Here is a 115,343-nt window from a genome sequence, read left to right on the forward strand (position 1 = left end):
TAGTATTCACGGCTTTCCTTTCTGTCGGGGAGCAGTGAATCGGTTTGATTGTCTATGGCATAGCTTTCGTATTGTGTTCTAACTAATACTGCTTTTTGCGCCAATAACATATTTTGACCCCAAAGGAGGACTAATAATAAAGGGAGTAGTCTTTTCATTTTATTTGCTAATTTTCCATTACATTGGTAACTTGCTGCAATTTTTATAGAACAAAGGTGCTTCTATACCTTTTTTCTTACCTTCTTCATACACGCACTTGCATATATATAATAAGTCGGGGAGATTGTTGTGGAGGGTCATTATTTTTTTGGTGAGGATATTGTTGGCAAACATTCTTTTCATCAAAGGTGCTGAAAGAAAAGTAGGCAATTTATAAGGTAGTAACTCGTTGTTGTAATGTTTTAGCACCACCCCTCGTGAGGCTACTATCTTCACTGTTTCACGTACCGATTTTACAGCTTGCTTCAGTAATTTGGCAGACTGCATTAGCTTCTCGGCTGCCTCAGTAGTTTGTGCATTATTGCTATAATTTTCCATTGTAGTACTTGCTACCGAAATAACTCCCGCATTAATAGCCAGATGTAACCATATCCATTCGAGCATATCGTAAGGGTGTTCTAAGTCTATGTGGCAATCGCTAAATAGCTTTACTAAATCATCATAATTATCGATAGTAGTTTTTGCTTTGCTCTCCAGCATAAAATGGTCAAACAGACAAGCATTAAGGGTCTCACCTTCTAAGTTGCCTCCTGCTACGGGATAACCCAATACATAAGGACGATTGCCTAAGAGTTTTTCCAGATAATTCTTATCTTCCCAAATACCACAAGCAATGAGCAGTGTTCCTGTAATATGCTCTCTATTGAGTTCTTCTATCACACTTGCTAATTTTCCAGAAGGTACCGCAATGAAGATAAAATCATACTCCTTTTCCGTGGCGTGCTCAATAGAATAGCTATCGGTATACGAAAGTCCTTTCTTGTGTCCACGTCCGTCCAAGATATGAACGTTTAAAGTGTGTATGTTATTCTTTTTACTGTCTTTTCTAAGATAATGTGTTACTGTGTGTCCTGCTTTAGAAAACACATAGCCGTAAATAGAACCTATAACGCCTATGCCTATTACTAAGATTTTCATAGTGTCTTTTTTATCTAAGGACAAAGGTATAAAATTATTATCATCCCCTTCAATTTCCTCAAAATACCTATCTAAATGGCATCCTATTTCCATATCTTCATCGGAAGTATTTCGTAATACCATAAAGTGACAATTTTTCTCGGCATTAACGAATACAAAATTGTGTTCGCCGAAGTACACTTGGTATCCCTCATCTACTAACGACCAAACTTCACCCGCTTTAAAGCTGAAAATATCATTTTTTATGCGATAGCTTTTCCCTACTTGCAATTCCATACTATGTGATTTTTAAGCCACAAAGATAATAATAATTTAGTCAATTTTCTAATTTTCTAATTAGAAAATTATTTACTACTTTTGCCAAGTAAATTGTCAGCAAAAAAGAAAAGGATATGAACGATTTTAAACTAACACTTTTGAGAAAATGGGAATTTGACAATGAATTCTCATTTGTTTATGCTTCAACTTTACTACCCAATGGCACTGCCGTAATCCTAACTTCCGATTATACCGATTGGCATAAATATTACGTCCTTGTTCTTTCAACCGAAGGCGTCAAAAAGATTCCTATTGAATATACCCCAACATCCAACAGAGATTATCCTGTGCTTTTCAGATATAAAGAAGGGTTTGGCATCATCATCTCGGCAAAAGAAGTGCAATATTACTCAGATATGCATTCGTCGCCAACACTCATTCCAATAAAAAATAAATCATTGCTCAGGTATAACATTGTACCAGAGAAAGCTGAACAGCGGTATTTTCAAAATATATCCGATAGCCAAATAATTCCCGTTTGCTTTGAAAATGAAGTTTATTACGGCAATGCAAGATGTTTTGCCCTTTTAGAATTTGATGATACAGCCAAAACTGCCAAATGGAAATCCTTTTCTTACATAGATAAAAAAGCATTTACACATCGTGACAACAGAACCACCGACACCCCAAAAATAGACAGTCTTAAAATATCGGATAAAAAAATCTACGCCTTCATTCCGGGTGAAAGCGCTTCATCGGTTAATAAATGGGGAATGGATTATTATGCGCTCGCACAAATCTCTGCCGAAGGGAAGGTCATCGAGAAAATTATTGAATCGGACAATTTGCATACCGATCATAAAAAACGCGGTGTTAATGGCTGTTTCACGGACTCAGAATATGTGATACTAACACCTGTTTTTAAAACCGATGAATGGAAGGGCAATCAAAAAATCTTTTCGCTCACCACACGCGAATATGGCAATGTTTTCTTACCTAAAGGAATGACAAAACACAAACTCCAAAATATCACAGGCAACCTTTGCTTGACCTCTCTTTTCGACAGAGGTTTAAAAGAAATATCTTTGTGCAATTACAATAACTTATAAAATTAGACATTAGTTTTTATGTCTCAAAAAATCAAAGTTTTTAATAAATTATTAGCCCATTACGGCAAGCAACATTGGTGGAATGCCCCCAATCGCATTACCGACTGGATTTCGATGATTCTCATTCAGCAAACCACCCAACAGAATACCGAAAAAGCCCTTGCAAACTTAGAGGGCAACCTATCGGTAGAGGCTTTACACACTATGGAATTGAACACTTTACAGGAATATATACGTCCGGCAGGCTTCTACAAGCAAAAAAGCACTTACATCAAAGCCCTGATGGAATGGTATGTATCGCACGGAGCTTCCTTACAAAAGTTTGAGGCTATCCCTACTGAGGAGCTTCGCAAGGAACTGCTCTCTATCAAAGGTGTGGGCGAGGAAACTGCCGATGCAATGTTGTTGTACATTTTTGAGCGAAAGGTGTTCATAGCCGACCAGTACGCTATACGACTTTTGAACCGCCTGAATCTCTCTTCTGCCCAAACCTATAAAGCCCTACGTGAAGAATGTATGCCCTTAGTGACTGAAATTCCCTTAGAAACCTGCCAAGAATGGCACGCTGTGATTGATGTACACGGCAAGGCTTACCGCAAAGGTTTTACCGATGAACAATGGTTATTAGAATAATAAATAAAAAAATTATGAGCAAAATATGGAAAAATATCATTGCCCAAACACAAGAAGAGGTAAAGGCAACTTTTCAAGAATTATACGCTTCTGTGGATTTCGGAGCTTATATAGCCCCGCAAGATTACTTTGTGTCTTACATCTTTAAAACAGAAGAGGAACTGAGCAAAGCAAAGGAAACTGGCTTACTGCAAAAGATAAACGACTATCACCAAAAACTATTGCGTGATCAACAATACCCTGAGGAAGGTATAAAAGATTGTACTTTTGCCTCTCAGGAAGATTGCGACAAGGAGTGGAACGGAAATTGGTATTATTATTACAAGTAAACAAACAACATCACAGCGAACTATCAAAAGAAGATTTCATCTTTGTAGGCTATTGCGAAGCCCTCGAAACTCATTTAATGACGGTTTTTGTGAGTTGGGCAGGCGATAAACAAATCTAACAGTATTACCAAACAATTGTAAGTATGATAAAATCAGTTTTAATAGTAGGACTTGGGAGCTTTATGGGCGGAGTTTTTCGTTATGTGCTTTCAGTAGGATTGAGCAGATGGGGTAAAATATTGTCCTTCCCCATAAGTATTTTTATGGTAAATATATTGGGGTGTTTCTTGATAGGAATACTCTACGGTTATTTCAAGAATAAAGAAGTAGATAGCTATTTAGTTTTATTACTAATGACAGGCGTTTTGGGAGGCTTCACCACGTTTTCTACTTTTTCATTGGAAGTACTGCAATTATTTCAGCAAAATGAACTACTAAAAGCTACTTTTTATGTAGTAGGAAGTGTAGGATTAGGAATTTTGGCGTGCTTTTTGGGATACATTATAGGCAACAGGTAAAAGGTAATAGATTAAGCTAGCAATAGCTGTTTTTTTATAGTCAAACAAAAATAGATTGCAACTCAATAGGCTTGTTCTTAGAGGGCGATTTGCAAGTCGCCCCTACAATATACTGAAAAAGAGACTGATTATCAGTGTATCAACTTTGCCAAAGGTGCGAGCCGCACAAGCAAAACTTTGGCAAAGTGTAGCGACGCAAAATTTGCAAACCAATTCTGATAGACTGTAAATTAAAAATTTTTACATTAAAAAATATATACAACAATGAAGAAATTTTTGTTAGGAGTAGCTGTGGCTGTAGTAGCCTTGCTATTAATAAAGTATTTTACTGATAAGAAAGAAGACAAAGAGAGATTGGAGGCTGATACGGCTCTGATACAAACGCAAATAGCCAACGTAAGCAAGTTGGTTGTTACTGAAGGACATTTTGCAGAAGTACTCTCGTATACCGATACTCAAAAGTACTTTATGGATTTGCTTTCGTTTGATAAGAAAATCCTCACAGTAGTAAATGCTGATGTAACGGTAGCTTACGACCTGCACAAAATCAGCTATGAGGTAAACGAAGAGCAAAAGAAAGTCATCATTAAATCACTGCCAGAGGCAGAGGTAAAGATATACCCAACGATGAAATATTACGACGTGAGCCAGAGTCAGGTGAACCCTTTTACTCCTACCGATGTAGAGAAGATACAAAAGAAGGTAAAAGCCGAGTTGGAACGCAAAGTGAATGCTTCAACCCTAAGGAGCAATGCCGAAAATCGATTGCTTACCGAACTTTCTAATCTTATTTTTGCTACCCGAGCTGTGGGCTGGACGTTAGAGTACCAAAATACGCCTATTGAGAGTAGAGAAGATTTTAAAATGCTGAAACCATAACAAAAGTGTATTAGTTTTGATTATTTTCTGTATATTTGCCCCATAAATCAAATATTGAATATTCACTTATGAAAACGGAAAAACAATTAAATATTAAATATAGCGTTTTTGAGGGGGTTACTGACCTGCCAAAAAAAGCACAAGAACTAATGCAACAAGCGATTATGGCTAGAGAAAATGCTTATGCTCCTTACTCCAAATTTAAGGTAGGAGCGGCGGTTCGTCTTAAAAACGGACAAATTTTCATAGGTTCTAATCAAGAGAATGCTGCTTATCCGTCGGGGTTGTGTGCTGAAAGAGTGGCTATTTATCAGGCTTCTACCCAATGTCCTGATGAAGAAATAGAGATGATTGCTATTTCGGGCACTGCCGAAGACCCTACTTGTTACCCTGTTTCTCCGTGTGGAGCGTGTAGGCAATCACTTTCAGAATACGAGACTAAGCAGAAAAAGCTAATACCTGTTTATTTTATGGGAGCAGAAGGGAATATCATCAGAACAGCTTCTATCAAAGATTTACTACCTTTCCTTTTTGACGGTAGTTTAATGTAAAAGTGCGAGCCACAAGAGCAGATGAGAGTTAATAGATAAACGCGAAAAAGAGATATAAAGAGTAACTGCTATAAGGCAATGGTATGAAAAACCATTGCCTTATTTTTTGCAAAAGAGAGGGATTTACAAAAGTGCATTATCGGAGTATTTCGGATATACACGGAAGATATCGAAGATAGGGTTATGGTATAGTTAGCTTATAGAAAGCTTATAGGAAGCTTATACGAATCTTGGACGATTGGTATAGAAAGGGTATATAAGTAGTTAATAATGAGAGGGTAAGAGCAGATATTAAAAAGTTAAAAAAATGTTAATTAAACGAAGAGTAAAGAGGGGAAAAACGAAAGTGAAGAGCGAGTTAGGAGGAGGAAGGTGATTTCAACTGGGGTGGTTATCCGTTTAAAAGGCGAAGGTAGGATAATGATAAGATAGGGTGAAGGTGAAGTATATTTAAAAAAATAATTTACACATTTGGTGTAGAAAAAAAGTGATATCCTTTGCTAATTATACTTTATTTTATATTTTTGCACCAAAATTACATTATCTCATAATGTACCTATCTGCCAAAAAAGAGGTTATAACGTTATAGCAATAATTTGGTTTATAGGTGTTTAATTATTTCTTATAAGATGTCAGTAAAGCAACGTTTAACCTTATTTCTACTACTTTTAGCAGGATTCAGTGTTCAAGCACAAGTAACCCCTACGACCCAAACCGCTACGAGTACTCAAACTGAGACGACTGTGCGGAATGGCATTGGGCGTATAGGGTTAGAGCAACCTAAAAGCATTGTGCATCAGTATACCTATAACCCGACGCTCGACCGCTATGTATACACTGAGAAATTAGGAAATTACGACCTTTCTACCCCTATGTTTCTCACGGTACAACAATATGAAAACTTGGTGTTGCGTGAGCGTATGAAGGAATACTACCGAACTAAATTGGACGCCATAGGCGATACCCAAAGCAATACTGCCGATAAGAAAAAAACGCAACGCGACCTCTTGCCCGAATTATACGTAAATTCTGACTTTTTTGAAAGCGTGTTCGGGGGGCGCAATATAGAACTGATTCCGCAGGGAAGTGTAGGGGTAGATTTAGGCGTACGCTATACGCGCAACGACAACCCCGTAGTGAGTCCGCGTTACCGCAGTTCGTGGGGCTTAGATTTTGAACAGCGCATCAGCTTAGGGCTTACCGGTAAGATAGGTACACGCCTAACACTTAACGCTCAATACGACACACAAGCCTCCTTTGATTTCCAAAATGTATTTAAATTAGAATATACCCCTGATGAAGACGATATCGTACAAAAAATAGAATTGGGTAATATCTCAATGCCGATGTCTAACTCACTCATCACAGGTTCGCAGAGCCTTTTCGGGGTGAAGACAGAACTTAAATTTGGGCGTACTACTATCACGGGTGTTTTCTCTGAACAGAAATCGGAGCGAAAGACCGTAAGTGCCCAAGGCAGTGGCACTATTACAGAGTTTGAATTTTCGGCTCTTGACTACGACGAAAACCGCAACTACTTCCTCGCACAGTTCTTCCGTGATAACTACGACCGCGCTTTAGAAAACTACCCATTTATCAATAGTAAAGTGCAAATTACCCGTTTGGAGGTGTGGGTAACCAACCGCAATAGCCGTATGGGGAATATCCGCAATATCTTGGCTGTACAAGACTTAGGTGAACCCAAAATGGAGAATACACGTTTGGGAAATAAAGCAGGAGCCAGCTTCTTTAATGCTACCACCAATAATATGCCTGCCAATGGGGCTAACAAATACGACCCTACACGTTTGGGCACACCAAATTCGGTACTTACCAGCGCTATTCGCGATGTGGCTACGGTACAACAAGGTTTTGGCACGAACAGCTCCTACGTAAGTCAGGGTTACGACTACGCCGTTATAGAGAACGCTCGTAAACTTGAAGAGGGAGTGGACTATAAAGTAGATACCAAACTCGGTTATATATCGCTGAACACAGCCCTTAGTAGCGATGAGGTATTGGCGGTAGCTTATCAATATACCTACGGTAGCCAAGTGTATCAAGTGGGTGAGTTTGCCAACGACGGTATCTCGGCAACTACCAATCAGTTTTACGGAGGTGGTAACAATGCGATTACCAACAACCTTTTGGTGTTGAAGATGCTTAAAAGTAACCGCCTGAATGTGAAAGACCCTATTTGGGATTTGATGATGAAGAACGTGTATTCAGTAGGTTCAGCACAGCTTTCACCAGAAGATTTCCGTATGAATATCTTCTACTCCAACCCCTCCCCTATTAACTATATCGAAAAAGTAAACAATAACGGTTGGCCTACAGGATTGGAAGACCGCATTTTGTTAAATCTCTTCAACTTCGACCGCCTCAACAAATACAACGACCCTCAGCCAGGTGGTGACGGGTTCTTTGATTTTGTTCCGGGCATTACCGTAGACGAACAATACGGAAAAATATTCTTTACCAAAGTAGAGCCTTTTGGTGAATACCTCTACAACACCTTAGGTGGTGGTGCAAATTACGACGACCCTGCAACTTATAATGACAACCAACGAAAATACGTTTATACTTCACTATACAAAAATACGAAAACCCAAGCCCAGATGGACGGTGATAAGAATAAGTTCCAAATGAAAGGACGCTATAAGTCATCGGGTAGAAGAGGTATATCCTTAGGAGCCTTCAACATACCTCGTGGTTCAGTAACGGTAACAGCCGGTGGGCGTATACTGGTTGAAGGATTAGACTATTTAGTAGACTATCAATCAGGAATTGTGGAGATTATCAATCCGAGTCTTGAAGCGAGCAACTTGCCTATACAGGTTTCAGTAGAGAACAATCTGATTTTTGGAGGGCAAACCACCCGCTTTATGGGCGTGAATGTAGAACACAAATTCAACGATAAGTTTATCATTGGAGGTTCTATCGTAAACCTACGCGAACGACCTTATACCCAAAAGACCAGCTACGGGCAAGAAGCCGTAAACAATACTATCTTCGGTTTTGGAGGAACTTACTCTACTGAGCTACCTTTCCTAACTCGCTGGGTAAACCGTATTCCTACGATTAAGAGCGATGCGCCGTCGAATCTATCTATACGAGGTGAATTTGCTTACCTAAGAGCCGGTACCCCTAAGGCAGATGATTTTGACGGAGAAACTACCGTGTACTTAGACGACTTTGAGGCAGCGCAAGCCACTATTGATATGCGTTCGCCCCTTGCGTGGAAATTGGCAAGCACGCCTTTAGAATTTGGACAAGGCAGTGGTACAGCTTCGCGCACTTTATACGGTAATGGGCCTGATGACCCCAATAACTTACGCAATGGTTATGGGCGTGCTAAACTGTCGTGGTATACCATAGACCCTGTGTTCTATTCAAACCAAAAGCCTTCGGAGATAAGCAGTAGCGAAATCTCTAAGAATAGTACACGCCGTATTTTTATAGAAGAAATCTTCCCACAACAGCAATTAGCCCAAGGACAATCGTTAGTACAAACTACCTTAGACTTAGCTTATTACCCTAATGTAAAAGGGCCTTATAACAACGACCCAAGTTTTGCTTCTCGTACTAAAAACGACAAATGGGCAGGAATTATGCGCGGTATGAGCTATTCGGATTTTCAAGAAAGTAACATAGAGTTCTTGCAGTTCTGGGTGATGGATCCTTATTATTCAGGTGAATACAGTGGTGATGGAGAATTGGTTTTCAACTTAGGAAATATATCAGAAGACGTGCTTAAAGACGGTAGAAAACAATACGAAAACGGCTTACCAGGACTTTCTTCTACTTCAAGTATTAATACCTCGTCTTGGGGTAAAGTACCTGCGGCACAATCGCTGATATATGCTTTTGATGACAACTCATCTAACCGTGCCTTGCAAGATATAGGATTAGATGGACTCAACGACGCCGAAGAATCGAGAATATACAACAATAACGTAGCTACCTCACCTAACGACCCTGCGATGGATAACTACGAATACTTTTTGGCGCGTAGTGGTGGTATCTTAAACCGTTATTACAACTACAATGGTACGCAAGGTAACTCGCCTGTGGCAGTAACTAATACGAACAGAGGTTCGACCACAATTCCTGATTATGAAGATATCAACGGTGATTATACGATGAACACCGCCAACAACTACCTTGAATACAGAGTGCGTATTAAACCTAATATCACCACTGCTGACCCTTATGTGAATGATATTCGTGTGGTATCGGTAGAAGCACCTAACGGGCAACAAGTAAGTGCCCGCTGGATACAGTTTAAAATACCGATTGCCAGCGGTGAGATGTGGCGAGAAGGGTTCCAATATCCATTGAACAACAACGACAAGATGGATATCATCAACTCGATGACCCATATGCGTATGTACCTTACAGGCTTCCCTCAAGAAATGCTATTACGCTTTGGTACACTTGACCTTATTCGCGGTGATTGGCGTTATTACAACTATACCCTCAGCACTGATAAGGACGACCCAAGTGATGACGGCACCAAAGTAGAAATCAATTCAGTAAATTTAATTGAGAACGAAACCCGTCAGCCTATTCCTTACCGTATGCCACCAGGGGTACGCCGTGAGCGTATTAATACCAACAACACCTTGGTAGAACAAAACGAGCAGGCTTTATCTTACATAGTGGATAACCTTGAAAACAACGATAGTAGGGCGGTATACAAGGCAATGCGCTTTGACCTTCGACAATACAAGTATATCAAGATGTTTGTACACGCTGAAGCCTATAAGAACAAACCGCTGAGCGATAATCAGGCAGTGGCTTTCTTGCGGGTAGGTACTGACTTTAACGACAACTATTACCAAGTGGAAGTACCCTTACAGGTAACGCCTGCGGGTGCTTCGACAGAGCAACTGATATGGCCACAAAACAACCAATTGGTTATCCCAATGGACGTGCTCACCAAGTTAAAAGCTATAAGCATACGCAACCAAACAATGAGTGATGCGGTATACTACGATGCAAACTTCAATGTAGTACCTGAGAGTGCGCCACACGTAGCGGGACAAAACCGTTATGTAATCAAAGGGAATCCGTCGCTCGGTAGTGTAAGAGCCGTAATGATAGGGGTGAAAAACGTATCGGGCAGTAATGGACTGAGTGGGGAATATTGGTTCAACGAATTGCGTGTAGCCGAATTGGAAAACCACGGCGGTTGGGCAGCCGTAGGCTCTCTTGATGCGAATGCCTCTGAACTAATGAACATCTCGGCTACAGGACGTATGCATACCGTAGGTTTTGGAGCGGTAGACCAAGCTCCTAATCAGCGCGCCTTAGAAAGTACCCGCGAATACGATGTAATGATGAACATCAATGCGGGGAAACTGCTCCCTCCTAAGTGGAATATGCAAATACCGGTAGGCTTGAATCACTCGCAGAAACTCTCGACCCCAGAGTACGACCCCGTATATCAAGACATCAAATTAGAAGACCGATTGGACGTAGCACAAAACGCACGCGAGCGAGAAATTATTAAAGAACAAGCAGAAGATTATACACTAAGACGCGGTATTAACCTCATCGGGGTGAAGAAAAACTTAGGCGAAGGACAGAAAAACCGTATTTACAACATAGAGAACTTTACTTTTAACTATGCTTACAACGAGAAGAACCACCGCGATTACGAGTTGCGTTACGAAGATGAACAACAAGTGCGCGCAGGCTTTATGTACAACTATACTTTCAAACCTACTGCCGTAGAGCCTTTCAAGAAAAGTAGTAAGTTTGCTAATAAGCGCTATTGGCAATGGTTAGCAGATGTAAACTTGAACATTCTGCCTACCAGCATTATGTTCACTACTGATATCAATCGTTCTTTTACTAAGCAATTGTTCCGCGATGTACATTTTGATGGTGTGAATGCAAATCAGCAAAAAGCACTCCCTGAGCTACAACAGCGCAATTACCAGATGAATCACCAATACGCTATCAACTACAATTTGACTAAATCATTGCGATTGAACTTCAATGCTACTAATAACAGTATCATTCGCAACTACTATGTGTACGATGGCAATGGGGATATATCAGGCATTAATAAAGAAGTATCACTTTGGTCAGATTTCTGGGATTTAGGAACTCCAGACCACTTCTTCTCGAAGTTCCAAGTGAACTACGATTTGCCTTTTAGTAAGTTTCCTTTCTTTGAATTTATGAAAGCTAACTATACTTATTCTGGTGATTTCGACTATCAGCGCGGTTCACAAACTCTCTTACAGTTGGCACGCCAAGAAGTAAACACCTTGCAAAACGGCAATACGCATAACTTTACAGCAAACCTTACTTTCGACCAGCTGTATCGTTACTTAGGCGTAAAAGCTACTCCAAGAGGAGAAAAAGCCAGTGTAGCTAAAACTTTCTTGACAATGCTCAAAACAGTAGGAGTGAACTACTCAGTTACCAATGCTCGCACCATACCAGGATATACGCAACAAGTAGGCTTCTTAGGCACCTTTAAACCATCGGCAGGCTTTATGTTTGGTGACCAAACTGACTTACGTTATGAGATGGCAAAACGCGGTTACCTTACTGAATTCCCTGATTTCAACGACCAATACATCAAATCACAAGAGAAACAGCTGTTGCTTACGGCTAACTTGCAACCTATCCCTGATTTGCAAATCAATTTAAAAGCTAATCGTCAGTATACCGAGAACTATACTGAAACCTTTGAAGTGCGCAACTTTGTTTATAATCCATTAGTAGGCAACCAAGTGGGTAGATTTAATATTTCTACCAACTTGATAGCTACTACCTTTAATAAGATTGATGAATACAAGTCGGAAGCCTTTGAACGTTTCAAAGAAAACCGACTTACCGTAGCACGTCGTTTGGCTGAGGCGCGCGGTTTGAATCCAGCCAGCGTAGATGCAGAAGGTTACCCTATAGGTTATAGCAAAAAGAGCCAAGCAGTGATGATACCTGCTTTCTTTGCAGCCTATTCAGGAAGTAGTGCCAGTGGCGTATCGCTTGATGCTTTCAAGAATATTCCTATCCCTGAGTGGAATATACGCTATACCGGACTAATGCGCGTAGAGTTTATCAAGAATACTTTCCGTCGTTTCTCATTGGCACACGGTTATCGTGCCAGTTACTCGCTTAGTGAGTTCCGAACTAACTTAGAATATGAACCGGCTAACCCTAATAAAACGAACGTAGCAGGCGATTTTCTCAATGAGAAACTCTATTCTACTGTTACGCTCGCTGAGCAGTTCAATCCGCTTATTAGGGCAGATATGGAATTCAAAAACTCTATGAGCTTCTTGGCAGAATTCAACCGAGACCGCACTATTTCTATCAGTTTAGATAATGATTACCTAACTGAGATTCTCAAACGCGAATACAAATTCGGGGTAGGATACCGATTTAAAGATTTGCGTTTCGTTACCCGAGTAAATGGTAATCTCACTACCTTGAAGAGCGATTTAGTACTGAAAGGCACTCTTTCCTACCTCAATGAGTTTACGGTAATACGCAATATGGAAATATTCAACAACCAAGTAACAGCAGGACAAACCTCGTGGTTGGGTAACCTCACTGCCGAATATGCTCTTACTCGTAACCTTTTGGCATCGTATTATTTCCAATACAATTTCTCTAAATCGGCTATTTCAACTGCTTTCCCAATGACGACTATTCGCACAGGACTTTCAGTGAAATATACCTTTCAATAATTAGCTGATTTGGATACCTACAAAACCATAGCAACCTCGGTAGAAGAGGTGATTTTTAAGGAAAAGAGCAGTAAGTTTTTAGGCTATGCTTTCCCGATTACTTCTGAAGAGGAGATAAAGGTGCATCTCGAAGCTGTGAAAAAAGCACATTTCTCGGCACGGCATTGGTGTTATGCGTGGCAATTGGGTTATGGCACTACGCAGCGTTATCGCACTAACGACGACGGTGAACCTAACAATACAGCAGGGATTCCTATTTATGGGCAAATACAGTCGTTTGAACTTACTAATGTACTGGTGGTAGTAGTGCGTTATTTTGGAGGGATTAAATTAGGGGTAGGCGGATTGGTGCAGGCTTACAAAACTACTGCCCAACTCACCTTGCAAGAAGTAGAAATTGTAGAAAAGCTCATTACCGAAGAACTTATCATCAGTTTTGAATATCCACTGATGAACAAAGTAATGCGGGTAGTAAAAGAGCAGAACCTCACCATCACTCATCAACTGCTCACTGAAAACTGTGTGCTACATTTAGCCGTACGACAAAGTGATTTTATAAAAGTAAAAGAGATTTTTAGTAATCTCTTTGGGGTACATATAATAGAAGAAGATTAGGGCGTTTCTTTTCTTGAGTGCTTACTTTCATTGATTGTCTATTTGTATCTATTTTTTAAAATGCAACCGAAAGCTGTTCACTACTGCCTTTTGCTGTTGGTATTCCAAAGGTACAAAAGGAAATTTACGCTCATTATCTCCTTCCTTTTCTTTAGAAAAAGCATAAAATGGCACATCATTTAGCACGGTCATATCTACTGTTTTACAAGCGATAAGTAAGAAGCATAAAATAAAGGGTAAGAGGAGTTTCATTGTTAAGAGCTAAAATTAAAAACTTTGCCAAAGTTTTCCTGTCTGCACGGCTCGCTCCCTTGGCAAAGTTGAATATTATAGAGAGCTACACTTTCTTCACTATAAAGTAGTTTTTCTTTCCACGTTGTAATAAGATAAATTTCCCATCTACAAGGTCTTTTTCCCCTATCTGGTAGTCTTCACCTACTTTCTCTTTATTTACGGAGATAGAGTTCTCTTTCAAGGCACGACGTGCTTCGGAATTAGAACTGATAAAACCTGTTTTTGCTGAAAGAATCGCAATCATATCAAGTCCACCAGTAATATCGGTGGCACTTACTTCGGCTTGAGGTACGCCATCAAACACTTCTAAGAAAGTTTTCTCGTCTAAAGTGCGCAAATCGGCAGAAGTAGAGTTACCAAAGAGGATTTGTGATGCTTTTTTGGCTTTCTCAAGCTCTTCGCGTCCGTGTACTAATAGGGTGAGTTCTTCTGCCAATTTGTTTTGCAATATGCGCAAGTGAGGCGCCTCGGTGTGCTGAGCGATGAGACTGTTGATTTCCTCTTTACTGAGCATTGTAAAGATTTTTATATAACGTTCTGCATCAGCATCGGAAGTATTAATCCAATATTGGAAGAACTTGTAAGGCGAAGTTTTCTCAGGGTCGAGCCATACGTTACCACCTTCACTCTTACCGAATTTAGTACCATCGGCTTTAGTAATCAGCGGACAAGTAAGGGCATACGCCTTCCCTCCTGCTATACGGCGAATGAGCTCAGTACCAGTGGTAATGTTTCCCCATTGGTCAGACCCTCCCATTTGCAAAGTGAGGTTTTTCTCACGGTAGAGATGCAAAAAGTCATAACCTTGCAAGAGTTGATATGAGAACTCAGTAAACGACATTCCATCGGTATTTTCATTAGGGTCGAAGCGTTTCTTTACCGAATCCTTAGCCATCATATAGTTTACGGTAATGTGCTTACCAATATCGCGAATGAATGAAAGGAATGAGAACTCTTTCATCCAATTATAGTTATTCACGAGTTCAGCACGATTAGGTGCAGTGCTTTCAAAATCAAGAAATTTTGCCAATTGTTTTTTGATACCCGCTATATTGTGTGCTAATACTTCTTCAGTGAGCAAATTGCGTTCTACCGATTTACCTGAAGGGTCGCCTATCATACCTGTTGCACCTCCTACAAGTGCATAGGGTTTATGACCGCAATTTTGGAAATGGCGCAACATCATCACGCCCACCAAGTGACCAATATGCAGTGAGTCAGCAGTAGGGTCTATTCCCACATAAGCAGCGCGTAAGCCTTCCATAAGGTGTTGTTCCGTTTCAGGCATTATATCCTGAATCATACCGCGCCAACGCAATTCTTCTATAAAATTCTTCATTAGTTTTTGTTCGTTTATAATCTATTTGGGTGCAAAGGTACGAAAAAAGTAAAAACACTCTTTTCTTCTTGCTAAAGTTCTAAATAAGTAAGTATAAATATCTGTCTATAGTTGATTTATTATTCGCTTTTTCTTCGGTTTAGATTCGTCATTTGTTCGCCTTTCCTTCGTTCTTTGTTCGTCTTTTGTTTATCTGCCCGTGCGGCTCGCATCTGCCCGTGCGACTCGCATCTATACCCTAAACTTATTGCTCAAACGATTGCATTTCCACTAATTTTTTATACATACCGTTCTTTTGTATCAGTTCAGTATGGGTACCCTGCTCTACTATTTGTCCTTTTTGCATTACTACTATTTGGTCAGCATTTTGGATTGTTGAAAGCCGGTGCGCAATCACTACCGAAGTGCGGTTCTTCATCATATTTTCTAAGGCATTCTGTACCAAACGCTCGCTTTCTGTATCAAGTGCCGAAGTTGCCTCATCGAGTACCATTATAGGTGGGTTTTTCAGTACTGCACGAGCAATACTAAGGCGTTGTTTTTGTCCGCCACTCAGTTTACTACCTGCATCGCCTATGTTGGTATCGAAACCCTTGGGAAGGTCTTTTATAAATTCATAAGCATTAGCTATCTTAGCTGCTGTCACTAGTTCTTCATCAGTAGCATCGGGCTTTCCTATCAGCAGATTGTTCTTTACCGTATCATTAAAAAGAATAGAATCCTGCGATACCACCCCTATGAGCTTTCGCAAGGAGGCAGTTTGCATATCTTTTACGTTCACCCCATCGATAAGTACCTCTCCCTGATTTACATCGTAAAAACGAGTAATAAGGTTCGCAATAGTGCTCTTGCCACTCCCCGATTGTCCTACTAAGGCAATTGTCTTCCCTTTAGGTATTTCCAAAGAAAAATGAGTGAGTACGGGCAGTTCAGCATACGCAAAAGTAATATCTTTCAGAGCTACAGCAGTAGTAAAATCAGAAATTACAACAGGATTTTCACACTCTTTAATAGGATTCTCGTAATCAAGAATTTCCAAAATACGTTCGGCTGCTGCATTCCCTTTTCGCATATCGTATGATGCCTTACTGATAGCCTTAGCGGGGGTGAGAATATTGTACGCCAATCCCATAAAGGCAATGAATTGAGTGCCCTCTAATGTTTTATCTACCAACACTAACGAGCCTCCAAACCACAGCAAAATAGCAATCATTAGAATACCGAGAAACTCACTCATTGGCGACCCTAAGTTCTGACGGTTCATTACCTTATTGCTCAATCGGTTAAAAGTATTGCTAGATTCCTTAAATTTCTTAGAGAAAATACCCTCAGCATTAAATGCCTTTATAATGCGCAATCCGCCTATAGTCTCTTCTATGAGCGAAAGAAATCGCCCTTGTTCTTGTTGTAAAGCTATTGAATTCTTTTTTAGTGATTTACCTATCCTCGAAATTACTGCCGCTGCAATAGGAATAAATACAAAGGTAAATACTGTGAGTTTCACGCTAATACCTAGCATCACCAAAATAGAAAAGAGAATAGTAAGAGGTTCTCTCACAAAAGCCTCCAATCCCGAGAGCAATGAGTATTGTACTTCGTTTACATCACCTACCATACGCGACATAATATCGCCTTTGCGCTGTTCTGAGAAAAATGCTATCGGTTGGCTTACAACTTTTTTGTAAAGTGCATCACGCAAATCGCGTAATACACCATTGCGAAGGTAAGTAATGAAAAAAGAAGCTAAATAGCTAAACATATTCTTCAGCAAGAAGAGTGAAATTACCAAAGCAATCACTATTCCAAGAGCCCAAATAGTATTTTCTCCCGCAAGAATTCCTACTTTGTAGTTTAAGTAGGCTTTACCATAACTCCCTAAATCCAACAAATTACCCGAATATACAGGAGCTTCAGCTACTGTTTGCGCTTTGCCAAAAAGTACATCAAGCATCGGGATAAGTGCCACAAACGAAAGTGCACTAAAGAGTGAATAAAGAATATTGAAAAATATGTTCAGTATTGCCTGTTTCTTATAAGGCAATATATAAGGGATAAATCTCTTGAGTTTCATCTTATTTCTTGTATTTCTTAACCGTTTCGTCCCTTCTTAGCTTTTGATTATCGGTATACACAAACTTAGGAACGAAATAGATTTGGCGAGGCACTTCGTATTTCAGTATATCTTTATCCATATAAATATCGTGTGCCAAAGTAGGGTAATCCTTCTCCTCACCCTGTACGTAAAGCACTGCTCGTTGTCCTAATTCATCATCAGGTTCTTTAGTAATAAAGTAATCACCTTTGATGTACTTCTTAATCTTGTGCTCTACACTTTCTGGAAAGACTTTAAAGCCTCCCGAATTGATAATATTGTCAAAACGCCCTAACCACTCAAATTCGCTATGCGATATGAGATTTACAATATCATTAGTAATCACAGGGTGGTCGGCAATCAAAGGTGCATTTATTACCAAACAATTGCGGTCGTCTTGGGTAAACGTAACATTAGGCATTGCCTTATAGGTAGTTTCGTGCTCCATCGTGTGATTTACCCTGCGCATCGCAATATGCGAAATGGTTTCAGTCATTCCATAAGATGAATACACTTCTGTGGGAATATTCTGTAATTTAGCTTCTAATTCTCCATCAATAGAAGCTCCTCCTAATATTACCTTCTTCACACGAGGCAAATCAGTAAGAGATTTCGCCGCTTGCAAAGGTATCATTGCACAAAAATCATAATCCTTGCTGGTAAGCGATAAAGGCATAGACGAAGGGCGAATAATATCAAGGTGTAAACCTAAAATAATGGCGCGAATAAGCATCATCTTACCTGCAATAAAGTCAGCTGGCAAACACAACAAAGCACGATTCTTAGGTGAAAGATTAAGGTATTCACCCGTAGCCAAAGCCGAATTAACCATACCTTGTTTCTTAAGGTGAATTTGTTTAGGAATGCCAGTAGAACCTGAGGTCGTCGCTTCTATATAATCCCTGTCGTCAAGCCAATCCAGAAGAAACCTCCCCACCGATTTGCGGTAAGGCAAACCATCTTTCACGTAGGCTACCGCCAAGATAATAAGTCGTTCTCTATCTATAGGAAATCCATTGATTCTAAAATCTTTATGTACAAATTTGTAGTCTATTTCGTTCATCTTAAATGTAATATTGTTTTAATAGCAGTGGCAAAGCTACAATAATTAAACGAAATGAGCAAAATTAAATGTAAAATCTTATATTTTCATCGTTACAATTCGTCCTCATTGGGGTTGTCGGCAATTACTCAACCATCGCTCTATTCTCATTTTATCTTTCTATTACTTTCGCCTCGAAACCTCGTTTTTATCACTTTTAACCTTGCTGTATTATATTATGAATCAACTTTTTACACACCCTTTCTATACCAATCGTCCAAGATTCGTATAAGCTTCCTATAAGCTCTCTATAAGCTAACCCCACCCTTCTCTCAGCCTTTTTTCATCAAAAACCCCTCTAATCATCTTTTGATATTCTTCGTTTCCCTTCGATGATTCTGTGTCTTTCCAAAAACTCTAATGTGTTCTTTTTGCGACACACACTTTGGCAAAGCTGATTCAATTGATAATCAATTTAAAGACAATACAAACTATTATTGAAAATAACCTATTCTGTAAAACATACTTTACTCAGAAAATATTTCTATGGTTTTAGCCTTTTACAACCTAATTATTCATCTAAAAATAATAATGATTATGAGCCTTTTATAAAACAACAGAAAAAATATTTTGTCTTTTTCCCTGCTATATCAAAAATATTTTCTAATTTTACCCCCAATAAATTTATAAAAGTATGTATGCATTAGACCGTATTGATTTAGCACTTTTAGATGAGTTACAACAAGATAGCAAACAATCTATTAAAAAATTATCCGAGAAAGTAAGCCTGTCAATCACTCCAGTTCACGAACGTATCAAACGATTAGAATCACTAGGGATAATTCAAAGATATGTAGCGGTAGCCAATCCTAAAGCTCTCGGAAAAAAATTGGTAGCTTATTGTCAAGTAAAACTTCTTAAGCATAGTGCCGAATTATTTAATGAGTTCGAAAAATATATAAGCACTTTAGATGAAGTGTTAGAAGCCTCGTATATGGCAGGAGGCTACGACTTCCTGCTAAAAGTTATGCTCAACGATATGGAAGATTATCAGAGATTTGTAGTACACAAAATATCTAAATTAGAAATTATCTCTAACATTCAAAGTTCTTTCGTAATACAAGAAATCAAGAACACCTCTATGATTAAATGTCTACGTGAGGAAGCTGAAAAAACTAATTAAAAATGCACATAGCAATTGCAGGAAATATAGGAGCTGGAAAAACTACCCTTACCTCCCTATTAGCCAAACACTACCAATGGGAAGCCCATTTCGAAGATGTGGTAGATAACCCTTATTTAGATGATTTTTATCACCAAATGGAGCGCTGGAGTTTTAATTTACAAATATACTTTCTAAACAGTCGCTTCCGACAGATTTTGGATTTTAGAGAGAAAGGAAATAACATCATTCAAGACCGCACTATTTACGAAGATGCTCACATCTTTGCCCCTAACTTACACGAAATGGGACTGATGAGCTCTCGTGATTTCGATAATTACAAATCACTATTCGCTCTGATGGAGCGCCTTGTTCTCCCACCAGACCTACTGATTTACCTCAGAAGCTCAGTACCCAACTTAGTAAACCAAATACAAAAGCGCGGTCGAGATTACGAAAATACAATCTCGATAGACTATCTCAACCGCCTCAACCAGCGATACGAACAGTGGATAAAAAGTTACGACAAGGGGAAACTACTCATTATAGAAGTAGACAACATTGATTTCGTAAACAACCCTGAAGATTTAGGTGAAATCATCAATAAAATAGACGGACTCCTATACGGATTGTTCTAAAATAAAAAAGACACCCACAATAGTGAGTGTCTTTTTTATTTTATCTTTTATTCGTTATTAAAAGAATTTGTTTACGTGGAAAGCAACCAAACCATCGATTGGTTTTCTTAGCACTGTACCCAATTTAAGGTTGTTTTCCGTCAATACTTCTTCCAAAATATCTTGGAGGAAGAAAGCAATACTACCTACAAAGTTGATAGGCACTTCGTAACGGTCTTCATACTGAGAAATCCAGTGGTCTACAAATAGTTGCATACCTTTTCTCACCATCTCACGGCAATATTCATGATTCTTATTTTCTACTACGAATTTCGCAAAAGTAGCCAAGTAACTGTTAGGATTTGGCATCTTGTACAAATGATTTTTAATCACATCTGAGCCCAATTCATATTGGTTTTCAAATTTTTGTACAAGGTCTGATGGCATTTTCTTGAAGTAATAGTCGATAATCAATCGTTTACCATAAAAGTTCCCACTCGATTCGTCCATCAAAATATAGCCTAATGAATCTACTGCTTGGTATAATTCTTTACCATTCCAATAAGAGCAGTTAGCACCTGTACCTAAGATACATACAATAGCTTTATCGGTGGGAGCTGTAGTGGCAAACACAGCTGCATAAGTATCTTCTTTCACATCTATTTTAGCGTTTTTGAAGATAGTTGCCAAACTGCGTTCTACAAAGTAACGAATGCGTTCAGTACCACAACCAGCACCATAGAAATAAATTTCTGATACTGAATTTCTGTTCTCAAACAATTGATAATTGGTGGTAATACGCTCTACGAGAATTTCTTCTGTAAGAACTTCAGGGTTTAATCCTAAAGTTTGAGTAAAAAATATTTTTTCACCTTTGCTATTCAAGGCTGTCCAATCGGCCTTAGTAGCTCCACTGTCTACAATTAAAATCATATCGTTTCGGTTTTATTAAGTTGTTTACTATTAAAAAAGGTGAGTATGCCTCCATAGGCAACTCACCTTTTTTCTTTATGAATTACAATTTAGCAATGTGCTGTGCTAAATCTACCAATTTGTTTGAATAACCAGTCTCGTTATCGTACCAAGAAACTACTTTGAAGAAGTTAGCACTCAAACCGATACCAGCTTTTGTATCGAAAATAGAAGTGTTTTTGCAACCTACGAAGTCTTGAGAAACTACAAGGTCTTCAGTGTATCCAAGTATACCTTTCAATTCACCTTCTGATGCTTTTTTCATAGCAGCATTGATTTCCTCTAAAGTAGTTGATTTTTTAGTGCGGAAAGTCAAATCTACTACTGAAACATCGGCAGTAGGTACGCGGAATGCCATACCAGTAAGTTTACCGTTGAGTTCAGGGATTACTTTACCTACAGCCTTAGCAGCACCGGTAGTAGAAGGAATGGTGTTGCAAAGTGCTGAACGTCCACCTCTCCAATCCTTTTTAGAAGGACCATCTACTGTTAATTGTGTAGCGGTTGTAGCGTGAACTGTAGTCATCAAAGCCTCTTCGATACCGAAGTTATCATTCAATACTTTAGCGATAGGCGCCAAGCAGTTAGTTGTACAAGAAGCGTTAGACACGATAGTATCAGTAGGTTTTACTGATTTGTGGTTCACACCCATTACAAACATAGGAGCATCAGCTGATGGAGCAGAAATAACTACTTTTTTAGCTCCTGCATTAATATGAGCTTGTGCTTTTTCTAAGGTAGTGAAGATACCAGTACATTCAGCAACTACATCGGCGTGTACTTCGTTCCATTTAAGGTTGTTAGGATCTTTTTCAGCAGTGATACGCACTTTTTTGCCATCTACTACTAAGTGACCATTTTCTACTTTCACATCACCTTTAAAGGTTCCGTGAACTGAATCGTATTTCAAAAGATAAGCGATGTAATCTACATCCAAAAGGTCGTTAATACCAACGATTTCTACGTCGGCTCTTTCATAAGCAGCACGGAATACGAGACGTCCAATACGTCCGAAACCGTTAATTCCAATTTTTACTGACATAATTCTCTTTTAATTTAATTTATTCGTTATTTAATTTTAAGTTTGTTACGTTACTAAGTTGCCATTATTTCGGCTACACGGAGGAGTTCTGTATCTATTTTAGAACTGCCTTTGATAGCTTTTTCAAGCGGAGTGAGTTCCATTTTGTTGTTACGGATTCCTACCATATAGTTAGATTTTCCTTCAAGGAGTGATTCTACTGCTTTTACCCCCATACGGCTTGCCAATACGCGGTCGAAGCAAGAAGGAGCACCTCCACGTTGCATATGCCCTAATACTGATACACGCACATCGTAATCGGGGTGGTGTTGCTCTACATATTCTTTAAGTTCGAATACGTTTTTACCTATTTTATCGCCTTCAGCAACCACTACCAAGCTAGAAGTTTTACCAGTCCTACGACTTTTTTCCAAAGATTCAAGTAGCTTTTTAAGTCCTATATTCTCTTCTGGAATCAAGATTTCTTCAGCACCTGCCCCTACCCCAGAGTTCAAGGCGATGTGTCCTGCGTCACGCCCCATTACTTCTATGAAAAACAAGCGGTTGTGAGAGCTTGCAGTATCTCTAATCTTGTCGATAGCCTCAATTACAGTGTTGAGAGCGGTATCATATCCCAAAGTAAAATCAGTACCATAGATATCGTTATCGATAGTACCAGGGATTCCCATTACGGGGAAACCAAATTCTTTGTTGAACAAGAGTGCCCCAGTGAAAGAGCCATCACCTCCTATTACTACCAAAGAATCTACCCCTGCAGCTTTTAATTTTTCATAAGCTACCTTGCGCCCTTCAGGAGTTTTAAAATCTTTAGAGCGGGCTGATTTCAAGATAGTACCTCCTCTATTGATAATATCTCGAACGCTACGTGCGTTCATTTCTTCAAAATCGCCTTCTATCATTCCCTGATAGCCACGATATACACCTACCACTTCGATGTTGTGATATGCACAAGTACGTACCACTGAACGAATGGCGGCGTTCATACCAGGAGCGTCTCCTCCTGATGTTAATACTGCTATTTTTTTTACTGACATTGTCTGTTTTTAATTTTCCGCCTCAAAAGTACAAAATATTTTTGATATAGCAATAATTTTATGTGTTTTTTTTAACACTAAAAAATATAACTATTTAGTTTATTAGGAATTAGAAAATAGGTGTTAAAAGTTAGTTTTATAAAAATCTTAATGTTTGTTGTATTCCTTTAAAGCTTCACCTAATATGTGAATGGCTTTTACTATCTTCTCCTTCTCGAGCACATAAGCTATACGCACTTGGTTGCACCCTAAACCTTTGGTAGCATAAAAACCTTCGGCAGGAGCCAACATTACCGTTTCGTTATTTACTGAAAAATGGCCTAAAAGCCATATACAGAAGTCTTCTGCATTTTCTACAGGCAATTCGGCTATACAATAGAAAGCTCCCTTAGGCATCGATACACGCACACCTTCTACTTTTCGAAGTTCTTCAATGAGCACGTTCCTACGCTGAGTATATTCTTTTAGTACCTCTTCAAAATAAGTTTCGGGTACATCAAAAGCGCGTTCGGCTCCTATTTGTGAATAAGTAGGGGGAGACAAGCGTGCTTGAGCGAACTTCAAAACAGACATCATCACATCCTTATTCTTAGAAACTACCCACCCGATGCGCGCTCCACACATACTGAAACGTTTAGATACCGAATCTATCATTATAGCATTTTGTTCAATACCTTCTACTTGCATAATGGAATAATGGGTAGCATCATCATATACGAACTCTCGGTATACCTCATCGAAAATGAGGAAAATATCGTGTTTTTTAGCTATTGCTGCCAATTGCAAAATTTCTTCTTTAGAATACAAATAGCCTGTAGGATTTCCGGGGTTACAAATGAGAAAAGCTTTGGTTTTAGGAGTTATCTTTTTCTCAAACTCTTCTATAGGAGGTAAGGCAAAGTTATCATCAAAAGAAGACGTAATAGGCACACACACTGCATCAAAGGCTTCTGAGAAGCTAATATAGTTCGCATAGTAAGGTTCTGGAATGATAATTTCATCATCGGCATTGGCAACAGTAGCAATTACATAGGTAAGAGCTTCAGAACCTCCACAAGTGATGATAATATCACTACTTTCTACCTTAATATCGTGTTTTTTGTAGTATTCCACCACCTTTTCTCTAAGAGAATCGATTCCCTCACTTTTGGTATATTCCAATACCTTAGGAGTAAAATCTTTTACGGCTTGTACGGCTATTTCAGGGGTTTTAATGTCAGGCTGACCGATATTGAGGTGATAAATAGTCTTCCCTTCCTTAGCTACTTTTTCAGCGTAAGGGGTCAGTTTTCTAATGGGTGACTGAGGCAATATTTGTGCTCTATGTGATATTGTAGGCATTTTTTTAATGATTAATGGTTAATTATTAATGGTTAATGAAAAATTAGCAAATTAGCCAATTTGTCAATTAACACATTGGCTAATTGATAAATCGGCTAATTATCTTATTTTTTTGCTACTAATTCAGCAATGCGAATAATCACTTCGGTAGCTTTTTCGAGGTTTTCTACGGGTACAAATTCGTATTTACCGTGGAAATTATGTCCGCCTGCAAAGATATTAGGGCAAGGCAAGCCCATAAAGCTAAGTTGAGAACCATCGGTACCACCGCGGATAGGTTTAGTAATAGGAGTAATACCTAATTCTTTCATCGCGCGTTCGGCTACTTCTACAATATGCATCACAGGTTTGATTTTTTCACCCATATTGTAGTATTGGTCTTTTATTTCGGCTACTGCTACATTAGGGATTTGCTTGTTAAGGTCGTCTACAATTTGCTGTACTACGGCTTTGCGTTTGTTGAAAAGGTCGCGGTCGTGGTCGCGGATGATAAGCTGTACTACCGTATTTTCTACATCTCCAGAAATATCGGTAATGTGGTAGAACCCTTCGCGACCTTCGGTGCGAGCTGGAATCTCATCGGCTGGTAGTGCATTGATAAACTGAGTAGCTACGAGCATTGAGTTTATCATTTTGTTTTTGGCAGTACCAGGATGCACGTTTTTTCCTTTGAAGTAAATTTTAGCTCCTGCTGCATTGAAACTCTCGTATTCAAGTTCGCCTATTTGTCCGCCGTCCATTGTATAAGCCCAGTCGGCAGCGAATTTTTTTACATCGAATTTATGTGCTCCACGTCCTATTTCCTCATCAGGGGTAAAGCCTACGCGTATTTTTCCGTGTTTGATTTCTGGGTGTTGCACAAGGTATTCCATAGCGGTTACAATTTCGGCAATCCCCGCCTTATCGTCAGCTCCTAAGAGGGTCGTACCATCGGTTGTGATAATGGTATTGCCTTTGTAGAGCAACAAATCCTCAAAATAAGAAGGTGATAACACTATATTTTGTTCTTTGTTGAGGACAATATCTCCCCCATCATAATTTTCTATAAACTGTGGATTTACGTTTTCACCAGAGAAGTCAGGTGATGTATCGAAGTGAGAAATAAAACCAATGGTAGGCACTGGGTAATCTACATTCGATGGTAACGTAGCCATCACGTAGGCGTTTTCATCTACAGTTACGTCTTGCAAACCAATGGCTTTCAATTCTTCTACCAATAGGTTTGCCATATTCCATTGTTTTTTGGTGCTAGGAGTTGTTTCGCTCTCAGGGTTGGACTGAGAGTCTATTTTTATATACTTAATAAAACGGTCTACTAAATTTTTCATTATATTATAGTTTTTAGTTATTTCTTTTTATTGTTAATTGGCTAATCTTCTAATATTTTCTTGCGTCTCAATTCAAAGTTTCTTCCAAGGTATACTTTTCTTACCATCTCATCAGCTGCCAATTCTTCAGGCACTCCTGATTTGAGGATTCCTCCCTCGAACATCAAATAAGTGCGGTCGGTAATGGCTAGTGTTTCCTGTACATTGTGGTCGGTGATGAGAATACCTATATTCTTGTCTTTGAGTTGTGCTACAATGCGTTGGATATCTTCCACTGCTATAGGGTCTACCCCTGCAAAAGGCTCGTCGAGCAAGATAAACTTCGGACTGGTAGCCAAAGCACGTGCAATTTCTGTGCGACGACGTTCTCCCCCTGAAAGCAAGTCTCCACGATTTTTACGAATATGTCCTAAGCCAAACTCTTCTATCAGCTCATCGGTTTTGCGTTGTTGTTCTGCCTTAGAGAGTTTGGTGAGTTGTAAGACACTTTTGATGTTGTCCTCAATACTCAGCTTTCTAAATACCGAAGCCTCTTGGGCCAAATACCCAATACCGCTTTGAGCACGTTTGTACATCGGATAACTGGTGATTTCGGTATTATCCAAAAAAATAGTACCACCGTTGGGCTTGATGAGTCCCACTATCATATAAAAGGAAGTCGTTTTTCCTGCTCCGTTAGGTCCCAAGAGTCCTACGATTTCACCTTGGTTTACTTCCAGCGAAACGCCTTTTACTACTTTTCTTCCTTTGTATATTTTGATGATGTTATTTACTACTAATTTCATATAATCTTAAAACGAAAAGCGATAAGGCATTTCGTTGAGTTCTGTTTCTAAATCTACCCAATCGTGTACTTCGGTTACGATACTGTACACCATCTCTTCGGTAAGCACTTTCCCTTCGTAAAGGTCGGTAATGGTTTGTTCGCTCATTACTTCTTGCAAGAAGCCTTCGTCGCCCAAATATTCCACTGCCCATTCTTTGTATTTCATAGGGTCAGTAGAAATATACTCAAACTTATCGATATGTTCTTCCACAGGGAAGTTCTCTACACATTGCCACGTTTCGCCATCTAAAGAGTATATCACGAAAGGAATATCACTTTCTGAAAAGTTTTTACGATAGTACGGCAAGAACACCTTCGGGATACGCTTCTCGAAGTCGTGATTATCGCCTCCTTTGCTATCTTCGGCGCTCGAAGAGGGAACGATTAAGCAGGCTTTATCAATAAAATAAAACGACAGCGACGAACCGTCTTCATCTTCAAAGCCGTGCCCCCATTGGGCTTCATAGCCTTCATATTCTTCTTCATTTACTTTGTAGTAGGTGTGATAAACTTCAAACTCGTGACCACAAATAATCCAATCTAATACGGCTTCGCCTTTGCAAAGCTGTTTCAACGTTTTCACGTTGGGTAGGTGCTGTAAGTAGGTATTACAATCCATTAAAAATATTAAATTACCTTGTTTTGTTCTTTTTTTAAAACGTAAGCTGAAATAAAAATACTTATTTCGTATAAGAGCATTATCGGTATCGACACGATAATTTGGCTTACTACATCAGGAGGGGTTATAATTGCTGCAATGATAAGCACTACAATGACTGCGTGCCGGCGATATTTTCGCATAAAAGCAGGTGTTATCACTCCTAATTTGGTAAGAAAATAAACAACAATAGGTAGCTCAAAAATAATGCCACACGAAATGACTGACGAGCGTACTACCGAAATATAAGAGTTTAAATCTATTTGGTTTCTCACTTCGGGACTTACTGAATAAGACCCTAAGAAATTCACTGATAGTGGAGTAATGAGATAATAGCCAAACAAAACTCCTATAAAAAACAGCAAAGAAGCAATGAGAATAAAGCCACGAGCCAGCTTACGCTCGTTTTCATAAAGTGCTGGACTGATGAATTTCCACACTTCATAAAGTACATAAGGAAATGCGAGAATCACTCCTGCCCAAATAGACGTCCAGATATGAGCTGAAAACTGCCCTGCCATTGTACGGCTTTGAATTGTAAAAGGCAATTGTTCAGCACAAAAAGCACTTTCAAATCCAAAAAGATGACCTATCTTACAGAACATTCTGTAAGTAAAGAAATCACCATTCTTAGGAGCAAAGATGATTTGGAAAATAAAATCCTTACACACAAACGCTACCACACTCACTGCTAAAACAGCTATAATAGCACGTATCAAGTGCCAGCGTAAGGCTTCCAAATGGTCTAAAAAGGACATTTCATCTTGTGATGATTCCATCGTTGCTTTGTTGTTTTTATCTTTTATAACAAATTTGATGGTGCAAAGATAATAAATAATTCATAATTCACAATTAGCAACTAACTTTTTTAACTTACCACCAGTAATACCCAAAATACCAATAATCATCTTTGCCAGAGGTCGTAGCACGATGGGCAAGTGAGTAAAGTAGTTGGACTTTTTAGACTTTTCGGGGAAGTTCGGAAAGACTCAGTGATATCGAAGAAAAACGAAGAATATCAGAAGTGAGAATTCAGTCAAAAGGTAAAAGATGAGAGGTAAATTGGGTATGCTTAGCTTATAGAAAGCTTATAGGAAGCTTGAACGAATCTTGGAAGATAGATATACAAAGGGTATATAAAAAATTGATACTGAATAATTAAGAGTGAAGAAAAAAACGCAGCTTTGAGGGTAATAAAACGAAAGAAAAGAGAAGAAAAATTAGATGTGAGCTACATCAGAAATGTGAGCCACACAATATACTATGCAAAAAAGGCTGTTCAGCGAAATGCTGAACAGCCTTTTTTGAGGTTCTTCTATTTATATAATGCTATTTCTTAATGTATAACCAACCAACTAAAGATTCTTTGTTGTTATTACTATCATAATACTCTATCACGTAGTAATACGTTCCTTGTGGGAGCTTATCGGCTTGTTCGATAGTTACACGTCCGTTAGAGATGCCTCTAAATACGCGGGTAACATTGTCATAACCTTCGGTCTCGAATACTTTCACACCCCAACGGTTATAGATACGTACCACATTGTTAGGGTAACGCTCAATGCCACCGATATGAAAATAATCGTTTTTGCCATCGCCATTTACCGACATACCATTGTACGGCACTATCTTGTTCACTACATCGACAGTAACAGTAGCTGAAGCACAACCATCGGTGTTGCAAAGTTCATACACAAAGGTATCAGTGCCCTCAAAATTAGTATTTGGACGATATTCTATAGAACCATCTACATTCACAACTACTGTACCGTTAGCAGGGGTGGCTACCACATTAGGAGTTGTTGCTCCATTAGGGATATCGTTACCCAATACATTCACCACTACTGGAGTATTGATAGTGGTTGTAGAATGATCATCTACTGCTATTGGCAATACTGGGGTGGTGCTTGTGGTTGTACCACTCACTGTTACCACAATACTTGCGGTGCTACATACCGTAGGACTTGCTACGGCGCATATAGTGTAGCTTATCGTATGGATACCCACAGGGGTGTTTGGTGCTACCGTAATTGTTCCATTAGGGTTCAAGGTGAAGCCCGTAGGAGTTGCTGTATTCCAAGTAAGTGTTACAGAACTGATACTTGGATTTGGTACACCATTGAGTTTATCGTTAGTAAGAACGCTTGGCGTAGTGCCGCCTACAGTGCTTGTAATCGTAGTTACCCCATCGTTCACTGCTTCAATAGTCGTTGGCGTTACTACAGTAGGAACAAACACTTTTACAGTAGCTGTGGCTGTTGCACAGTTATCAGGGTTCAAACGCTCACAGATGCTGTATACTATCTCATAAGTACCCGATTTAGTACCCGAAGGTACCGTAACAGTACCATTGTTGTTGAGCGTAGGCGTTTTAGTCGCTCCTACTACATCGGTGGTGGTAGTTACTACGGTAAGAATCACATCGGTGGTGGTTGGCGTTTTAGTGCCGAGTTTATCGTTATCTAATACCGTACCGGTGGTAGTTGTTGTACTAGTACCATTGGTTATTGTATAAGTATCAGCTTTGGCAACAATTGGCGTACTGCCTACTTTTACAGTAGCTGTGGCTGTTGCACAATTGTTTGGATTCAAACGCTCACAAATGCTGTATACTATATGGTAAGTACCCGATTTAGTGCCCGAAGGTACCGTAACAGTACCATTGTTGTTGAGCGTAGGCGTTTTAGTTGCTCCTACTACATCGGTGGTGGTAGTTACTATGGTAAGAATCACATCGGTGGTGGTTGGAATTTTAGTGCCAAGTTTATCGTTATCTAATACCGTTCCAGTGGTAGTTGTTGTGCTAGTACCATTGGTTATTGTATAAGTATCAGCTTTGGCAACAATTGGCGTACTGCCGACTTTTACAGTAGCTGTGGCTGTGTCGCAAACAGTTATACTATTTTCGGTATGACAGATTTTGTACTGAATAGTATAAGTACCCGATTTAGTGCCTGCAGGGACTGATATTTTACCTGTAGCGGTATTAAGTGCAGGTACATTGGTTCCTCCAGTAGCAGGGGTTACTATCGTAAGCTGTACATTGCTTACAGTAGCTTGTGTACCTCCTACTCTATCATTTTGCAATACATCAATCACATCATTAGCTCCATTGCCTCCATTGATGATACCCGTATGCGTATCGTCTACAGCATCAATTTGCAATACTTTGATAGTGCTTGTTTTGGTAACGGTGTTGCCTAATGGGTCTTTACCTACAAAGGTAATAGTTACTATCGAAGTGTTACACCAATCCGTCGGTTTCACCGCAGTGTAGTTGTGGGTAAGGGTAGCCGTACCACAAGTATCGGTAACTGTAGCTTGGTTGAGCCAATTGCCTACAGTTGTTGCTATGTTAGCATCATCGCAGGCAATGGTTAAAGGTGCTGGTACAGTAAGGCTTAATGTATTGCTATAGACTACATTCACTGCTGCACGGAGACTTTCACAACTGCCATTTCTCTGAGCTACATAGTAAGTACTACCCGCTACCAAAGGTGTTGTATTTGCTAGAGGTGTTGTGCTGGTAGCTGTAACATACCATACTATATTAGCGCCTTGCGGTTGCAAGGAAGCTATGGTGGCATTAGTACAGAAAGATTGGGTAGTTTGGGTAACTGTAGGAGTGGCAGGACGCTGCAAAAGTGTAAAGGTAATAGGAGCCTTTTCACTCACACATTTCCCAATATCGCGAAGGGTGTAGTAATAAGTGGTAGCAGCGTTAAGAGCCGTGGCATTTGCTTCCTCTACATACTTATTTTGAGCATTAAGTGTATAGATTTTCACTTCATTACCCTGTAAGGCTACTTTCAAATCCCTTATAGTAGCATTGCTATTGCACAATGATAAAGAGACTGGCTGTGCTAAAGTTTTACCTCCTAATGATTTTGAAAGGTATATCCTTTCTTTTCTACTTTCACAAGTATCTCCTGTGTTCTTTATAGTATAGAAATATTCCATACCTGCTGCCCAATCTATATTATCATTATCATTAACTTCCATAGATAGAACAGCCTGCTGAGAGTTTGTCTTTAATCTTTTATAGATTTTGATATTATTTCCTGTTAATTTAGCTCTTATAGCCGATACTTTATCTTCTTCACACACACTTATAGCTACCGAAGTAGCTATAGCACGATTAATATCGGCTACAACGATGATTTTCTGTTTAGCTGACTCACATTTCCCTGCTTCTTGCAAGGTATATAGAAAGTTGCTATTATTCAGATATATTTTATCAGTAGGTTTTACTTGAGGAATATAATTAGGTCCAAAACTTTGATACAATTTAACTGTCTTATATGTATACTTCGCTTGAAGGTAATTCATTACCACAGCATAAGTAGTATAATAAGATAGATTTTCCACCTCGTAATCACAAACTGTTACACTCTCTACTGGAGGTATGAGAGTTATAGGAGTGAGGGTAAGATTTATGTTAGCCGAAGGTGTTTCACAAGTGCCCACTTTATACGTATAAGTATACTGAATGCCTGTTTGTAACACATCATCGTTGGAAAGTAGGGTTGTACCCTTATAAACAGCTACTTTATTTACATCGGAAGTAAATGGCTTAGCAATTTCTTTCTTCAAGTCGGTTACGGTAGTTCCTTCACAAAGTGTTATGGTTTTATCACCTTTAGAAGCTGATGAAAGGCGCATAATATTCACTTGTGCAGGTGAAGAAAAACAGAAACTATCGCCTACGTGTTTCCCTTTTATGTAATACTGATTATTCCCTTCGGATAGAGACAGCGATGGAGCGGTAATTCTATTCGTTTCATTAATTGCATCTGCGGAAGTAGGATACCACTGAAACTCAAAGTTATTACCAAATATAGATGTTGTTATACCTGCGTTTGTATTTTTAATAATCGTTTCGAGTTCAGCCAATGTTTTGGTAGCTTCACAAACATTTATACTTGTAGCAGGAATTCCCTTATAAGTTTTTACTTCTAAAGTAGCTTCCGTTTGTGTAATCACAGAGCCACAAGCTGATTTTATGCGGTATATAAAAGTATGTTTCCCTACAAGTGCCGGACTCATTTTAATCATATCTTTTATACCCACATAATCCATTTTGGTAGTAGAAATCAATCCATCCTTATCAATTATATCGTAAGAAACGTCACTTTCAAAAGAAGTAGGAACGTTTTTAAACAGCTTATTTACATCGTAAATGTTATTAACACTATTATTTGTTTCGTCTAAACACTCCACTCTATTAACCGCTATAGGAGCTTTATAAGTTTGGCTATAAGGAGCGTGAGCATTGAAACGAATAGTGTCAAAACCATTGAGATTTCGCTCTATACAGTTTTTTACATTAGGGTCGGTAATTTGAGTAAGTGTTAGCTTCAAGCTAAAAGTATTGTCGAGATCGGCTTGAGTAAGGTTGTTTATAACAAGTTCATTGTTTGTACTCAACACCGTTGCAGGCTGATCGTTGCGATACCACTGATAGCTAACGCCACTTATTTGTGGCACTGATAGTACTCCTTTAGAGCCCACACAATAGTAGTCTTGGTTTTTCTGTACAGCAAGAGGTGCAATTTGTGAAAGAGTCTCTTCATACACTTTCCCTTTGCCACAAGAATCTTTTACCAAAAACTTATAGCGAGCCTGAGGTTTAGAAGCATCTATATTGATAAAGAAATTATTATCGGCATTATTTTGGTACACAGCATTCGTAGTGCTACCATCTATCTCAGCTTCCGATAGTTCAAAAGTATAAGGAGGCACCCCCCCTTGTGGAATAATGGCTATATGATATTTTTGAGTTCCTCCTATTGCCGAGCAATCCATACGTACTCCTTTAGGCTGTTGCATTTCACCTTCGGTAAATTCGTGTTCAGCTACTACACGGGTACATTCTTTAAATCTATTTCTACTATCGGATTGTATAATGCGTAAGACGCGATATTTGCCTTGTTGAGGATTCGGGATATTAAACTCAAATCTATCTCTTCTCGCATCAAGAAAAGTATCTCCTCCATAATAACCATAAGTAACCGATGCCCATCGGTTTTCTTTAGTCTCATAGCGTTCTAAAATATACTGTATTCCCTCTGTAAGCGAATAAGAGGTGTTTCTTTTCACTATCAATTTGGGATTACAACCATCTTGCCATTCAAAGGCAGTGCTCTCAGTACCTCCGGTTTGCACTTTGAGGGTTTCAGTCTTGTTACACGACCCAGACCATCGCACATTGTAAACTCCTGCGGGGAGCTTTATTCTCCACTGTTGTGCTCCCGATCTATAGGCTTCGGTAATATCGATAGGCAATGTAACAGGCATTAAGGCACTATAGTCGGCAAAGCGACTATCTTTTTCATAGGAAATAATTTCGACTTTGGTAATGGTACCATCGGCAATACTTCCCCTTTGGAGTACAACCTCTTTCCAAAGAGAATTATCATCGGGAGTTCCCGAAGGACTACTACAAGTAGCATAGGTTTTAGCCTCTAATGTAAAACGCCCTTGACTAGTAGCGTAACCTGTATAACTGAGGTCTTTAGTAGTATTCGTACATTCGTCTACCACTTTAAATTTGTAATTACTACCTTCTTCTACAAACTTTGCAGGCAATAATGTTTTTTTACCATCAGCACTTTCAAAGAATTTCACCCATTTGTTTTGCAAATGAGGATTAGAAGTCGTTATTTTATAAAAACCCGCTGCCTGATAATCAAATCCAGCAGGAGCATTTTCTAACACTGTATAGAAGTTCTTTAAAGTTTGTACATAATTACTATTAGTAAGAACGAGTTTTTGGTTTCTACAATTAATAGCCAAATCGTCTTGAGCAGTACCTATCCCTACCCCTGTAATAGGCAAAAAGACCTCTTTTTCAGTTTCAGGGATAACATTCTGTTTGCCACAAATAGTATAAGTCCCTTTAAGTTTCCATTTGCCCGCCTCATAAGGAATATTGTTGTTAGAAAGTTTGAGAGGCCTTAGTGCGAAACTATTGCTACTCACATTAAAAGTATCTTCTAACTCTTGCTGGTTATTCACCACAAAAGAGAAGTGATACACCTTATTAGAAGGAGAAGTCATCTCAAAAGTAAAAGCAAGTGGATAAGGAATCAAGTTCTTTTCAACCATTTCTCTTGCATCTTTCACGTAGAGTTCCGAGGTAAACGAAACCATATAAGGACAATCGGCTTTAGGCGAGAAGCCACTGTGATTAGTAACCTTGAAGAACCCTAATCTTTTGGTGACTTTGTAAGTTTGAGTAGAAAAGTTACCACCACTGGTACCACAGGCATCGTACACACGCACTTCATAGGTAGCTCCTTCTTCTACATCTTTAAATATAGGAGAAGTTTGATTTTTTATCTCTACATTATTTTTGAGCAAAGTAAAAAATAGGGGATAACTGTTATCAACTGAACCTCCTGTCTTTCCTTTTTTAGTATCTACATAAATAGCTATTTTGCCAGTACACACATCGACTACACTACTCAATTGAAAATCAACGTGTTTAGTAAGCTTCTCTATTTTTACTTTTTGTGTATAGGTTTTACTATTGTCGTTCTTGTTTACCGCTTTTACTTCGTAGGTACCCGCATCTAAACTAGTATAAGAATGTCCTGCCAATTGCTCAAAATTGCCATTAGGCTTTTTGAAGAAGAAATTGTAATTGGCATTATCATCACCCACCATATTCATATGCACTGCTCCTGAGTGTGCACACCATTCATGTTCGACACTGAGAGAAAGTTTGAGTTGAGTATTGGGGGTAATTACATAATATCGCTTATTAACATCGCGATTGTCCAACGATTGATAAGCACAATCGCCGTTGGTAGCCCTAAATATAAAGCTCTGCTCAGTAGTTACCTTCCCTACTGGAATCTCAATAGTGAGTTCCTCAGGCATACCTGTGTAAAGTTTGCTATAAGCAACACCAGTTGCCTTATCTATAAATGAATAGGTAGTACCTTTCAGAGGGTTTTTAATGAAGAATGAAGCATTACTGTCTTTGGTTACTTCTTTATGGTAATAAATACGGGTTCTTTCCAACCCTTTTAATACGTTTTCATCACACGACTGTGCTTGCCCTTTTACAAATAGAAATAGTAAAATAAATAGCGATAACTTAATAGTTAAATGTTTGTACATTTTGAGTTTTATAATTGTTTCATTAGTGATTTTCGGGGTGCAAAAGTAGGGAAAATTTTTCACATACAAAATATTTTGAGTAATATTTTCTTCTCAACTATTGTTACTTTTTCTACGAAACAGTGCAACAAAAAAGCTCTTACTAAGTCCTAAAAACTTAGTAAGAGCCTATGTTTATACTTTATATAAGTAGCCTATAATTTACTAATATGCAAACAAAGGTCTGTCTTCCATAAACATATTTACTTCTTCTGCTATTTCTTCAAGCACTTCATCATTATCTCGATTAGTAATCGCACGGTCTATAAAGTCGGCAATGCGTTCCATATCAGCTTCTTTCAGTCCACGAGTAGTGATTGCTGATACTCCCACCCTAATACCACTGGTTACAAAAGGCGAGCGAGTATCAAAAGGCACCATATTCTTGTTCACAGTAATATCTGCTTTACCAAGGGCTTCTTCTGCTTCTTTACCACTTACATCTTTATTGCGCAAATCAATAAGCATTAGGTGATTGTCAGTTCCTTTAGAGATGATATCATAGCCTTTTGCTAAAAGTACAGATGCTAATTTACGCGCATTCTTTTGCACTTGTATAGCGTAATAGAGAAAATCATCAGAAAGAGCTTCACCAAAGGCAACCGCTTTTGCTGCGATGATATGTTCCAAAGGACCTCCTTGGTTACCTGGGAATACCGCACTGTCTATAAGTGACGACATCATTCGCACTTCTCCCTTAGGAGTCTTTATACCAAAAGGGTTCTCAAAATCTTTACCCATCAAGATAAGTCCTCCTCGAGGCCCTCGCAGTGTTTTATGAGTAGTAGTAGTTACAATATGACAATACGGGATAGGGTCGTTCAAGAGTCCTTTGGCTATAAGCCCCGCAGGGTGTGCAATATCAGCAAAGAGAATAGCACCTACCTTGTCGGCTATTTCCCTAAAGCATTTAAAATCGATATCACGAGAGTAGGCTGAGGCGCCTGCTACTATCATTTTAGGGCGCTCTCGTTCCGCTATTTCTAATATATTGTTGTAATTGAGTCTTCCTGTTTCCTTTTCTACCCCATAAAATACGGGCTCATACAACCTACCTGAAAAATTCACAGGAGATCCGTGGGTAAGGTGTCCACCGTGTGAGAGGTCGAAACCGAGAATTTTATCACTTGGTTTAAGACAAGTAGCATAAACTGCCGCATTAGCTTGCGAACCACTATGAGGTTGTACATTGGCATATTTAGCACCAAAAAGCGCTTTAGCGCGGTTAATAGCTATTTGCTCTATTTCATCAATTACTTCACAACCGCCGTAGTAACGCTTGCCTGGATAACCTTCAGCATATTTATTAGTCAATACCGAACCTGCTGCTTCCATCACTTGGTCACTCACAAAATTCTCTGAAGCGATGAGCTCAATCCCCAACTCTTGGCGCTCTCTTTCGTCTTCAATTAGTTCAAAAATATCAATGTCTCTTTGCATATTAAAATTATTTAATGTTTAATACTCTTCTCATTGCTTCTATTTCTGGGCAAATATATGCTTTTTTTCAGTATCACACAAACATCTGTAAAGAAATATTTGTTAGCCCAATACCACGTCCATTGCCATCATCACTACAAAACCTATTAAAAAGCCTATGGTAGAAACATCGGTGTTCTCATTTTGCTGGGCTTCAGGTATTACCTCTTCTATGACCACATAAATCATAGCTCCTGCCGCAAAAGCGAGAGCATAAGGGAGTATCGGAGTAAAAAAGAGTACTGCAAAAGCACCCAATACCCCTGCTATGGGCTCTACAATAGCCGAAAGCTGCCCATAAAAAAAACTCTTACATCTACCTACCCCCATACGTCTGAGTGGCATCGCTACGGCTATTCCTTCAGGAAAGTTCTGTAGCCCAATACCGATGGCAAGAGTTACCGCTCCCGCAATAGAGGCTTCGGGAATACCAGCGGCTACTCCTCCAAAGAGTACCCCTACCGCCAATCCTTCGGGAATGTTGTGCAAGGTGATAGCTAAAATAAGCAAAGTAGTTTTTTGCCAATCGGTTTTAATACCTTCTGTTTGTTTGAAGTTGGCGTGAAAGTGCGGTAATAACTTATCTAATACATAAAGAAAAAATGCTCCCATAAATATCCCTACCGTAGCAGGTAGAACCTTTATAAAGCCTTCACCTTCTGTCATATTAATAGAGGGTATTATCAAACTCCACACACTGGCTGCCAGCATCACCCCTCCTGTAAAGCCTAGCATACCATCTAACACGGTCTTGTTTTCTTTCTTAAAAAAGAATACCACTGCAGCCCCCAAAGCTGTTACGCTCCACGTGAAAATGGTAGCGTATAAGGCAGCAAGTATAGGGTTTATGGTCTCTAAATAAGTAATAATATCTTGTATCATTTTATGACTTATCTGAAAATATTTTGGTATAATAACATATCTTTATAAACTCCTTGACTGTAAAGCCAGTCTTTTTGTACACCACTGCAACTAAATCCTACTCCCTCAAAAAGGCGTATACTCACCTCATTATCCGCAGGGATATAAGCAATCAGTTGGTGTAAGTCTAAGTATTGTTGCGTATGAGCTATCAACTGTCGCAAGGCTTCTTTGGCATAACCTTTCCCTCGATAGACGGGCAAAAGAGCTATCCCCACAGCTGCTCTACGGTGCTTCGGACTAAAATCGTATAAATCTACACAGCCCATAGGCGTTCCCTCTTCAAACGCTATAACATAGCGATACTGCTTAGCTTCGTAAATATCCTGTTGGGCATTCCGTATATAATCTTGTAGCAAATGCTTAGCAAAAGGCAATTGGTTGTCACTCACCTCCCACAAGGCTTCTTCGTTTTCTAACTGATACAAGAAATCTATATCCTCAGGTTCTAACGCTCTTAACTTTATCATTCTTTACCTTTTAACTCCTCTATTGTTCCTTCAAACACGAATTGAGCACTACCACTCAAATAGATATTCTCATACCCCTCTCCTACTCTATCGAAAGCCACTTGCAAGTCACCTCCTCGAGTGTGCAGGGTAATCTGTTGTGCATCGGTTTCTCCTATGTGATAAAGAGCAATCGCTACGGCTGTAACCCCTGTACCGCAAGAGTAAGTTTCATCTTCCACTCCACGCTCATAAGTGCGCACTTTAAAGCCTTTCTCTCCTTTGCTCACAAAATTCACGTTACTACCGCCCTGAGTAGCATAAAGTTCTCCATAGCGTATAGTAGCTCCTTCGCTTTTCACGTCTACGGTATCTACCTCTTCCACCCATTGTACGTGGTGAGGCGACCCTGTATTTAAGAATACGTAGCCTTTGTGTTCTTCCACCTTAGTTACATTTTTCATTTGCAAGCACACGTAGCTATCCCCTTCAATCGTAGCACGATGCTCCCCATCTACAGCTATAAATAGTGTTTCGTGTTCTATAATACCCAATTGTTTCGCAAAAGCCACCACACAGCGCCCGCCATTGCCACACATCGTACTTTCACGCCCGTCAGAATTGTAATACACCATACGGAAATCATACTGCGGGTCGTTCTCAAGCAATATTAATCCATCGGCTCCAATGCCAAAACGCCTATGACACAATTGTGCCACAAGCGTTTCGTTATTTTTAGGAAATACCCCTTTGCGATTGTCTATCATCACAAAATCGTTCCCTGTTCCTTGATATTTGTAGAATTTCATCATCAAAAAAGGTCAAAAATTAGTAGCGTTAAGTACGCAAAAGGCGAGGCAAAAATAAGGCTATCCAGGCGGTCGAGTAAACCTCCGTGTCCTGGCAGTATCGTCCCGCTGTCTTTTACTTTAGCAGTTCGTTTAAAGCTAGACTCTACCAGGTCGCCTACCGCACCGGTAACCACCAAAATCACTGCCAACATAAGCCATTGCCATAGTGGTCTGCCACTGTAATACGAAATAGCCGTAGCGATAAGCATCGCCCCTATGAGTCCGCCCACAAAACCCTCAATAGTTTTCTTAGGCGAAATACGCTCAAAGAGCTTGTGTTTGCCAAAGGCTTTGCCAGTAAGGTACGCAAAACTATCACTCGCCCATATAATACACAACAGTCCTATCATCGTAATTTGCGACTCGTTGCTGAATATATTCTGATAAAAATAATTAGGATTCGGATTATTCTCATATTTGTAAATCAGAGGCATAAATATACAACCTCCTCCTATATACAGTAGACTAATAAGCAGTTTAGTATTGTTACTTTGCTTGCGGATAGGCGTTTTTTCATTGAAAAGCATCATCGTGAGGTATATATTGGCAAGCAAAGTAGCCAAAAGCAGCATATAAACCGAGAAAGGATAAGTTTTTAAGTGAATAAACAGCCACCAAACCAACAAGAAAAGCAAAAATATATGCAATTCCTTTAATCTGATAAGCCTTTTAAACTCAAATAAACAAATAATACCAAAGGATAAAAACAAAAAGTCAAAAGCATCAGCATTGAGCATAATTGCCGATAGCAATAGAAAAACATAAATAAAGCCTGTAATGGTTCTTTTGAAGAGTTCGTTCATAAATTATTATTTATCAATAGGTAAATCTTCTAAGAGTATCAAGTACGTCCTCTTAGAACTCGTGCCGTAATGGTTGATACTATTCTTCTCAGGGTCATCGGTGAAACTTTGTAGCGTAATGAGCCCCGTAGGAAATTGTTGCGGATATTTGTTCTTTATACCTCTCATTCCTTCGGGGATATCTCTCACCATCTGACTCGTTTTGGCAAAAACAATAAATATTTCAGGTAATTCATTGATATTCTTATGTCTCAACTGATGCGAAGAGAGCATAATCCCGCCCAAAGTAGTGATAAGATACTCACAATCCGTCAAATACACGTTCGAAGTTTCGATATCAGCAGTAAACAGTGGCGTGTGTTCTTCAAACATCGTTTTAATAGTGTGAGAAGCATTACTACTCATCTTCACATATACGCCCAACTCTTTCAGTATATGCCGAAAAACCTCTTGCACCTGTATTTCGGTAGTGCAATAAATAAACTTTCCGCCATTTTTAGTAAAGTTCATCGCAAATTGCTCATCAGCAGGAAGCTGTTCATTTAACTTGCGTGCTTCATCTTCACTTTTTATATCATTTCTTTTAAATAATCTTCTAAATAAATTCATTGACAATCCGTTTTTTACAATTGGCAATCTAACTAATACTTAATCTTCTTATCCATTGAAAATCAACAAAAGAAGTATTTTATTCCATTCATATCTGCCCAGCAGATAATACAATGAGCCCTATTTTTTTGCAAATATATACAAAATAAATGAATCTATATACTTTTTCTATAAAATTTGTCATTTGCTTTTATTTTCCTACCTTTGTACCCTTACTGAATATATGATATTTATTTTTTTGCGTTTTTTTCGCCAAAAACGCAATTTTAACATTTTTTTCTCAATAAACTAAATACAGCTTTTTTCCGTTTGATATTCAGCTTAATACCCTCTTTCCTTCGTCTTAGCTTCGTCTTAGGTTCGTCTTACCTTCGTCTTAGGTTCGAGTAAAGTAGGGGTAAAGTAAAAGATAAGAACTAAAAATATTCATTAATTATCAACCTTTTGTATTTTTGAGGTGAAAAAACAGAACCTTGTCTTTTTTTGAAGAATATTTGCGAAAAAGCAATTTTTAACATTTTTTTTGCAGTCAATATGGCTATTAATATTAGTATCATAGGAGGAGGCAATGTGGCTTATCACCTCACCAAAGCCCTCTATCAGCTCCCTGAGGTGCACCTTCGGCAGTTGTATAACCGCAGTGAGTTCAGCCCTGAGTTTAACGATTTTCAGGTAGATAAAATTCACAGCCTTACCGACTTGCGCCCCACCGATATATGTATTATAGCCGTGAAAGACGAAGCTATTAGTGAAGTTTCAGCCTTCCTTCCTTTCGAGGGGCAATTGGTAGTGCACACCTCTGGCAATACCCCTATGGAGGCACTCTCACCCAAAAACCGACGTGGCGTGTTTTACCCTTTACAATCCTTTTCAAAAAGCTCTCAGGTCGATTTTTCAAACATTCCTTTTTGTTTAGAGGCTGAACATACTGAGGATATGGAAAGATTTCTATACCCATTAGCTCAAAAGCTTTCCACAAAAGTGTATCCGCTGGGTAGTTACCAACGCAGTATAATGCACCTATCGGCTGTTTTCGTTAATAATTTCACCAATCATTTGGTGGCTATCAGTCAAAGAATATGCGAGGCACACGCCATTCCTTTTGAAATATTAGAACCTTTGCTAAAAAATACTTTCGAAAAACTCCAAACAATGCCCGCCCTCGAAGCACAAACAGGACCTGCACGACGTGGCGATACTCAAACTATTGCTAACCATTTAGCTTTGCTTGCAGGTTATGAACGAGAAATATACAATATAATTACAAAATCAATAATAAACACCTATGGAAAGAAAGAACTATAAAGAACGTTTAAAGAACATCACAACTTTTATTTTTGATGTTGATGGCGTATTTACCAATACTCAAGTGTTTGTAAATAACGACGGCGACCTATTGCGCAGTATGAATATGAAGGACGGATTTGCAGTAAAAACAGCTATTGCCAAAGGGTACACCATATGTATCATTACAGGAGGAGGTAACGTAGGCGTACAAAAACGCTTCGAAAACCTCGGTGTAAAAGATATCTTTATGCTCCGTCACCAAAAGCTCGAAACCTTTTTGAAATACCAAAAGGAAAAACATCTTAAAAGAGAACAAATACTTTATATGGGTGACGATATGCCCGATATCCCCCCAATGAAGCGAGCAGGATTGGCTATTTGCCCCGTAGATGCCGTGCCCGAAGTAAGAGCCGTATCCGATTACATTTCGCATCTTGAAGGCGGACAGGGAGCTGTGCGCGATATTATAGAACAAGTGCTTAAAGTGCGTGGCGATTGGACTTTTGAAGATAAATAATCCCACTTCACTTATTATATAAAGGGCTATCTACCTTGCGGTAGACAGCCCTTATAATTAGATGATAGAATTAATATTTCCCTAATTCTAATTCTTTTTTAGCAATCGGCGAGCAGCTTCTGAGGCTGCTATCAATCCACCTGCCGACATAATAATATCTTTCAATACTAAACGTCCCGCTCCCGATAGATAAGGGAATCCATAAGCAGGCGTAGGCATATCTCCACCTAAGTTAGGCACATACACCTCAGGAGTCGTGATGAGGAAAGAGAGGGTAACTATACTCATACCGAAAGTGAGTAAGCCTCCTATTACCCCTATTTTAGGCGACCAAATACCGAGTAAAGTAAGCAACCCTATCAAACAAATAAAAGCTCCTAAACCATATGAGAACACATAAGTACCGTTCTCTTTATGCCATTCAATATTAGCTTTTACCATCTTCCCTTCAGGATTCTTGTGTAGCTTGTATTGGGATACTTCTTTACCTTTGTTTGCTTCACCTGTCACGCCGTTCTCATCAATGGCTGTTTTGCCTGAATTGTTGTAGAAGAAACTCATAAACGGGCTATTCGTTACAAAGGGAACAATACCATCGGCTTCGTACTGGCACACTTTAAGACCACCAATCCAAGCCATTACAATAAAGATAGCGACCCTGATAAAGTTTACAAAGCAACGTTCGCTATCGGCTAAAAATGATAATAATTTTTGCATAGTGATTTAATATTTAAAATTAACTTTTTATTTGCGGGGGCAAAGATACGGCGTTATTTTGTATCTCGAATGGATAAAAAAGGTTATTTCATAGACTTTTCCGTTTTAGGCTGGGCAACGATAGAAATTCCTACCTTTTTTCGGAAGTGTTTGGGTGAGAGACCTACATTTTTCTTAAAGAACCTACTGAAATAAAACTCATCTTCAAAGTTGAGTTCAAAGGCTACTTCTTTAATAGATTTATAGGTAAGATGAAGCAGTTTTTTAGCTTCGAGCACTACACGTTCTTGTATGAGTTTATTGGGTGTTTTTCCTAAAAGTGTTTTTATTTTCTTGCTAAAACTATCGGGAGTAAGGCATAATGCTGATGCATAAAAGGACACGTTGCGTTCTGTAATAAAATGGTCTTCTAAGAGTTTTTGGAAGTCGTTAGCCAAATGATGTTCAGTTTTAAGAGAGGTATGCTCTAATAATAGGCTTTTTTCTTTACTTGCTAAAGCCAAAATAAGTTGCAAGTATGATTTGAGTACAGATTCTGAATAAAGGGAAGGCGTTTTGCTTTCGTCTTCTATACGTTCAAAAAGAGTTATTATTTCAGCAAAACGTTTATCAGTAACCTTGATATGAGGATGCAAGAAGATAGCGTTAAATAGGAGTCCGTTACAGGCTACTTCTTTCTTATGGTACTCAATACAGTAGAAATCACCGTGGAATTCCAACAGTAGGCTATCATTGGCAGTGCCTTCTACCCATTGAAAATATTGATAAGGTGATAGAAAAAGTAGTGTATTACCTTCATAGGAATAGGGCACCGTATCTACGGCAATAGTTCCTTCTCCTCGAAATATAAATACACAATAATTCTCCACACGTACAGGTGTGGAGAATTGTTGTAATGCGATATGTCTAACAGCTATATTCACTGTTTACTAAAATGCCTTAATACGGTACATCAAACCAATACTTACTCTATTTTTATCTAACATAGGAGAAAGCGGTTGGTGTTCATAATCATATGCTCGCCCTATATAAGCCAAGAAGAAACGCAAATCTTGCTTTTCAAAAGGCAAATATTCAACCCCTGCATAATAGCCATAAGAACGATAGTTGTTATTATAAGCCCCAGAAGGGAGACTACTATTTTTCACATCAGCCATTTCATACATTCCTTGTGCAAAAATATTCAGTTGTGGAATAGGCTGGTATTCGGCTTTTACTACAAAAGAATTATAAGATGTATCTTCTAAATAAGCAGGAACAGCTACGGCTGTTGTGGTATAAACAGAAGCGTATTGCAAACGGTCTAAGTTTTCATAAGCCATCATATAATCGAAGAAGACTTGAAACTTAGGTAAGTTTAGCTTAGTACCCAACATAACCATCGAATTGGCTATATTTTTAGCCTCTTGCTGAATCCCTGCTCCCCAACGTGTTTGCAATTTATTATCAAAGAAACTACCATTCCAGTTAAAAATATAAGTAAGTGGTGATTTGCTTGCTTCAAAGCTACTTCCTGCGTATAGTTTTTCAAAACTATCATTACGCACATCGGTAATTTGGAAATTAAACTCGTGATTTTTATTAGGTGCATAAGTAATCATCGCACCTAACATAAAATTATCCATATGGTCTACAAAATCAGAATATTCATAGATGTTCATTGGGTTTAGGTCAAACTCAAAACCTCCCCACGCTTGGCACATTTTACCTGCAGTAAGTGTCCATTTATCGTCTAAACGGAAACCTGCATAGAGCATATCGGTAGCTTTGGCGAGATTATCCAAAGAGGTTGCTGCATTTGATTTGTTCAAACGATGACGGAAGCGGTAGAAAATACGGTCGGTAATATCACCTCGAACCTCCAATCGCAATTGGCGCGCTTTGAATTGAGCGGTCATATCTTGGTCTTTTACTTTTTCAAGATCAAAGCTCGATTGAAAGTTAAAGTACATATTAAACTTCTTATGAATAGGGTTTTCCTCTTCATCTTGTGGCATAGGTAGAGGCGCAGGAGCAGTAGCTTTTAACTGGTCGATTTCTGCCCTCAATTGGTTGATTTGGTCTTGCAAATCTTGTTGTGCAGTGGCAACACCTCCTACCAGAAGGCTTATTGCCAATAATATTTTTTTCATAGTATAAATTAGTCGTTAATTGTTAGTCTTTAATCGTTAGCTAAGTACTAACGACTAAAGACTAAATCTTAATATTCATTAAAGTATTTTTGGATTTGTTTCCAATCCTTAGTTTTAGTGAGTGCCAACATCAGTAGTACGCGGGCTTTTTGTGGGTTGAGTGCTTGTGCAGCTACAAATTGATATTTAGCATCATCTACTTCGGCATCGAGAGTTGTTGCTCCTGTAGGTACGCGTGAAGAACGCACAAACTGAATGCCTTGCTCTCTAGCTTTTACTGCCAAATCGAAGATAGTGTGATAGAGGTTACCATTACCTACTCCTGCGTGTACAATGCCATCGAATTTAGCGTCCATAAAGGCTTTCATTGGCAATTCGGATACGTTAGAATAACTATATACGATACCTACTTTAGGCAATTGTTTCAAATTATCAACATTAAACACTGATTGATAAGTGTGTTTGTTTTCAGGAGTGCGATTAAAGAATACCTTACCGTTGTGAATATATGCCAATTTGCCATAGTTAGCTCCTTGGAAAGTTTCGACAGCAGTGGTATTGGTTTTAATCACATCTTTGGCATCAAGTACGATGTCATTCATACACACCATTACTCCACGTCCCATAGCATTTTTATCGGCAGCAGTTACTACTGCGTTATAGAGGTTTAGAGGACCATCGGCACTCATACCGGTAGCAGGACGCATTGCTCCTACCATTACCACAGGTTTTTTGCTGTGTATGGTAAGGTTGAGGAAGTAGGCGGTTTCTTCCATTGTATCGGTACCGTGGGTGATTACCACACCATCATATCCTTCTTTATTTAAGAGCTGATTGATGCGTTTGGCAAGGGTGAGCCATACCTCATCGTTCATATCTTGTGAACCGATTTTCACAATCTGTTCACCACTTATATTGGCTATATTCTTCACTTCGGGCACTGCTTCCAAGAGTTGATAAATACCGAGCTCACCAGCTTTATAGTTGGTTTCAGTATTCGATTTACTTACTCCAGCGATAGTACCGCCAGTAGCTAAAATACGAATCTTTGGCTTTTGTTGCGCAAAGACTGCCACAGTCATCATTAAGAGCAATGAGAGGGCAATTTTTTTCATCAATGTCATCATATATAATTTTAGTTATTAGTTTTAAATGGAAAGTTAAGAATTAGAAATTAGATATTTCACATAAATATAATTATTAGGTAACCTACTGCAATGGCTACAATAGTAGCTACAAAACCAGGAATTTGGAACGAGTGGTTCAGCACGTACTTGCCTATGCGAGTGGTGCCTGTTCTATCGAAATTGATAGCAGCTACTACGGTAGGATAATTAGGGATAAAGAAATAGCCATTCACCGCAGGGAACATTGCTATCATTGCCATTGGGTGAATGCCTAAGGCAATCCCTAACGGATAAAGAGTTCGTACCGTAGCGGCTTGACTAAATAAAAGAACAGACATTACAAAAAGGGCTACTGCAAAGAGGAAAGGATATTGAGTAACTATTTGTTCAATGTGCATTTTGAAGAACTCAATATTGCCATTGAAAAAAGTATCTCCCATCCAAGCAATCCCAAAAATAGCTATCACGGCTTGCATACCTGCAATAAATACTGAGCCTTTTACTGCTTTGTTGATGTCTACTCGAGCAAAGATAATCATCAAGCCAGCGATAGACATCATTATAATTTCGATGAGTTGGGTCATTCCCATTTGTACTTTCTCACCTCCTACTTCAAAAGATGGACGCAAGGTATCAATAGAACCAAAAAGTACGATAGAGAGGACTCCTATAAGGAAAATAATCACTGACGTTTTGGCTCTTTGGAGGTCTTTACCGGTCATTTGAGAAGCGGTATGACTTTCTTTTTCTAAAAGACCTTCACGTAAACGGCGTTGGTATTCAGGGTCTTTTTCGAGAGGAACGCCCATAAAACTCACGGCTATAGCGCCTACAATTACCCCTATGAGCGTAGCGGGGATACACACCATCAGGATGTTGCCTAACGTAATACCTTTACTACCTAAGAGCTCAGCTGAAAGTAAAGCGGCTGTAGCTGCCGAAATAGGGCTGGCTGTAATAGCCTGTTGCGAAGCTATTACCGATATAGAAAGGGGACGCTCAGGGCGTACCTTGCTATCGGTAGCAATTTCGGAGATGATAGGCAAAAGCGAATAGGCAATGTGGCCTGTACCTGAAAACAAAGTAAAAAAGTAGCAGACTACAGGCGCCAAGAAGGTAATCATAGCAGGATTTTTACGCAGAATTTTCTCGGCTACCTTCACCAAATAATCTAAACCTCCCGCTGCTTGCAATGTAGCAGCCGCTGTAATAACTGCTACAATGATAAGCATTACATCGATAGGCGGATTACCAGGTTTGAGTCCGAAACAAAAGACCAGAATTCCTAAACCTATCATACCGAAGATACCGAGCCCAATACCTCCTACTCTGGCTCCTAGAAAGATAGCGAGGAGCACGATTAATAATTCTATATATATCATATTCAATGAATAATTGACAATAACAATTAGCAAATACTAATTTTGGGTCAAAGATACGAAAGTTTTTGAAAACAAAAAAGAAAAAAAGAATATTTTTTAAAATAAAAAGAACTTCTAAATTTAGGAGATAACTTATACTTAGCTTATAGGAAGCTTATAGGAAGCTTATACGAATCTTGGACGATTGGTATAGAAAGGGTATATAAACACCTGATATACAATAGTTAAAAATAATATAATTTCTATAATTCAGTTAATTTCCATTTTTTGATTTTTTAAGATTTTTGTATATAACATTAAAAATTCTTTTCAATGTCGAACGGAGATCATTCGCAATTATTTGCTACCTTTGCCCTCAAAAATAACGTTATGGAATTTACCTACACTTTAGCCGATATCGATACTATTGCGAAAAAACTTCTTCCTCACTTACACTGCAAAGTGGTGATTTTTAGAGGAGGAATGGGATTTGGCAAAACAACACTCATCAAAGCCTTGGTGCGTGCCTTAGGTAGTACAGACAATGTGAGCAGTCCTACTTTTAGCCTTGTGAACCCTTATGAAGGTGCTGATAGTCGTATTTACCATTTTGATTTTTACCGTATCAAAAACGAGGAAGAGGCTTTTGATATTGGTTTTGAAGAATACCTCTATTCGGGCGATTGGTGTTTTATTGAATGGGCGGAAAAGGTTGAAAAATACTTGCCTGATACTTATACCACAGTCGAATTGATACAAATAGATAAAAACTATAGAAAATTAGTAATTAGCAATTAGAAAATTAGCAAATTGATAAAATGCTCGTGCGGCTCGCACCAAATTATGATTAAACACATTCTCAATTTTAAACGTCCTTCGGGGACATCAAGAGGGGTTCTTACCTCCAAAGAGACCTTTTTTTTGGTAATAGAACAAGAGGGCAAAAAAGGCATAGGAGAATGCAACCTCTTTCGTGGGCTTAGTGCCGATGACGTACCTGATTATGAGGCTAAATTGCAATGGGTAGAACAACACTTACACTTGGGAGAAAAGGCTTTATTAGAAGAGCTCAAGACTTTTCCGTCTATACAATTTGGGGTGGAACAAGCATTTAGGTCGGTAGCAGCTCCACACTGGTACGAGCTCTTTCCTTCGAACTTTACGAAGGGAAAAGACGCTATACCTATCAATGGACTCATTTGGATGGGCTCTCCCGACTTTATGAAAGCGCAGATAAAAGAGAAACTCGCTCAGGGTTTTCGCTGTATCAAAATGAAGATAGGAGCGATCGACTTTGAAGAAGAATACCGTATTTTGAAAGCCTTGCGCAATGAGTTTTCAGCAAGCGATATAGAAATACGGGTAGATGCTAATGGTGCGTTTCAAGCAAATGAAGCTCTGAGATATTTAGAACGCTTGGCTACTTTGCAATTACACTCTATTGAGCAACCTATACGCGCAGGACAGTGGGAAGCAATGGCTGAACTGTGTGAGCAAACACCTCTGGCCATTGCCCTTGATGAGGAGCTGATAGGGATATTTACAAGGGAAGAAAAACAACGACTTCTGAGAGATATACAACCGCAGTATATCATTTTAAAACCTTCGCTCATAGGAGGCTATCGAGGTTCTGAAGAATGGATAACTCTTGCCGAAACATTGGGTATAGGTTGGTGGGTAACATCGGCTTTGGAGAGCAATATAGGGCTTAATGCCATTGCACAATGGACGTACACACTTCGCAACCCAATGCCCCAAGGCTTAGGCACGGGAACGCTGTATACAAACAATATACCTTTCCCTTTGTATGTGGAAAACGGACATTTAGGCTTTAATCCTTGTGAGCGCGTAACATTTCCCTTTTCATAGGCGGACCAGGCAATCGCTCGACCGTAAAGCCACAAGCTTGCATCGCACGGCGCACACTGCCTTTGGCGGCGTAGGTTACTAAATAGCCTCCAGTTTTGAGAGCGGCGTACATCTGTTGGAAAATAGCTTCTTGCCACAATTCAGGTTGCACTTGCGCCCCAAAAGCATCGAAATAAATAAGGTCGAAAGTATCGGTATCGTTAATAGTTTCAAAACGTTGTAATCGCTTTTTGAAACTAAAAGAGGGTGATAGGGTAATGAGTTTGTTCCAGATACAGCGATGCATTTGTTCAAAGATAGGAGTAAGTGTAACATCGTTCAGCAATTGCGAAAAATTCATCTGTGAGGCTTCGTCCCACGAAAGCGGATAAGCTTCTACTGTTTCATACTGAATGTTGAGTTGCAAGGATTCGTGCTCTTTGTAAGTAGCTAGAGCATTGAGCCCCGTGCCAAATCCTATTTCTAAGATAGAGATACTTTGGTGGTCAAATAGTTGCAGGCCGTTTTTGATAAACACGTGCTGAGTTTCTTGGAGCGCGCCGTGTACTGAGTGATAGGTCTCGTGTAACTGCGGAATATAAAAGCTGGTAGAGCCATCAGAGGTTTTTATAAGTTCGTGAGTCATTATTCAGGTGAAAGATAAAAGATAACAAGTAATCGTTTAATAGTTAGTGTGTTGAAAAATATAGGTAAAGATTTTTGTGTTTTACGCGACAAAGTTAAAAAATATTTCGTACCTTTGACAAAAATTTAGACAAAATCAAAAACTAAAACAATATGAATTTAAAGATTGAAAAAGTAAAAGAAAGTCGTATTAACCAGATAGACTTTTCAAAACTGAGTTTTGGTAAAACTTTTGCTGACCATATGTTTATCTGCGAATACAAAGATGGACAGTGGCAAAACCCAACCATCAAACCTTATGCTCCTATAACCCTTGAGCCTTCGGCAAGCGTATTCCACTACGGACAAGCTGTTTTTGAGGGAATGAAAGCTTATAAGGACGACAACGGACACGTTTTTCTATTTCGTCCGCAAGAAAACTACAAACGTATCAATAAATCCTGCACACGATTAGCAATGCCTGAGTTTCCTGAAGAATGGTTTGACCAAGCTCTCCGTACTCTTGTAGATATTGATAGTGAGTGGATAAAACCTGGATTTGGCAATGCCCTCTATTTGCGCCCATTTATGATTGCTACTACTGCTGGTGTGCAAGCGGCTCCTGCTAAAAACTACCTCTTTATGATTATTACTGCCCCTGTACAAGCTTACTACAAAGGCGATGTAAAAGTAAAAATAGCGGACTATTATAGCCGTGCTGCTAATGGTGGTTTTGGTTTTGCTAAAGCAGCAGGTAACTACGCAGGTCAGTTTTTCCCTACCCAAGAAGCTGCCAATGAAGGTTACCAACAAGTGATGTGGACAGACGATGCTACACACCAATTCTTAGAAGAAGCAGGTACAATGAACCTATGGTTCCGTTTTGGTGACACCCTTGTTACTTGCCCTACTAGTGAACGTATTCTCGATGGGGTAACTCGTAAAAGTATCATTGCAGTAGCCGAAAAATTAGGTATCAAAACCGAAGTACGCCCCGTGAAAGTAACCGAACTTATCGAAGCAGCTGAAAAAGGTGAATTGAAAGAAGCGTTTGGTTGTGGAACAGCAGCTGTGATTAGCCCTATATCTGGATTTGGCTATAAAGGCAAAGATTACAGCGTAAATCGTCCTGCTGAATTATATACCGATAAAATCAAGCAAGCTATACTTAACATTCAGTATAACAAGGCAGAAGACCCCTTCGGCTGGAGAGTGCAAGTAAAGTAAGAAGAAAATAATTTGTGAAAAAGTTGTGAAAAAGTTTGCAGGTTTCAAAAAAGGTCGTACCTTTGCACCCGTAAAACAAGAACAACAATGGCCTCGTGGCGCAACTGAATAGCGCATCTGATTACGGCTCAGAAGGTTACAGGTTTGAATCCTGTCGAGGTCACTAAGAGGTAACGTACTTCCACTCAAAGCGTTACCTTTTATTTTTAGTACGGTAATCCCATTTGTAATTATTCAAAAACGACAAGGTAAACGTCAATCTAAAAATAATTACATTATGGTTACAAAAACAATGGACGGGTGTAGCTACTCCGAACTATGGGTGTCCCCTGCCAACTGGCAAAAAGCTACTAAAAAAGACTTGGATAAAGATTGGTATGTACAATGCGTTTTCTTTGACCCTCGTTTTGAAAAGAAATACCCTAAGGGCTTTCCCTATCGAAAAAAGGCTAACAGACCTAATACGATAGAGGAACGAAAAGCGATGATTTCTTTTCTTCTTAAAAACATTCCCCAGCAACTTGACAATGGTTTTAATCCTATCCTCAAAAAGTACGTGAGCGTTCACAAGGAGGGTCTTTACCCTGAATTGCACTTTATTGAGGCTTTTAGGCGTGCATTGGAAATAAAAGTAGGTACTAAAAAGCACCTATACGAAATACAATGCGCTATCAATAGACTTGAAAAAGCGTGTGAAGCTCTCGATTTGCAAGCCGTTAAAATTAAAGACTTGCGAAGGGTGGACTTAAAGCGAATGCTGGACTGGTTGCGACTATCCGACAAATATTACAATAGGTTTGTGATATACTTCTCCAGCTTATACCGTGAGCTAATAGAGTACGAATGCTGCGAAAGTAACATTACGAGGGATATATACCCTAAAAAGGTGATTAAAGAAGTCCGTACTATACTTACCGCTGATGAACTTACAAAAGTAAAAAACCACGTGCGATTTATTAACCCCGACTTTTATAGGTATATGATGATATTCCTATATTCAGGGGCACGTAATACCGAACTTTTCAGATTACAACGCAAAGATGTAGATTTGGACAGACAAGAGTTCGTCATACTCCTTGAAAAAGGCGGGCAGTACAAACGATGTACAAAGGTGATATTATCCCCTGCATTAGAATTTTGGGAAGAGATATGCAACAAGTGTAAAAGCGATAACGACTACCTTTTTGCACTTGATTTTGTTCCTAATAAGAAAATGGGTCATACCGAGATTGTTACAAGATTTTGGAAGCGACACGTAAAAGATAAATTAGGTATTGAAGCTGATTTTTACGCCCTCAAACACTATATGCTTGATAATTTGGACAGCGATACGGCTATGCTTTTAGCTTCGCACACTAACCAAAACACAACGGCTATATACCAAGTGAACAAGGCTAAAAGGGAGCGGGAACGTTTAAAGAAATTGGAGATACAGATATAGAAAAAATATCTGTTAGTTTGAAAATGAAAAATTATTACTATCTTTGCCTTGAAAATATACAAGTGAGTAATGAAAGACAACGATTTTAAAATAATATTTGATAGCGAAAGGAACGAAGTAGACGTGGAAACACTAATAGGTTGCCTTATGCACACTTCTAACATCATTCAGGAAGTGAATAGAAGTTTACAGACAGAAAAGAAGATTGAGGTAAAAATAAAAGCATTGGAAAAGGGTAGTTTTGAGATACATATTGAGCTTGTAGAAAAACTATTAGAGTCGCTTTTTTCTTCCCAAAATGTTAATTATGCTTCTAATATAATAACTATTACGTGTGGATTGTACGGGTTATCCAAATTCTTAAAAGGAGAAAAACCTCAAAAAACTAATCCACAAGGGGACAGTGTAGAAGTAACCAATGTCAATGGAGATGTTACTGTCATACAAAACAGTGTCTTTAATTTCTTTAATAACAATAAGAGTATAAGGGATAGTATAGCAAAACAATTTTCTGTATTGGAAAAAAGTACTGATGTTTCAGGATTTAGTTTTAATTCCAATAATGCGAATACCTATATATCTCAAAGTGATTTTCCTCTTATTGCTACTAAATTAGACGATTTAGATGGTGTCTCAAAAGAGCCTATAAAAGAAGTGCTTACCGATAAGAAAATATTAATCATTCGCCCAAGTTTTACCAAAGATTTAAAATGGGACTTTGTTTTTCAAAATCAAAAAATATCTGCTAAAATGGAAGATGAAGAAATGATTAAGATTATAGATAATGGTGAGCAATTTTCAAAAGGGGATTGTATGCTTGTTGATTTAGAAATTACTAAATTCTATGACAGCGAAATTAATACTCATCTTATTACTAAGGATAGTTATAAGATTTTAAAATACAAGCAACATATACAAATCCCTAAACAACAGAAACTTTTTTAAAACTAACATACAATGAAAAGAATAGTATTATTACTGATTGCCCTGCTCGCTGTGGGGTGTTCGAAAAGTGAGGAGAAAATAGTTCCTGATGATTTGAAAGTTTCTTGGACATATATACAAGACAAAGGAGATGAATATAAAGAAAAATATATTAATCTATCCTTTACGTACGATGAATATTTACTAATTGTCATAGAAACAGGATTAGAAAATGGAAAATTTCAAAAGGTATCACGCACTGAAAAAGGAAAGTTTTCATATAGCTACCCTAATCTAACACTAAAAAGTAGTTTAGGGGTTGAAATAAGAGGAATTATTAATGAAAAACGAGACAAACTAACATTATATAATTTTCGTAGTATCCTATTTATTCCAAAGACAAACGATATTACACTTACGCATTGATAATAGAAAAGCCCTCTTAATTGAGGGCTTTTCTATTATCTCATTTTAATTCCTCTTGTCTGCATATCACTTAATATTGTCTTAACACCCGTAAGGTCTTTTCGCATATCGTGCAACTGAAAAGTGTTTACTTCAATTCCCGCAAGATGTTTTAACTGTTGAGCCGACATAGCGTGTAAGTTCTTCAAATCTTCAGAAAGGAATCTTGTACGCTCAGATATTTGAATAACACCATCTTTTGTTTGTTTTTGTAGCTCCGTCATTAATCTAAACTGCCCGCTTAACTCCTCACCAGTGTCCTGAGACATTCTTGCAAAACCTTTCTCTACTGCTTGACGTTGCTCTTTTAGAAAGTCGTAACCTAAATTACTACTCATTTCATTCCAATTTTTTAAGAATTGTTGCATTTCACCGATTTTGCCTTTCATCCTACTGGAAAATTCTGCTATAAGATTCGCAGTAGCATTAGCATATTCTTCACTACTAACATTTCCATCTCCTGCTACTTTGTGCATTTTCTTTTGAAATTCCTTAAAATCTTTCGCAACAAACAACTCATACATCAACTGCTTACCGAGTTTGCTAATAATGTTACCTACTGACTTAGAAAAGTTTTCAAAAGCGTCTTCTCCTTTTTTTAACGAATCAACAACACTATCTATTATAGATGTCCCCATTTCCCCAAAGGTTTTATTAAGATATTCATCAAACTTTTTTTGTGCTTCTAATGCTTGTTCATACTGTTGTATGATGGTTTGTAGAGCTTGTTTCCCTGTTCCTTCAAACTCCTTGTTATTAACAATGCTTTTAGCTAAGTTTACATCAAATTCCCCCGCTTTATTAATTAGTTGTGGATACACTGAAAGTAGACTATTATATTCAGTATGAGATTTTTTCCAAAACCAAGCTCCTGTAGTATAACTACCTGTTGCAATTTTAATATTCTCTAAACCAAGATAATCATCGCCTTCCCTGTTAGGTGACCGATATCCATAACTACGGAAACTTGTGCCAGCGTCCTCATAACGTTTTTTTAGATTAAAACCCATCCTGCGCTCTAAATCGTTCCACAGTCTGTTGTATTCTTTTAAATCACTCAAAGCGTTATTGATGTCTTCCGTGCCGAATATAGATGTATTTTCTTTGTGTAACATCTTCTCTTCCCAAAGTAGTCGATTGTATTCATTCTGTTGGTTTATTTTTGACTGAGCTATTTCTTGTAATTTTTTTTCGTGAGCTAAACGCTCTTTTGCAGCCCCCTCTAAACCTCCTACTCCTAAACCTACAACAGCACCAATAAGAGCCCCCCAGCCCCCTCCTACACTTGCACCCATTTGAGCAAAAGAAAGAGTTTTATTAAGTAAGTTTGCTGTGTTTTGTAAAGTACGCCCTAATTTCTCTAATGATGAGTTACCTGTACTTTGTCCTAATCGCTCAAACTCTTGCCCTAACTGTCCAAATTGTCCTGTGATTGATTGTGCCGACGACAACATACCATTGAACGCTTCCTGCCATTCGGCGGTGTTGGGTTTGGCTTTGAATAGATTTTTGATGTTTGTACCGAGTTTGCCAAAAACGGTATCGCTACGCTCGGCTGTCTCTCTTGTTTGTTCAAGTTGCTGGCGTAGGCTTTGGATATATTCTACATTATCCTTATCGCCCATATCAAGGTTGCTCGCCAACCGGTCTATTTCAGCTTCTGCCTCTGCTATGGTTTGGCGTATTTCCTTGATGGTCTTTTTGCGCATATTCTCAAAGAGTTTAGCAATGGCTGTACCCTCTTTTTTGTAGAGTATATCCAACTTTTTGAGTTCTCGTGCTTTTTCATCTTGTGCTTTTTTGACTTGTGGAGCGTCTGCGCCTAATTTAGCTTGCAAAGCGGTAATATCGGCATTGTATTTCTCCTCAATAGCTTTACGTTGGTCGGTGTAGGTTTGGTACTTTTCTAATAAGTCCTTATACACTTGTTCTTGCTGAATACGTTGGTACTCTGCATTGGAAGCTAAAAGCACCTTTTCGTTTTCAGCAAGGCGTGCTTTTTCGGCATTGATAGTAGGAGTATTGGTATCAAAGGCTTGTCCTTTTTTCCATTTGCCTTGTGCTTCTGCCTTTTGTTTTTCGGTTTCGATGAATGCGTTTAGCTGGTCTTCTGAACGCCTTCTAATTTCCTCTTCTTGCTTGTCGTATTCCAATTGAATGATAGCAAGGCGCTTTTCCGCCCCGTCTTTCATTATTTTGATACGCGACTCTTCACGAGCAAAAAGGTCGTCTTGAATTTGTCGGTTGTGGTCTCTTTGGGCTTTTTCAGTGTCGAAATCAGGGAGGGTATTTTTAGTAGCCCTTGCCTTGCTACTTCCTGACGGTTTCACTGTGAAGTCGTTGTACTCTTTTTTTGCTTGTTCTAACTTTTCTTTGGCATCAGAGATGGCTTTTTTATAATCGCTTTCGGTTCTATACCCTGCTTTGTTGTTGGTAATATCCGATAGTGCCTTTTCAGCATCTTTAACAGCTTTGGCGTACTTCTTAGATAGGTCAGTATAGTTGTAAGTTTGTTCGTGTAACTTATCTATTTGTCCTTTTAATACTTGTGATTGTGCTTGTAATTCTTCTTTATTGAAGGAATACCATTCATTACCAAACTTCACTCCGTGTGAAGCCCATTTTTTACCCTCTTTTTCTTGTTTTTGCAAGTCAGCAATGAGACGTTGTCGATATTGTAGTTGTTTTTGAAGCTCATTTTCAGGTAGGGTTTTAAGGTTCTTTTTCCAATCAGATAAAGCTGTGTTTTTGATACCTTTTTTAAGGTCGTTTTGGTGGTTTTTGAGCATTGATTCTAAATACTCGCGTTGCTCTCTTTCAGTTACACTTTGATATCCAAACATATTTAACCAACCCATTCCTCTACCAGTGTTGATAGCGTTATTTAATGGTTTTAGATATGCTTGCGGGTTCTTATTAAACTCTTCTAAGTCCTTTTTAGCTTTTCTATACCCATTAATTTTGTTTATTTCAGAACGTCTGCTATCCTCATTGGCTATTTCCTTTTTGAGTTTAAGAATATCAGCAAGTTTAAGCGTTTCAATATCATATTTTTCAAATATTTTAGGGTATGTTTTAATAAGCTCATTGAGAGCTTCGCTCCTTTCAGTGTCTGCAAGAGCTTGGTTATTGACGGTTTCAATAAGTTCATCGACGTGCTGTTTATGAGCTTTTTCACTTTCAATGGTTTGTTGTTTCTTGTCGTTGTAGTCTTTTGTAGCCTTTTCGGCTGCTGTGGTGTTATCCCTTAATAGAATATAAGATGTTGCTAAACCTACCACAGCAGTAGCTACAAGCACATAAGGATTTGCCATCATTACAGCATTAAGTGCCCCAGTAGCTACTGTTGCTGCTTTTGTAGCAAGTGTCTGAATTCCTTTTGCGATAGCATCCTCTTTGGCAGCAATTGCCCATCCCTTAGTGAGAGCAATATTTACCAATACAGCGGTGCGATATGTGCCATATGTGGCAATGAGTCCCGCAATTACCTTCCCTAATGTTTGATAGTTCTCTACTAAGAAAGAAACCGCAGAAATAGCCCCTGAAGTTATACCCTCAGAAGGTTACAGGTTTGAATCCTGTCGAGGTCACGAAAAAAGCTCCAACAAAGTTGGAGCTTTTTTTATTTTAATGAACGTCGTATAAGGAAAATAAATATACACAATTTAAATCTTAAAACAAAGTAGTGGCATAATAAACATTTCCAAGAGCTTTAAGTTCTTGGAAATGTTTATTTTTATAATGATGTAAATACTTAAAAACTTTCCTCTTAAAACCTAATCTTATTTCTTATAGAGCTCCAAGTATTCCCGTACGATTTCAAAGTCGTCAAAATGGTGTCTAACGCCTTTAATTTCTTGGTAAGTTTCGTGTCCCTTACCGGCGATGAGAATGATGTCCCCCTTTTTGGCATTCTTGCAAACGGATTGTATTGCCTGACGACGGTCGGTGATGGTTTGTACTTTGTGAAAGTATTGTGGCTGTACCCCTTGTTGCATTTCGGAAAGAATCGCCTCAGGTTCTTCGTTTCGAGGATTGTCGGAAGTGAGGATTACATTATCGCTGAGGGTTGTTGCTATATCAGCCATTATAGGGCGTTTACCTTTATCGCGATTGCCTCCACAGCCCACTACGGTAGTGAGGGTCTCGTTGTGAGTGCGTATATCGTTGATGGTTTTCAGAACGTTTTCAAGGGCATCGGGGGTATGAGCATAATCCACTATGGTAATCACTCCCGTAGCCGATACGGCATACTGAAAGCGCCCTGCCACAGGTTCTATGGCGCTGATAAGAGTAAGCGCTTCGAGTTCGTCAATACCCAATAGAGTAGCTGTAGCATATACCGCCAAAAGGTTATAAGCATTAAACTCACCTATGAGTTTTGTCCATACCTCGTGCTGATTGATACGCAACAGCAAGCCGTCAAATCTACTCTCAATGATATATGCCTTATAATCTGCGTGAGTTTTGAGTGCGTATGTTTTCTTTTGAGCTTTGGTATTTTGTAACATAAAAGCCCCATTCTTATCATCGTTGTTTACTAAAACAAAAGCGGTAGCGGGTAACGCATCAAAGAAACGCTTTTTCACATCGCGATAGGCAGCAAAGGTTTTGTGATAGTCGAGGTGGTCGCGGGTGAGGTTAGTGAAAATACCTCCTGCGAACTGTAGCCCTTCAGTACGATGCTGGTCGATGCCGTGAGAGCTCACTTCCATAAAGCAGTATTTCACCCCTTGTTGTACCATTAAGTGCAGATAATGATTCAGTTGAAGAGGGTCGGGGGTGGTGTGAGTTGCTTCAAAGCGCTGGTCGTCTACGTATACCGCCACTGTGGAGAGTAACCCCGCTTTTTGTCCTGCTTTTCTAAACAATTGGTAGAGTAACGTTGCAATAGTAGTCTTTCCGTTAGTACCTGTTACGCCTACTAAGGTAAGTTTCTCGGAAGGATTGCTATAGAAGTTAGCTGCAATCAAGGCTAAAGCACTATGACTATTGGGAACTACTATATAACTTACACCAGGCAAGGACTGTTGAGGTAATTGCTCACATACGATGGCACTAGCGCCACTGCGTATAGCTTGGTCTATGTATTCGTGTCCGTTAGACTGAGTACCAGTGATGGCAACAAACATACTTCCCTTTTCGACCTTTCGAGAGTCGAAGCAAACAGAGGTGATATCTTTATCTTCCACATAAAGAGAAGTTTTTATAGTGATGTTTTTAAGTAATGTTTTTAAGTTCATAATGTTAATTAGTAATTAACCAATTTTTCTATTTGTCAGTGTCATTTTACAAAGGCGAATGTTCAAAAACTTTCTTAGGAGAAGTAACCATTTCATCGAGGCGTTTTGCTATCTTTCCCCATTGGTATTTCTTTTCAGTGAGTTGAATAGGGACATCAAAATAAATATCATTATGAAACAAAAGAGCTTTTCGGTATATTTGTAGATTTTTATTAGGAAATTTATAAGCTACAAATGAGAGCATCTCATCAAATGAAAATCGCATCGACAAATAGGCTATATCAATAAAATCTTTCAACCGCGTACCATTATCGGCAATAGCTAAGAGTTTCATTGCAATAATATCCTGCAAACTGAATAGCCTTATACCTCCTATGTTTTGTATCTGTTCACACAAAGGAGTATTAAAAGTAATAAAGTCTATTTTAACTCCTTCTATACTTCCTTTTAGAGTATTGCGAGCCTTATTGTCAGTAAGAAAGTTATATTGCTGAGATAGATAAAACTCTAATTCAGTATTATCAAAATCTTCTAACGAAAACAAATCTAAATCAATACTAGTGCGATGTCCTAAATACAGGGCTATAGCAGTACCTCCAGCTAAATAGAATTTATTCAGCTTTTCATCTTTCATCAAGATTTTCAGGAGTTCAAAAGTTGCTCCCGGTACTGTCTGTTCTTGTAACATTGTAAATCGTTTAAATCTATTTGAAATGCCTTTGAAACGAAATTCATATCCCTTTCGTTTAGGTAAGGCACTTGTTTTACTATTTCTATAAACGCTTCCAAGCCTCCATACAATTGCATAGCGGCATAAAAATCGTTGTCCCATCCTCTTTCTACAATGCGTTGTACAACTATTACTTTACCTTTCTCCCAATCAAAGATAGAGAGGTCGTAGTCCCAAAGTAAAGTAGGAGAAACTTTTAAAGGGTCTTTGTCTTTCCAATCATCAAAAAGCATTATTTTTTAGTTGTTAGTTTAAATCGGATAATACAGACCAGTAGGACTGGTTGGAGTTTGTAGGGTACAAATGTACAATAGAATGCAGGGTGTAAAATTAGTATATTAGCACGTCGGCTAATTCTCTAATTTGCCACATTGTAACACTACTACTATATTGCGGGGTACTTTAGTACCTTTGGCAATTGATTGTGCGCTTACTTTACCTTCACCTGAGAATTTCACTCGTAAGCCCATATTCTCCAAGAGAGCAACAGCGTCCATTACGTTCATACCGCTAAGGTCGGGCATTATGGTTTTGTACTTAGCAGCTTTGGCGTAGTAATCTTCGTAGTTTGTTGTGGTACTGGCTGATATTTTATCTACATTTTCTACCGTATCCATCAAGAGCGAATTGGTATAGATTTTATGAGCAATACTCTTAAATACAGGTCCTGATACATCGGCACCATAGAAACCTACACTCTTATCGGGTTCGTGAATTACCACTATACAAGAGTATTTGGGGTTATCGACAGGAAAGAAGCCTGCAAATGAAGATATATAGCTAAGCTTACTCTTATCGGCACTGGCATAGTTCTTACGGGCTGTACCTGTTTTACCTGCCATTGAGAAATCGGGAGAATGGAGACGATACCCTGAACCGTAGGAACGTTCTACTACATTAGCCAATAGTCCCTTGGCACGGTCGGCTGTTTGTTTAGAACATATTTTACCATTGATAATCTCCACATTAAACTTCTCTACTGTTTTATTCCATTCCTTTACTTCTTTTATCATTCGAGGTTTGACCATTACTCCCCCGTTGGCAATTGCATTATAGAAAGCCAAGCTTTGCAAAGGAGTAATCTTTACGGAGTAACCTATTGCCATTGACTCAAGCGTTACCCCACTCCATATTTTGTCGCGAGGTGTAGGAATATAGGGAATCCCTTCACCTAAAATAGGTAAACCTAAGGGTTGATTTAGGTTCATTTGAATGAGCTTGGTAGTAAAATCAGAAGGAGATTTTGAAAAGAGGCTATGCACGAGTTCTGTCATTCCAACATTAGAAGAGACCGAAAAAGCTTTGTTCAGACTTATATTTCCTGTAAACCTATGTTGAGAGTCTTGAAAGGTCTTATCGTAATACTGTTGTTTTCCTTCCTTGATATCTACCACATAAGTCGTATCGATATTGCGGGCTTCCATAGCGGCTACTACTGTCATCAGTTTGAAGACTGAACCAGGTTCGTGTGCTTCACCAATAGCAAAGTTATAACGCTCAGAATATGTATCGTTTCTAGTATTCAGTTCTAAGTTAGAAATAGCTTTTATCTCACCTGTATTCACCTCCATTACTATCACACAACCGTGATGAGCCTTGTATTTTTTAAGTTGTGTAAGCAAAGCGTGGTGAGCGATATCTTGGATATTGATATTGATGGTAGACACTACATCGTAGCCGTCCTTAGGTTCGATGATATTAAAACCACTGGCAAGTTTCCACTGTCCTTGTGCTATTTTTTGTTCTACGCGTCGACCTTTGGTTCCTAACAAATAGCTGGCATAAGCACCTTCCAAACCTACACGGGTAGTATAGCCTGTTTCATCAGTACGGGCATAGCCGATACTGCGGTGTGCAATACCTCCTAATGGATATTCGCGTTTTATATTGCGCTCTACGATGATACCGCCTTTATAAGGACCTTTATTGAAGAGGGGAAATTTCTTGATTCGGGAGTACTCGCTATAACCCAGATTAGTGGCTACGAGCATATAGCGATTCTTTAAGCTACGTTCTTTTTTAAAGAGATTTAAGTAATAGCTATTGGGTTTTCCAAACATACGCGAAAGCGAATCGCTGAGGGGTTTTACATACCTATTGAAATTAGCTCTGGAAGGCGCAATACCGTCCCAACGGATATCATACCGAGTTACCGAAGTGGCAAGCAAGCTACCATCATCAGAATACAAATTACCTTGACTGGGGATAATATCAGCTTCTCTCAAGGTAGTTTCGTCTACTTTGGCGCGATACTCATCACCGTCAATTTGTATTTTTATGAGCTTTACCGCAATGACACCTATCATCAGTAGCATCATAATGGCTACCAAATAAGTGCGCGATGTTATCTTTTTATCGTTTTTTTCCAATGCTTCTTTCTACTTGTATTATCTATTATCTCAAAGATTACTCTTCTACAATTGCCTTTATTTTTTGTGGTGGTTTTTCGGGTTGTTTGAGTCCTTTACTTTCTAATTGTTCTAAAAGTGAAGACTCCAAACGCACTTTCTGCAAACGCGAACGCACATCGACGAATTCACTCTTGAGCTCATTTACTTCGTCGTTGAGCTTAGCTATTTGGTGTACTTTGCGGTCTACCATATGCGAGCTAGCTATCATTATAACTCCCAAAGCAAAAAGGAAGCTTATGAAGAACCAATTTCGGGTAGCTTCTTTACCTTCTACCAAAAATTTTCCTCGCAATATATTCTTTATTTCATCAGTGGCTTTTCCCATTTTTTTTTCAGTTATGAATTTAAACGTTCGGCGATACGGAGTTTGGCACTACGGGCACGGCTGTTTTGTGCTATTTCAGTATCATCAGGAGTGATGAGACCGCCTACTTTTTTAAAGGGTACTAACACATTGCCATACCAATCTTTCTCAGGAGCTCCTTCTAACTGTCCGTCTCGAATGAAGCGTTTTACACAGCGGTCTTCGAGTGAATGATAGCTGATAAGGCTGATACGCCCTTGGGGCTTGACTACGGCAGGGAGTTGTAGCAAAAATGATTCCAAAGCTTCTATTTCGGCATTTACCTCTATACGAATGGCTTGATAGATTTGTGCTAACACTTTGTTCTCTTTAAATTTAGACAAAAGAGCTTTTACTGCCTCTTGTAGTTCACTGCCTAAGCGTATTGGCTTCTGCTCTCGGTAACTGATTATGGCACGGGCTATCGCTTTGGCATTTTTCAGTTCGCCATATTGAAAAAAGATATGAGTGAGTTCTATCTCGCCATACTCATTGACGACTTCTTGGGCTGAAAGAGGAGCTTGCTGGTTCATACGCATATCGAGTGTGCCTTCAAAACGAGTAGAGAAACCACGCTCAGCTACATCGAACTGGTGAGAGGAAACCCCAAAATCACCCAAAACCCCATCTACTTGTGTTACTCCATAAAAGCGCAAATACTGACGCAGATACTTAAAGTTTTGCTGAATAAGAGTAAAACGTTCATCATCGATGGTATTATTAAGGGCGTCGGCATCTTGGTCAAACGCATAGAGGCGTCCGTTTTTACCGAGGTGCTTTAAGATTTCGCGCGAATGTCCTCCCCCACCAAAGGTAACGTCGACATAAGTGCCATTATCTTTGATATTCAGTCCCTCAATGCTTTGCGTTAAGAGTACAGGAGTATGATAGGGGGTGTTATTGTTCATTTACTTGCTACGTGATATAATAGAGTGCAAAGGTACGAATTTAATACTCAACCACCAAATTTAAATTAATGGTTAATGGTTAATGATTAATGATTAATGATTAATGATTAGTGGTTAATGAGAGAATGTGAGAATGTGAGAATGGAGAAGGTTTTGAAGGGATTGCAAAGGTGTGTTATCGGAGAATCTCGGAGAGTATCGAAGATAGGGTTATGGTGTAGTTAGCTTATAGAAAGCTTATAGGAAGCTTATACGAATCTTGGACGATTGGTATAGAAAGGGTATATAAGTAGTTAAGAATGAGGGATTAAGAGCGAAGATTAAAGAGTTAAAAAGTGTTAATTAGGCGAAGGGTAAAGAATGGAGAAACGAAAGTATATAGAGACGAAAAAGGAGAAATATAGAAACCGTAAAGGCTGTGAACTGGAAGAGAATGGTATAAAAATTGATGTGTGGGGCATAGATGTATTGGCATTTATGATTATTTTCGTATCTTTGCACCATCATTGGAATGAATTTGAATGAAAAAAACGTATTACTATATATTATTCACTTGTTTATTAACCTTTTGTACTAACCTTTGGGCTCAGAATGACAATAGCAAGACCCGCCGTATCGAAATTATCTACGGGGGGGAATTTACGATTGACAATGAGAAATACCCTGGGGCTACTATCTTTAAATCGGACGGACAACGGGTACAGTTTCGACATCAAGGGTTAGACGTGTGGTGTGATTTGGCTGTGCTCTACGAGGAGAAAAACGAGGTGATTGCACACGGCAATGTAGTGTTACAACAAGGCGACACACTACAAATGAACAGTCAGTACGTATCGTATAAAGGGAATACTAAAACAGCTGTAGCCCGCGAGAACGTGCTATTGCGCAATGGGAATATGACGCTGGAAACCCAAGAACTCTTCTTCGACCGCAACTCTCAGGAGGCTTATTACAACAATTTCGGGAAAATTACTGACCCTGAAAATGAGCTCACCAGTAAAACAGGAAAGTATTACGTAACGACCAAGAAAAACCAATTTACTAATTCGGTAAAGATTGTCAATAGAGATTTTACGGTTAATTCGCAGGTGTTGGACTATTATCACAATTCGGGCAACGCCTATTTTTACGGCAAAACTACCATTGTGGGCGCTGACTACAAAGTGTATTGCGAGCGAGGTTTTTACGATACGCGTCGACAATTGGGTTATTTTATGAAGCACGCCAAGATAGAATACGACCTGAAAACCTTGGTGGGCGACAGTTTGTATTTTGATAAACGCCGTCAGTTTTCTTCGGGCTCTAACAATATCTTTATTTCGGACACGGTAAACAAGACCTTTGTACGAGGGCATTACGGCGAAATTCACAAGGCAAAAGATTCGATGTTTATCACCAAAAAGGCATTGGTAATCACATTAGTAGAGAAAGACTCGATGTATATGCACGGCAAGCGCATTTTGGTTACTGGCAAACCGCAACACCGCGTGATTCGCGCTTACCCCGATGCTCGTATTTTCAAAAGTGATATGCAAGCCAAGTGCGATTCAATTCACTCTGACGAGGCTAATGGGCTGACCCAAATGGTGGGCAAACCTGTAGCGTGGACAGGCGAAAGCCAAATGACGGGTGACAATATTCACCTGATTGCCAATACGAAGACCGAGCAATTGGACTCTTTGAAAGTGTTTAACAACGCACTGGTGGTAGAGAAAGACAGTTTGGGCGATGGCTATAACCAAGTGAAAGGTAAGTTCTTGTATGGCAAATTCAAGAAAAATGTTTTGCGACAAATAGACTTTTTGCAGAATACCGAGTCTATTTATTACGTGTATAACGACGCTAAGGAGCTGGTAGGCATCAACAAACTGACTTGTAGTCATATTAAGCTCTATTTAAACAAAGACCAGCAAATACAACAAACGGTGTTTATTACACAACCATCGGGGAATTTATACCCAGACGATAAATTACACGTGAACGACCGTAAGTTTAAGGAATTTATATGGCGAGGTGATGAACGTATCCGCAGTAAAGAAGAGATTTTTAGCGATGCGGAGAAGAAAATAAAACCCAAGAAAATTAAGGGAATGAAGACTCCTGAGGAGATAGACGAGGAGGAGAATCTGCTTGCAAATCCGTCGCTTAAAAAAGAGAATAAGGCAGGGAAAGAGAAGGCTAAAGAGAAACCAAAAAGCAAATAAGACGAAAAGTTGGCATTTTTATTGCACAATAATAAAAAAAGGCGTACATTTGCCTATTGATTAATTTTAAAACATAAACTATATGAAAAAATTTATTATCGCAATGTCGGTGTTGGGATTAATTACCACATCGTGCGTATCCAAAAAGAAGTATGCTGAATTAGAAGCAAGAAACAAACAGACTGAGGATTTGCTAAACACTGCTACCGTAAAACTCAATATGTGTTTAGACGAAAAGAACAACTTGACTCACAAGTTGGAGAGTATGAAAAATCAGAACGACTTGCTCAAAGAAAACAATCAGCAGCTCATCAACAATATGGGTAACCTTACTACGCTTACCCAAAAAGGTGCTGAGAACCTTGAAAAATCATTGGAAAGCTTGCGTGAAAAAGATTTAACTATCAAGAATTTGCGCGATGCTGTTACCCGTCGTGACTCAATAAACCTCGCCTTGGTACAAAGCCTCAAAGGAGTGTTGGGTAACTTAGACGACCAAGATGTAGACATCAAAGTAGAAAAAGGTGTGGTATTTATCAATATCTCTGATAAGATGCTTTTCAGCAGTGGTAGCTACACTATTTCTAAAAACGCAAAGAGCGTACTTGAAAAAGTTGCAAAAGTGGTTAAAAATAAACCTGACTTTGAGTTTATGGTGGAAGGACACACCGATAACGTAAACATCAAAACAAGTTGTATTCGTGACAACTGGGATTTGAGCGTAATGCGTGCTACCGAGATTGTACGTGTATTACAAAAAGACTTTGGAGTTGCTCCTGAACGTATGACTGCAGCCGGTCGTAGCTATTACGTGCCTTTAGCAAGCAATGGTGATGCTAACGGACGTGCCTTAAACCGTCGTACTCGTATTGTGATATTGCCTAAGCTTGACCAATTCTACACTATGATTGAAGAGGGAATGAAAGACCCTGCTATCGGTGGTAAAGGAAAATAATTAGCAAATTTGAACATTAGCAAATTAGAAAATGAAATAAGAGTCAGCAGTTAGTGTAAGGCTAATTGCTGACTTTTTTGTATGGAAGATGAAATACGAATTACTTTTAAACAAGATAAGGGGATATATAGCTCTATCGGGAAAGGACTGTGTTCTTATAGAAGAGCTTTTTGAGCCTTTGTATCTTGCCAAAGGAGAGGTACTACTACAAGAAGGTAAAGTCTGTAGGCATTTCTGTTATGTAAACAAGGGGTTACTGAGGCAATTTATGAATTATGATGGGAAAGAACTTACTATACACTTTAACGAAGAGAATACTTTTGTTTGCGACTATGAGAGTTTTATAACTAAAACACCTTCACAGAAAACAATCATTGCACTTGAAGATAGTGTCTTGCAAATGATTTCTTACGGTAATCTGCAACGGTTTTACAAAGAAATAGAAGAGGGTGAACGGTTTGGTAGGCTACTACTTGAAGAGACTTTTATCAAAGCAGTACAATACATCATTTCGGGACTTACTGATAGTCCGCAAGAACGTTATTCGAAATTTATGAAACAATATAAAAATATTGAGCAACGAGTAGCACAGAAATACATAGCTTCGTTTGTAGGAGTTACTCCACAATCATTGAGCAGAATTAGAAGAAGAATAGCCTATATGTAATTTATTACCCCAAGTTAATTTTTATCTCACCACTTCTGCATTATTTTGCATCTCAGAAATTAAAAACAGAATAACAGATGAAAAGTAAAAATCTTCTTCAGCGAGTAGCTCAATTTATTACTATTGTGGGGCTTAGTTTATTAATAGGAAATATTTCGGCTTTTATAGCGATGAATATGCTTTCTACACCACAAGACACTTCGTTCTTCTTATGGCAACGCCGATTTATAGATGCGATGGTTCAACTGGGAATGATTAAGGGAATGTGGTTGTTCCTTATAGGCAATATTGTAATTTACTTATGCCAAAGAACTCGGAAAAACTTACTATTGCTTATACTTTCAATCGCAGTATTTATATTGGGTGAGTTTTTTATCATACCTTTATCTTACGAAACTTCACTTTTAGCTTTTCAGCAGTACGAAATGAACCAAGTAACTTCTGATTTTCTTACAATAAAACATAAAGAAGACGTTTTGGGAGGAGTCAATCTGCTTATATTGTTGATATATTGTGCGTGCTACACAGGTGTAGTTAGTAAATTAGCAAATGAGATAAGAGTCAGCAGTTAGTGTAAAGCTAATTGCTGACTTTTTTGTATGGAAGAGTGAATAGAAAGTGCGAGCCACACAAGCAGTCGTAGCACGACAGGTATTTTTTTAATTGGTAAATTAGTAGATTTTTAAAGTTGTAAGTTTAGTTAAAAAACAATCAAGCGTTGGTTATTATTTTGTAAGTTCCACTAATAATTGATTAGTTTTTTTGTATAAACCACAATATTGTTATACCTTTGCACTCAAAAAGACACAAAATTGATAACTTTTTACAAGAAATAGATAAGTGCTATAAACGTCTTATCTTATACTTTTGTACCGAAAAATAAAAACAGTAACATATGAAAAGAAAGTGCTTGCTACTATTGTTTTTAGTAGCTACAACCGCTGTTTTTGCACAGCACAAATACACCCTTAATGGTTCGATATCTGATGCTTCTAACGGCGAAAAGCTCTTAGGGGTAAACTTTATCATCAAAGAATTGCACACGGGTACCTCTACCAACGAGTACGGGTTCTATTCTATTACCTTGCCCGAAGGTAAATATACCATTACCATTGAGTATATAGGCTATGGTACTCACCAAGAAACTATAGTACTAGACAAGAATATCCGCAAAGATTACAAACTGAAGCCTGAGACTATTCAGCTTACAGGAGTAGACGTAACTGCAAATGCCACAACCCAGAAAACAGCAGTACGCAAGCCTGAAATGAGTGTAGCTTCTATTCCTATCGCTACGGTGAAGAAACTGCCTGTATTGGTGGGTGAAGTAGATATTATCAAAACCCTAATGCAGATGCCAGGGGTGAGCAACGCAGGCGAAGCATCATCAGGATTTAACGTGCGTGGAGGTGCTGCCGACCAGAATTTAGTACTTCTTGATGAAGCAACGATTTTCAATGCATCACACCTCTTTGGTTTTTTGAGTGTCTTCAACGCTGATGCTATACGTGATATGAAGCTATACAAAGGAGGGATTCCAGCACGCTATGGTGGACGTATTGCTTCGGTTTTGGATATTTATCAGAAAGAGGGTAACAAGAACAAGTTTGGGGCCACAGGGGGCATAGGGGCGCTCTCTTCACGATTACTTGCCGAAGGTCCTATAGTGAAAGACAAAGCCTCGTTTTTAGTAGGAGGTCGCGCTTCTTACGCTCATCTCTTCCTCAAACTGAGCAACAATGAAAATTCGATGTACTTTTACGACCTCAATACAAAACTCTCTTACCAACTGAACCCAAACAATGCGCTGTATCTTTCGGGCTACTTTGGTAGGGACTTTTTTAAACTGAGCAATAACCTCACTAATGCTTATGGTAATGCTTTAGTGAATTTACGTTGGAATCACTTATTTACTGAGAAGCTCTTCTCAAACCTTTCGGTTATTTATAGCAATTACGACTATAAGTTTGACTTTAACTTGCTTGATATGATATGGAGATCAGGGATAGAAAATTTTAACCTAAAATATGATTTCAAAAACTATGTATCAGAGAAGTTTAAATTTACCTACGGCTTTCAAGGACTATATTATACCTTCAAACCTGGTAAAATAGTACCTACCTCTCCTGCTTCTACTATTAAAGAAAAAATATTGGACAATAAATATGCTGCTGAATTGGGATTCTATGCTGATGCCGAACAGAAAATTGGGAAAGCTCTTACGGTATCGTACGGCTTACGCTTTAGTAATTTTTATCACTTAGGGAAACGCACAATAAATGTGTATCAAGATGACAACCCTGTGATATTTAACACGAGCCGACAAATCTATCAGAAAGCGACCCCTATTGGGACAAAGTACTACGGTAGTAACCGTATTATAAATTTGTACTCTAACTTCGAACCGCGCTTTACTATGAGCTATGCTTTCAACGATAATAAATCAATAAAAGCGAGTTATGCGCGTACGGCTCAATATGTACATTTGATTTCTAACACAGCTTCGCCTTCGCCTTTGAACGTATGGGCACCCAGTGATGGGTTTATCAAACCACAGTTAGCTGACCAAGTGGCGTTGGGTTATGCTTCTAACTTCTCGGACGATAAATACAGCATAGAGGTTGAAACTTATTACAAGAAAGTGCAAAATCGCTTAGATTATATAGACGGTGCGAACCTCATTGCTAACGAAGCGATTGAACAAGTATTGCTAACAGGGGAAAACAGAGCTTATGGTTTGGAACTGTTATTGCGTAAAAACACCGGTAAACTCACTGGGTGGATAGCTTATACACTCTCAAAATCGGAAATGCAAACTAAAGGACGTACCTCTGAAGAAATAGGTATCAACTACGGCGACTGGTATAGTGCTCCCTACGACAAACCTCACGATGTTTCGATTACGGCTACCTATGAGCTCTCTCCTAAATGGACATTCGGAGCTGTATTTAACTTTCAATCAGGCTTACCTACTAATTACCCCGTAGGACGTTATAACTACTTAGGAATGAGCGTTCCTGACTATAGCAAACGCAACGAATACCGCTTGCCTGCTTATCACCGTTTGGATCTTTCGGCTACCTATACGCCACAACGCCCAAACAAGCGTTGGAAAAGCGAATGGGTTTTCGGTATTTACAACGTGTACAATCGCAAGAATGCTGTGAGTGTTTCCTTCCGTGAGAACTTAGACACCCATAAAAATGAAGCCGTTAAACTCTCTATTTTTGGTATTATACCCAGTGTAACTTATAACTTTAGTTTCTAATGCTTAAACCTCTATTTACTATGAAAATAAGAAATATTTATATTATACTTCTCAGTGCTTTAGCTTTAACTTCTTGTGAAGAGGTTATAGATTTAAAATTGGACTCTGCCCCTCAAAAGTTAGTGATTGATGCATCTCTCGATTGGAAGAAAGGAGAGGCAAAAGCCTATCCTGTAGTGGACATCAGTTATACGGAAGCCTATTTTGGTGATACGCCTTCACCTGCTATTGATAATGCCATTGTGAAAATCAAAGCACATACTCAAACCCAGACACAAGAGTACCAACTCTCGTTATGGGACGGTACTTCTACCATTACTACTGATAACGTAGCCACATTAAAAGGCGGTAGCCGTTATGTATTTCCCGCAGGTATCACTCCTGAATTGGGCAAAGACTATGAACTTATCATAGAACTCAACGGACAAACCTATACTGCTAAGAGCAAAATGCTTGAAGCTCCTATAATACCTTCTGACAAAATAGTACAAAAAGAAAACGGAGGCTTTTTAGGTGACCAAATAGAGTTAAAATTCTACTTTGACGGTATTAGTGATGGTGTAGCCAATGCTTATTTAGTAAGGCTGACACAAAGTAGTAGCAAAAAAATTACTTACGGGACTTTGGATGACAACTATATAGCTAACTATAAGTTTTTCTTTATAATGATAGGACTCAATAATGATAAGTTAAACAAAGGAGATATTGTAAACGTAACACTTTATCGGATTCACCCTCAATACAAAGAATTTGTGCAAATGCTTATAAGATTATCAGAAGGACAAAGCCCATTTACTATTCCTACGCGCCCCATAGGTAATATTGTGAACAAAGGAAATTCTCGTGAGAACCCTCTTGGAGGTTTTCGGGTGGCACAGTATACTACGCTACAATATACAGTAAAATAGTTGCCCGTACGGCTCACACTACCACTTCACTTGTACCAAAAACTCGTGAGAGTTACGCGATTGTAAATTGAGATGTGTTTGAAAGTAGGTTTCAAAACCATATCCCACTGATAAATAATAATTCGGAATATTGAAGAGTACATAAGAGCTAAAAGCCTTATCAGTGCGATAGGTAAGCCCTACCTCAGCACGGTTTAAATAGTCAGTAGCTACAGTGAAGTTTGTTGAGGCTTCTTGTTTTTTAGCAAGACATATTTGTACGCTTGGTTTTAGAGTAAATTCAGAAGAGATATGCCAATGATAGCCCGCCATTGCATAATATAACATATTCTCAGCAACGGAAGTCATTACATCATTTTCCATACCCACTTTATCAGAAGCGAGCATATTGGGGATAGATAGCCCTACATAAAAGTCACGCAATTCATAATAAACTCCAGCTCCAAAGTTGAATTGGAACTTCCCCGAGATATCTTGCAAATAGGGGTCGTAGCGCGTAGTATTCTGTCTCGTATTGTACAAGTGATTATATGTGCGTATTTGGCTTATATCAATATTAAAAAGCTCTCCTCCAAACTTAATTCCTCCTACGATATTAGAATGTTCGTTTATAGGCACTCTATAAGAAAAGTCCCCAAAAGCACCCGTTTGCTTCTGAATAAATACTTTATTATTGGTTACTGAAAGCCCTAAGCCCACGCGGTCAGTTATCTTGTGAGTGGTAAAAAAGGTTTGCGTTTGAGGAGCTTCATTCATTCCACGCCATTGGTTACGAATGTCTGCTGAAATAGTATGTCCATTTTCCTTGCCAACCATAGCTGGATTCACCAAGTTTTGGTGTTGTTGATAAAATATGTACGTAGGATCTATAGATTGAGCTTGTAGTGCTCCTGCGATAAACAAAAAAACACTGATAAGTAATCTTCTTTTCATTCTGATAATAATTTCTTCTAATAAAGGATAAGAGCAAATTGTAACTACAAAGCTCCAATATTTGAGTAAAGGCAATATAAAATAACAATTAGAAACAAAAACAACTCAAACACTTAAATTCTAAATTACAATAACACTCTTTGTTTCATTTTCACCCCTTAGCTTTACCATTTAAATTGCACCAAAAACTCGTGAGAGTTGCGCGACTGTAAATTCATATGGGTTTGAAAATAGCTCTCAAAACCATAGCCTATAGATACATAATAATTAGGAATGTTAAATAACACATAAGCATTCACAGCTTTATCTGTGCGATAAGTAATCCCTAATTCTGCTCGTTCCAAAAAGTTTCCTGCTACTGTAATATCGGTCGAGGGATATTCACCTTTGGCTAAGCGCATCTGCAAACGCGGTTTAATAGTAAAATCGGGAGTAAGACGCCAATAATAGCCTGCTATGGTATAGAAGTACATCGTTTCGGCTAAAGAAGTCATTTGGTCGTTATCCATTCGCACCCTATCGGTAGCAAGCATATTAGGGATAGAAAAACCTACGTAAAAGTTAGGGTGGTCATAATACAGCCCTGCCCCAAAGTTAGTCTGGAATTTTCCTGAAATGGTTTGCAAATAAGGGTCGTAATAATAAGTAGGGTGCATACGTGTGCCATTAGGGTAATATTGGTTATACAAGCCGTTGTAATACGTCATATCACTGCCGTCTATATTATAGAAATCACCGCCAAATTTAATTCCTCCTATCAATCGCGAGTTGTACGAAATGGGTATTGCATACGAGAAATCAGCGTAAATGCCTGCTTGTTTCTGTATAAACACTTTGTTGCTTGCCAATGAAAAACCTAACCCCACGCGGTCACTCAAACGATGCGTAGTAAAAAGGATTTGTGTTTGTGGGGCTTCGGTCATTCCTCGCCACTGGTTGCGTATATCCACCGAAATAGTGTGTCCAAACTCCATTCCCACTGCCGCTGGGTTTATTAGGTTTTCGTGTTGTTGATAAAAAATGTATGTAGGGTCTGTAGCTTGTGCGTGCAAAGCACTTGTGCCTATTACCAACATACTTAATAATATCTTTTTCATAGGATTCTGTGTTTTTCTCTTCTTAATAATTAATGTAAATCCAAAGTTGTTTTTTGTTCTTTTCACTGCCGTCAATGCTGAAAATAGCTACATAGGAACCTTGTGGCACTAAGGTACCATCAGATTTCTTTCCGTCCCATTGGTTCTTATACCCGTGAGCCGAGTATACTAATTGCCCTAAGGTATTGAATATATACAGGGTGTTATTAGGGTATCGTTCAGCGCGCGCTATCACATAAGTATCATTCACCCCATCGCCATTAGGAGTAAAAGCGTTGGAGATAAGCACATAATCCACCTGTGGGTCTTGTGCATTCGGGATTCCGTCGCCATCTACATCGTCATCACAAGCGTCGCCTATACCGTCATCGTCTAAATCAGCTTGGTCTGGATTGTATACATTAGGACAATTATCTTGGTCATTTAAGAAACCATCTCCATCTATATCGTTATCGCAAGCATCTCCTATACCATCGTTGTCAGTGTCTTGTTGGGTAGTGTTAGACACGGTAGGACAGTTATCCAAAACATTTAAAATCCCATCACCGTCCATATCGTCATCACAAACATCGCCTACACCGTCATTATCAGCATCAGCTTGGTCAGGGTTGGCTACAGTCGGACAGTTATCCATACGCGAAGGTATGCCGTCATTATCCACATCGTCATCTTCTTTTACGATGATATTCCCTGCATTCACTGCCAAAAATAGGTTCTCTTCAGCTTTCACCATAAACCTTCCTTGCTGCGTTTTAATAGCATCAGGCACGCTTATTTCAGCTTTCCCATTATTGGGTAAGCCCGTAGCTAAGGTATGCGAAAAAGTAGCTCCTCCGTCAGTCGAAAAGAGTATTTTCACTTTTTCGGCGTTCACAGGTGCTTTATCAGTGTTAGCTACATCCCACTGCAAACTTACTTTTTGCCCTACATACCAAGTGCTTTGCTCGGTATGCGAACTCACTTTAAACGGACCTGCGTCTGCACTCACTACCACATCAATAGTTTTATAAGCTGTATTTCCTGTTTGATTACTTGCTAAAGGACGGTCGATAACCATAAAAGTCCAATGCAAGGTACGCCCTATGTTGAGCACTGTTTCCCAAGCATCTCCTTTTTTAGGATTCTGCTGGGTGAGCGTACCCGCTACTATACGTTCCAAACGCGGGATATAGCGATAAGATTGTGCTGAGGGTTTCATAGAGCGTGCCGTAGCTCCTGAACGTATTGTAGGTGAAAAATAATAATTACCCGTTTCTGTATAATTGTCGCTTTCTTCCCACGTATAGAGCAACGCATCGCCATCAGCATCGGTAGCAGTACCTTCTAATAAATAGGCAGTTCCATACGGAATAGTATAGCTTTTCAAGTCGGGTATCTCAGGAGGAGTGTTGCCCGTAGAATTTTCGGTAGCACAAGACTTGCCTTGTAGGTTATCTGTAATGTCGTAAATAGTGCGGTGATGAAAATAAGGGTCAGCATTCTGTTGCACATCATAATATCGCGTAACTCCTGCGTAGCTCATAATAGTAGTACCACTCCCTGGTTCCATCTGCGACCCCGACCCATATTCTCTGCGATAAGAAAAAGTATGCCGTGCCCCCAGTTGATGTCCTATCTCGTGAGCTACCACATCTATATCAAAAGCACTTCTATTGCGTACGTAAGCAAACGGATAAGACGAAAATCCCTGTCCCTTGCGGTCGTTGGTACACACGCACCCTATACAACCTGCATTACCTCCTTCTGCGGCATTGTGAAACAACTGCCCTATATCATAATTAGCATTACCTATCTTGTTGTCCAAAACTTGTTGCAATACAAGAGCTTTATTGTCGTACCATTCTTTTTCGTAGTTAATACCAGTAAAAGGGTCAGTATCTTTAGTCTCATATACTACACTATCGTCCGAAACTAACTGGAAAACAATCGACAGCTGCTGCCCATAGACCTCATTTACACGGTTTAGCGTACTGACTATTTGGGCAAAAGCTGAAGCCTTCCCCCAGAAATAATCAGTATATTCGTGGGTGCAAGCAATTGCAATGCGAAAAGTACGTTGCATAGGTTTAGTCTGAAATGAAGGGCGTTGAGCCGCTTTACTTTCCTGCAAAAGAGTAGGCACATCTAATGTTTTACAGTCTATGAATGCTTTTTCAACATCCTTACGACGATAAACCCTGTAATAAACACCTTCTTTATCTTCTGCTTCTATAAACGAATAGCTCAACTCTTCTTCCATAATAGCATCAAGCCCATAATCGCTCCACGTAAAACGAATATGTTTAGAGGGGTCGGTTACTGATTTACCCACAAAAGTTTTAATAGAAGGATATTTTCGTGCAACTGCTTCCGAAAGAACCTGCGTAGGTGCAATGCGATAAGTAATGAGTGTTCCGTTGGCATCAGGTATCTGAACGGTAGCCTCACTGCGTCTACTATCGGTTTCCAAAGCACGTGCAAACGCCTTTTTATTCAGTGTAAAATACTGATAATTGGGGTTATTAGTTGTTACTGCTGCACTGCGCTGAGTCGAGAAATCAGCCTTGTGCCAATAATTCTGTGCCGACCCTTGTAGCACCACCAAAATAAATAACCAAAAAATACTATTGTAATTGCTATATCTCAATGTTTAATTCTTTATATATTTTTAATTTCTTTTGCTTCCTCACTTAATATTCACCCAAAAAAATCACTGTCACGTCCTAAAAAAGGTTGTCATAATTAATTATTGCTTTATTAGTCAATTTTTCTCATCTCCCCATTTTCCCATTCCCTCATTTTCTCATTCCCTCATTTTCTCATTTCCTCATTTGCTAATTAATCCGCCTCCACATACCCAGCTGTGAGCCCTCACTGGCTTTACCTTTTACCTTTTACGTCTTACCTTTTATCTCCCTGTGTGGCTCGCACTATAATACTCAAACGCTTCGTAAATCTCTTTCTCAGGCACTACACAATCCGTTTTAGGCTTACCTATCTCCTCCAAAAGCACAAAGTGTACTCTGCCCGCTACATTCTTCTTGTCAAAACGCATCAACTCACAAATATCCTCAATATCCTCTTTATGAAAAGTTTGTTTGCTGAAATACTCTCCCAATACGCTTTTCACCTTATCGCATTTATCCTTAGGGAATCCTAACTTTTTCACCGATAAGTAAGTAGCCAACACTATTCCTATCGCAATAGCCTCTCCGTGCAACAAACATTGGCGATTAGGGTTTTCCAAACAATACGACTCGATAGCGTGCCCCAGCGTATGACCGTAATTCAGTATTTTTCTCAATCCACATTCTTTCGGGTCTTGCATTACCACCTCGTTCTTTATCACCACCGATTCGTGAATAAGACTGTCTAAATCAGCTAACGAAAGGCTTCTCAAATCACACATTTTGTTCCAATAAGCCTCCGAGCGAATAAGTCCGTGCTTAAACATCTCTGCCATTCCGCTACGCAATTCCTCAGCAGGTAACGTTCCTAAATATTGCGAGTCTATCACCACCCCCAACGGATTGTTTATCACTCCTACAAGATTTTTCAAAGGACCTAAATCCACCCCCGTCTTCCCCCCTACCGAGGCATCTACCATTGCCAGTAAACTCGTCGGCACATTAATAAAGGGCACTCCGCGCATATAGGTAGAAGCCACAAAGCCTCCTAAATCGGTTACCACTCCTCCTCCTACGTTTATGAGCAAGCTCTTGCGGTCGGCTCCTAATTCTGAAAGTGCGTGCCACACTTGCGTACAAGTATCGAGGTTTTTATGCAGTTCTCCCGCTTCTATTTCTATAATTTCTATCGGAATATCAGTAATGAGAGTAGGTAAAAACACAGGCAAACATTTTTCATTGGTATGACTGTCCACCAACAAAAACAGCTTCGAAGGACGTTTTTCCGCAACCATTCGATTGATAAAATCAGTTCCTTCCTCATTAAAATAAACGTTGTAATTTCCAGCTCTGATAACATTTGCTTCCATCAGTACAGAATTTTTGGCAAAAGTAGTAAAATAATAACAATTGTACAAATTCCCCTTTTCAGCACCAAAAGACCGTCATATACACAACACATTTACTCCTTCCATTCGCCTTACATTCATCTTAGATTTATTGTTTCTTCGTTCATTCTTCGTTATTCCTTCGTTATTCCTTCGTTATTCCTTCGTTATTCCTTCGTTTATTCATCACTGTTGCCCTATTGTAGACCCACTGTAGACCCACTGTAGACCCACTGTAGAGCCATTGTAGAGCCACTCATTGTTTAATTATCCTATAAGCTTTGTATAATCCTCTCCCAATTTCACCATTAACCATTAATCACTAACCATTAACTACAAGCCTTCTTTCACCTATTGTTCGTTCATTCTTTACCTACCCTTGTGGCTCGCACCACGCTGTACCAAATTTGCTAATTGATAAATTATTCTTACCTTTGCCTCTCAAAAATAAACTATAATGGAAGTAAGCAAACGTTATGCACAACGCGGAGTTTCGGCAGCCAAAGACGAAGTGCATAAAGCTATCAAAAATATCAATAAAGGATTATTCCCCAAAGCCTTTTGTAAAATAGTCCCCGATTACCTTACGGGCGACGACAACTATTGTCTTGTAATGCACGCCGATGGCGCCGGTACCAAGTCAGCTTTGGCATATATGTATTGGAAAGAAACCGGTGACCTAAGCGTATGGAAAGGCATTGCACAAGATGCTCTCATAATGAACATAGACGATTTATTGTGTGTGGGAGCAGTCGATAATATTATGCTTTCGTCCACCATTGGGCGCAACAAAAACCTCATTCCTGCGGAAGTCATTTCAGCTATTATCAACGGAACAGAAGAGCTGATTGCAGAACTCTCTGCCTTTGGAGTGCATATCCATTCTACAGGGGGAGAAACTGCCGATGTAGGTGATTTGGTGCGCACTATCATTGTCGATTCTACCGTTACAGCGCGCATAGAACGCTGTAAAGTGATTGATAACGCAAATATCAAAGCGGGCAATGTGATTGTAGGACTCGCCTCCTACGGTCAAGCTACCTACGAAAACCAATACAATGGCGGTATGGGTAGCAACGGACTCACCTCAGCGCGTCACGATGTGTTTGCAAAAGTATTAGCACACAAATACCCCGAAAGTTTCGATGCCTCTGTCCCCAGTGAGCTCGTATATGCTGGCACGAAACAACTTACCGACAAGGTAATTGGCAGTCCGTTAAACGCTGGCAAACTCGTTCTCTCTCCTACTCGTACCTATGCTCCTATCATCAAGAAAATATTAGAAAAGTACAACAATACCCAAATATGTGGAATGGTGCATTGCAGTGGAGGCGCACAAACTAAAATATTGCACTTTGTAGATAACTTGCATATTATCAAAGACAACCTTTTCCCTACCCCTCCCCTTTTCAAACTTATTCAAGAAGAATCCAACACCGATTGGAAAGAGATGTACCAAGTGTTCAACTGTGGGCATCGTATGGAGCTCTATGTAGAGGAAGCCATTGCAGAAGATATTATCACTATTGCAAAATCATTTAATGTAGAAGCGCAAATCATAGGTAGGGTAGCTTCATCAGATAATAAATGTCTCACTATAAAAAGCGAATATGGTACTTTTGAATACTAAATTAAACATACGAACTGATGTACGATGGGCATTCACCTATTTCGTTATAGTAGTGTGCTTGGGTATCTTTATGCGCTCGGTACAAGTAGTGGACTATCCTTTCGATTTCAATTATCGAAATATCGTGCATACTCATTCGCATTTAGCACTTTTAGGGTTTGTATACGTACTGCTCTCGGCTATTTTAGTGCGAACTTCCATTCCTCTTAACGCTCAACTTCACAAACGTTACCGATGGCTGTTCTACATCACTCAGTTATCGGTATTAGGTATGCTATGTAGCTTTCCTTTTCAAGGATATGGGGCTGTTTCTATCAGTTTTTCATCAGTGTTTATCTTCTGTACCTATTTTTTTGCGAAGTTTTTTATGAAGTATGCCACTTCCCCTTTTGTAAAAATGGGAATTTGGTATCTTATCCTATCGAGTTTGGGAATATGGCTAATGCCCGTAACCATAGTAAAATATGGCAAGTTCTCTGATATGTATATGTGTGCCATTGCCTTCTTTTTGCACTTTCAATACAATGGTTTTATGCTCAGTAGCCTAATGGGACTCTTTATAAAGAAATACGGTTGGGAGGTTCAATATCCTCAGCTTATCAAGCGCGTATTTATTCTGTTTCAAGCGGGAATTATAGGTTCGCTTTTCATCTCTTGGGTAGGCTATTTTAGCTATCCTATTTACTATATCGTAGGAGGAGCTTCGGTGCTTATTTGGCTCATTGCGGTAGTGATGATATTGCGTTTATACCTAAAAACTCAACCTAAGAGTTTTTTAGCTACTGTATTTATCAGTTTCTTTATCGCCAAAGTAGTAATGATGTTCACAGGTGCTTTCCCTGTCCTTACGCCTTATTTGTTTAAAAACATCGACCTGTTGATAAGTTACTTACACTTTAACTTTCTAGGGATTGTAACCATAGGTCTCTTGCTGTTTTTAGAAGAAGTATACAAAGTAAACCGATGGCTCGTTTATCTGTTTCTTTTTGCTTTTATCACCACCGAGATACTCATCACCTACAAAGGTTTTTCAGTAATTGTAAACTATCCTATTTTCAGTAATTTTTATGAATGGTTATGGGCATTCACTGCTCTTTTTTACTTTCCCGCAATAGGGTGGTTCATCGGTAGTTTCAAAATAAAATAAAGTAGAAAGTTTCGTTTTTCCAATATAAATACTACTTTTGCAAATTGGTTAGTGCAATTAGGCACATCTTTTGATATAATAACAGAACGTTTAAAGTTAATAACGAAGTTTATGAATAAAACAAAAATTTGGTCAGTACTTGTAATATTGTTGTTCACGACTCCCTTTTTTGCCCAAAACAATGAGCGCAGAAAGGTAGATGGTGTAGCAGCGGTAGTAGGTGATTATTTGATTTTAGAATCAGATATCGACAAGGCGTATATTGATTTGCAACAGCAAGAGGTAGACACTCGTGAAATCAACCGTTGCCAGATGCTCGGCAAACTGATGGAGGACAAACTCTACGCTCACCAAGCTGTGCAAGACAGTGTGAAGCTTACCGATAGCGAAGTACGTGACCAAGTGAACCAACGTATTGAATTTTTGACCGCTCAGTTAGGTGGCGACATTAAGAAACTTTTAGAGTTCTATAAAAAAGACGACGAACAATCTATGCGCGACGAGCTTTTCAACCTCCTAAAAGTGAGTATGCTCGCTCAGCGTATGAAACAACAAATTATAAAAGATATAGAAGTAACTCCTGAGGAAATACGTACCTTCTTCAACGCTATTCCAGCCGATGAACGTCCGCACTTTGGTACTGAATTAGAAATTGCTCAAATTGTAGTCAATCCTGTAGCTCCCAAGAGTTCTGTACAAAAAGTAATAAACCAACTCAACGATATTAAAAAAGATGTAGAGGAAAACGGTATGAGTTTTTCTACCAAAGCCATTCTCTACTCCCAAGACCGCGCTACTGGCGGACAAGTACTCACCTTCAACCGTAACTCTGCTTTTGACAAAGCTTTTAAAGACGTAGCCTTCACTCTGCGGGAAGGAGAAATATCTAAGCCCTTTGAGTCTAGCTTCGGTTGGCATATTATCCAAATGGACAAGATTCGCGGTAAGGAAGTAAGTGTACGACACATCTTGTTAATGCCTGAAATTCCTCAAGAAGCTCTCAACGAAGCTAAAGAGAAGATAGCCAAAATACGCGACCGTATTGTAAACAAAGAGCTTACTTTCGACGAGGCTGCACGTAATTTCTCCGATGAAAAAGAAACCCGCAACGATGGCGGTCAGCTTATCAACCCCGAAGACCTTTCTACTCGTTTTGAGCTTACCCGTATAGAGCCTACACTTTACGCTCGTATTTCAGACCTTAAAGACAATGAGGTATCAGTACCTTTCCTCGACGAAGATAGAACAGGCAAAAAGACCTATAAGATTTACCAAATCACCAACCGTATTGAGGAACACCAAGCCGACTTTGTAAAGGATTACGTAAAGATACAAGATTTAGCTCTGAAAGAAAAACAACTGAAAGCCATCAGTAAGTGGATGAAAGAACATATCGAGAAAACTTACATTTCAGTAAACGGAGAATACAAGAACTGTAAGTTTGAAAACAATTGGCTTAAGAAATAATTAGTAAATAGTGAAAAGCAAGTTTTGTTTTTCACTATTTTTTATTACTTTTGCCTCATCAATGTTTATATAGCTCAGTATATGATTTCCGTTTACAAACTAAAACCTAAATTTCAGCAGTTGCTACACCCTATCTTGCTGTTCTTGCATCGTAAGAAAGTAACTGCAAACCAAATAACGATAGTTGCTATTTTGTTTTCTTTAATAATTGGAGTGCTCTTTTGGCAAGCCTCTGAATGTCGTTACTTCTTCTTAGCCTTACCCATAGGTTTACTCTTGCGTATGATTCTCAATGCACTCGACGGAATGATGGCTCGCGAGTTCCAGCAAACCACTTATTTAGGTGAAATCCTCAACGAATTGGGTGATGTGATTTCTGATGTGTTCATCTTCTTCCCTTTGCTGAAATATCACCCCGAAAGTCTTTATTTAGTAGTTATTTTTATTGTGCTCAGTGTTCTCAATGAATTTGCGGGCGTAATGGGCAAAGTGTTAGGCGGTGAAAGACGCTATGAAGGACCTATGGGTAAAAGCGACCGTGCGTTACTGATAGGCATTTACGGACTTTTAGCTTTCTTGGGCGTTTCTATCACTTCCTACTCAGCGATTGTCTTCGGGATTATAATTGCTTTACTGTCCCTCAGCACTTTTATTCGTCTCAAAAAAGGACTTTATGCCCAACACTAATAGCCATAGTAAGTTTGCCGATGTACCTCTTCGCATTAGGAGTTGGGTATTCATTATTGCTGTTTTCGCAGGAGCTGTATATAATAAACTTACGATGCGTATTTTTATATGTTGGGTGAGTTTTCAATGTTTAAAAGAGTTAGGACGGCTCTTTTCTTTCAATACCCGTTACTTACCTATTGTTATTGCTATACTACAAGGCGTTTTGCTTTTCTGTTTTCCTCATTATCAAATTTATTTATTAGGGGCTATAGTTCTGCTCATTATTTCAGTTTTAGGAACTTTCTTTGTAGCCAAAAACAAAGCACCTTATATAGCCCTTTCTTTGGGTATCGTTCTATTTGCTTATCCACATTTGTTTTTTTTGTTTTCAGTACCTAACGGCTTGTTATGGGTTATCTTTTTAGTTGTTTCCACCGAACTGAACGACGTGTTTCAATACTTATCAGGTAAATACTTTGGCAAGCAAAAGATACTGCCCGAGGTGAGTCCAAATAAAACTATAGCAGGTTGCGTAGGAGGAATCTTACTCACACCTTTAGTAAGCGTGTGTTTGGCGTATGTGCTCGGTTTGCAAGCGTCCCTTCACGCGTGGTTGCTCTTAGGAGTAACTATTAGCTTTTTCGGCTTTTGGGGTGATGTATGTATTTCCTTTCTCAAACGCAAAGCAGGCGTAAAGGATACTGGCAACCTTATTCCTGGTCACGGCGGACTTTTAGACCGTATGGATAGCCTTTTGTTTAACAGTATATGGTTCTTTCTATGGACACAATGAAAACATTCCATCGCTCCTTAGTCTTCTCAGGAGGAGGTACACGTTTTGCCCTTTATGGCGGTATGTACAATGCTTTAGATGATTTAGGCAAAACTCCTTCGCTACTGATAGCCTCTTGTGGAGGTGCTTTTGCAACTCTAATCATCAACGCTTTTCCTGCACATACTGCTCGCAAAGCCTACCTGCAATCCGAAGAATTTTATAACTTCATCAAGAGCCTTTCTCTCACCCCTTATAGTCAATTATACCGTATAGGCTTTTTAGCTCTAAAAAAACAATACGACAAGAGGCACGCTCCTTATATTGAAGATGTGTATCATCGCTATTTGGTAACAATGGCACAAGACCTTTCTAACCTATTGCCAAGTGTCTCGAAAGTGCACTTCTCCTCTACCCTACCTACTATTATTGTCGGTTCTAAAATGTTATTCACTCCTGATGAATGTGGCAAACGGAGAGGGGCTCGTAAGCTTTACCAAAAAGTACTCTTTACCGATACACAAACTGGAAGACATATAAATCTGCAAACCATTCAAATCTCTTCTGATAACTATTTACAATCCGCAGTTGCTAAAGATATTCTCCTTAAAACAGAGATACCAATGCTCACAGCTGCTCGCATTTCAGTTTCTGATATGTTCTACGTAGCTCCGGTAAATATAGCAGATGATGTATTTGCAGGAGGCGCAATAGATTTACTACCTATAGAATTAGCAAATGCTCTTTCGCAAGAAGTGATAAGAGAGGAAAAACAGCCTTATAGTTCTACTGAAGAAGCGTTAGTGCGTGCAGTTTTAGGTTTTAGTGGCAACGAGCGTTTAGCCGAAGTAGCACAATATCCCGCTCAGCTCATCGATACCCGCGATGCTACTATGGTCTTAAAAGGATTTTACTCAGAGAAGTATATCAACTGGAAGCGATGTGCGGTAGGTATTCACTTTCCAAAAAACTACGCTCACTATCGTGAACAAATAGAAAAACAATGGAACTACGGTTATCAAACTACAATAAACGCTTTTAAACAATGAATGTATTTATCATAGGAGGCACCTCAGGCATAGGGTTAGCATTGGCGAGCTATTATCACCTACAAGGCAATTGCGTAGGCGTATGTGGAAGAGATTTGCAAAAGCTCGCTGATGAATCGCGTTTTGAGAAGTACCAAGCCGATGTAACCAATATAGTGCAATTACAAAACATTATACAGCAATTCGTAGGTGAGAGGACTTTGTCGTTGCTCATCAATTGTGCAGGTAGTTATGCTGAAGATGTAGCATATGATATTAACTATGAAGAGGCTGTGGCAATGCTTCAAACCAATATTATGGGAGCCGTGAACTGCTTAGAAGTTGGAAGAAAAGCAATGTGCCACACAGGCGGACAGATAGTTTTACTCGCTTCTATTTCAGGTATTTTAGACTACCCCGAGTCAAGCCTATACACCAAGACCAAGCGTAGTGTGATACAAATAGCCGATGCTTATCGCCGTGCTTTGCGTCGGTATGGAATCGCAATTACTACCATTGCTCCAGGCTATGTAGATACCCAAAAACTACGCGACCTCAACCACAACGACCTTTCTAAGAAACCTTTTCTTGTAACCGAAGCCCAAGCCGTGAGCGAAATCACGCAAGCTATTACTGAAAAGAAAGCATTGCTTCTATTCCCAAAACAAATGAAATGGTTAATGCGCTTCCTCTCATATATGCCCTCTTTCCTGCTTTCAAAGATAATGTATAAGAAAGCTCATTATATGAAGAAATAAAATTTATTATCCTTCCGTTGTTGCTTTTGTCTTTAAAAATTGTACCTTTGCGGTATTAAAAACGTAAAACTGAAGAAATACAATGAATATCCAACAACTTACCGACCTTACTACGCAGGTGCGTAGAGATATCCTCAGAATGGTTCACAAAGTAAATTCAGGTCACCCAGGGGGCTCTTTGGGTTGCGCTGAATTCCTTGTATGCCTCTACAACGAAGTAATGGATATCAAACTACCTTTCTCTATGGAAGGTAAAAACGAGGACTTATTCTTCCTCTCTAACGGACATATATCGCCAGTGTTTTACAGTGTATTAGCACGACGTGGGTTCTTTCCAGTAAGTGAACTGAACACTTTCCGCTTGCTCAATTCTCGCTTACAAGGACACCCTACACCTCACGAAGGGTTGGAAGGTGTGCGCGTGGCTTCGGGTTCATTGGGACAAGGGCTTTCAGTAGCGATTGGGGTGGCTTTGGCTAAAAAACTCAACGGCGATAACCACTTGGTATATACCCTCCACGGCGATGGTGAACTACAAGAAGGGCAAATATGGGAAGCGGCAATGTATGCCGGGGGTAAAGGAGTGGACAACCTCATCGCTACAGTTGATTACAACCACAAACAGATTGACGGTCCTACTGATGCCGTAATGCCTTTAGGTAATCTTCGCGCTAAATGGGAAGCCTTTGGCTGGCAGGTAATCGATATTGAAAAAGGCAACGATATTGCTTCTATCTTAAAAGGATTGGCAGATGCCAAAGCCTTAACCGGCAAAGATAAACCCGTGTGTATCTTGCTCCACAGCGAAATGGGGAATGGCGTAGACTTTATGATGGGCACTCACGCTTGGCACGGCAAAGCTCCTAATGACGAGCAATTGGCTAAAGGTCTAGCACAGAACCCTGAAACGTTGGGCGATTATTAATTAGCAGATTAGCAAATTAGAAAATTAAAAATTGATATTTATGGCTGAAATTACTGAAAGATTAGCTGATAGTGAAGAAAAAGAAGAGCTTTTAGCTTTGAAAGAAAAAGCTATTGACTTGCTAAAAGAAAATAATTTCGCTTGTGATGAAAGCAATCCTAAAGAAGTAGCTACTTCTTTAAGACATTTTATTGATGCTTATAAAGAGCAAAAAGTTACTGCCGATACCTTAGCATACGACAAGGTAGATTTAGCTTATGGTTTAGGAGAATTATTTGCTAATGCAGTAATGAATTTCTATCAATGGGAGTATTTCTATCTTGACAAAGGCAACGATGTCGCTGGTTTTGCAGCAGTAAATCCTAATAAAAAATGGTATATCTTTGTTCATCATTATCTCTACGATTTACTTTTTGATGAAGAAAAGGAAAACAACCTATTACTAAATTTCAATATGCTTGAAGCAAGTGTATTAACACCTTATGAAAAACCTAATCAAAAGTATATAGGGTTAAGTTAAGAATTATAAAAAGAGCAAATCAGCTTATCGCTACGAAAGTAGAGGAAAGTCTGGACACCACAGAGCATCATAGCGGGTAACACCCGTCCGCCGTGAGGCGAGGACAAGTGCAACAGAAAGAATGTATGGGTAATGCCATAGTGAAATCAGGTAAACTCTATGAGGTGCAACGTCGCGTAAACCAGCGTTTGAGGGTTGCTCGCCCGATGTTGGAGGGTAGGCGGTTAGAGCTAATGAGCAATCATTAACCGAGATAAATGATAAGCACCTGCTCGGTAAGAGTAGGTACAGAATCCGGCTTATGATTTGCTCTTTTTTATATCCAAAAAGCCAAAGGGCTGTCCTCAAAAGAGGACAGCCCTTTGGCTTTTTCAGGTTTATTTTGTAAATTATCGCTTGTCTCTTAATGACCAACCGGTTTTAAGTCCAATGATGAAGTATACCAATAACAATTCACCTATTGCTAAGAGTATATCACCTGGAACGCGTAACCAACGTATGGTTTGCATCAAATCGGTGTGCATAAACTCCTCAGAACGCGCTGACCAATAGCCGTTTTGAATAGCTTCTACTGCTTGCATAATACCTATAGGAAGTAAGCTTCCTACCAACATCACAAGCAACCCTATATTTATCAACCAGAATGCCCAACCAAGAATCTTGTTATTCCAGTGACGATCAGGATACAAACCGCGAAGCACAAACAAAATAAGTCCAATACCAAGGATACCATATACCCCAAAGAGGGCTGCGTGTCCGTGAACTGCCGTAGTGTTCAATCCTTGAATGTAGTACAAGGCAATAGGCGGGTTAATGGCAAAACCAAAGATACCTGCCCCAAGGAAGTTCCAGAAACACATCGCAATAAAGCAATAGATAGGCCATTTGTAGGCTTTTATCCACTCAGTAGATTTAGAAATCTTGTAGTTGTGATAAGCCTCATATCCTATGAGTACCAAAGGCACAATCTCCAAAGCACTAAAAGTAGCTCCTAAGGCTAACACACCGGTAGGGGTAGCACTAAAATACAAGTGGTGGAATGTACCCAATATACCACCTGCTAAGAATATAATGGTAGAGAACAATACTGAGGCACTCGCCACTTTCAAGCGTAACAAGCCCATACGTGAGAACAAGAAAGCAGCCACTACGGTAGCAAATACTTCAAAGAAGCCTTCTACCCAAAGGTGAACTACCCACCAACGCCAATATTCAGCAATAGCCATATGTGTTTGGCGACCGTACATCAAGCCTGCTCCATAGAAAGCTGCAATAGCAATAGAGGCTAACACAAAAAGCAATAACAAATGGCGGTTTTCGTCTTTTTTACGCAAAGCAGGTAATAAAGCCCTTACCATCAAGAACAACCACAAGAATAAGCCTACAAGCAATAGTATTTGCCAAAAACGACCCAATTCTAGATATTCATAACCTTGATGTCCAAAGTAGAAGTTTTCTACTAAGCCTAATTTTTGCATCACGCCAAACCATTGTCCTGCCAAAGAACCTAACACTACTATCAGTAGGGCAATAAAGAGTATATTTACCCCCAATTTTTGATATTTAGGCTCGTGTCCTGATACCGCAGGAGCTATGTAAAGCCCTGTAGCCAGCCAAGAGGTTGCTATCCAGAAAATAGCCAACTGTACGTGCCAGCTACGCGAAATAGCCTGTGGAAATATCATATCAAGCGGAATACCAAAGAAACCTCCTCCTTCTACACCATAGTGCGCTGTAATCACTCCTGCCACCATCTGTACCAAGATAAGTAACGATACTATCCAAATATATTTAAGGGTAGCTTTCATTGAAGGTGTAGGTTTCATACCGCGCATTGGGTCTTCCGCAGGAAGATGTTCATTTTCTTCTTCCTCTTTGTTGCTTGCGTGATAATACACCAAGAGTCCCACCCCGAAAAGCAACATTAGCACACTGAACCCTGACCACATTTGTAGTGAAGTCGAGGGGTGATTGCCTATCACAGGGTCATAAGGCCAGTTATTGGTATAGGTTACATCGCTATTAGGGCGATTAGTGCTACATACCCAAGAAGTCCACGTAAAGAATGCATTCATCTGTTGCATACGCACAGGGTCTTTGATAGCATTCTTCGGAATCGCGTAATGAGTGCGCGTTTCACTTAGCGAAGGGTCGTCCATAAAGAGTTTGGTGTAATACGCAGCCAACTCTTTAGCCACCTGAGCACGCTCTGGCGAGAAGGTAATCACACCTGTTTCTTGGTTAAAGGTGTTCGTACGCAACTCTTTGCGCAACTGCACTTGGTACTTCGCTTGCTCATCTTCAGGCAGGTCTTTGTACACCTTACCGTCTTTCTGAGCAAAAAGCTCTAATAGCAATACCGATTCGCGGTGTAGATAATCAGCATTCCAGTCGGGTGCTATATAAGCGCCGTGTCCCCAGATACTACCTACGGTTTGACCGCCCATCGATTGCCAAACATTCTGACCATCTTTAATGTCTTGCCCTTCATAGAGCACTTCCCCATTGGTCGTTACAATCTTTTCGGGGAAAGGAGGTGCTGTACGGTATATTTCTACACCGAAGAGAATCAGCACAAGGAATGAAGCAGCTACTGTTGCCCCAAGCCAAATCCATAATTTCTTAGCTGTCATAAATAAAATATATTAGTGTTTTTGTAATTTCTGGGTGCAAAGATATAAAAGATAATTATATCTTATATATCTTTTGTATTATTTTTTTGCGCCCAATTTTAAAGTTTTCTCCCAAAAAAGAAGGTTACCTATTGAAAATCAACAGGTAACCTTTCCTATTTTTTTATGAGTTTTGTACTCCTTCTTTTCTGCTATTCTTCTTTTATTTTATCAAATGCTGTATAGTTTTCACTACCCCCGCCTCGTTATTATCGTATTCAGTCACGTAATTAGCAATAGCTTTCAAAGCCTCTTGGGCATTCTTCATCGCGTAACTCATCTCAGCGGTTTGTATCATTTCCACATCGTTCATATGGTCGCCAAAAACCACTGTTTCCGATGGCAAGACCCCTAATTTTTCTTGCAGACGTCTTACCGCCACCCCTTTATTCACATCACTTCGGGTAATATCAAGCCATATCTCACCTGAGACCACCACATTAAAATCATTCTCATACTTTTTCAAAAGAGGATAGCTATTGATCCTTGAAATTCCTTCATCACAAATAGTTATCTTAAAGATGTCATCATTCACTTCCGAAAAGTTCATCACCTTTGTATGAGCGGGATAATGTCTGGCTATTTCATCAAAAATAGTAACACTATCCGTCTTAATGTAGGCATTCTCTCTTCCACAAAGCGCTACCCCTATCTGCCCAATCTGTTCACAAGTTTCCAATATGGGGCGAATACCATTAGGGTTCAAAGGGTTTTCAAAAAGCGTCTTCCCTTTGCATATTAGCGAAGCTCCGTTATCAGGAGCAAAAGCTATCTCGTCTTTAATAGGTGCAAAAAGCTCGTGCAAACTCTGTATTTGTCGTCCACTCGCCACGCAAAAATTAATTCTACGGGCTCGTATCTCCTTAAAAACTTCCCAAAAACTCTCAGGTACTTCCTTCTGATTATTCACCAAAGTACCATCAATATCCGTTACAATAAGTTTTATCATACATTCTAATTTTCGGCAAATATACAAAATTATTCACACATATTGTTCAAATATGGTTCTCATATATCTCAACCACCTCTTCACTTCCGTTTTAATTCGTTTTATTACCCTCAAAACCACCTCTTTTTCTCATCTTTTAACCACTCACTTTCAAATACTTACACACCCTTTCTATACCAATCGTCCAAGATTCGTATAAGCTCTCTATAAGCTAACCACACCCATCTAATAGCCTTTTTTCATCAAAAACCCTCCCTCCCCTCTTCCGAACTTCTCCGATATCTTCCGAAGGCTCCACACCCTTCTGAACTGTTCGCCCCCTAAGGCATAACACCACTCTTTACATCAAACTGACATTAATTAATATCAATATCATTAAAAAAAAATCACATCACAACTTTAAGATTTCACAAAGAATATCCTGCAAATCTATAAAGTTATAGAATATTTTTATTATTTTTAAAAAATATTCATTTTTATCTTTGACGTTATTAAAAACATTTTGTACTTTTGCCCCCAATTGTGAAATACATCTTGAAGTATTAATTTTTTTATACTATTCTATGAACAAAAGATTTTTTATAGCAGTGCTTTTAACAATTTATGGCAGTATTTTGTTAGCACAGGAAAAAACAGTTTCAGGGAAGGTTACCGATGAAGGAGGTATTCCTCTCCCTGGTGTAACGGTTGTTGTGAAAGCTACAACGCGTGGTATGGCAACGGATATGGATGGTAAGTACTCTATCCAAGTGAAAGAAGGAGCTACTATCGAATTTAGTTCTGTTGGTTTTATTTCTCAAAGTAAAAAAATACCTACAGGAGGTGGAAAAACATTTACTCTAAACATTATCTTAAAAGAAGAAACTCAACAACTCGGTGAAGTAGTAGTAACGGCTTTGGGTATCAAAAGGCAAGAAAAAGCACTGAGTTACAACGTTCAACAGGTGAAAGCGGAAGAACTCACCAAAGTAAAAGATGCTAACTTCGTGAATAATCTCAACGGTAAAGTAGCGGGGGTAAATATCCAACGTAGTGCATCAGGAGTAGGAGGTGCTACCAAAGTGATTATGCGTGGCGCAAAATCTATCACAGGTAGTAACAATGCTCTTTATGTAGTAGATGGCATTCCCCTCAACAATGCTTCTTCTGCCTCTGATGGCGGTGACAACGGTATCGTAGGAGGAGGAGAAAGTATTTCAGACTTCAATCCCGAAGATATTGAAAGTATCAACGTACTTACAGGACCTTCTGCAGCTGCCCTTTATGGAGCCGCAGCTGCCAATGGAGTAGTGATTATCAACACAAAAAAAGGAAAAGAAGGTAAAGTAGCAGTAAACTTCAACTCAAAAGTAGAAGTACTTACTCCTTTTATTACACCTGAGTTCCAAAACACCTACGGCAGTAGTGGAGAAACCAGCTGGGGACCTAAACTTGCAACTCCTTCTACCTATGACCCTCTAAAATTTTTCCACACAGGGATAGTACATAACAATGCAGTAGATTTTTCACTAGGATCAGCACAAAATCAAACCTTTGTATCATTCGCTTCTACTGATTCTAAAGGAATTATCCCTACCAATGGCTATTATCGCCATAACTTTATGGGACGCAATACAAGTCATTTTTTTAATAACAAATTACATTTCGATTTCTCGGCGAGCTATATTTTGCAAGGTAATCAAAATATGTATTCGCAAGGAGGCTGGTTTAACCCTCTGACCTCTTTATACCTTTTCCCACGCGGGGATAACTTTGACGAACTAAAAGCGTGGGAGCGCTGGAATCCTTCTCGCAAAATTCACGAACAATATTACCCCTACGTAGGTAATGTATCTAATGGTGTAGTAAAAGAAAATCCTTATTGGAATATATATCGCCAACTCTTCTTTGAAAAAAGAAAACGCAATATGTATTCAGCTTCACTTACTTACGATGTACTCTCTTGGTTAAACATCAGCGGGCGTGTACGTATTGACAACACACAAGGAGAAGGCGAAATGCGAGCTTATGCTACCTCCGACCCAAGTACAGGAGTAGGAAAACGTGGGGAATGGCGCTACACTATGCGTACTATTAACCAAACTTATGCCGATATAATGCTGAACATCAATAAGAACTTTGGTAAATATGTAGACCACGACGGTAACGACCGCAAACTCTTCAACATCACTGCCAACATAGGTTCTTCTTATGACGACAACCTTAATAAAACCGCAGGATTCCGCGGAAATCTTCACACTATTTCCAACTTCTTTGCAGCAAGTAATTTAGACCCTCGCGGAGGAAAAGTACAAACCCATAGTCATACACGTAATATAGCTGTTTTTGGTAGTACTGAGTTAGGGTGGAAAAGTCGCTTATTTCTTACTCTCACAGGGCGTACAGACTGGGCATCGCAACTCGTCAATACCAAAGATGAAGCTATTTTCTATCCTTCAGTAGGACTCTCAGGCGTCATTTCAGAATTTGTAAAAATGCCCGAGTGGCTGTCCTATTTAAAGGTGCGCGGTTCATATACCGAAGTAGGTTCTCCTATTTCACAAGAAGGCTTTACACCAGGTACCCGTACTTTTGGATTTAGTGGCACAGGCATTAGTCCTGATAGAGATTATCCTTTCCCTGACTTTACTGCTGAGCGTACCAAATCTTATGAAATAGGTATGAATGCTAAACTCTTAAAAAATGCTCTCAGTTTGGATGTTACTCTATATAAATCAAATACCTATAACCAACTTTTGTCATATGACTTACCAGAGTCTAGTGGTTATAAACGTTTATGGCTACAAGCAGGTAATATTGAAAATAAGGGAATTGAAGCAGGTTTAGGTTTTAACCAATCTTTTGGAAAATTAGATTGGAGTAGCCATATTACTTTCACACGCAACGTCAACCTCGTAAAGGAATTAGTGCATAACTACCGCAACCCTATCGACGGATCTCACTTCAGTATCACTAAAGTAGGAGGTATACGCGAAGGAGGATCTATGACCGATGTGATTACTGATAAACTCCTCAAACGTGGTGCCGACGGTAAATTAGTAGATTCTGGTAAAGGTACTTACGAAATTGATAATACCCGTGAGTATCTCATAGGTAACACAGCTCCTGATTTTACAATGGGTTGGCGAAACAGTTTTACTTTTATGAAAAATCTATCACTTGATGTAATGATTTATGGTCGCTTTGGTGGCATTGTGCAATCACGTACTCAAGCGTGGCTTGACCAATATGGTGTATCAAAAGCTACTGCCGATGCTCGCGACAGAGGTGGCGTAATGATAGACGGACAGCTATACGATGCCAAAAAATACTATGAGACCATTGCTAACGGAGGAGTGAGCTTGCCCGCTTACTATAGCTACGATGCTACCAATATACGCATTCAGGAGTTATCACTAACCTACCGTTTACCATTAAATGAAATAAACAAAATGAAATGGCTTAAATCGCTAAGTATGTCAGTAACAGGTTACAATTTAGCAATGTTATATCTCAGAGCTCCTTTTGATCCTGAATCAACTGTAAATACAAGAGGATATAGCAATACTGCAGATTTTTTCAGAATGCCCTCTTTACGAAGTTTGGGTATTTCTATTAAGGCAGCATTATAAAAATTATTATCAATTAAAAAATATAAACCAATGAAAAAGATAATATATATCAGTATTTTATCACTCTTCATCTTCTCTTGTACCAAAGATTTTGAGGAGATAAATACTAATCCCACCAACCCCACTAAAAAGTTAGCTGAACGTGATGGGGTAAATGTAGCAGGTTATTTAGGTACTATTCAGAATCAAATTATTCCTACTCGCGCTGTGAATGGAACAAATCTCTACCAAACTTCCATCAATATGATGGGAGACAGCTATGTAGGCTATATGGCTCCTCCTATCAATAAATGGAACAACGGTAGAACTATGATTACAGGTTATATGGCTGAATGGTGGATGAACAATAACTATTCTGGTATGTTTAGTAATATCATCTCTTCTTGGCGCGATATCAAAGCCAATACCATCGATGCCGATGCTAATGATGTTACCTATAAAGCTGTATACCAAATGGCGATGATTTGTAAAGTTTTAGGGGTGCTTCGTGCTACTGATATGTTTGGTCCGCTACCTTACTCAAATCAAGGAAAAGGACTTACTAAGGTACCTTATGATTCAGTAGAAGCTATATACAATCAGCTTTTCAAAGAACTTACCGAAGCTACTACCTATCTAAAAGAATTCAAACAAAGCTATAGTTTGCCAGAAAGTATACGCGAAAATGACTTTTTCTATGGAGGTGATTTAAATAAATGGATTAAGTTTGCTAACTCTATTAGGCTCCGTATGGCTGTGCGTATCAGATATGTAGCACAAGACAAAGCTAAAGAGGAAGCTCAAAAAGCCTTAGACGGAGGAGTAATGGAAGACGTTACTGATATGGCAAAACTTCAAACGAATGAACGCCTCATCATCTTAAATTGCTTAGAAATGATAGCCAATAACTATCAAGATACACGTCTTGGAGCTACTATATTGTCTTATCTTAAAGGATATAACGATCCTCGATTGACAGTATACTTTAAACTCAACCCTACTGAAAAACCTGATGGTTATACTAACCAAACACAGTTACAGGGTATTCGTGCAGGATTTATGGGTAAAAAAGATTATTTAGGTTTTGGTTATCCTAACGTTAAAGAAGATGGTCCCACTTTTGTAATGAAAACCTCAGAAGTATATTTCCTAAGAGCAGAGGCAAAACTCTTTGGACTTACTACTGATGCTAAAACAGACCAAGTTCTTTATGAAGAAGGTATTGCTATGAGTTTTAGAGAAAACGGAGTGAACTCTAATGCCTATACTAATAACAATACTGATAAACCAGCTGATTACATAGATCCTATTGACAGTAAATACAATCAAGCAGCCCCTTCATCAGTAACCGTAGCCTATAATGGTACTAATGAAGATAAGTTAGAGAAAATTATCACCCAAAAGTATTTAGCCATTTTCCCCGATGGACACGAAGCGTGGAGTGAGTGGCGCAGAACAGGTTATCCTCGTCAAATCAAGCCTGTAGAATACAATGCTGATGCGATTCACGGTAACACTATAATGTCTACCGATGGGCGTACCAAAGGAGTACGCCGTGCTATCTATCCACAATCAGAATACACAGGTGAAAACAGAGAAAATGTACTAAAAGGTATTCAATTATTGGGAGCTGGCGCCATTGACGACTGTAATACCCACCTATGGTGGGATGCAAACCCCAATACAAGATAATTGCAAATAACAAAAAGATAAGTAATATTAAAAAAATAATTACTATGAAAAGTTTAAATTATATAAAACATATTAGTCTTTGTTTCTTAGGGTTACTAGTAATAAACTGTGTAAAAACAGAGCCTTTAGATATAGAAAAAGATTATAAACAGCAGCTTACACAACGTGCTCAACAAGAACAACAACGCGAAGCTGAAGCCAAAGCCAAAGCTGAAGCTGAGGCACAAAAAAAATGGGAAGCCTACTATAAAATGCTCACTGAATACAAACAAAAAGCGTGGGCTAATACAGGCGAAAAACCTTTTATTTATATGTGGTGGACAGGCTGGCGTGCCGCTGATGGACTCGAACGTACGTGGTTACAATCTATTCCTGATACTACCACTGCCATTTCTCTATGGGGAGGTTATGGTAAACAACCCGCTGATATGACTGATAACGAGAAATACGACTTGGAGGTATTTCACAAAAAGGGTAGCAAAATCTTTTTGTGTTGGCAAGTATCCAATGTAGGACAAGGATTACCTAATGAAGGAAATAAATCAGGTTTTACCCTTTTCAGAGAAAAATATGGCGAAGAGAAAGATTCTGATAACGAAACCTATCGCTGCCAAATCTACGCCCGTGAATTAGCCCGTTATATTATTGCTTGTGGTTTAGATGGCTTTGATATTGACTGGGAGCCTACTATTGGTAATCATAACTACTACAGTTATAATGAATTTGCTTCTGGTTCTTCTACCAATGGTTATCAAAAGAATATGGATACTTTTATTCGAGAAATAGGTAAATATTTTGGTGAAAAATATTCAGGAGAACAACGCAAGCAGTATTTGCGCGAACTCTTCGATGAAAACCACACAGGTTATCACCAAAAAGAAAAAGAATATATCAAAGCTTACAAACCATTTTTTGAAAAAGGAAATTATGCAGAGAAAAAATACTGTTTGTTATTTGATGGACAATATGAAAAACTTATCAATACAGATGATGTAGATAGCTATATTAGCAAATATATTATGCAAGATTATGGAGATACAAGGGTAGATAAACCTTTTACAAGTAATCCTCACAAAAGTGTTTCCACCTCTGAATTTGAAAAAGGAAGCTACCTTTCTATAATTGTAAAAGCAAAAGCAACAAAAATAGGAAAAGTGGGAGGGGTAGGTTCTTACCACGGCGAGCTTGACTACTCCTTTTCTGCCGAAAGTTCCCTTTTTAAAGGATATATGGAAAGTAATAAAATTAGCGGTCGCAAATACAAACATTACGCTTGGTTGCGTGAGGCAATCCGTATTATAGACCCGCGCTCCAACGAGGAGTATAAAGATTTTAAAGAAGAAATCACCATCAATAAACCTAATAAAAAGTAAGCTATGAAAAAGATTTTAATACTAACAATTGGGGTACTTACTGTTATAGCTTGTGAAAAACTACCTAATACCTCAGGGGTTACTCCTCAAAAAGTAGTTCTATTTGACAATGCCGCTGTTTCTACCATAAAGGTTAAAGACGATAGTGGTAGTGAAAAAGCCACCGAAATAAAAGTCCGCTTAGCTAACCCTGTATCACAAGATACTTACTACCAAGTAACCCTCGATGCCACAGTGATAGATAACTATAATCAGGCTAATAAGGTGGATTATGAATTGTTACCTGCTAATGTGATAGAAATGAGTTATACAGGTAATGGTACTCCTCAAACAGGCAATAGTTTTAAAGTACTTATTCCTAAGGGACAACAGGTCTCCACTGGCAAATTGCAATTTAACATCAAAGCTTTAAAAGATGCACAAGGCAATAAATTATCAGGAGCTAATAACTATGCTGTAGCTGTGCGTTTACACCCTCTTGATGGCAACATCATAGCCCAAGGGGATAGAAAAACCGCTTTATTTTTATTGAATCGTTCATTTAAAACCAAAGTAGCACATCTAAGAAACAGAGCTTTCCACGCTATCTATGGTAAAAATACAGGTAAACAAGAAAGTGGTAAAACATATGAAAAAGATGTAAAACTCACCGCTTGGACAATGCAGTATTCTATTGCTCCTGTAAATGCATCAAATAATGCAGGTTTGATGTACCCCAATGGTCGTGCTGATTCTAATTCAGCTCTATACAATGTGTTATATGGTGGTTCTTTTACTATAATGAATAGCGGTTTGAAATTAGGTTTTAATACTCCCAAGGGTACAGGATTTAAATTTAATGCTGTGAGTGGTACTCCTACTGCCGACAAATGGTATCACATAGCAGTAGTATACGAAGAAAACAACGATAGCCCTTACTTGAAAATTTATGTAAATGGAGAATTGATGTTTGATTCTGTTGCTCCTGCTAAAATACATGATTTTCCTATTCTTTGCTTTGGTAATGGCAATCTCAATGCCTATGTGCGCGAAATGCGTTTGTGGAGTAAAGCCCTTACACAAGGACAGGTAGTTGCAACTCAAAACTTCGTAAAACCTGATAGTGAAGGTTTAGAACTCTATGTCCCCTATAACGAAGACCCTTGGGAAACAGAAGACAATGAAAAAGTAATTAAAAATGCTTCTACTAACCCTCATAAAAAAATGCCTGAAAAATGGTATGTACATAAAATAGGTGTAGAAGAAAAATTACCTACCGTTGATTATAATACAGAAGTAGAATTTTAAAAAAGCTAAAACAATGAAAAGAATATATTTATTAGGGGCACTACTTACAGCTGTTTTAGCTATAAGTTGTACCCCCGACACCAAAGAACTTGATGTACTAAAAGAACCTGCACCCACTGTCCCACAAGTGAGTAACCCTCCTGTTGATCTTTCTAAAACCTTAGTTATCTTTTCGCCTAACGAAACAATAGAAAAGATATTTAGAGATCCTACCTCCAAGACTATCAGTGCTACCACTTTCACTTTCACCCCTAAGTTTGCCAAACGTGCCTTACAAAACGGTGAAGTAATTAATCTAAAAATTGAAACCGAAAAAGTGGGCTATGAGCGTAGTCTCCCTGAGGGATCTTTCACCATTGAAAAAGCTGAATTGAGCTCTGGTACAGTTTCTGAAACTTTTAAGGTAACGCTTAAACCCTATGCCTTTAAAGATTTGGACATCACCAAGGAATATACTTTACGTTTCCGTGTGAAAGTAACTAGTACTACTCCTACTGATTTGCCCGTAGCCACTTCTGACCAAGATTCAGCATATCGTATTAAAATTAGTTTTACAGAAGAAGAGTACCCGCAAGGAGATAATATAGAACTAATAAATGCTGATACTATTGATGACGACAAAAAATTGGATAGTAATAAATATACTTTTGATTCTAATTATAAGTCTGATAGATTAGGAGCTCTTAAAGATGAAAATTATAACACAAATTGGTGGATTAATACTGAAGAAGAAGTATATTTAAAAACAACTTTCACAGAAGAAACAACAGTAAGAGGAGTTATCATTGTACAAAATCAAAGATGGGCAGAAAATAAAACTATTGGGGGAGTAGATATATATGCAACTCCTGATAATATAAAGGAATATTTGCAAGGTACTTACACACGTGATGAACACAGAAAAAAACTTTGTATAAAGTTCAAAGTTCCTATCAAAGTAAGAACATTAACGTTTAAAAACTTTAAAAAATATAATAATCAGTACATTGATGTTTATGAAGTAGAGTTTTTTTAAAAAGTAACCTTTATTGATTATTAATTTTTCTAAAAAACAATGCTTGTTTTTTTAGTAAGCCATAGTAGAAATCTTTTCTACTATGGCTTTTTATTAGTAAGAATTTGTTCAAACTAAAATTTATCGCTCTATTATATTTTGCAATTCATAATTATTTTGTAATTTTGCATCTTGAAAACTATGAAAAGACAATCGTTACACACGCGCATCTTCGCCTTTCTGCTACTGTTTTGTATGCTGAAAGTAGCCTTTCCGGTGGGTGAATTCTTTCATAATCACCACACTCAGGAAGAGTTATGTGCTATAGCTACCGGCGATAAGTGTCATCACAACGCTCACCTTTCAGCGGTAGACACTCATCACGATTGTATTTTTGTACAACTGCATCAATTCTTTGCTCCTTCATTTTTTATCTATCAATTCTTAGAGCAAAGTGCAACAGCAGTATTCTTCTTTATCGAAAAAGGCTTTCCTGAAAACGCCTTTACTATCTTTTCAAGAGGTCCTCCGATGTAATTAGCTGATGAGTTAATTAGTAAATGAGGAATCATTCCTCTTCTTACCCAGCTTGCTAATTTCCAAATTCCCAAAATTTTCAAATTGATTTTATGCAAAAGATATTCAGTCTTCTGCTACTCAGTTGTGCATTCTCGCTATATGCGCAAGAAACCTTGCAACTGCAAATAGAAGACACTCAAAAACTACCCTTAGGCAATGCGGTAGTGCATTTCGTTGGAAAGCACTTTATAAGCGATGCCGATGGGAAGGTAACGATAAAAAAACTCAGCAAGGGCTCTTACCCTATCAAAATAACCTATTTAGGTTATCACGATTACGAAAGTACTGTCATCATTCCACACTCACAACCTCTTGTGATTGTAATGAAAGAAGCAGTGAGCGTACTCGAAGGGACTACCGTATCAGGGCATACAACTCAGCAGTATGTGAGAGGCTTAATCCCATCTATCATATCCATTTCGCTCAAAAGAAATAGCTTGATAGATAAACAAGGTGACGATTTAGCCAAAGTGCTCACCTCTATATCGGGAGTATCGATGATACAAACAGGCGCAACTATTGCCAAACCGGTAATTCACGGCTTGCACAGCAATCGTATCTTGATACTCAACAACGAAGTGCGCCAAGAGGGACAACAATGGGGCGCCGACCACGCTCCCGAAATCGACCCTTTGGTAGCCGACCAAATAACGGTGGTAAAAGGTGCTGAATCGGTGCGTTATGGTTCTGATGCCTTAGGTGGAGTGATTCTCATAGAACAAAAAAAACTCCCTTATAGCGACGGTCTGCACGCCAACTTAGCTTCTTCGTTTGGCTCTAACGGACGCAAATTGAGTACTACGTTAAAAGTCGAAAGTTCAGTCCCCGAGTTACCTTCTTGGGCGTGGCGTGTACAAGGAACTTTAAAACGTTCAGGCGACATCAGTACAGCTAATTACCTACTGAATAACACTGCTGCTCGTGAAGCCAATTTCTCAGTAGCAACAGGCGTTCAGAAGGAAAAAGGTACTGCCGAAATATTTTACAGTAGGTATGAGAACGAAAGCAGTGTGTTCTACGGTTCGCATATTGGGAATTTAGACGATTTGCTCGCTCGGTTCGAAATTGGAAGACCGCTTACCACCTATCCGTTTTCGTATAGCATCAATGCGCCCAAGCAAAAAGTAGTGCACCACCTGTTAAAAGGTAAAGCGTTCTATTTCTTGCCCTTCGGAGGAAAACTCACCGCACAATACGCTTTTCAGAAAGATATTCGTCAGGAGTTCAGTGTTCGCCGAATGGACAGAACCCGCATCCCAGCCTTAAATATGGAGCTCACTACCCACGCACTCGATGTGTATTGGGAAAACGCTTACAGCAAATGGAAGAGTACCATAGGGGGTAGTTTCAACAAGCAGGACAACTACAACCAACCCGGTACGGGGGTAGTACCTGTAATCCCTAACTATGCCTCTCTTAGTTATGGTGCTTTTGCAATACAACGTTTTCAGCGAGATGCTTGGTTATTAGAAGCAGGTGTACGTTACGACTATAAGTACCTCAATGCCGATGGTTACGATATGTACTCACAGCGTTACGGAGGCGAACACAACTTCCATAATTTCACCTATACCTTAGGAGGAACAATGCCTCTTTCACGAGTTTCACAACTGAAATCTAACATAGGCGTGGCGTGGCGTGCTCCTCAGGTGAACGAACTGTACAGTAGCGGACTTCATCACGGCGCAGGCACTTATGATTTAGGTGACGATAAGCTCGAATCAGAAACAGGAGTGAAGTGGGTTACCTCTCTTTTGCTAAACAATGAGAATAAACGTTGGAATGTAAATCTCGACCTTTATATCCAATATATTAAGAATTACATTTACGATTATCCTACCGGCGAAGTGCAAACCCTCTTTTCAGGCGTGTATCCTATCTTTCAGTACACCCAAGCCAATGCGTTTTTTAGAGGCGCTGACCTCGATGCTACTGTTCGTTTGTTAAACAAAAACAGAGTAGCACAAGTAGGCAATCCTACAAGTTTAGACTACCATTTGAAAGCCTCAGTAGTATGGGCTAACGAAGTGAAAACGGGACGTTACTTTCCGTTTATCCCTGCCCCTCGTTTCAGTCAGTCGCTAGAATATAACAAAACGCACCGCAACAGTTTATTGAGCCGTATGAGTGCTAGCATAGGGCATACTTTTGTAGCCAAGCAAACACGCTTTGAGCCCTCACAAGAGTTAGTACCTACTACACCCGATGCCTATCACCTTTTCGAGGCGAGCATAGGAGGTACTTTGGATATAGGCAAACGCCAAACCCTGGACATAAGGTTATCCGCCGAAAACCTTTTTAATACTGAATATAAGGAATACACCAATCGTTTTAGGTACTATGCCCACGATTTGGGTAGAAACGTATATTTAAGAGTAAATTACAATTTTTAAACACTATTAAAATGAAAAAGATATCTTATTATTTAAAAGCTATTAGTCTAATAGCATTAGTATGTTTTACAATGGGTAGCTGTAGTAAAGACAACACTAAACCCACTCCTCCAACCGATGAAACCAAAGACAGAGGGCACGATATGCCCGACAAAGTGCAGTTTATCATTACCAATTTAGGAACTAACGAGGTGCAAGAGCGCACCGCTAACAAATCAGCTAAAGGAATAGTGTATGACATCACCGAACCTATAAAATGGCAAGTGGGACGCGAATACCGTTTCGAGATTGTCTATTACAACAATGGAGCTCGTATGAACCACGAGTTTGTAAGTGCCAAAATGGCTCCTATCCATCAGCACTTCTTTCAGTTATTTCAAGGAGAATATCCTAAAGATGAAGCGGGAAGAACCGCTATGGTAACGGCTATGAACAAAGCAGTAAGCTATGTATATCAAGATACCGACCCCGAAAATGGTACTTACGGCACACAAGGAGTGAATTTGCGCTTGCGCACTTGGGATAAAACCAACCCTGAGCAACGCGACCCTATTGGACTTAAAGGCGTCTTTCACATTAAAGACGAGGCTACCGCAGGTGATTACAAGTTGCGCATCAAGTTAGCACACTTTCTTATTGCTAATAAGCTCAACCCTAAAACTCAAGAAGAGCGCCCATACAACGTAGTGGAGTATTCTAACGCCTTTCAATTAGACTCCGATATGATACTCCCTATACAGATTATTCGTTAGCTGTGTGTATTATGAACTTTGCCAAAATTTTAAACTTTGGCAAAGGTGATACCTCGCTAATACATTATTTACAAAACAATAACTTTTAATATTAAAAAACGATGAAAAGAATATATTATATCTTAAAAATCAGTTTATTTTTACTATTTGTAACAATAACCCTAAATTCTTGCAGTAAGGACAAAGACCCAGAAAACCGTATTATTACAGACCCTACTGAATTTACGTGGAGCAAACTCGAAGTGCGCTTTACCAAAGGGCATTCTCACGGATATTTTCACGGAAACCCCGATTACCCTGTGAAATACCTCAAAACAGTACAACGTTTCTATTTTAATAACATAAATGGAGTGCCTACACCTGCTACCGATAACCCTACTGCTATCCGCTGGGAAGGAACTGATGTAGTGGCTGATAATCACCACGATGAAGATGAGGACGAAGATGCGCTCCACAATCACCAGCACAATGCAGGCGTGAGCTTATACGGTATAGAATTGATTTTTTACGACAAAGACGGCAAGCGTGTAAATGCACAACTGAGCACTGGTGATGCTCCTAATCACTACCAATTCTTCTTTATTGCCAATAATTTCACAGCAGTAGCCAGCAATACAACTGTACCTACCCAAGCTGAAGCACTCGACTACAAATACCGCGATACCAACCCCGAAGAATTGTATATCAAAGGAGGTAGTTTTGATAAAAACCCTAATGCTCCTAAAGGGGAGCTTAGAAAAGAACAGATAGGGTTAAAAGGTTTCTTTGAAGTAAAAAGAACCTATATAAACTTCGATTTGCAAATCGTATTAGGTGTTTTCGCTACCAAGCCCGCAAATCTAGCCTATAATACTGTGCCTGCTAATAAAGTGTTAGATGTAAAAATACCTATACATATCTACACAGACCTTTTGCGAGAAGACAAGACGGTAGAAGATGCAATGCGCGAATTTGGCGTTAGTAAAGCCGAAATAAAAAAAGATCAAGACGACATTATAGCTTCTGATCTTTCTCCTGAAAGCAGTGGTACCTTTTTATAATTTTGTGTATATCACTTAGCAATAATAAAAGAGACTGTTCCTTAAAAAAGAACAGTCTCTTTTTTAAACAATAAGTAAAGCTAATAAAACCAGTTTATACTCGTTTTACTCCTATTACCCTCCATTTATTCTATATCTGTCCGTGTGTTTTGCACCGTTCATTGTTCGTCTTAGATTCGCTCTTCCTTCGAATAAACATTGATATTCAGATACATTTTCCTCCTCAAAACATTTTTCTCTCTTCACTTTTCACTAAAATATCTCAACTTGCTCACAGCATAAAAAGTTATCAAATGAGTTAAAACAATTGTACGAAGTTATAACACACCTTTTACTCTCTACCTTTTATCTTTCACCCGAATTGAGAAATTATCTCATCAAAATTTGCACATTCAAATAATTGTTGTAATTTAGCCGAAATTTTCGAATTGTATCAACAACTAAAAACAACTATACTATGGGAAAAGGATTTTTTAAGGTTCCTAAAGCTACCAACGAACCCGTAAAAAGTTATGCGCCAGGAAGTACTGAGCGTGAGGCTGTACTACAAGCCTATAAAGAATTGTGGAATACTAAAGTAGATGCCCCTCTCTATATTGGAGGTGAAGCCGTACGTACAGGTCAGACAGGTGAAATGCATTCCCCTCACGACCATAAGCACTCATTAGGTGTTTACCACAAAGCGAGCAAAGAACACGTGCAAAAAGCCATTGAAGCAGCGCTAAAGGCGCGTACTCAGTGGGCTAACCTTGCGTGGGAAGAACGCGCTGCTATCTTTTTAAAAGCTGCCGACCTTATTGCAGGTCCTTACCGTGCTAAAATGAACGCTGCTACTATGATAGCACAGTCTAAAACCGTACACCAAGCCGAAATAGATTCTGCTTGCGAGCTGATAGACTTCTTGCGCTTTAATGTGCAGTTTATGGCTAATATCTATAACGACCAACCTAACTCTTCCGAAGGCGTATGGAATCGTGTAGAATACCGTCCGTTGGAAGGTTTTGTATATGCTGTTACACCTTTTAACTTCACCGCCATCTCAGGCAACCTCCCTACCAGTGCTGCCCTTATGGGAAATGTAGTCATTTGGAAGCCTAGTACTTCACAAATATTTTCGGCTGAAATGATAGTAGAAGTCCTCAAAAAAGCAGGTTTACCCGATGGTGTTATCAACGTATTGCACGGCGATGCAGCTATGATTACCGATACTGTTTTAGCAAGCCCTCATTTCGCAGGTATTCATTTTACAGGCTCTACCGAAGTATTCCAAGATATTTGGAAAAAGATAGGTAACAATATTCACCTCTATCGCTCTTATCCTAAAATTGTAGGTGAAACAGGTGGTAAAGACTTTATCATCGCCCACCCAAGTGCTTGCCCTAAACAAGTAGCTACGGCTATTACTCGTGGAGCTTTTGAATATCAAGGACAAAAATGTAGTGCTGCTTCTCGCGTGTACTTACCTAAATCGAAGGCAGACGAAACGCTGAAATTGGTAAAAAAAGATGTCTTATCTTTCAAAATGGGTTCTCCTGAAAACTTTGAAAACTTCATCACTGCGGTAATTCACGAACATTCTTTTGACAAATTAGCTAAATATATAGACCAAGCTAAAAAAGACAAAGATGCCGAGATATTTGTAGGTGGTGGATATGATAAAAGCAAAGGATACTTTATAGAACCTACTGTTATTGTTACTACCAATCCTCATTATACCACTATGGAAACCGAACTTTTCGGACCTGTAGTAACTGTGTATGTATATGATGACTCTAAATGGGAAGAAACCTTGAAACTCGTTGATGAAACTTCAGTTTATGCACTCACAGGAGCTGTATTTGGTACTTGTCGTTATGCGTTAGACGAAGCAGTAAAAGTACTCGAAAACGCAGCGGGTAATTTCTATATCAACGATAAACCTACGGGAGCCGTAGTAGGGCAACAACCTTTCGGTGGTGCACGCGCCTCAGGTACTAACGACAAAGCTGGGTCTGCCCAAAACCTATTGCGCTGGGTATCGCCACGCCTTATCAAAGAAACTTTTGTACCACCAGTAGACTATCGTTATCCATTCTTAGGATAATAAATAAAATTTTAACTTTGCCAAAGTTCTCTGCCCGTGCGGCTCGCACCTTTGGCAAAGTTTCTCTTAAATCTATATAAAAACAGTTCCCTTACGAACACTTGTATTTGTGGATTGTCCCTCTTCGGGGGGTCGGGGGCTTAATTAATCATTAAACACTAAACATTAATCATTAGACATTAAATGGAATGGCTTTGGAACTTGATGACTAACCACGAGAGTGTGGCTTACACTGTGATAGTGTATAGCGTGGTCATCGCAGTAGGAGTTGCTTTAGGAAAAATTAAAATATTTGGCATCTCTTTTGGTATTGCTTGGGTACTTTTCGCAGGTATCGCTATGGCCGAATTAGGATTCACTGTAAACCCCCATATTCAACATTTTGTAAAAGAGTTCGGATTGATTCTGTTCGTCTACACCATCGGACTACAAGTAGGCCCTGGCTTTTTTGCCTCCTTCCAAAAAGAAGGCATCAAATTCAATCTCTTGGCAGTGCTCTCTATTGTGAGTTGTGTACTTACTGTAATTGCTATCCACTACATCACCCAGACCGATATGGGTACCTTGGTAGGTATAATGTCAGGTGCCGTAACCAATACTCCAGGGTTAGGAGCTGCTCAAGCTACTTTAGAAGATGTATTTAAAGGCGACCCAGCTACAATGCCGAACCTCTCTACCGCCTATGCTGTTGCTTATCCTTTTGGGGTGTTAGGAATTATCTTGGTAATGTTAGGGCTCAAAGCCTTCTTAAAAGTGAATTTAGATGTTGAAAAACGTTTAAATTCTGTACGTCACTCTAAAGATCAAGTAGTGATCAATCGATTCGCGATAAAAGTAAGCAATCCTGCCCTCTTTGGTAAAAAATTGAGCGTTATCAAACAAACTCTTGATTTCGACTTTACCATCTCACGTATGTGTAGAAAAGGAGAGATTATATTAGCTAGTGCCGACACACTGATAGAAGAAGGCGATATCGTACTGATAGTAGCTAACCAAAAAGAAAATGAGAAGTTTTTGACCCTAATAGGTGACAGCGTTTCTATTTTGGATTATTTCCCTGATGTAAAAGATATGCGCTATACTTCACGCCGTATCAACGTTACCCAACGTGCTATTTTCACTAAAACTCTTGCAGAGCTCGATGTTCGCAAACGTTTTGGAGTAACCATCACTCGTGTATATCGTGCAGGTATTGAGTTCGTGCCCGCTGCCGATACTAAATTACAGTTTGGTGATACCATTACTGTAATAGGCGATGAATCGCACATACAACTCGTAAGCAAAGAGTTCGGTAATTCTAAACGACGTATGCAAACCCCTCACATAGCCGAGCTCTTTATGGGTATTACTCTTGGTGTATTATTAGGAAGCATTCCGTTTGCTATCCCTGGCATACCTGTACCTGTAAAATTAGGGTTAGCAGGAGGCCCTCTGATTGTTGCCATTCTCATCAGTCGTTATGGCGGTAAATTCTCAGTAACTCACTACGTATCGCAAAGTGCCAACCTGATGGTACGAGAGATAGGTATTGTGCTCTTCCTTGCTAGTGTGGGCTTAGACGCAGGAGCTACTTTTATAGAAACTATTTTGCACGGACAAGGCTTGTACTGGATGTGTTTAGGAGCACTCATTACTCTTATACCACTTATTATTACCTCTTTAGTAGCTCGTTTTAGAGGAAAATTAGATTATTTGGGTATCTGCGGATTACTCTCTGGAGCTTCAACCGACCCGCCAGCTTTGGCTTTTGCTAATGATATGTCGAACTCCGAGATTCCCGCACTCACTTATGCAAGTGTATATCCGCTTACTACATTCTTGCGAATAATGGTAGCACAATTATTGATTGTATTTTTTGTGTGACGTTTCAAAAAAAGTTGTACTTTTGCCCTCTGAAAGAATAAAATATTATGTTTGAAAATATGATGGATTTGGTGGGCAAACTCCAAGAAATCAAGGATTTTTTGATAATTGCCTTAAACAAAACCATTAAGAGTGCTACCGATAAAAATGAAGCTATCTTGGCTGAAGTAGCCAAACAAAGGCTTCCGTTTAACTTTTAAAATATAAATCTATGGGTAAAATAATAGCTATTGCAAACCAAAAAGGAGGAGTAGGTAAAACCACTACTTCCGTGAACTTAGCCGCCGCATTGGGCGTATTGGAGAAAAAAGTATTACTCATCGATGCCGACCCGCAGGCAAATGCTACTTCTGGCATAGGTATTGATGTAGATTCTATTGAGCACGGTACTTACGAGCTTTTGGAACACACTATGGAGGCTAAAGATATGATTGTTCACACCAGCTCTCCTAATCTCGACCTTATTGCTGCTCACATCAACTTAGTGGCTATTGAGATTGAGCTCGTAGACAAAGAACAACGAGAATATATGCTCAAAAAAGCCTTAGAGCCTATCAAAGACCAATACGATTACATTTTGATAGACTGTGCCCCCTCGTTGGGACTTATCACCCTGAATGCTCTTACAGCAGCTAACTCGGTGATTATACCTATCCAGTGTGAGTATTTCGCTTTGGAAGGGTTGGGTAAACTTCTCAATACTATTAAAAGTGTACAAAAAACCTTTAATCCCGATTTGGATATCGAAGGCTTACTACTCACTATGTACGATGCGCGCTTACGTTTGTCTAACCAAGTAGTAGAAGAGGTACAAAAACACTTCAGTGATATGGTGTTTAAAACCATTATTCAGCGTAATGTACGCCTTAGTGAAGCACCTAGTTTTGGTGAAACCATCATCAACTACGATGCTACCAGCAAAGGGGCTACCAATCACATCAACTTAGCTCAAGAGATTATAGATAAAAACAAAACTGTATAATGACAAAACCTGCTAAAAAACCTGCCTTGGGGAGAGGTATTTCAGCTATTTTTGGCAATAGCCCCGAAGTGGCTATTAATTCTATCAAAGATAAAAATGCCGATAAGATTGTAGGAAATATCATAGAGCTTGAACTCGACCTAATAGAAACGAACCCCTTTCAGCCTCGTACTTCTTTTAATGAAGAAGAGTTACAAGGGCTCGCTTCTTCTATTGAGGAATTAGGGGTAGTGCAACCTATCACTGTACGCAAACTCGACGGAGAAAACAAATATCAACTCATTTCGGGCGAACGCCGTTTCAGAGCTTCTAAATTAGCTGGACTAAAAACCATTCCTGCCTATATTCGCATTGCCGATGACAACGAGTCACTCACAATGGCTTTGGTAGAGAATATTCAGCGTCAAGATTTAGATCCCATAGAGATTGCTCTTTCTTACCAACAGCTCATTGAGCAGGTGAATCTCACTCAAGACCAAATGAGCAAACGTGTGGGCAAGAAACGTTCTACCATTACAAACTATTTGCGTTTGCTCAAACTCGCTCCTATCATTCAAACAGGCATACGCGACGGATTCATTTCTATGGGGCACGGTCGTGCAATAATCGCCATAGAAAACCCTGAACAACAAGCGGAAGTATACCAGCGTATCATTTCCGATAATTTATCGGTACGCGATACCGAAGAACTCGTACGCCGTTTGCAAAACCCCGAAACGCCTAATGTAGTGAGCATACAGCTACCTAAAAGCAGTAACAAAAACGAAGTTCCTTCTTACATTAAAGAAAATATGAGTAGTTTAAATCATTTTTTTGGTACTAAAGTTACTGTAAAGATGAGCAAGAACGGCAAAGGTAGCCTTACCATTCCTTTTAGTTCAGAGGAAGATTTCAAACGTATTCAAAGTTTATTACACAAAAAGGATGAGTAGAACGATTGTTTTGATAATAGCCCTACTTATGGGAGTGGGTATTTCGTATGCACAAGACGATACAGAGGAAGTGGTAAAAACACCCTCAGACTCTGTGCAGGTAGCTGTTATGCAAGACAATATGAAAAAAGTCTCTTGGAATACCGACCCTCTTTCGCCTGCTAAAGCCGCTTTCTATTCAGCTGTTATACCAGGCTTAGGGCAGATATACAACAAAAGCTACTGGAAAGTACCTTTGGTGTATATCGCTATCGGAACCCCTATATACTTCTACATACAAAACTCTAAGGAATACGATCGTTACCTCACTGCCTACAAACGCCGTCAACAAGGATTTACCGATGATGAATTCTATGGCAATCGCCCTGATGGACAACCTCGTCTCAGTACCGATGGATTAAGACGAGGCATACAGTTCTATCGTCGTAATAAAGAGCTTTCTATTCTTATAGGGATAGGCTTATACGCCCTGAATATCATTGAGGCGAATGTCGATGCACATCTCAAACAATTCAATGTAGATGAACGCCTCACAGTAGAACCTTTCATTCAACACGATTTCCTCACACAGCCCCAATTTGGCTTGACACTCAACTATAAATCCAAGAAATAATGGGTACACAAAACTTATTGGAACCCTTGCTCCACATCATTGAAATAAGAAAGTATTTTTGATATTGCTACCAAATACGAAAAAGATACTTTTCAGTATATTAAAAATACAGACACTAAATAATTACTTCGACTGTTTTCTATGAATGTGTGGGGTGATTGTGTAGCTAAAACTACCTGATGAGAACAATGTAGGGCATTTATATCACGCTAACGACGACCTTAAGAACTTTTACAACTCTCTTGACCCTACCAATAGCTTTAACCCAGGTATTGGTAAGACCTCTAAGAAAAAAGATTGGAAATAGAAACTCATAGTATTACATATTTAGAGAGGCTACCTCAAAAAGTTTTGAGATAGCCTCTCTTTTTTGTTTTTCTTTATCACTTCATACCTTCTCTATAATCACGTGGTGTTATTTTAGTAGCTTGTTTAAAAACTGTACTAAAATACTTAGAAGAGTTAAATCCTACTTCAAAAGCTATATCAGTAACTGATTTTTCTGTTTGTTTTAAGAGCTGGCAAGCTACTTCTATGCGATACTTATTGATATATTCACTGATACCAATGCCTGTAATTTGTTTCATTTTATTATACACCGAAGCACGACTCATTGCCATTGCTTCAGAAATCATTGTTACATCTAAGTCGATATTACTATAGTGCTTTTTGATGATTTCATTAAGTTTTATCATAAACACTTCGTCAGCATTGCTGATAGTAGTAAGTGCCGGTGAAGGAATCAATAGTTCTTTTTCATAACGTTGCTTAATGAGCTCTTTTTGTTTGAGCAAATTACCTATTACAGAAAGCAAAAGGTCTATATCAAAAGGTTTAGAGAGATAAGCATCGGCACCTAATTTATAGCCTATCTTTTGACTTTCGGTATCACTTTTAGCCGTGAGTAATATCACGGGAATATGACTGATTTGCAAATGCTCTTTCACCTCTTTACACAACTGATAACCATTCATTACAGGCATCATCACATCGCTGATGATAATATCGGGCTGATGCGTTTTTAATAACAACAAAGCCTCCTCACCATTTACTGCTTTTAAAACGCTTTTAAACAACGGACGAAGTTCATCATAAAGATAATTTAAAAAATCAGGATTATCATCTACTAAGAGTACAGAATACATAGAGGTATCCATAGTTACTGCTATCTTCTCTGGGGCTTCAGTTTGTTCTTCTTCACCTTCAAACTTATGAAGGACGCCCTCAGTACTATGAGAATAAGGTAATTCTACATAAAAAACCGTTTGCTCTTCTTCATCTTGATAAGCCCCAATAGTACCGAGATGTTTCTCCACTAATTCTTTACAATAAGCCAACCCTATACCACTACCTCGCTGGTTGTGTTTTCCTTGTTCAAAGCGAGTAAAGAGCTTATCCATATCAATATTATGCAATCCTATACCGGTATTTTCTACTTGAAAACGCACTTTTTGTTCGTTATAACTACTGCGAATGTGTATAGTAGAATACTCATTACTAAACTTTACTGCATTCATTAGTAGGTTAGAAAGGACTACCCTTATTTTGGCACTATCTAACTCTACAGGGGGTAGATTTTTATCGAGGTGTAGTTCTAAACTTATATGCTTTGTTTCAAATTCTTGTTCAAAATCTTTAGCACTATCGGTGATAAGGTGATTCAAATCAGTATAGGCTTTGGTGAGTGTATTTTCTAACGAAGTATTACGGTTATAGTCTAATACCCAATTGATAATATTCTTCATAGTAGTAGCTTGACGGAAAGCACTCTCTAACTGGGTTTTCTGTGAACGCGTGAGCTTACCACTCTCGGTATGATTCAGCAGACGCTTTAACGGTGCATAAATGAGGGTAAGAGGCGTGCGCAATTCGTGACTTACATTGGTGAGGAATTGTATTTTATCTTCATTGAGTTCCTGCTGATGCAAAGCTATTTGCCATTTGAGTTGTTGTTTTTTACGACGCAGATAACCCCACATTACACCTGCAATAATAGCCAACAAAAGCAAAGAAACTCCCACCAAAAAAGAAGTGCGCTGATACCACACAGGAAGCACTTCGAAGTTGAGCAATGGGGTATCTTTCGTCCAATAGCCATTTTTAGTCATACAAGCGACTTCTACTTGGTATTTTCCTACTGAAAGCAAAGAGATGTCTAAACTATTGTCATAGGTTTCAATCACCGAAGTTTGGGCGTTATTTTTAATCTTAAAACGGAAGAGTATGCGCCTAAACATATCTTTTTCATTCAATCCTACATTTAGTTTTAAGGTTTTGAAATAAGGGGGTACCTCTTTAGGAAAGTTTTCGGCGGTGTATATTTTGCCGTTCAATTCTATATTTTGCAAAAAGAGTAAAGGAGTACTACTCTCTTCGGTGTGAATATTCTTATTTATCTTCACAAAACCACCCACTCCTCCCATATAGATGTAAGGGGAAGGTAACAACTGTACATAGCCTGTAAGCACATCGTTGTGGAGAAAGCCATCGGAATCGTCCCAAATCATTATCTTCTTATCAGGAATATGATAAGAAAACAGCACATTGGAAGCATTAATCCACAAACGCTGTTCAGTATCGAGTTGCATATAGCTAATTTGGTGGAACATATTGTCGGTTCCTACGGCACTGAGCTTCTTTTGTGGTATCGCATAACTAAACAACCCATTGGAAGTAGCAATCCAAAGGGTGTGATGAGCTTTATCATTGCATACTGCGCTAATAGTATACCCCTCATTAAGGGTTAGATAACGTGTTATCTTAGCTTCCGATAACTTCATTTGGTAGAGTACATTTCCTTTGGAGAGAAATAAAGTATCACCTTGTTGTGCTTTGAGCTGTAAGGCATTTTTAGGAGTAAGTCCTTCGGCAAAAGAAATTTTATTAAACTCTTTGTTTTGAAGATTATACAGATAGGTATTTTTAGCTGTAATGAGTATTTTATCCTTAGCAATGTGATACACAAAGGGAGTAAAGCCTGCGTGACACTCTTGCTGGTCAGTAGCTTCATCGATGAGCAAGAAAGGAGTGTAGGAACGACTCAGAATATTATATATGAAAAGACCTTTGCCATAAAGAGAGACTAACAACTCATTAGGTGAAAAGTAGGTTATAGAAGAGACCTTATCGTTATACGTATTGGTATGATGTACAAATTGTTCTGTTTTGGGATTAAAAGCATTGATACCTCCTCCATCGGTGCCTATCCATATGATGCCATTGGGAGCTTCGAATAAACTTATCACAGCGCGTTCACTTAACCCATTGCTACTTCCTAACGCACTATCGGTATAAGTCTTGATATAGGTTTCTTTAAAGAGAAAAACGCCATCGCGCACTGTACCTGCCCAAAGGTTATGATTAGGGTCTTCATAAAGCACTGTAATGGAATTGACCGGCAAGGAATGTATATTACCGGCACTATGCTGAATATTGTAAAAAGTGTTCTTCTCAGGACTAAAAACCGATACTCCTCCCCCATCGGTGGCTAACCATATATTGCCTTTATAAGGCTTGATATCTAAGATAATATCATTGGACAAAAGAGTATTGTGAGTATCGTAATGCGAGCGCAATTCACCAGCAAGGGTAGCACGAAAAAGCCCTTTTTGAAAAATAGAATAATACACTTCTTTGCGTTGTGCATCATAATACAAAGAACTCAGTGGGCTTGTATTTTCAATAAACAAACTCAACAGTTCTGAGGTAAGAGAATACTTATAAATACCATCGTTTTCAGTGCCTACAAGAAAGGTTGTATTATCAACAGGACATAGATAGGTAATGAGGCATTCTTTATCTTTTGTTTTAGGTTCTTTCCTCAAAGGCAAACGCCCTATATTTTTAGTTTTGTAGTTATACTGGTAGATAGCACTATATCCACCAAAGTAAACCCCTTGCTCAGTAGCACAAATAGAGAAGAGTTGTTGCTGGATTTTAGAGGTAAAAGTATCTTTATTTGGGTCGTATTGCCATACGCCTTTATCGGTTACAGCCCAAAGGTTATGCTGGGTATCTTCATAAAGATGGTAGATGTAAGACTCAGTATATCTTTTGATATGATTACGGTCTACCCTATTGATACCCTGGCGAGTACCTATCCACAAAATTCCCTTATGGTCACGTACAATAGCGGTAACGCCCGATTGAGAGAGACCGTGTTCAATGGAAATACGTTTAAAATAGTATTCCGTAGGGTTTTGCCCATAGATTACCCACGTAAAAAAAAGTAAGATACAAGTGCCAAGCACCGATGGTAGTTTTATTATCTTCATTGGGTTATTCAGGGTATTCGATGCGTACGTGATAGATATTGGTAAGTTTGCTTTTAAATATGCGTTTGATAGCTTCGATTTCTTTGAAAGATATATCGGAATTGGCAAACTGATTATCGTCTAATTGTTTTTTGATAATACGGTCTACAAACTCATTGAGAGCTTCGAAGGTAGGATTTTTGAGGCTCTTAGTAGCTGCTTCAACCGAATCAGCCATCATAAGAATAGCGGTTTCTTTGGAGAAAGGAATAGGACCTGGATA

At 39.0% G+C, this 115,343-nt stretch carries 91 protein-coding genes, 1 tRNA gene, 1 other RNA gene and 1 pseudogene (2 of these 94 running past the window's edge); 52 read left to right on the forward strand and 42 right to left on the reverse strand.

Features of this window, described 5'->3' with window-relative positions:
* Both HMPREF1528_RS04785 and HMPREF1528_RS04790 read right to left on the reverse strand, forming a co-directional pair.
* Positions 1 to 158, reverse strand: partial view of a hypothetical protein gene (locus HMPREF1528_RS04785; protein ID WP_016478856.1) — the 5' end (the start) only. The gene continues 709 nt to the left of window position 1, outside the view; only the first 158 of its 867 coding nucleotides appear in the window; the start codon lies at positions 156 to 158; its stop codon lies off the left edge, out of view.
* Between the two features lie 19 nt (positions 159 to 177).
* The gene (locus HMPREF1528_RS04790; RefSeq protein WP_016478857.1) at positions 178 to 1,413 is read right to left on the reverse strand and encodes a ketopantoate reductase family protein; all 1,236 of its coding nucleotides are present in this window, start codon (positions 1,411 to 1,413) and stop codon (positions 178 to 180) included.
* A 116-nt stretch (positions 1,414 to 1,529) separates the two neighbouring features.
* Here HMPREF1528_RS04790 and HMPREF1528_RS04795 point away from each other — a divergent pair, with 116 nt between their 5' ends.
* The 9 genes from HMPREF1528_RS04795 (at position 1,530) to HMPREF1528_RS04830 (ending at position 13,741) form a co-directional block, all read left to right on the forward strand.
* Positions 1,530 to 2,504 carry a hypothetical protein gene (locus HMPREF1528_RS04795; protein WP_016478858.1) on the forward strand — a complete coding sequence of 325 codons (975 nt, stop codon included), beginning with the start codon at positions 1,530 to 1,532 and terminating at the stop codon, positions 2,502 to 2,504.
* A gap of 18 nt (positions 2,505 to 2,522) precedes the next feature.
* Complete coding sequence (locus tag HMPREF1528_RS04800; protein WP_016478859.1) at positions 2,523 to 3,137, forward strand: endonuclease III domain-containing protein; 615 nt, start codon at positions 2,523 to 2,525, stop codon at positions 3,135 to 3,137.
* 14 nt (positions 3,138 to 3,151) lie between these two features.
* Positions 3,152 to 3,466, forward strand: a complete 315-nt coding sequence (locus tag HMPREF1528_RS04805) for a hypothetical protein (RefSeq protein WP_016478860.1) — start codon at positions 3,152 to 3,154, stop codon at positions 3,464 to 3,466.
* On the forward strand, positions 3,445 to 3,585 hold the full coding sequence (locus HMPREF1528_RS12715) for a hypothetical protein (protein WP_164996607.1): 141 nt from the start codon (positions 3,445 to 3,447) through the stop codon (positions 3,583 to 3,585). The genes HMPREF1528_RS04805 and HMPREF1528_RS12715 overlap by 22 nt, the downstream gene beginning before the upstream one ends.
* A 24-nt stretch (positions 3,586 to 3,609) precedes the next feature.
* Positions 3,610 to 3,984 carry a fluoride efflux transporter CrcB gene (crcB, locus tag HMPREF1528_RS04810; RefSeq protein ID WP_034567851.1) on the forward strand — a complete coding sequence of 125 codons (375 nt, stop codon included), beginning with the start codon at positions 3,610 to 3,612 and terminating at the stop codon, positions 3,982 to 3,984.
* 264 nt (positions 3,985 to 4,248) lie between these two features.
* Positions 4,249 to 4,863 carry a DUF4230 domain-containing protein gene (locus tag HMPREF1528_RS04815; RefSeq protein ID WP_002671253.1) on the forward strand — a complete coding sequence of 205 codons (615 nt, stop codon included), beginning with the start codon at positions 4,249 to 4,251 and terminating at the stop codon, positions 4,861 to 4,863.
* Positions 4,864 to 4,916: 53 nt separating this feature from the next.
* Entirely contained in the window at positions 4,917 to 5,414 is a 498-nt protein-coding gene (gene cdd / locus HMPREF1528_RS04820; protein ID WP_323984882.1) for a cytidine deaminase, read from the forward strand.
* A 629-nt stretch (positions 5,415 to 6,043) separates the two neighbouring features.
* Positions 6,044 to 13,126, forward strand: a complete 7,083-nt coding sequence (gene sprA / locus HMPREF1528_RS04825; RefSeq protein WP_016478862.1) for a cell surface protein SprA — start codon at positions 6,044 to 6,046, stop codon at positions 13,124 to 13,126.
* A gap of 9 nt (positions 13,127 to 13,135) precedes the next feature.
* Positions 13,136 to 13,741 (forward strand): IMPACT family protein, encoded by a 606-nt coding sequence (locus HMPREF1528_RS04830; protein WP_002671250.1) that lies wholly within the window; start codon positions 13,136 to 13,138, stop codon positions 13,739 to 13,741.
* Positions 13,742 to 13,789: 48 nt separating this feature from the next.
* Here HMPREF1528_RS04830 and HMPREF1528_RS04835 read toward each other — a convergent pair whose 3' ends face one another.
* The 4 genes from HMPREF1528_RS04835 to HMPREF1528_RS04850 form a co-directional block, all read right to left on the reverse strand.
* Positions 13,790 to 13,993: a hypothetical protein gene (locus HMPREF1528_RS04835; protein ID WP_016478863.1), complete on the reverse strand. Its 204-nt coding sequence runs from the start codon at positions 13,991 to 13,993 to the stop codon at positions 13,790 to 13,792.
* Between the two features lie 85 nt (positions 13,994 to 14,078).
* Positions 14,079 to 15,374, reverse strand: a complete 1,296-nt coding sequence (tyrS, locus tag HMPREF1528_RS04840) for a tyrosine--tRNA ligase (RefSeq protein WP_016478864.1) — start codon at positions 15,372 to 15,374, stop codon at positions 14,079 to 14,081.
* A 244-nt stretch (positions 15,375 to 15,618) separates the two neighbouring features.
* Positions 15,619 to 17,445, reverse strand: a complete 1,827-nt coding sequence (locus HMPREF1528_RS04845) for an ABC transporter ATP-binding protein (protein ID WP_016478865.1) — start codon at positions 17,443 to 17,445, stop codon at positions 15,619 to 15,621.
* Position 17,446: 1 nt separating this feature from the next.
* Positions 17,447 to 18,529 (reverse strand): AMP-binding protein, encoded by a 1,083-nt coding sequence (locus HMPREF1528_RS04850; RefSeq protein ID WP_002671241.1) that lies wholly within the window; start codon positions 18,527 to 18,529, stop codon positions 17,447 to 17,449.
* Between the two features lie 673 nt (positions 18,530 to 19,202).
* Between HMPREF1528_RS04850 and HMPREF1528_RS04860 the strand changes: the two genes are divergently transcribed.
* Positions 19,203 to 19,691 (forward strand): Lrp/AsnC family transcriptional regulator, encoded by a 489-nt coding sequence (locus HMPREF1528_RS04860; RefSeq protein ID WP_002671239.1) that lies wholly within the window; start codon positions 19,203 to 19,205, stop codon positions 19,689 to 19,691.
* Between the two features lie 2 nt (positions 19,692 to 19,693).
* On the forward strand, positions 19,694 to 20,308 hold the full coding sequence (locus HMPREF1528_RS04865; protein WP_016478866.1) for a deoxynucleoside kinase: 615 nt from the start codon (positions 19,694 to 19,696) through the stop codon (positions 20,306 to 20,308).
* Positions 20,309 to 20,365: 57 nt separating this feature from the next.
* Here HMPREF1528_RS04865 and HMPREF1528_RS04870 read toward each other — a convergent pair whose 3' ends face one another.
* The 15 genes from HMPREF1528_RS04870 to HMPREF1528_RS04940 form a co-directional block, all read right to left on the reverse strand.
* Positions 20,366 to 21,220 carry a hypothetical protein gene (locus HMPREF1528_RS04870; protein ID WP_016478867.1) on the reverse strand — a complete coding sequence of 285 codons (855 nt, stop codon included), beginning with the start codon at positions 21,218 to 21,220 and terminating at the stop codon, positions 20,366 to 20,368.
* 82 nt (positions 21,221 to 21,302) lie between these two features.
* A complete protein-coding gene (gene gap / locus HMPREF1528_RS04875; RefSeq protein ID WP_016478868.1) occupies positions 21,303 to 22,301 on the reverse strand; it encodes a type I glyceraldehyde-3-phosphate dehydrogenase in 999 nt (332 codons plus the stop codon).
* A gap of 53 nt (positions 22,302 to 22,354) precedes the next feature.
* On the reverse strand, positions 22,355 to 23,335 hold the full coding sequence (gene pfkA, locus HMPREF1528_RS04880) for a 6-phosphofructokinase (RefSeq protein ID WP_016478869.1): 981 nt from the start codon (positions 23,333 to 23,335) through the stop codon (positions 22,355 to 22,357).
* A 147-nt stretch (positions 23,336 to 23,482) separates the two neighbouring features.
* A complete protein-coding gene (locus HMPREF1528_RS04885; RefSeq protein ID WP_016478870.1) occupies positions 23,483 to 24,676 on the reverse strand; it encodes a pyridoxal phosphate-dependent aminotransferase in 1,194 nt (397 codons plus the stop codon).
* A gap of 104 nt (positions 24,677 to 24,780) precedes the next feature.
* A complete protein-coding gene (pepT, locus tag HMPREF1528_RS04890; RefSeq protein WP_016478871.1) occupies positions 24,781 to 26,004 on the reverse strand; it encodes a peptidase T in 1,224 nt (407 codons plus the stop codon).
* Positions 26,005 to 26,045: 41 nt separating this feature from the next.
* Positions 26,046 to 26,789, reverse strand: a complete 744-nt coding sequence (gene lptB, locus HMPREF1528_RS04895) for an LPS export ABC transporter ATP-binding protein (RefSeq protein ID WP_009410048.1) — start codon at positions 26,787 to 26,789, stop codon at positions 26,046 to 26,048.
* Between the two features lie 6 nt (positions 26,790 to 26,795).
* Positions 26,796 to 27,449 (reverse strand): hypothetical protein, encoded by a 654-nt coding sequence (locus HMPREF1528_RS04900; protein ID WP_009410049.1) that lies wholly within the window; start codon positions 27,447 to 27,449, stop codon positions 26,796 to 26,798.
* Between the two features lie 8 nt (positions 27,450 to 27,457).
* Complete coding sequence (gene tatC / locus HMPREF1528_RS04905; RefSeq protein WP_016478872.1) at positions 27,458 to 28,267, reverse strand: twin-arginine translocase subunit TatC; 810 nt, start codon at positions 28,265 to 28,267, stop codon at positions 27,458 to 27,460.
* Between the two features lie 550 nt (positions 28,268 to 28,817).
* Positions 28,818 to 35,615, reverse strand: a complete 6,798-nt coding sequence (locus HMPREF1528_RS04910) for a gliding motility-associated C-terminal domain-containing protein (protein ID WP_016478873.1) — start codon at positions 35,613 to 35,615, stop codon at positions 28,818 to 28,820.
* Positions 35,616 to 35,819: 204 nt separating this feature from the next.
* Positions 35,820 to 37,094, reverse strand: a complete 1,275-nt coding sequence (gene glyA, locus HMPREF1528_RS04915) for a serine hydroxymethyltransferase (RefSeq protein ID WP_016478874.1) — start codon at positions 37,092 to 37,094, stop codon at positions 35,820 to 35,822.
* A 102-nt stretch (positions 37,095 to 37,196) separates the two neighbouring features.
* The gene (locus HMPREF1528_RS04920) at positions 37,197 to 38,015 is read right to left on the reverse strand and encodes a ZIP family metal transporter (RefSeq protein WP_016478875.1); all 819 of its coding nucleotides are present in this window, start codon (positions 38,013 to 38,015) and stop codon (positions 37,197 to 37,199) included.
* Between the two features lie 8 nt (positions 38,016 to 38,023).
* The gene (locus tag HMPREF1528_RS04925) at positions 38,024 to 38,524 is read right to left on the reverse strand and encodes a GNAT family N-acetyltransferase (protein WP_016478876.1); all 501 of its coding nucleotides are present in this window, start codon (positions 38,522 to 38,524) and stop codon (positions 38,024 to 38,026) included.
* Positions 38,521 to 39,315, reverse strand: a complete 795-nt coding sequence (gene dapF, locus HMPREF1528_RS04930) for a diaminopimelate epimerase (protein ID WP_016478877.1) — start codon at positions 39,313 to 39,315, stop codon at positions 38,521 to 38,523. Before dapF ends, HMPREF1528_RS04925 begins: the two co-directional genes overlap by 4 nt.
* Complete coding sequence (locus HMPREF1528_RS04935; protein WP_016478878.1) at positions 39,315 to 40,157, reverse strand: phosphatidate cytidylyltransferase; 843 nt, start codon at positions 40,155 to 40,157, stop codon at positions 39,315 to 39,317. The genes dapF and HMPREF1528_RS04935 overlap by 1 nt, the downstream gene beginning before the upstream one ends.
* Before the next feature lie 6 nt (positions 40,158 to 40,163).
* The gene (locus tag HMPREF1528_RS04940; protein ID WP_009420328.1) at positions 40,164 to 40,766 is read right to left on the reverse strand and encodes an LUD domain-containing protein; all 603 of its coding nucleotides are present in this window, start codon (positions 40,764 to 40,766) and stop codon (positions 40,164 to 40,166) included.
* 534 nt (positions 40,767 to 41,300) lie between these two features.
* Between HMPREF1528_RS04940 and HMPREF1528_RS04945 the strand changes: the two genes are divergently transcribed.
* Together HMPREF1528_RS04945 and HMPREF1528_RS04950 are read left to right on the forward strand one after the other, a co-directional pair.
* Positions 41,301 to 42,071, forward strand: coding sequence for a Rossmann-like and DUF2520 domain-containing protein (locus HMPREF1528_RS04945; protein ID WP_016478879.1), 771 nt, complete (start codon positions 41,301 to 41,303; stop codon positions 42,069 to 42,071).
* The gene (locus tag HMPREF1528_RS04950; protein ID WP_002671200.1) at positions 42,052 to 42,570 is read left to right on the forward strand and encodes a KdsC family phosphatase; all 519 of its coding nucleotides are present in this window, start codon (positions 42,052 to 42,054) and stop codon (positions 42,568 to 42,570) included. Before HMPREF1528_RS04945 ends, HMPREF1528_RS04950 begins: the two co-directional genes overlap by 20 nt.
* A gap of 87 nt (positions 42,571 to 42,657) precedes the next feature.
* On the opposite strand, the gene HMPREF1528_RS04955 is transcribed toward HMPREF1528_RS04950, so the two are convergent.
* The 5 genes from HMPREF1528_RS04955 to HMPREF1528_RS04975 all read right to left on the reverse strand — a co-directional run bounded on the left by HMPREF1528_RS04955 (position 42,658) and on the right by HMPREF1528_RS04975 (position 47,928).
* Positions 42,658 to 43,287: a DUF417 family protein gene (locus HMPREF1528_RS04955; protein ID WP_016478880.1), complete on the reverse strand. Its 630-nt coding sequence runs from the start codon at positions 43,285 to 43,287 to the stop codon at positions 42,658 to 42,660.
* Positions 43,288 to 43,370: 83 nt separating this feature from the next.
* Entirely contained in the window at positions 43,371 to 44,210 is an 840-nt protein-coding gene (locus tag HMPREF1528_RS04960; protein ID WP_016478881.1) for a helix-turn-helix domain-containing protein, read from the reverse strand.
* Between the two features lie 6 nt (positions 44,211 to 44,216).
* Positions 44,217 to 45,419: an OprO/OprP family phosphate-selective porin gene (locus HMPREF1528_RS04965; protein WP_016478882.1), complete on the reverse strand. Its 1,203-nt coding sequence runs from the start codon at positions 45,417 to 45,419 to the stop codon at positions 44,217 to 44,219.
* A gap of 68 nt (positions 45,420 to 45,487) precedes the next feature.
* Positions 45,488 to 46,546 carry an L-asparaginase 2 gene (gene ansB, locus HMPREF1528_RS04970; RefSeq protein WP_016478883.1) on the reverse strand — a complete coding sequence of 353 codons (1,059 nt, stop codon included), beginning with the start codon at positions 46,544 to 46,546 and terminating at the stop codon, positions 45,488 to 45,490.
* A 56-nt stretch (positions 46,547 to 46,602) separates the two neighbouring features.
* A complete protein-coding gene (locus HMPREF1528_RS04975; RefSeq protein WP_016478884.1) occupies positions 46,603 to 47,928 on the reverse strand; it encodes an anaerobic C4-dicarboxylate transporter family protein in 1,326 nt (441 codons plus the stop codon).
* Between the two features lie 312 nt (positions 47,929 to 48,240).
* Between HMPREF1528_RS04975 and tsaE the strand changes: the two genes are divergently transcribed.
* Together tsaE and HMPREF1528_RS04985 are read left to right on the forward strand one after the other, a co-directional pair.
* Complete coding sequence (gene tsaE / locus HMPREF1528_RS04980) at positions 48,241 to 48,705, forward strand: tRNA (adenosine(37)-N6)-threonylcarbamoyltransferase complex ATPase subunit type 1 TsaE (RefSeq protein ID WP_016478885.1); 465 nt, start codon at positions 48,241 to 48,243, stop codon at positions 48,703 to 48,705.
* A 45-nt stretch (positions 48,706 to 48,750) separates the two neighbouring features.
* A complete protein-coding gene (locus HMPREF1528_RS04985) occupies positions 48,751 to 49,776 on the forward strand; it encodes an o-succinylbenzoate synthase (protein ID WP_016478886.1) in 1,026 nt (341 codons plus the stop codon).
* Here HMPREF1528_RS04985 and mnmD read toward each other — a convergent pair.
* Complete coding sequence (gene mnmD / locus HMPREF1528_RS04990; protein ID WP_016478887.1) at positions 49,739 to 50,401, reverse strand: tRNA (5-methylaminomethyl-2-thiouridine)(34)-methyltransferase MnmD; 663 nt, start codon at positions 50,399 to 50,401, stop codon at positions 49,739 to 49,741. The genes HMPREF1528_RS04985 and mnmD overlap by 38 nt on opposite strands.
* A 152-nt stretch (positions 50,402 to 50,553) precedes the next feature.
* On the opposite strand from mnmD, the gene HMPREF1528_RS04995 reads away from it, so the two are divergent.
* From HMPREF1528_RS04995 to HMPREF1528_RS05015, 5 genes are all read left to right on the forward strand, one after another.
* Positions 50,554 to 51,606 carry a branched-chain amino acid aminotransferase gene (locus tag HMPREF1528_RS04995; RefSeq protein ID WP_016478888.1) on the forward strand — a complete coding sequence of 351 codons (1,053 nt, stop codon included), beginning with the start codon at positions 50,554 to 50,556 and terminating at the stop codon, positions 51,604 to 51,606.
* Positions 51,607 to 51,695: 89 nt separating this feature from the next.
* Positions 51,696 to 51,769, forward strand: a tRNA-Arg gene (locus HMPREF1528_RS05000).
* Between the two features lie 114 nt (positions 51,770 to 51,883).
* The gene (locus HMPREF1528_RS12910) at positions 51,884 to 53,047 is read left to right on the forward strand and encodes a tyrosine-type recombinase/integrase (RefSeq protein WP_016478889.1); all 1,164 of its coding nucleotides are present in this window, start codon (positions 51,884 to 51,886) and stop codon (positions 53,045 to 53,047) included.
* A 69-nt stretch (positions 53,048 to 53,116) separates the two neighbouring features.
* Positions 53,117 to 53,992 carry a hypothetical protein gene (locus tag HMPREF1528_RS05010; protein WP_016478890.1) on the forward strand — a complete coding sequence of 292 codons (876 nt, stop codon included), beginning with the start codon at positions 53,117 to 53,119 and terminating at the stop codon, positions 53,990 to 53,992.
* A gap of 12 nt (positions 53,993 to 54,004) precedes the next feature.
* On the forward strand, positions 54,005 to 54,397 hold the full coding sequence (locus tag HMPREF1528_RS05015; RefSeq protein ID WP_016478891.1) for a hypothetical protein: 393 nt from the start codon (positions 54,005 to 54,007) through the stop codon (positions 54,395 to 54,397).
* Positions 54,398 to 54,432: 35 nt separating this feature from the next.
* Here HMPREF1528_RS05015 and HMPREF1528_RS05020 read toward each other — a convergent pair whose 3' ends face one another.
* The 7 genes from HMPREF1528_RS05020 to rsmH all read right to left on the reverse strand — a co-directional run bounded on the left by HMPREF1528_RS05020 (position 54,433) and on the right by rsmH (position 64,071).
* Positions 54,433 to 57,876 carry a hypothetical protein gene (locus HMPREF1528_RS05020; protein WP_016478892.1) on the reverse strand — a complete coding sequence of 1,148 codons (3,444 nt, stop codon included), beginning with the start codon at positions 57,874 to 57,876 and terminating at the stop codon, positions 54,433 to 54,435.
* A 342-nt stretch (positions 57,877 to 58,218) separates the two neighbouring features.
* Complete coding sequence (locus HMPREF1528_RS05025; RefSeq protein WP_016478893.1) at positions 58,219 to 59,679, reverse strand: UDP-N-acetylmuramoyl-L-alanyl-D-glutamate--2,6-diaminopimelate ligase; 1,461 nt, start codon at positions 59,677 to 59,679, stop codon at positions 58,219 to 58,221.
* A gap of 46 nt (positions 59,680 to 59,725) precedes the next feature.
* On the reverse strand, positions 59,726 to 60,367 hold the full coding sequence (locus tag HMPREF1528_RS05030) for a nucleotidyl transferase AbiEii/AbiGii toxin family protein (RefSeq protein ID WP_016478894.1): 642 nt from the start codon (positions 60,365 to 60,367) through the stop codon (positions 59,726 to 59,728).
* Complete coding sequence (locus HMPREF1528_RS05035; protein ID WP_016478895.1) at positions 60,322 to 60,642, reverse strand: DUF6922 domain-containing protein; 321 nt, start codon at positions 60,640 to 60,642, stop codon at positions 60,322 to 60,324. Before HMPREF1528_RS05035 ends, HMPREF1528_RS05030 begins: the two co-directional genes overlap by 46 nt.
* A gap of 117 nt (positions 60,643 to 60,759) precedes the next feature.
* Complete coding sequence (locus HMPREF1528_RS05040; protein ID WP_016478896.1) at positions 60,760 to 62,727, reverse strand: penicillin-binding protein; 1,968 nt, start codon at positions 62,725 to 62,727, stop codon at positions 60,760 to 60,762.
* A gap of 88 nt (positions 62,728 to 62,815) precedes the next feature.
* Positions 62,816 to 63,145 carry an FtsL-like putative cell division protein gene (locus HMPREF1528_RS05045; RefSeq protein ID WP_002671172.1) on the reverse strand — a complete coding sequence of 110 codons (330 nt, stop codon included), beginning with the start codon at positions 63,143 to 63,145 and terminating at the stop codon, positions 62,816 to 62,818.
* Between the two features lie 11 nt (positions 63,146 to 63,156).
* Positions 63,157 to 64,071 (reverse strand): 16S rRNA (cytosine(1402)-N(4))-methyltransferase RsmH, encoded by a 915-nt coding sequence (rsmH, locus tag HMPREF1528_RS05050; RefSeq protein ID WP_016478897.1) that lies wholly within the window; start codon positions 64,069 to 64,071, stop codon positions 63,157 to 63,159.
* A 521-nt stretch (positions 64,072 to 64,592) separates the two neighbouring features.
* On the opposite strand from rsmH, the gene HMPREF1528_RS05055 reads away from it, so the two are divergent.
* From HMPREF1528_RS05055 to HMPREF1528_RS05080, 6 genes are all read left to right on the forward strand, one after another.
* Positions 64,593 to 66,275 carry an OstA-like protein gene (locus HMPREF1528_RS05055; RefSeq protein WP_016478899.1) on the forward strand — a complete coding sequence of 561 codons (1,683 nt, stop codon included), beginning with the start codon at positions 64,593 to 64,595 and terminating at the stop codon, positions 66,273 to 66,275.
* Positions 66,276 to 66,357: 82 nt separating this feature from the next.
* Entirely contained in the window at positions 66,358 to 67,230 is an 873-nt protein-coding gene (locus HMPREF1528_RS05060) for a flagellar motor protein MotB (protein ID WP_009410200.1), read from the forward strand.
* Between the two features lie 88 nt (positions 67,231 to 67,318).
* Positions 67,319 to 67,897, forward strand: a complete 579-nt coding sequence (locus HMPREF1528_RS05065) for a Crp/Fnr family transcriptional regulator (RefSeq protein ID WP_016478900.1) — start codon at positions 67,319 to 67,321, stop codon at positions 67,895 to 67,897.
* Between the two features lie 77 nt (positions 67,898 to 67,974).
* Entirely contained in the window at positions 67,975 to 68,469 is a 495-nt protein-coding gene (locus HMPREF1528_RS05070) for a hypothetical protein (RefSeq protein WP_016478901.1), read from the forward strand.
* Positions 68,470 to 68,792: 323 nt separating this feature from the next.
* Positions 68,793 to 71,165, forward strand: coding sequence for a TonB-dependent receptor (locus HMPREF1528_RS05075; RefSeq protein WP_016478902.1), 2,373 nt, complete (start codon positions 68,793 to 68,795; stop codon positions 71,163 to 71,165).
* A 20-nt stretch (positions 71,166 to 71,185) separates the two neighbouring features.
* Complete coding sequence (locus HMPREF1528_RS05080; RefSeq protein ID WP_034567889.1) at positions 71,186 to 72,073, forward strand: DUF4249 family protein; 888 nt, start codon at positions 71,186 to 71,188, stop codon at positions 72,071 to 72,073.
* A gap of 18 nt (positions 72,074 to 72,091) precedes the next feature.
* Here HMPREF1528_RS05080 and HMPREF1528_RS05085 read toward each other — a convergent pair whose 3' ends face one another.
* From HMPREF1528_RS05085 to aroB, 4 genes are all read right to left on the reverse strand, one after another.
* Complete coding sequence (locus HMPREF1528_RS05085) at positions 72,092 to 73,006, reverse strand: PorP/SprF family type IX secretion system membrane protein (protein ID WP_034567855.1); 915 nt, start codon at positions 73,004 to 73,006, stop codon at positions 72,092 to 72,094.
* A 164-nt stretch (positions 73,007 to 73,170) separates the two neighbouring features.
* Complete coding sequence (locus HMPREF1528_RS05090) at positions 73,171 to 74,103, reverse strand: PorP/SprF family type IX secretion system membrane protein (protein WP_016478905.1); 933 nt, start codon at positions 74,101 to 74,103, stop codon at positions 73,171 to 73,173.
* Positions 74,104 to 74,125: 22 nt separating this feature from the next.
* Positions 74,126 to 76,729 (reverse strand): thrombospondin type 3 repeat-containing protein, encoded by a 2,604-nt coding sequence (locus HMPREF1528_RS05095; RefSeq protein ID WP_016478906.1) that lies wholly within the window; start codon positions 76,727 to 76,729, stop codon positions 74,126 to 74,128.
* Positions 76,730 to 76,990: 261 nt separating this feature from the next.
* Positions 76,991 to 78,079, reverse strand: coding sequence for a 3-dehydroquinate synthase (aroB, locus tag HMPREF1528_RS05100; RefSeq protein WP_016478907.1), 1,089 nt, complete (start codon positions 78,077 to 78,079; stop codon positions 76,991 to 76,993).
* Between the two features lie 475 nt (positions 78,080 to 78,554).
* Between aroB and HMPREF1528_RS05105 the strand changes: the two genes are divergently transcribed.
* The 10 genes from HMPREF1528_RS05105 to rnpB all read left to right on the forward strand — a co-directional run bounded on the left by HMPREF1528_RS05105 (position 78,555) and on the right by rnpB (position 87,330).
* Positions 78,555 to 79,727 carry an AIR synthase related protein gene (locus HMPREF1528_RS05105; RefSeq protein WP_016478908.1) on the forward strand — a complete coding sequence of 391 codons (1,173 nt, stop codon included), beginning with the start codon at positions 78,555 to 78,557 and terminating at the stop codon, positions 79,725 to 79,727.
* Positions 79,708 to 80,874, forward strand: coding sequence for a hypothetical protein (locus tag HMPREF1528_RS05110; RefSeq protein WP_016478909.1), 1,167 nt, complete (start codon positions 79,708 to 79,710; stop codon positions 80,872 to 80,874). The genes HMPREF1528_RS05105 and HMPREF1528_RS05110 overlap by 20 nt, the downstream gene beginning before the upstream one ends.
* Before the next feature lie 111 nt (positions 80,875 to 80,985).
* Entirely contained in the window at positions 80,986 to 82,341 is a 1,356-nt protein-coding gene (locus tag HMPREF1528_RS05115; protein WP_016478910.1) for a peptidylprolyl isomerase, read from the forward strand.
* Between the two features lie 81 nt (positions 82,342 to 82,422).
* Positions 82,423 to 83,028: a CDP-alcohol phosphatidyltransferase family protein gene (locus tag HMPREF1528_RS05120; protein WP_016478911.1), complete on the forward strand. Its 606-nt coding sequence runs from the start codon at positions 82,423 to 82,425 to the stop codon at positions 83,026 to 83,028.
* The gene (locus tag HMPREF1528_RS05125) at positions 83,015 to 83,803 is read left to right on the forward strand and encodes a phosphatidate cytidylyltransferase (RefSeq protein WP_016478912.1); all 789 of its coding nucleotides are present in this window, start codon (positions 83,015 to 83,017) and stop codon (positions 83,801 to 83,803) included. The genes HMPREF1528_RS05120 and HMPREF1528_RS05125 overlap by 14 nt, the downstream gene beginning before the upstream one ends.
* Complete coding sequence (locus HMPREF1528_RS05130) at positions 83,791 to 84,831, forward strand: patatin-like phospholipase family protein (protein ID WP_034567856.1); 1,041 nt, start codon at positions 83,791 to 83,793, stop codon at positions 84,829 to 84,831. Before HMPREF1528_RS05125 ends, HMPREF1528_RS05130 begins: the two co-directional genes overlap by 13 nt.
* Positions 84,828 to 85,568 carry an SDR family NAD(P)-dependent oxidoreductase gene (locus HMPREF1528_RS05135; RefSeq protein WP_016478914.1) on the forward strand — a complete coding sequence of 247 codons (741 nt, stop codon included), beginning with the start codon at positions 84,828 to 84,830 and terminating at the stop codon, positions 85,566 to 85,568. Before HMPREF1528_RS05130 ends, HMPREF1528_RS05135 begins: the two co-directional genes overlap by 4 nt.
* A gap of 82 nt (positions 85,569 to 85,650) precedes the next feature.
* Positions 85,651 to 86,493, forward strand: coding sequence for a transketolase (locus tag HMPREF1528_RS05140; protein ID WP_016478915.1), 843 nt, complete (start codon positions 85,651 to 85,653; stop codon positions 86,491 to 86,493).
* Positions 86,494 to 86,533: 40 nt separating this feature from the next.
* The gene (locus HMPREF1528_RS05145; protein ID WP_016478916.1) at positions 86,534 to 87,013 is read left to right on the forward strand and encodes a hypothetical protein; all 480 of its coding nucleotides are present in this window, start codon (positions 86,534 to 86,536) and stop codon (positions 87,011 to 87,013) included.
* An 11-nt stretch (positions 87,014 to 87,024) separates the two neighbouring features.
* Positions 87,025 to 87,330, forward strand: an RNA gene (gene rnpB / locus HMPREF1528_RS11955) — RNase P RNA component class A.
* Positions 87,331 to 87,402: 72 nt separating this feature from the next.
* Here rnpB and HMPREF1528_RS05150 read toward each other — a convergent pair.
* Positions 87,403 to 89,646: a nitric-oxide reductase large subunit gene (locus HMPREF1528_RS05150; protein ID WP_016478917.1), complete on the reverse strand. Its 2,244-nt coding sequence runs from the start codon at positions 89,644 to 89,646 to the stop codon at positions 87,403 to 87,405.
* Between the two features lie 202 nt (positions 89,647 to 89,848).
* Complete coding sequence (locus HMPREF1528_RS05155) at positions 89,849 to 90,634, reverse strand: HAD family hydrolase (protein ID WP_016478918.1); 786 nt, start codon at positions 90,632 to 90,634, stop codon at positions 89,849 to 89,851.
* Positions 90,635 to 91,197: 563 nt separating this feature from the next.
* Here HMPREF1528_RS05155 and HMPREF1528_RS05160 point away from each other — a divergent pair.
* From HMPREF1528_RS05160 to HMPREF1528_RS13060, 16 genes and pseudogenes are all read left to right on the forward strand, one after another.
* Complete coding sequence (locus HMPREF1528_RS05160) at positions 91,198 to 94,245, forward strand: SusC/RagA family TonB-linked outer membrane protein (protein WP_016478919.1); 3,048 nt, start codon at positions 91,198 to 91,200, stop codon at positions 94,243 to 94,245.
* A gap of 30 nt (positions 94,246 to 94,275) precedes the next feature.
* Positions 94,276 to 95,916 carry a SusD/RagB family nutrient-binding outer membrane lipoprotein gene (locus tag HMPREF1528_RS05165; RefSeq protein ID WP_009750634.1) on the forward strand — a complete coding sequence of 547 codons (1,641 nt, stop codon included), beginning with the start codon at positions 94,276 to 94,278 and terminating at the stop codon, positions 95,914 to 95,916.
* Positions 95,886 to 97,289 carry an endoglycosidase gene (locus HMPREF1528_RS05170; RefSeq protein WP_034567857.1) on the forward strand — a complete coding sequence of 468 codons (1,404 nt, stop codon included), beginning with the start codon at positions 95,886 to 95,888 and terminating at the stop codon, positions 97,287 to 97,289. The genes HMPREF1528_RS05165 and HMPREF1528_RS05170 overlap by 31 nt, the downstream gene beginning before the upstream one ends.
* Before the next feature lie 3 nt (positions 97,290 to 97,292).
* On the forward strand, positions 97,293 to 98,576 hold the full coding sequence (locus HMPREF1528_RS05175) for a DUF1735 and LamG domain-containing protein (RefSeq protein ID WP_016478921.1): 1,284 nt from the start codon (positions 97,293 to 97,295) through the stop codon (positions 98,574 to 98,576).
* Between the two features lie 13 nt (positions 98,577 to 98,589).
* Positions 98,590 to 99,591 (forward strand): hypothetical protein, encoded by a 1,002-nt coding sequence (locus tag HMPREF1528_RS05180; RefSeq protein ID WP_016478922.1) that lies wholly within the window; start codon positions 98,590 to 98,592, stop codon positions 99,589 to 99,591.
* 234 nt (positions 99,592 to 99,825) lie between these two features.
* Entirely contained in the window at positions 99,826 to 100,107 is a 282-nt protein-coding gene (locus HMPREF1528_RS05185; protein WP_034567891.1) for a hypothetical protein, read from the forward strand.
* 92 nt (positions 100,108 to 100,199) lie between these two features.
* Positions 100,200 to 102,542, forward strand: coding sequence for a TonB-dependent receptor (locus HMPREF1528_RS05190; RefSeq protein ID WP_016478924.1), 2,343 nt, complete (start codon positions 100,200 to 100,202; stop codon positions 102,540 to 102,542).
* 11 nt (positions 102,543 to 102,553) lie between these two features.
* Positions 102,554 to 103,294, forward strand: coding sequence for a hypothetical protein (locus tag HMPREF1528_RS05195; protein ID WP_016478925.1), 741 nt, complete (start codon positions 102,554 to 102,556; stop codon positions 103,292 to 103,294).
* Between the two features lie 101 nt (positions 103,295 to 103,395).
* A complete protein-coding gene (locus tag HMPREF1528_RS05200) occupies positions 103,396 to 104,334 on the forward strand; it encodes a hypothetical protein (RefSeq protein WP_016478926.1) in 939 nt (312 codons plus the stop codon).
* A 457-nt stretch (positions 104,335 to 104,791) separates the two neighbouring features.
* A complete protein-coding gene (gene pruA / locus HMPREF1528_RS05205) occupies positions 104,792 to 106,417 on the forward strand; it encodes an L-glutamate gamma-semialdehyde dehydrogenase (protein WP_016478927.1) in 1,626 nt (541 codons plus the stop codon).
* A gap of 183 nt (positions 106,418 to 106,600) precedes the next feature.
* Entirely contained in the window at positions 106,601 to 108,280 is a 1,680-nt protein-coding gene (locus tag HMPREF1528_RS05210; RefSeq protein WP_009417499.1) for a putative transporter, read from the forward strand.
* Positions 108,281 to 108,327: 47 nt separating this feature from the next.
* The gene (locus HMPREF1528_RS12720; protein WP_016478928.1) at positions 108,328 to 108,480 is read left to right on the forward strand and encodes a hypothetical protein; all 153 of its coding nucleotides are present in this window, start codon (positions 108,328 to 108,330) and stop codon (positions 108,478 to 108,480) included.
* Positions 108,481 to 108,491: 11 nt separating this feature from the next.
* Positions 108,492 to 109,262, forward strand: a complete 771-nt coding sequence (locus HMPREF1528_RS05220; RefSeq protein ID WP_016478929.1) for a ParA family protein — start codon at positions 108,492 to 108,494, stop codon at positions 109,260 to 109,262.
* Complete coding sequence (locus HMPREF1528_RS05225; RefSeq protein ID WP_016478930.1) at positions 109,262 to 110,194, forward strand: ParB/RepB/Spo0J family partition protein; 933 nt, start codon at positions 109,262 to 109,264, stop codon at positions 110,192 to 110,194. Before HMPREF1528_RS05220 ends, HMPREF1528_RS05225 begins: the two co-directional genes overlap by 1 nt.
* A complete protein-coding gene (locus HMPREF1528_RS05230) occupies positions 110,187 to 110,807 on the forward strand; it encodes a DUF5683 domain-containing protein (RefSeq protein ID WP_034567858.1) in 621 nt (206 codons plus the stop codon). Before HMPREF1528_RS05225 ends, HMPREF1528_RS05230 begins: the two co-directional genes overlap by 8 nt.
* 175 nt (positions 110,808 to 110,982) lie before the next feature.
* Positions 110,983 to 111,114, forward strand: a pseudogene (locus tag HMPREF1528_RS13060) (hypothetical protein); the annotation flags it as partial.
* Between the two features lie 76 nt (positions 111,115 to 111,190).
* Here the strand turns inward: HMPREF1528_RS13060 and HMPREF1528_RS05235 are convergent.
* Together HMPREF1528_RS05235 and HMPREF1528_RS05240 are read right to left on the reverse strand one after the other, a co-directional pair.
* Entirely contained in the window at positions 111,191 to 115,081 is a 3,891-nt protein-coding gene (locus tag HMPREF1528_RS05235; protein ID WP_016478932.1) for a response regulator, read from the reverse strand.
* A gap of 4 nt (positions 115,082 to 115,085) precedes the next feature.
* Positions 115,086 to 115,343, reverse strand: the end of a protein-coding gene (locus HMPREF1528_RS05240; RefSeq protein ID WP_002671070.1) for an HD family phosphohydrolase. 1,791 nt of this gene lie beyond the right edge of the window; the window shows 258 of its 2,049 coding nt (coding positions 1,792–2,049); the start codon falls outside the window, past its right edge — the gene reads right to left on this strand; its stop codon occupies positions 115,086 to 115,088.

It is taken from the genome of Capnocytophaga sp. oral taxon 336 str. F0502 (assembly GCF_000411575.1).
In the GTDB taxonomy this organism is placed as follows: domain Bacteria; phylum Bacteroidota; class Bacteroidia; order Flavobacteriales; family Flavobacteriaceae; genus Capnocytophaga; species Capnocytophaga ochracea.

Coding starts and splice junctions, on each gene's coding strand:
- mnmD (WP_016478887.1), bottom strand. CDS start 50,401: ATGACTCACGAACTTATAAAAACCTCTGATGGCTCTACCAGCTTTTAT.
- HMPREF1528_RS04935 (WP_016478878.1), bottom strand. CDS start 40,157: ATGAACGAACTCTTCAAAAGAACCATTACAGGCTTTATTTATGTTTTT.
- HMPREF1528_RS04925 (WP_016478876.1), bottom strand. CDS start 38,524: ATGATAAAGTTAAGAGCGTTAGAACCTGAGGATATAGATTTCTTGTAT.
- HMPREF1528_RS05090 (WP_016478905.1), bottom strand. CDS start 74,103: ATGAAAAAGATATTATTAAGTATGTTGGTAATAGGCACAAGTGCTTTG.
- HMPREF1528_RS05185 (WP_034567891.1), top strand. CDS start 99,826: ATGCTGAAAGTAGCCTTTCCGGTGGGTGAATTCTTTCATAATCACCAC.
- HMPREF1528_RS05230 (WP_034567858.1), top strand. CDS start 110,187: ATGAGTAGAACGATTGTTTTGATAATAGCCCTACTTATGGGAGTGGGT.
- HMPREF1528_RS05065 (WP_016478900.1), top strand. CDS start 67,319: ATGAAATACGAATTACTTTTAAACAAGATAAGGGGATATATAGCTCTA.
- tsaE (WP_016478885.1), top strand. CDS start 48,241: ATGTCGAACGGAGATCATTCGCAATTATTTGCTACCTTTGCCCTCAAA.
- HMPREF1528_RS04850 (WP_002671241.1), bottom strand. CDS start 18,529: ATGAACGAAATAGACTACAAATTTGTACATAAAGATTTTAGAATCAAT.
- HMPREF1528_RS04815 (WP_002671253.1), top strand. CDS start 4,249: ATGAAGAAATTTTTGTTAGGAGTAGCTGTGGCTGTAGTAGCCTTGCTA.
- HMPREF1528_RS05080 (WP_034567889.1), top strand. CDS start 71,186: ATGAAAATAAGAAATATTTATATTATACTTCTCAGTGCTTTAGCTTTA.
- HMPREF1528_RS05045 (WP_002671172.1), bottom strand. CDS start 63,145: ATGGGAAAAGCCACTGATGAAATAAAGAATATATTGCGAGGAAAATTT.
- lptB (WP_009410048.1), bottom strand. CDS start 26,789: ATGAAATTAGTAGTAAATAACATCATCAAAATATACAAAGGAAGAAAA.
- HMPREF1528_RS05015 (WP_016478891.1), top strand. CDS start 54,005: ATGAAAAGAATAGTATTATTACTGATTGCCCTGCTCGCTGTGGGGTGT.
- HMPREF1528_RS04795 (WP_016478858.1), top strand. CDS start 1,530: ATGAACGATTTTAAACTAACACTTTTGAGAAAATGGGAATTTGACAAT.
- HMPREF1528_RS05070 (WP_016478901.1), top strand. CDS start 67,975: ATGAAAAGTAAAAATCTTCTTCAGCGAGTAGCTCAATTTATTACTATT.
- HMPREF1528_RS05195 (WP_016478925.1), top strand. CDS start 102,554: ATGAAAAAGATATCTTATTATTTAAAAGCTATTAGTCTAATAGCATTA.
- ansB (WP_016478883.1), bottom strand. CDS start 46,546: ATGATGACATTGATGAAAAAAATTGCCCTCTCATTGCTCTTAATGATG.
- HMPREF1528_RS05040 (WP_016478896.1), bottom strand. CDS start 62,727: ATGATGCTACTGATGATAGGTGTCATTGCGGTAAAGCTCATAAAAATA.
- HMPREF1528_RS04950 (WP_002671200.1), top strand. CDS start 42,052: ATGGAAAGAAAGAACTATAAAGAACGTTTAAAGAACATCACAACTTTT.
- HMPREF1528_RS05130 (WP_034567856.1), top strand. CDS start 83,791: ATGGACACAATGAAAACATTCCATCGCTCCTTAGTCTTCTCAGGAGGA.
- HMPREF1528_RS05180 (WP_016478922.1), top strand. CDS start 98,590: ATGAAAAGAATATATTTATTAGGGGCACTACTTACAGCTGTTTTAGCT.
- HMPREF1528_RS05165 (WP_009750634.1), top strand. CDS start 94,276: ATGAAAAAGATAATATATATCAGTATTTTATCACTCTTCATCTTCTCT.
- HMPREF1528_RS12910 (WP_016478889.1), top strand. CDS start 51,884: ATGGTTACAAAAACAATGGACGGGTGTAGCTACTCCGAACTATGGGTG.
- HMPREF1528_RS05210 (WP_009417499.1), top strand. CDS start 106,601: ATGGAATGGCTTTGGAACTTGATGACTAACCACGAGAGTGTGGCTTAC.
- HMPREF1528_RS05010 (WP_016478890.1), top strand. CDS start 53,117: ATGAAAGACAACGATTTTAAAATAATATTTGATAGCGAAAGGAACGAA.
- HMPREF1528_RS05220 (WP_016478929.1), top strand. CDS start 108,492: ATGGGTAAAATAATAGCTATTGCAAACCAAAAAGGAGGAGTAGGTAAA.
- HMPREF1528_RS05030 (WP_016478894.1), bottom strand. CDS start 60,367: ATGTTACAAGAACAGACAGTACCGGGAGCAACTTTTGAACTCCTGAAA.
- HMPREF1528_RS04870 (WP_016478867.1), bottom strand. CDS start 21,220: ATGATTTTAATTGTAGACAGTGGAGCTACTAAGGCCGATTGGACAGCC.
- HMPREF1528_RS04885 (WP_016478870.1), bottom strand. CDS start 24,676: ATGCCTACAATATCACATAGAGCACAAATATTGCCTCAGTCACCCATT.
- dapF (WP_016478877.1), bottom strand. CDS start 39,315: ATGATGAAATTCTACAAATATCAAGGAACAGGGAACGATTTTGTGATG.
- crcB (WP_034567851.1), top strand. CDS start 3,610: ATGATAAAATCAGTTTTAATAGTAGGACTTGGGAGCTTTATGGGCGGA.
- HMPREF1528_RS05060 (WP_009410200.1), top strand. CDS start 66,358: ATGAAAAAATTTATTATCGCAATGTCGGTGTTGGGATTAATTACCACA.
- HMPREF1528_RS04910 (WP_016478873.1), bottom strand. CDS start 35,615: ATGTACAAACATTTAACTATTAAGTTATCGCTATTTATTTTACTATTT.
- HMPREF1528_RS05085 (WP_034567855.1), bottom strand. CDS start 73,006: ATGAAAAGAAGATTACTTATCAGTGTTTTTTTGTTTATCGCAGGAGCA.
- pepT (WP_016478871.1), bottom strand. CDS start 26,004: ATGAAAAATTTAGTAGACCGTTTTATTAAGTATATAAAAATAGACTCT.
- pfkA (WP_016478869.1), bottom strand. CDS start 23,335: ATGTCAGTAAAAAAAATAGCAGTATTAACATCAGGAGGAGACGCTCCT.
- HMPREF1528_RS04800 (WP_016478859.1), top strand. CDS start 2,523: ATGTCTCAAAAAATCAAAGTTTTTAATAAATTATTAGCCCATTACGGC.
- tyrS (WP_016478864.1), bottom strand. CDS start 15,374: ATGAAGAATTTTATAGAAGAATTGCGTTGGCGCGGTATGATTCAGGAT.
- rsmH (WP_016478897.1), bottom strand. CDS start 64,071: ATGAACAATAACACCCCCTATCATACTCCTGTACTCTTAACGCAAAGC.
- HMPREF1528_RS04805 (WP_016478860.1), top strand. CDS start 3,152: ATGAGCAAAATATGGAAAAATATCATTGCCCAAACACAAGAAGAGGTA.
- HMPREF1528_RS05225 (WP_016478930.1), top strand. CDS start 109,262: ATGACAAAACCTGCTAAAAAACCTGCCTTGGGGAGAGGTATTTCAGCT.
- HMPREF1528_RS04975 (WP_016478884.1), bottom strand. CDS start 47,928: ATGATATATATAGAATTATTAATCGTGCTCCTCGCTATCTTTCTAGGA.
- tatC (WP_016478872.1), bottom strand. CDS start 28,267: ATGGAATCATCACAAGATGAAATGTCCTTTTTAGACCATTTGGAAGCC.
- HMPREF1528_RS05120 (WP_016478911.1), top strand. CDS start 82,423: ATGATTTCCGTTTACAAACTAAAACCTAAATTTCAGCAGTTGCTACAC.
- HMPREF1528_RS05140 (WP_016478915.1), top strand. CDS start 85,651: ATGAATATCCAACAACTTACCGACCTTACTACGCAGGTGCGTAGAGAT.
- HMPREF1528_RS04920 (WP_016478875.1), bottom strand. CDS start 38,015: ATGATACAAGATATTATTACTTATTTAGAGACCATAAACCCTATACTT.
- HMPREF1528_RS05115 (WP_016478910.1), top strand. CDS start 80,986: ATGAATAAAACAAAAATTTGGTCAGTACTTGTAATATTGTTGTTCACG.
- HMPREF1528_RS05190 (WP_016478924.1), top strand. CDS start 100,200: ATGCAAAAGATATTCAGTCTTCTGCTACTCAGTTGTGCATTCTCGCTA.
- HMPREF1528_RS04790 (WP_016478857.1), bottom strand. CDS start 1,413: ATGGAATTGCAAGTAGGGAAAAGCTATCGCATAAAAAATGATATTTTC.
- sprA (WP_016478862.1), top strand. CDS start 6,044: ATGTCAGTAAAGCAACGTTTAACCTTATTTCTACTACTTTTAGCAGGA.
- HMPREF1528_RS04985 (WP_016478886.1), top strand. CDS start 48,751: ATGATTAAACACATTCTCAATTTTAAACGTCCTTCGGGGACATCAAGA.
- HMPREF1528_RS05105 (WP_016478908.1), top strand. CDS start 78,555: ATGGAAGTAAGCAAACGTTATGCACAACGCGGAGTTTCGGCAGCCAAA.
- HMPREF1528_RS04845 (WP_016478865.1), bottom strand. CDS start 17,445: ATGAAACTCAAGAGATTTATCCCTTATATATTGCCTTATAAGAAACAG.
- HMPREF1528_RS04995 (WP_016478888.1), top strand. CDS start 50,554: ATGAATTTAAAGATTGAAAAAGTAAAAGAAAGTCGTATTAACCAGATA.
- HMPREF1528_RS05170 (WP_034567857.1), top strand. CDS start 95,886: ATGGTGGGATGCAAACCCCAATACAAGATAATTGCAAATAACAAAAAG.
- HMPREF1528_RS05125 (WP_016478912.1), top strand. CDS start 83,015: ATGCCCAACACTAATAGCCATAGTAAGTTTGCCGATGTACCTCTTCGC.
- HMPREF1528_RS05160 (WP_016478919.1), top strand. CDS start 91,198: ATGAACAAAAGATTTTTTATAGCAGTGCTTTTAACAATTTATGGCAGT.
- HMPREF1528_RS12720 (WP_016478928.1), top strand. CDS start 108,328: ATGTTTGAAAATATGATGGATTTGGTGGGCAAACTCCAAGAAATCAAG.
- HMPREF1528_RS05175 (WP_016478921.1), top strand. CDS start 97,293: ATGAAAAAGATTTTAATACTAACAATTGGGGTACTTACTGTTATAGCT.
- HMPREF1528_RS04900 (WP_009410049.1), bottom strand. CDS start 27,449: ATGGATTGTAATACCTACTTACAGCACCTACCCAACGTGAAAACGTTG.
- HMPREF1528_RS04940 (WP_009420328.1), bottom strand. CDS start 40,766: ATGAATTTATTTAGAAGATTATTTAAAAGAAATGATATAAAAAGTGAA.
- HMPREF1528_RS05110 (WP_016478909.1), top strand. CDS start 79,708: ATGGTACTTTTGAATACTAAATTAAACATACGAACTGATGTACGATGG.
- glyA (WP_016478874.1), bottom strand. CDS start 37,094: ATGCAAAGAGACATTGATATTTTTGAACTAATTGAAGACGAAAGAGAG.
- HMPREF1528_RS04860 (WP_002671239.1), top strand. CDS start 19,203: ATGTATGCATTAGACCGTATTGATTTAGCACTTTTAGATGAGTTACAA.
- HMPREF1528_RS04955 (WP_016478880.1), bottom strand. CDS start 43,287: ATGCAAAAATTATTATCATTTTTAGCCGATAGCGAACGTTGCTTTGTA.
- gap (WP_016478868.1), bottom strand. CDS start 22,301: ATGTCAGTAAAAATTGGAATTAACGGTTTCGGACGTATTGGACGTCTC.
- HMPREF1528_RS05135 (WP_016478914.1), top strand. CDS start 84,828: ATGAATGTATTTATCATAGGAGGCACCTCAGGCATAGGGTTAGCATTG.
- HMPREF1528_RS05235 (WP_016478932.1), bottom strand. CDS start 115,081: ATGAAGATAATAAAACTACCATCGGTGCTTGGCACTTGTATCTTACTT.
- HMPREF1528_RS04835 (WP_016478863.1), bottom strand. CDS start 13,993: ATGAAACTCCTCTTACCCTTTATTTTATGCTTCTTACTTATCGCTTGT.
- HMPREF1528_RS05035 (WP_016478895.1), bottom strand. CDS start 60,642: ATGCTTTTTGATGATTGGAAAGACAAAGACCCTTTAAAAGTTTCTCCT.
- HMPREF1528_RS05200 (WP_016478926.1), top strand. CDS start 103,396: ATGAAAAGAATATATTATATCTTAAAAATCAGTTTATTTTTACTATTT.
- HMPREF1528_RS05025 (WP_016478893.1), bottom strand. CDS start 59,679: ATGAACTTAAAAACATTACTTAAAAACATCACTATAAAAACTTCTCTT.
- pruA (WP_016478927.1), top strand. CDS start 104,792: ATGGGAAAAGGATTTTTTAAGGTTCCTAAAGCTACCAACGAACCCGTA.
- HMPREF1528_RS05150 (WP_016478917.1), bottom strand. CDS start 89,646: ATGACAGCTAAGAAATTATGGATTTGGCTTGGGGCAACAGTAGCTGCT.
- HMPREF1528_RS05075 (WP_016478902.1), top strand. CDS start 68,793: ATGAAAAGAAAGTGCTTGCTACTATTGTTTTTAGTAGCTACAACCGCT.
- HMPREF1528_RS04865 (WP_016478866.1), top strand. CDS start 19,694: ATGCACATAGCAATTGCAGGAAATATAGGAGCTGGAAAAACTACCCTT.
- HMPREF1528_RS05145 (WP_016478916.1), top strand. CDS start 86,534: ATGGCTGAAATTACTGAAAGATTAGCTGATAGTGAAGAAAAAGAAGAG.
- HMPREF1528_RS04945 (WP_016478879.1), top strand. CDS start 41,301: ATGGCTATTAATATTAGTATCATAGGAGGAGGCAATGTGGCTTATCAC.
- aroB (WP_016478907.1), bottom strand. CDS start 78,079: ATGGAAGCAAATGTTATCAGAGCTGGAAATTACAACGTTTATTTTAAT.
- HMPREF1528_RS05155 (WP_016478918.1), bottom strand. CDS start 90,634: ATGATAAAACTTATTGTAACGGATATTGATGGTACTTTGGTGAATAAT.
- HMPREF1528_RS05055 (WP_016478899.1), top strand. CDS start 64,593: ATGAAAAAAACGTATTACTATATATTATTCACTTGTTTATTAACCTTT.
- HMPREF1528_RS04965 (WP_016478882.1), bottom strand. CDS start 45,419: ATGAAAAAAATATTATTGGCAATAAGCCTTCTGGTAGGAGGTGTTGCC.